Source organism: Citreicella sp. C3M06, assembly GCF_018860705.1.
Classification (GTDB): domain Bacteria; phylum Pseudomonadota; class Alphaproteobacteria; order Rhodobacterales; family Rhodobacteraceae; genus Salipiger.
Genome location: NZ_JAHKQA010000042.1, coordinates 1 through 108,584, shown reverse-complemented (window position 1 = coordinate 108,584; position 108,584 = coordinate 1). Strand labels below are relative to the sequence as shown.

Here is a 108,584-nt window from a genome sequence, read left to right as displayed (position 1 = left end):
GATTTGTGCAACAAAGCCGGTCATGGCCAGAGTCGTGGGGCTGGGAGAGGTTAAGAACCCCGCCGATCCCTTGCGCAGGAATGGCCAAGGATGCCCTGCCCTATCCAAGGCGCTCAGCACCACAAAATTCAGACCCGCAAAGAAATCGCGGTGCTGATCTGGCATCGCGTCGCGCAGCACAGCGGCCCCGCGCGCCCGCATCCGGTCCTCGACGCCGAATGCGGCCTGCATCCGGCGCTCTCCGTCGTGCCACACGTCTCGCATTGGCTCAGGACCGCGGAATATCGACAAACCCATCCAGCGCCTGCACCCGAGCCAGCCACGCGGCGATGTTCGGATACGGCGTCAGATCAAGCGCCCCTTCGTTGGCCACAGCGACGTAGGCATAGCAGGCGATATCGGCCAAAGTGGCGCGGGCGCCGACCAACCATGCCCGGTCTTGCAGGTGGGCTTCCATCAAGTCGAACAGCTTTTGGCTCTGCGCGACGGCGGCATCGTGGTCGCCGGGCATTTTGAACAGTTTGATCAAGCGCGCCATATTCGGGCCGCGAAACATCACCCCAGCGGAAATGGCAAACCATTCATCCACCTGCGCACGCTCGCGCCTGTCTGTAGGCATCCACCCCTGATCCGGCGCGTAAGTCCGTTCCAGATATTGAAGGATCGCAATGGAATCGCGCACGGTGAGATCGCCATCCACCAATGTCGGCACCTGCCCCAATGGATTGATCGCGAGATAGGCGGCGCCCTGACGCTGACCATCCATATCCATCACGGACACAAGATCCACATCGAGGCCCATCAGGCTTGCCGCAAGGCGGACGCGATGACAATGGCCTGATTTCGGAACGTCATAGAGTTGAATGGTCATCGGCATTTTCCCTTTGCTTTGGCAATGGATGCGTTGGGCATCCGGTTGCCGCAAATTAGGGCTCCGCAATACTGTTAGACCATTCTCAAATTTTCGGGCACATCTGTGCGCAGCTCAACAGGTGATCCGATGACCGAACAGACCCAAAACTGGGAAGACCTCCGGCTGATCCTTGCCATCACACAGGGGCGTGGCCTGTCTGGCGCGTCCCGTATCCTTGGCTTGCATCACGCCACGGTGTTGCGTCGGCTGAACCTGTTTGAGGCGCGGATGGGCGTGGTTCTGTTCCATCGTGGTGCCCGAGGCTACGAGCCAACGGATAGCGGCGCCGAACTGGCCCGCATGGCGCAGTCGATTGATCAAAGCGTGCAAGACACCTATCGCCGTCTTGCCGGGCAGGATCTGCGGCTGTCGGGCACGGTGCGATTGGCCACGTCGGATTTCATTGCGCAAAGCCTGCTGAACCCGGTGCTGCGGGAATTTCACAACCGACACCCCAGCATCGAGTTCGAAGTGGCGATCTCCCCGCAAATGGCGTCTTTGACCAAGCGCGATGCCGACGTGGCGTTTCGGGCCGCCAACGCTCCTCCTGACAATCTTGTCGGGTCCAAAATCGCCGAACTGAGATACGGTATCTACGGGCACGCTGCGTTTTTGGCCCAGCACGCAGACACCAGCGATTTACAGCGGCTGGCTTGGGTCGGGGACGATCAGTCCATCGCCCATGTAACGACCAACACATGGCGCATGCGAGAGTTTCCCAACGCGCGGGTGCCCCATCGCTATGACAGTCTGCTGGGCAAATTCAGTGCAATCAAAAATCAGATGGGGATCGGGTTTCTACCGCATTTTCTGGCGCGCACGCACCCGGACTTGATCTGCCTGCGGTCGAACCCGGCGCAGTGGACATTGGACCTGTGGCTGCTGACCCACCCGGATTTGCAACATATGAACCGTATCAAGGCCTTTATGAAATGTTCCCACGAGGTTCTATCGCAGTTGAACCTGTCCGACATTGATGAACATTCTGCCCCACTCTTGTTCTAAGACCGGGGCGCGGGCACCGCAGCCGTCCTTATTTTCGGTGCGGGGCGACCAATGCGGGGATCAGCCTTGTGGCCAGATCCGCAAACAGGCTTAGCGCCGGACGCATTCGCAATCGATTGTTGCGCAACAGCACGATCTTCAACGGGCGCAGCGGCTCGGCAATCGGGCGCATGACCACGGGGCGCCCGCTATAGGTCATCTGGTTAGAGGGGCGAATGTTCAGCACCGACACCCCCAGCCCGCTGGCCACGAAAGAGCGCACGGCTTCTACGGAATGACAGCGGAAATCAATGCGCGGCACGATCCTTTGATCGGCGAACAACCTATGAAAATAATCGCGGGTGTGCGGCAAATCCATCAACACGAAAGGACGTGTCGCAACATCATGCAGGGACACTGCGGTTTCCTGAGCCAGTGAGTCCTCGGGCGGCAGAACCGCATAGGGCGGCAGCGTCGCCATGACCGACGCGCTGAACCCGCTCTGCAAGGCGAGATCGAAGGTGATCGCCAGTTCGACCTTGCCGGCGGCCAGTCCGCTGAGGATATCGTGTTGGTCCATGTCGAGGATACGGACCTGAATGTTTGGATGCTTTTCGTGGAAGGCGCCGACCAACTCGGCGGTGATGGTCGGGGTCAGGTTGACGAAAGACGCGACCGTGATTTCACCGCCCAGCGTATGAGAGATCGCATCGACATCATGGCGGAACTGGTCGGATTGCGACAGCAGCAGCCGCGCGCGCTCTAGGAACCCCAGCCCTTCAACGGTAAGTTCGATGCCCTTTGTTGGGACCCGCAGAAAGAGTTGAACATTGTAGAGGTCTTCAAGTTGCTGAATCGCCGCCGACACACTGGGCTGCGAGATGTTCAGACGCCGCGCCGCTTCAGAGATTGTGCCGGTCTCGGCACTCATGACGAAGTAGCGCAGAGCGCGTAAATTGACGTCCATCTTGGCCTCGGCAACCCTCAGTATAACATCTTCCTATACGATTGAGAGTTATTATATGTTTTTCCTGAGGGAGCGAAAGGGCTTACGTAGGGCCGAAATACGAATTTCTAGGGATGCCCCGGATGGAGACCCTCGTGACGCAGACGTCCAGACTTCGCAGCTTGCCGATGAAAAAGCCGGAAGGGCACAAAGCTGTCATTCAGCGGTACTCTTCCCGCGTCGACCAGAGTGTCGAGTCTCTCCGCATGGCCGTGCTGGGGTATCAGGAAGCACCCGGCGCCCATACCGGGCCCGACGCCTTCCTTAGCCATCTCGCCGAGATGATTTCCCACACCGGGGCCCCGTTTCATCACGACATATCCATGTGTGTTGATGATCAGGGTTTCACCAACTCGATGGCCGTTTGCTATTGGCAAGATGAGGCACAGTTTGCGGCATGGTCTGCCCGGTTCGACCAATGGTGGGCGGCCTTGGACCCCAGCAGCCTGTCGGTGGGTCTGTGGATCGAAACCTTCGCTGTTGCGCCGGAGTATCGCGAAACAAACCTGTTTCAGGAATACTTGCGCGGTCTCTCCGCCTGTCCGATGGCGAAAATCGAGCCGATGGACGAAAGTGGCTACTGGGGCGCCGCGCGAGACCGCTTCGCTGCGTCTGCGCATGATGATTTTGCCCCCGATGTTCACAGCGACCTGCAAGCCGACCTACACCGCCAGACCTTGGGTAAACGCATCATCGTGTCGGACATTCCCAGCCGCCTTTGCGTGATCCGTTCGGGCGTGACCTGGGCCAATTGCGGCGACGAGCAATTGGCAAGCTTTGAAAGCAACCTCAAACCCAAGCTTGACGCTGGCATGGCCTTTTTGCGGGCAAACCCGGAAGAAACCGGATGTTGCAGTCTGCGGCAAGTCACCTGCCTGAGCGCCGAAGGAACGGAACAAAAAGAGGCCTATTCCCTGGGGATTTTCCTGACCTACCGGCACCTTGAGAAATGGGCGCATGACCACCCAACCCATCTGGCGATCTACACCCGCGCCTTGGCGGAACGGAAGAAGTATCAGGAAAAACTCGAACTTCTGACGTATCATGAGATTTACGTTCTGAATGAGAACGTTCGCTGCGAATATCTGAACTGTCAGCCCCGCACCGGGGTCTTGCCGTATTTCACAAATCAAACGCCTGACAGCACGGCATCCCTTTCCAATTCATAGGCACAGATATTTTTTCGGAAGTATCCCAACGCGCCGAAACCCCTCCCCGCCCATGCCTATTCGCCAGCTCCTGCGGAGGAGCGCCCTAAATCTATGTCCGGAGATCCGACATGAATCCTTCTCACACAACCCGCCGCAAGTTTCTGCAACGTTCGGCAACCGCCCTCGGGGCTGTCACCTTGGCCTCGCCGGCGTTGATCACCGCCGCCTCGGCAGGCGCCAAGCACAGAATGACGTTCGGGCACACCTTCGGCGCGGCCAGTGACAATTACATGGTGACCGGCCTGTCGCAGTTCAAAGCGGCGGCTGAGAAATACTCTGACGGCGAGCTGGAGGTCGATATCCACGAAGCCGGCAGCCTCGGCGGGCAAAACGTGTTGCCGCAGAAGGTTTTGACCGGCGCGATCCAAGGGTGCCAATTGTCGACGGGCAACTTTGTGAACTACTCCGAGGTCTATAATATCCTCGATTTCCCGTATCTCTTCGCCTCGAACGACGCCTTCGAAAGCACAATCGAACAAGATGGGTTCCGCGACTCTGACTTCCTGTCGAAACCTGCGTCCAATGGATTTCAGGTCGTCCCCGGGATGTGGGCCAATGCGGGGTTCCGGGTGCTCGGGATCTCCAAGAAAGTCGACCGCGTCGTCACCACGCCCGACGACTTGGCCGGTCTGAAAGTACGCACCAACGGCACGCGGGTCGAAGACGTCATGTTCAAGCTGACGTCTGCCAGCCCGGTGTCGATTGCATGGGGCGAAGCCTATCAAGCGATGCAGCAGGGCGCGGCAGACGCGCTGAGCGTCGGTCTGGGGCCACTGACCGCCTCAAAAATACACGAAACCCTGTCGAGCGCCACGCTGTATGAGCTGAACTTCAACTGTCACATCACCACGCTCAGCAAACGCTGGTTCGATAAACTCCCCGCAAATGTGCAAGAGGCGATCATGCAGGCGGGCCGCGACAGCTATGCATTCCAGAAGGCTGAACAGAAGAAGGCCAATGACCAGATGTTGCAGCTGTGGCAAGAGACCGGCATCGAAATCAACCATCTGACCGCCGGGCAAAAAGACCAGTGGGTCGAGAGCATCGGCCATCAGCGCAGCGAATACGACGGTCTGAAAGACGCCTTTGGCCGCAAAGCCTTCGACACGGTGGTTGGCCTGCAAGGATAGTCCCCAATGGGCGCGCGGAGACACTCCCGCGCCCAGCCTTATCCTTCCCTATGAATGTCAGGTCCCTTTATGCAAACCTCTCCGGTACTCCCGCGGGTGGTCCGTTTTCTTGACGGGCCATTCGTACGCTATGTCGTCATCGCGGCCTATGCGTATTTCTTTCTTATCATCCTGAGCGAAGTTGCGATGCGCTATTTCTTCGCCCATTCGACCACATGGGGTGAAATGACCGCGCGCTATGCGTTCGTTTATTTTGCCTATGTGGCCATGGCCGAAGCGTTTCGACATGACGAACATATCCGCATCGATCTGATCCCGAACCGTCTGGGCCCCAGAGCACGCAAGGTCCTAGAGACCTATATCGACCTGCTCTGTGTCGCGATTTCCATCACGGTGATCTGGTACTCGATCCAATTGATGCAAATCCAGCAGATGGCCAACATCCGCATGCACGCCCTGCCGCTGAACCTGTCTTGGGCGCAGGCCGCGCTGCCGCTCGGCTGGGGGCTAATGATTATCCGCATCGGGCAACGGCTGAGCCGTCGATTTGCGTGGAATCTTCCTGCCGCAAAGTTCGAGCACCCCGCCAGCCAAGGAGAGCTGTGAGCATGGAAAATTCTCAAATTGCGTTTCTGGTCGTGACCTTGATGGTTGTCCATCTGGTGATCGGCTTGCCGTTGTTCGTCGTCCTCGCCGTCGGGTCGTTGTCCTTGATCGTGCTGACGGGCACCTATTCGCTGAGCAGTCTGGGCACCACGCTGTTTGCCTCGCTGGACAGTTGGGCCTTGCTGGCCATGCCCTTGTTCATCCTCGCAGGCGAGGTGATTTCGCGGGGACGTATCGCCCGAGATCTGATCGGTCTGGGTGAGGCGTTGGTCGGCTGGCTGCGTGGCGGGCTTGGCATGGCGACGATCTTTGGGTGTTTCTTCTTTGCAGGCACCAGTGGGTCAAGTTCCGCCGACACCGCAACGATCGGCAAGATCATGGTCCCCGCCCTGAAGCAGAAGGGCTATGATCCCAGCTATGCCGCCTCCCTTGCCGCATCGGGAGGTATCTTGGGCGTCATCGTGCCGCCGAGCCTGATTTTCATCATCTACGGCATCGCCACCGCCACATCGGTCGGGGATCTGTTCGTCGCAGGCATTGTGCCCGGCTTCATGGTCGCGCTTGGCCTGTGCATCGCCAACTACCTTGTCTGCCGGTTCGGGACATGGGGGGCGAGCGAGAAAACCGCCTTTTCCGGCAAGGCCGCTCTGAAGGCCCTGTGGCAGGCACGCTATGGCTTTGGCGCACCCCTGGTCATCCTCGGTGGCATCTATGGTGGGCTCTTCACCCCGACAGAGGCGGCTGCCGTGGCCGTTGGCTATGTCTTCTTGGTGGAACTGGTACTGGTGCGCGAAGTCCGCTTCCGCGACCTGGGCGATATTTTCCTGACCGCGTCGCGGACCACGGGCATTCTGGCGCCGATCATCGCCTTCTCGATCCTCTTCGCCGAAGTCCTCGCCGTCCTGCGTGTACCGGGCATGATTGTCGAAGGGTTCACGGCTTTTGACGTCAGCTTTGGGGTTTCGGTCGCGCTCATCGTGGTGATGTTGCTGGTCATTGGCTGCTTGCTGGAACCGATCGCGGCGATCCTCGTGATCATGCCGATTCTGTTTCCAATCGGTCAGCAACTTGGCTTTGATCCGGTGCATTTCGGCGTCTTTGTGGTGACCACGCTATCGGTTGGTTTCATCACGCCGCCGGTGGGCATCAACCTGTTTGCCGCCGCTGCGGTTAGCGGAGAGCCTTTCACCCGCATCGCAACGCGCGCGTTCCCGGCCTTCATGGCGCTGATCCTGATCTGCTTTGCTATCGCATTTCTGCCATCCATGATCCTCTGGTTCCGCTAGAGCTCCGGGTCGCGCCGCCCCTGTTCGGTTGGGACGGCGCTGCCAGATTGCCGACGCGGACGCGGCAGTGCGATTTGCCGTCAAACTGAACACCAAAGATTTGTCCCGGGTCAAAAGCTTTCGACTTCCACAAAGCGTCATTGGCTGCGCAGGCTCAGGGCAAATCATCGGTTTGCCCCGAGCCCGCGCGATGCTGAGTGATGTGCTACCCCACCCGCGCCCGGCCGCTCTTGGAGTTTGCGCGTTTGCATCAGGCTCGCGCGCTGGTGTCGTGAGTTGATTTCGTCAGGTCTGCCAAAACCTTGTTGCCGATGGCTTCGTGCGGGCATTCTTCGTTGTCGTCTCTACCCCAAGCCTCCGGCTTTTCGGCGACATCTTAAAGGTTCATGAACCAATGGCGGGGCAGGCATTCCGCCCGAAAGCGCCCATTGAACGTCTCAATGAAGGGTGACGGCCCGATTGAGCCCACCTGCCTGACGAAAGCAGGGCGCACTAAAACACGTGCATAAAGGCACCTGTCTTATCTGGAGGGGGGTGTCGGTGGGGCGTCAGTCACTCAGGTTGCCCAACGAGCGCGCTCACGCGCTCGCAGATCTGCGGTCGGCATCGCTCGGAAGGACTGGCTCTTCGCGGGCTCCGACAGCGGCGGCGAAACGCTGGCCCCGGCGATGATGCTCATTAAGACGGCCTAGATAAATGGTCGCGAGCCGCAAGCGTGGCTCGCCGAAATCCCCGAGCACATCCGTGATCACAAGATGAACCGGCTCGACGAGCTGATGGCGTGGAACTGGACGCTGCCGGACTGATCCGTGGCAGAAATCAGGCGGCTACGGTCGGTTCTCCTACTTATTTTCAAGCGCTTGGCAGCTTAAAGCCTCATGGCGTGGCGCCCTCTGTTTCAGATTATCGCTCTTGTCAGCTGCACCGAGCTGCAGCCTTGCGCAGTCTCATGGCGTTCCGACCGGTTGCCTGCTAGCGAGCGGCAAACAGAGGGGAGCCTGGCATGACCAGCCATTATCTAGAAGACCTGACACCGGGGCAGGTGTTTCACACCGGCACGCTGCTGGTCGAGCGGGCCGATGTGCTGCGCTTTGCTGCCGAGTTCGATCCGCAGCCGTTTCACCTTGATGACGAGGCCGGGCGCAACAGCCTGTTCGGCGGGCTGGCGGCCAGCGGCTGGCACACCGCGGCGATGACCATGCGGCTATATGTGACCGGGGCGTTCCAGCCTGCCGGTGGCTCTGTCGGGGCGGGCATGGAAGAGTTGCGCTGGCCGCGGCCGGTCTTTCCCGGCGACACGTTGAGAGCCGAGATCGAGATCCTGTCCGCCCGCGCCTCGGCCACGCGGCCAGAGCGCGGCATCGTGCGGATCCGCTGCACCACCTTCAACCAGCATGACGCGCCGGTGCAGATCTATGTCTCGGTCGTGTTCATCGCGACGCGGCAGGCCTGAGGCGGCAGGCATGAAAAAGCCCCCGCCCGTCACCGGGCGGGGGCCTTGATCGGTCAGTCTCAGGCGAAGATCGCGTTCAGCGTGGCCGAGGGGCGCATCACCTCAGCGGTCTTGGCCGCGTCGCCGTGATAGTACCCACCCAGATCGGCCGGGGCGCCCTGTACCGCCGCCAGCTCACCCAGGATCTCGGCCTCGCCGGTGGTCAGCGCCTTGGCGATGGGGGCGAAATGCGCCGCCAGCTCGGTGTCGACGGACTGTCCGGCCAGCGCTTCGGCCCAGTAGCGGGCGAACCAGTAGTGGCTGGCGCGGTTGTCGGGCTCGCCAACCTTGCGCGAGGGCGACCGGTCGTTGTCCAGAATGCCCTGCGTCGCGGTATCCACCGCATCGCCCAGAACCCGCGCCTTTTCGTTGCCCGCCTGATCGGCGAGGAAACGGAAGGATTCCCCCAGCGCGCAGAACTCGCCCAGCGAATCCCAGCGCAGGTGGTTTTCTTCCATCAGCTGCTGCACGTGCTTGGGAGCAGAGCCGCCCGCGCCGGTTTCGAACAGCCCGCCGCCGTTCATCAGCTTGACGATCGACAGCATCTTGGCGCTGGTCGCCAGTTCGAGGATCGGGAACAGGTCGGTCAGGTAATCGCGCAGCACGTTGCCGGTGATGGCAATGGTGTTGTCGCCCTTGGTGATGGTCTCGAGGCTGGCGATGGTCGCTTCGCGCGGGGCCATGATCTCGAACTTGTCGGCAACGCCGCGCGCTTCAAGGATCGCCTTGACGTAGGCGATCAGCTCGGCGTCATGGGCGCGGTTCGCGTCCAGCCAGAAGATCGCGCGGTAGCCGGTGGCCTTTTGCCGGTCGATCGCCAGCGCAACCCAGTCTTCGATCGGGGCCTTGCGCGCCGAGGCAGAGCGCCAGATGTCACCCGCTTCGACGCTGTGCTGGTGCAGCACGGTGCCATCGTCGAGGATCATCTTGACGGTGCCCGCCTGCGGGATCTCGAAGGTGGTGGGGTGGCTGCCGTATTCCTCGGCCTTCTGCGCCATCAGGCCGATGTTCTGCACGGTGCCGGCGGTGGCCGGGTTCAGCTTGCCATTGGCCTTGAAGAATTCGATGGCCGCATCATAGACCGGCGCATAGCTGTTGTCGGGAATGACGCAGACGCAATCATGTTCCTTGTTGTCCGGACCCCAGCCCTTGCCGCCCGCGCGGATCAGCGCCGGCATCGAGGCGTCGATGATCACATCCGACGGCACGTGCAGGTTGGTGATGCCCTTGTCGGAATTGACCATGTACATCGGCGGGCGCGCAGCGGTGACGGCGTCGATGGCGGCCATCAGCTCGGCGTCATCCTTGACGCGGGCCAGCAGATCGCCAAGGCCGGAATTCGGGTTCACACCCAGCGCCGCGAGCTTGTCGCCATGCGCCTCGAACACCGGCTTCAGCCATGCCTTGACCGCGTGGCCAAAGATGATCGGGTCCGAGACCTTCATCATCGTGGCCTTCATGTGCAGCGAGAACAGCACGCCTTCGGCCTTGGTCTTTTCGATCTCGGCATCAAGAAAGGCGGACAGCTTGGCGGCGCTCATGAAGGTGGCGTCAACGACGGTGCCCTCGGGATAGCTGACGGCACCCTTCAGAACGGTCTCGCCCGAGGCCGTTTCCAGCACGATCTTGGCGGTGCCAGCCTTGCTCAGCGTCGCCGAAACCTCGTTCGAGAAGAAATCGCCGCCGTCCATGGCTGCAACGCGGGTCTTGCTGTCGGCGGTCCACTCGCCCATGCGGTGCGGGTTGGACTGGGCAAAGCTCTTGACCGCGGCGGCGGCGCGACGATCCGAGTTGCCCTCGCGCAGCACCGGGTTCACCGCAGAGCCCTTGAGCGTGTCGTACTTGGCGCGCACCGCCTTTTCCGCATCGTTGGCGGGGGTTTCAGGATAGTCGGGCAGCGCATAACCCTGCGACTGAAGCTCTTTCACCGCGGCGACCAGCTGCGGCACCGAGGCCGAGATGTTCGGCAGCTTGATCACGTTCGCCTCGGGCTGCTTCACCCATTCGCCCAGCCATGCCAGATCGTCGGATTGCTGCTGCTCGGGGGTCAGCGCCTCGGGGAAGGTCGAAAGGATGCGGCCCGCGAGCGAAATGTCCTTGGTGCCGACCGACACGCCCGCCGCCGAAGCGAAGGCCTGAATGATCGGGAGAAGCGAGGCCGAGGCCAGCTCGGGCGCTTCGTCTACCTTGGTATACACAATGTCAGGGGTGTTCTGGTCGGCCATGGTACTTTCGATCCTCCGGAGGTTTTTGGGGGGATGCCGATAGGCGGCAGGTTTTGCTGGGCATGGGCTTAACACTCCCTTTCAGGGGCAGAAAGCCCTGTTTGCGCTGTTAGCGCCGCAGGATGGTCTATCCCTTGCGCCGCCGCGTCATGCCATGGGCCGGATCATATCCCAGCACCGCAGCGCCAAAGAACAGCGCAAAGCTCAGGCAGACCCAGAGCAGCGCCCAGAGGTTGGGGTGCAGATACAGCGCAAAGCGGATCAGCTCGACCGCATGGGTGAAGGGATTCCACGCGCAGATATCGCGCAGGAGCTGCGAGCTTTCGGCCATCTTCCACAGCGGGTAAAGCGCCGTCGACAGAAAGAACATCGGGAAAATGACGAAATTCATCACCCCCGCGAAATTTTCCAGCTGCCGGATGGTCGACGAGATCAGCAACCCCAGCGCCCCCAGCATCAGCCCCGACAGCACCAGCGCCGGCAGCACCGCCACATAGCCCCACGGATCCAGCGTGATGCCAAAACCCGCCGCCACCGCAAGGAAGACATAAACCTGAAGGATCGACACCAGCGCCCCGGCCAGCAGCTTTGACAGCAGCAACCACCAGCGCGGCAGCGGCGAGGTCAGCAGCAGCCGCATCGAGCCCATCTCCTGATCGTAGACGAGGCTCAGCGACGATTGCATGCCGTTGAACAGCTGGATCATGCCGCACAGGCCGGGCACGATATAGACCTCGTAGGTGATGTAGGTCTGGTAAGGCGGGATGATCGACAGGCCAAGCGCGGCGCGAAACCCCGCCGCGAACACCACCAGCCAGACCAGCGGGCGCACCAACGCCGCCAGAAAGCGCGAGCGCTGGCGCACAAAGCGCATCGCCTCGCGGCGGATGATCGCCAGCATGGCGACAAGATAGATCATGTCGGCACCTCCGAGGCGGTCATCTCGATGAACACATCCGCCAGCGGGCGGCCCGCGCGCAGGGTTTCCGCGCGCTGATGCGCCAGAACGCGGCCCCGGTGCAGCACCACCACGCCGTCGCTGTCGCGGATCTCGTCGACCAGATGCGTCGCCCACAGCACGGTCAGCCCCTGCCCTGCCAGCTGATGCACATGATCGACGATCCCTTGCCGCGACTTGAAATCAAGCCCCACCGTCGGCTCGTCGAGCAGCAGCACCTTGGGGTCGTGAATCAGCGCGCGGGCGATTTCCATGCGGCGGCGATGCCCGCCATTGAGATCGCGCGCCCGCTCATTCGCGCGCTCGGCCATGCCAAGCTGCTCGAGCGCCCGCGAAGCACGGATCGACGCCTCGCGCCCGGCAATGCCATGCAGCGCCGCGAAATAGCGCATGTTGGCGGCAACCGACATGTCCAGATCCAGCGTCGGTTGCTGGAACACCACGCCGATCTGCGACAGCGCGGCGCGCGGGGCGCGGGCCATGTCCTGCCCGGCAACGCAGATCCGCCCTTCGCGGGTGACGAACAGCCGGGTCAGCAGGGCGAACAGCGTCGATTTTCCCGCCCCGTTCGGCCCCAGAAGCGCGGTGAACCCCGGCATCAGGGCAAAGCTGACCCCATCGAGCGCCCGCTTGGCGCCGTAGGCATAGCCAAGATCGCTGACCGTCAGGGTCATGTCTGCCTCCACCGGCTTGCGCGCCGTTCAAGGGGTTGCAGCGCCAGCCATTCCACCGCCAGCATCACCGCGATGAAGCTGAAGGCGTAGACCAGCACCATCGCCACGTCGAAGAGCTGAAAATACAGGTGGATCTGAAAGCCGACGCCGTTGGAGCGGCCAAGGAATTCCACCACCAGCACGATCTTCCAGATCACCGCCACACCCGAGCGGGCCGAGGCGGTGATGAACGGCGCCAGCTGCGGCAGCACCACATGGCGCATCCGGCGCAGGAACGGCATCCGGTAGATCCCCGCCATAGCATCCAGACCGGGATCAAGCGCCCGCGCGCCCTCGCGGATCACCGTCGCCACATTGGGGATCTTGTTGAGCGTCACCGCCACGATGGCGGCGGTCTCGGTCAGGCCGATCCACAGGTAGCACAGCACGATCAGCACCAGCGCCGGCAGGTTGAGAAACACCACCAGCCATGGGTCGAGCCAGCGATCGAGCCGCGGCAGCCGCCCCATCGCCAGCCCCAGCGCAATGCCCACCGACATCGCCAGTCCGAACGAACAGACCACCCGCATCAGCGTCATGCCAAGGTGAAACCCCAACTCGCCGCTGCCAAGCGCGCGCAGAAAGGCGGGCAGCAATTGCCACGGTTGCGGCAGCACGCTGGCATCATCGCTCAGCGTTGCGGCCATGATCCAAAGCGCGGCAAGGCCACCCAGCGAAACCGCCGTGACAAGGCCGCGTGATGCCATCTTCGCTGTCGACAAGCAAAGATCCTCCCTTCCTCCGAAGGGGATGCTGATGCGAAGCTGGGGGAAAGGTCAACCGCTGCCAAAGGGGCATATCGCCGGGGCAGCCATCAGGGTCGGGAAGCGGCGTTTCGGGGCAGTATCACGCGGCCGGCCCTCCCAAGGGCCGCGTGATCGGGGTCAGGCGTCGTGCTCGCCGGGGCGCAGGCTGCGGCATTTCCAGCCGGACACGATGTGGCGCGGATGCGACTCGGACCATTTCGCCAGTTCGGGCTGCGCGCCCATCATGCAGGCCATCGGGCTCATATCGGTGAACAGCAAGCTGCGTTCCTGACATTGGTCGGGGGCCATCGACAGGCAGGTGACAAAGAGAAGTTCGATCATGCTAGCCTCAGAGTTCTGGTTGACGTAGAGACGTTAAGCGTCACCCGAAAATTTCAAAAAAGGATGTACGATGCCTGCGAGGCCTGCTGCACCGCAGCAATATGAGTTGAATTTGCTGAAACATGCAGCAATTGATTGAACATTGGGCAGATCGGGAACAGGCGTGGCATTGACCCTCCTGCAAGGCATGGCTTGGAAACCGACGTGCGCACGTTTAGCCTGAAGGCCCGTCTGGGGCTGGCCTCTGCCGCGCTGGGGCTGGCTGCGCTGCTGGCGGCGGGTCTGCTGGTGGCGGGCATGGCGCAGGTGTCGACACGGCTCGACGAAGCGCTTGGCGCGGAACGGCGGCTTCAGGGCTATGCCGCGCTGTCGACGCAGGTGTCGACCTTTCTGGTGGTCGCAACCGAGATGGTGCAGACCGACACCCTCGCCGAGACCCGCGCCGCCCGCACCGACGATCTGGCCGAGACGGTCCGCCAGAGCTTTGCCCATCTGCGCGCCGGGCTCGACAGCGAGGTGACGCAAGCTCAGGGGCTTGATGCGCAATCGCGCCGGGCCACCCAGTCGCTGGCCATCGCGCGGATGGAAGCGCTGTTCCGCAGTTCGCTCTCTGGGCTTTTGGGCGCGGGCGACAAGGCGCGGCTGCGGGCGCATCTCGATACCTTTGCGGCAGGGTTCGAGCCGCTGCTGGGAGACGCGGTGAAAGAGGAAACCCGTCTTCGCGCCGACATCCTTGGCGGCATCGACCGGCTGCGCCACCGGCTGACGCTGCTGGCGCTGGCGATTGGCGCGGCGGCGCTGCTGCTGGCGCTTGGCGTGTATTTCGGGCTGGTGCGCCCGCAATTCGCCCGGCTTGATGCGCTGCTGGGCGCAGCCCGCCGCATCAAGGCCGAGGATTTCGACGTCGCCCTGCCCGAGGGGCGCGCCGACGAGATCGGTCGCCTTGCCGCCGAGACCAACCGCATGGCCCGTGCGCTTGCGGCGCGGGCCGAGGCGGTGGCGCAGGATCGCGCCGATCTGAACGACACCATCGCCGCGCGCACCGCCGCGCTGAGCGCCGCCAACACCCGGCTGGAGCGCGCCGACGAAGACCGCCGCCGGTTCTTCGCCGACATCTCGCACGAGCTGCGCACGCCGCTGACGGTGATCCTGATGGAAGCGCAGCTTGGCAGGCAGGGGGCCGAGCCGCTGCCCTCGTTCGCCACCATCGAGACGCGCGCGCAGCGGCTGAACCGGCGCATCGACGATCTGCTGCGGGTGGCGCGCTCGGAAACCGGGCAGCTGGCGCTGGACCCGGCGCCGGTGGATCTTGCCGTGCTGCTGGCCGAGGTGGCCGCCGAAACCAAGGCCGAGCTGGCCTCGGCGGGCATGACACTGACGCTGAGCCCGGCGCCGCTGAGCGTGATGGCGGATCGCAACTGGCTGCGGCAGGTGCTGGTCGGGCTGCTGCGCAATGCCATCCGCCACGCCCGCAGCGGCGGCGCGGTGACGCTGTCGGCGACGGCTTCCGGCGGCATGGCGCAAATCGAGGTGAGCGACCTTGGCCCCGGCATCGCGCCACAGGATCAGGCCCGGATCTGGGACCGCTTTGCGCAGGGCGGCAGCGGCAATGCGCAAGGGTTTGGCCTTGGCCTTGCGCTGGCGGCTTGGGTGATCGAGGCGCAGGGCGGCACGATTTCCGTGACCTCTCCGGTTGCCGATGGCCGGGGCACGCGGATAACGACTCGCCTTCCGCTGACGCCGCGATAAGCTGTGCCCATGACCCGCGCGCCCCGCCTTCTCGTGATCGACGACGACCCGGAAATCCGTTCCGCCCTTGCCCGCGGGCTGGGCCTGCATGGCTACGCGGTCGAGGCCGAGGCCCGCGCCGACACCGCCCTGCCCCGCCTGCTTTCGGGCAACTATGACGCAGCGGTGATCGACGTGATGCTGGGCGAAGACAGCGGCATCGAGCTTGTGCGCCGCGCCCGCCAGCACGGCGCGAGCCTGCCGGTGGTGATGCTCTCGGCGCTGTCGGATGTCGATCACCGCGCCGAAGGGCTGGAGGCGGGGGCCGACGATTACGTGATCAAACCCTTTGCCTTCGACGAGCTGGTCGCGCGGCTGAAGGTACAGCAACGCCGCGCCGCCGCCCTGCGCCCCGCCCCGGCGCAGCTGTCCTCCACTGACCAGACTCTGGCGACGCAGACCCGCAGCGTTCAGCTGACCGACCGGGAATTCGCGCTGCTGGCGCTGCTCGCCGAACACGCGGGCACCGTGCTGCCCCGGCAACAGATCCTTGAAACGCTTTGGGGCCTGGAGCCGGCCTCGGACAATGTGGTGGATGTCTATATCGGCTATCTGCGCCGCAAACTCCGACCTGCCTGCGATTTCGGCTTCGAGATCGTCACCGAGCGTCATCGCGGCTTTTGCTTGAAAGGCACCGCCCCCCGGCGCTAGGCCGCACCGAAAGCGCTTGCCCTGCAAGCCGTTCACATCCTATCGAAATTCCGTGACCTCACAACAGGAGCCCCGCCAATGGACCCCCGCCAGCTAGACATGACCGTGCTCATGACCCCGGACATGGCCAATTTCTCGGGCAAGGTGCACGGCGGCGCGCTGCTGAACCTGCTCGACCGGGTGGCGTTTTCCTGCGCCTCGCGGTTTTCCGGCTGCTATGCCGTGACTCTGTCGGTGGATCAGGTGACCTTCAAGCAGCCAATCAACGTTGGCGAACTGGTGACCTTTCGCGCCGCGGTGAACCACGCCGGGCGCACCTCGATGGAAATCGGCATCCGGGTCGAGGCCGAAGACATCCGCAAGGGCACCCGCCGCCACACCAATTCGTGCTATTTCACCATGGTCGCGGTCGACGAGTCCGGCAAGCCGAAGGCAGTGCCCGAGCTGAAGATCCTTACCGAGGCCGAAGCCAAGCGCAATCGCGCCGCAGCGATCCGGCGCAAGCTGCGCCGCGAGTTTTCGGAAGAGTTGAAAAAGGCCGCCGAAGGCCCACATCCCTGAACGAGGTGCCGACCAAGGTCTTAGCCCCTCTTACAATATAAGACTCGCGCACCCTGCCTTGAATTTGGCAGTCTGCCAGATACGAAACCCCTGTCTGAACCTGAGGAGGAAAGACGATGGCCTGGACAAAACCCGTTATCCGCGAGATCGAGTGCGGCATGGAAATCAACATGTACGGCCCCGAGCACGACGACGGCGTCCTGTTCTGATCAAGCGGCGCGCGCGGGAGACGTAGCATGACCATCCGCGCGCGTATCCTTGGGGCAGCGGCCGGCGGCGGCCTGCCGCAATGGAATTGCGGCTGCCCCAATTGCAATGCCGCCCGGGCGGGCGAGATACCGCCCCAGACGCAAAGTTCGCTGGCGGTTTCGGCCAATGGCACGAATTGGGCGATCCTGAACGCCTCGCCGGACATTCGCGCCCAGTTGGCGGCGACGCCGGAATTGCACCCGACCGGGCTGCGGGACATGCCGTTGACCTCGGTACTGGTGACCAATGGCGACATCGACCATGTGGCGGGCCTGCTGACGCTGCGCGAAATGCAGCCATTTGCCCTGTTTGCCACGCCCGGCATCCACCAGGTGCTGGCGGAAAACCCGATCTTCAACGCCGTCAACGCGGCGGTGGTGCCGCGCAAGCCCATCGCGCTGGACACGCCGTTCGAACTGGCCCCCGGCCTGAGCGCGACGCTGTTCGCCGTGCCCGGCAAGGTGCCGCTTTACCTCGAAGGCGAGACGGTGCAGACCGACGTGATCGGCGAGCAGACCGTTGGCGTGGCGCTGCAAGCGGGCGGGGACACCGCCTATTACATTCCCGGCTGCGCCCTGCTGCCGCAGGATCTGCGCGCGCGGCTGCAAGGCGCCAGCCTTGTGTTCTTTGACGGCACGCTGTGGCGCGACGACGAGATGATCCGCGCCGGGCTTGGCCAGAAAACCGGCAAGCGCATGGGCCATATGTCGATGAGCGGCGAAGACGGCTCGCTTGCCGCCTTTGACGGGCTGAGCATCGGCCAGAAGGTCTATGTGCATATGAACAACACCAACCCGGTGCTGCGCCCCGGCGCGCCCGAACGGGCGCAGGCCGAAGCCGCGGGCTGGACCATCGGATGCGACGGTATGGAGGTAACCTCATGAGCCAATCGCGGCAGGATTTCGAAGCCCGGCTGCGCCAGATCGGCGCCGAGCGCTATCATGACAAGCACCCGTTCCATCACCGCCTGCACGGCGGGCAGTGTACCCCGGACGAGGTGCGCGCATGGGTGATCAACCGCTATTATTATCAGCATTCGATCCCGATCAAGGACGCCGCCTTTATGTCCCGCGTCGAAGACCCGGACCTGCGCCGCATCTGGCGGAGCCGCATCGAGGACCACGACGGCACCGAGCAGAACGAGGGCGGCATCCGCCGCTGGCTGCGCCTTGCCGATGCGGTGGGGCTGGATCGTGATTACGTCGCCGCGCGCCGGGGCGTGCTGCCGGCCACCCGTTTCGCCGTGGATGCCTATGTGCGCTATGTGCGCGACAAGACGCTGCTTGAAGCGGTGGCCGCCTCGCTGACCGAACTGTTCGCGCCAAAGATCCACGCCAACCGCATCGAAGGCTTGCTAGCCCATTACGATTTTGCCGATGACAGCGCGCTGAGCTATTTCCGCAACCGCCTGAACGAAGCGCCCAAGGACGTGGCCTTTGGCCTTGGCTGGGTGCTTGACCATGCCGATACGCAGGAAAAGCAGGACATGGCCGCCGCCGCCCTGACCTTTAAGACGGATGTGCTCTGGGCGCAGCTTGATGCGCTTTGGGGGGCCTATGTCGAACAGCGCATCCCCCCCGGCGCATGGCAACCTGGCGAAGGGCTGGCGCGCGGCAGAGCCGCATGATGCAGCCCGAGGAGATTCCGTTTCTGCCGCGCGGCGTGCGCATTCACCGCGATGCCGTGCGCGACACATGGGTGCTGCTGGCCCCCGAACGCACTGTCACGCTGGACGAGATCGCCCATGCCATCCTGTCCGAGGTCGACGGCGTCAAGAGCCTGCAAGACATCACCGCCAGCCTCGCCGCCCGCTATCAAGCGCCCGCAGAGCAGATCGCCAAGGATGCCGCCGGGTTCCTCGGGGCCTTGCACGATCGCCGCTTTGTCGATCTTTCCTGAGGCCGCACACTCGATTTTCAGATCCGCACCGGTCCTGTGACCGGCGCGTCGCAAGAAAGCCAAGCCATGACCAAGCCACGCCCGCCCATCGCGATGCTGGCCGAGCTGACCCACCGCTGCCCGCTCGCCTGTCCCTATTGTTCCAACCCGGTCGATCTTGCCCGTCAAGACAGCGAACTCGGTACCGCCGACTGGGTGCGCGTGTTCACCGAGGCGGCGCAGATCGGCGTGTTGCAACTGCACCTGTCGGGTGGCGAACCCGCCAGCCGCCGCGATCTTGAAGAGTTGGTACAGGCGGCACGGGAGGCAGGGCTTTATACCAACCTCATCACCTCGGGGATCGGCCTGTCGCAAAAACGTCTGCAGGCGCTGGATGCCGCCGGGCTCGATCATGTGCAGCTGAGCCTGCAAGGCACCACACCCGAAATGGCCGACGAGATCGGCGGGTATCGGGGCGGCTACGCCCGCAAGATGCAAGTCGCCGAGTGGATCGGGCAAATTGGCTTTCCGCTGACGCTGAACGCGGTGCTGCATCGGCGCAACCTGCACCAGCTGCCCCGCGCCATCGAGATGGCCGTCGAGATGGGCGCGCGCCGCATCGAGGTCGCCACCGTGCAGTTCCACGGCTGGGCGCTGAAGAACCGCGACGCGCTGATGCCCACCCGCGCGCAGGCCGCCGAGGCGACGCGCATCGTGACCGAGGCCCGGCGCGCCCTGAAGGGCAAGCTGGTCATCGATTATGTGCCCGCCGATTATCATTCCGATTATCCCAAGCGGTGCATGGGCGGCTGGGGCTCGACCGGGCTCAACATCGCGCCCGACGGGTTGGTGCTGCCTTGCCATGCGGCGCAAACCATCCCGCACCTGCGCTTTGACAATGTGAAAAACCGCAGCCTTGCTGACATCTGGGAAAACGGGACAGCATTCAACGCCTATCGCGGCACCGACTGGATGCCCGAGCCCTGTGCCTCCTGTGACCGCAAAGAGGTGGATTTCGGGGGCTGCCGCTGTCAGGCGATGGCGCTGGCCGGGGATGCCGGGGCGACGGACCCGGTCTGCGTCAAGTCTGCGCATCATGTCGATCTTCAGAGCCGCGCCGATGCCCATGCGGCGGCGGAGGCTGCGCTGATCTATCGCACGGCCCCCGGAAAGCCTGCCAAAGAGCCTGTGCAATAGCGCCATCGGCAAAGGTCGAGGGGGGCCAGCCCCCCGCGCTACGCGCACCCCCCCGGAGTTTATCTTGCAAGATGAAGATCGGGCGCGGCGCGTTAGCTGCCTTGCTTCGGCAGCGGGCGGGTGAGGATGAAAATCGCCGCGCCGCCCATGGCAACCCCCTGAAACAGCAGCGCCTGCCACGGCAGCCCCAGTGCAAGACCGATGGCGAAGACACCGCCCATGGTGCCCACCGCGAGCGTACGGGCCCGCGCCGAGATTGCGCCCTCGGCATGCCAGTCGCGGATCATTGGCCCAAAGACACGGTTGCGCAGCAGCCAGCGGTGCATCCGTTCGGACCCGCGCGCATAGCAGAAGGCGGCGAGCAGCACCAAGGGCGTGGTCGGCAGCAGCGGCAGCGCAATGCCCAGCACCCCGAGCGCCAGTGCAAGCGAGCCGCAGATGATCCAGAAAATGCGCAAGAGTCCTCCGCGCGGGGAAGCGCCCCGGTTTGCCAGAGTAGCGCCCGAAAGCGGCGCGGGAAAGGCCTCATGCGTCATGGAACGATCCGCACCGGGGTGCCCTTGTAGGCGGGCGTGGCCGAGTTCTTTTCGTGATAGCCCAGCGGCACAAGCGGGTTCAGTTCCGGGTAATAGCCCGCGATGCAGCTGTCCGGCAGATCATATGGGGTGACCGTCAGCCCATCGACCTGGCGGTGGACTCCGTCCTCCACAAGGGTTTCAAGCGCCACTTGCTGCCCCTCGGCAAGGCCGAGCCGGTCGATTTCCGCGCGGTTGATCAGCACGACCATGCGGCTGCCCTTCAGCCCGCGCAGCCGGTCGGAAAAGCCGTAGATCGTTGTGTTAAACTGATCGTTCGAGCGCAGGGTGATCAATGTCATACCCGCACCGGGGGCCTGCCCCAGCGCCGACAGGGTGGTTGGCGCGGTGAATTGCGCCTTGCCGCTGTCGGTCTTCCAAACGCGCTCGCGCGCCGGGTTGCCGCGATAAAACCCGCCCGGCTGCATCAGGCGCTGGTTGAACTGCGCGAAATCATCCGGGAAGGTCGCCTCTATCAGATCCCGCACGAGATCGTAATTCGCCGTCCACTCACGCCATTTCAGCGCCGGGTTCGGATCGAGCGTCGCCTCGGCCATGCCCGCGACGATGGCCAGTTCGGATTTCACCGTGTCAGACGGCGGCTCGGCCCCGCCAAGCGAGCCATAGATATGGCTGAACGTGTCCTCCATTGACACCGCCTGTTCGCCGCCTGCCTGCCTGTCGCGATCGACCCGACCGAGGCAGGGCAGGATATAGCTCACCTCTCCGGGCACCAGATGCGAACGGTTGAGCTTGGTCGCGACATGAACGGTAAGACGCAGACGCGGCCAAGCCGTTTCCAGCCGCTCCCGGTCGGGAAGCGCGCGCAACAGGTTGCCGCCCAGCGAGATCACCGCCTTGACCTTGCCATCAAGGATGCCTTCGCAGGCATGCACCGCGTTGAGCCCGTCCTGCTTGGGCGCGTCGATGTCAAAGAGCTGTTTCAACTTGTCCGCCGGCATATACCCGGCTTTCTCGCCAACCCCGACGGTGCGCTGCCCCTGCACATTGGAATGGCCGCGCACCGGCGAAATTCCCGCCCCGAGCTTGCCGATATTGCCGCGCAGCAGCAGCAGGTTGACCAGCATCCCAAGGTTGAGCCACCCGTTCACATGCTGGGTCAGCCCCATGCCATAGATGCCAATGCTGCGCCCGGCGGACAGATAGACCTCGGCGGCCTGTTCGATCATGGCGCGGCTCAGGCCAGACTCGCGCTCGATCTCGGGCCATGTGGCGGCGTGCACCGCCTCGAGCATTGCGTCGATCCCTTGCGTGTGCTGGGCGATGAATTCGTGATCGATGACGCCCGGCACGGCCTCTTCGGCGGCCAGCACGCATTTGATCAGCCCTGCAATCACCGCGATGTCACCGCCCGGCTTCACCTGATAATACTGCCGAGACATCTTCGTCGCCGGGGCCAGCGTCATCTGCGCCGGGCTTTGCGGATCGGCGAATTCGATCAATCCCCGCTCGCGCACCGGGTTGAAGGTCACGATCCGACAGCCCCGGTCCACCGCCGCCTTGAGAGTGTGCAGAAAGCGCGGCGAATTGCTCCCGGTGTTCTGACCGAAAAAGAAGATCGCATCGCAATGGTCGAAATCCTCAAGCGTGCAGGTGCCGACCGGGGTGCCGATGAAGGTCTTGAGGTTCACCGAGGTCGTCTCGTGACACATGTTCGAACTTTGCGGCAGGTTCTGATGCCCCATGGCGCGGGCGAAGAGCGCATAAAGATACGACGCCTCCAGCCCGGCGTGCCCCGATGCGTAGAACACCGCCTGCTGCGGCTCCATGGCGCGCAGCTCGGCGCCGATGGCGGCAAAGGCGTCGTCCCAGCTGGTGGCAACATAGCGATCCTGCGCCACATCATAGCGCAACGGCTCGGTCAGCCTCCCGGCGCTTTCCAGATCGTGGTCGTGCCAACCCTTCAGCTCTTCGAGCGTGTGATCGGCAAAGAACGCCGCGTCGGCGCGCCGCCGGTCCAGCTCCCACAAGGTCGCTTTGGCACCATTCTCGCAGAATTCCACCGGACCGGGCTTGGCGGGCTTGGCCCAGGCGCAGGACGAACACATCGCCCCTCCCGGCTTGTTCAACGTTCCAAGAATCTTCATCGCCACAGCCGACGGCTTTGCCTCGCCAGCGATCTGTGCAATGCCCTCCAGCGATCCCCAGCCGCCCGCTGGCGCTTCGTCATAGGGGGTATCGGGATCCTGCTGCGTGGCGGAGTGGCGATAAACAGTCATCGGGCGCGGTCCTCGTGGCAAAGCAAGGGGATAACGCACCGCATGCACATCCGTTCCGATACCGGGCGCGGCCCCGGCCTTCTTCTGGCCTGAAATATCCCGGGGGGAGCGCATCGCGCGGGGGGCAGCGCCCCCCTGCACCGCCAGCCGTCAACAACCCGCCATATCCATCTTGGTGCAGGCGGGGATGCCGCTGGCACAGCGCTGTGCGCGCGCACAGCACCTCAGGTTTACCGCACCTGCGCGGCAAGTCGCATCACCAGCACAACGGCTTTCATGGCGGATCATCCATCAGAAAGACCCGCGCATCGTACCTGTCGGAAACGAACAACCGCCCCCGCGCCGCATCGAAGACCGCCCCGATCGGGCCGCCATCCAGCGCCTGCGATGCCAGCAGCGCGCCCTCGGGCGACCAGCGCCGCACGGTCTTGTCGTCCGGCGAAACCGTATAGACCACGCCCGGCGCAACAGCGGCTCCGGCCGGCTTTCCGGGCACCTCCCACCGGGCGATTTCAGCCTGCGACACGGTGTCGACGACGCTCCGCGCATCGCCGGCCTGGCAGGTCACAAAGGCGAGGTCGGCGCTGGCGGACGTGGCGGCCGCCAGTGCCAGAACCAGCAGCCCGGCGCTAGGAGGCAGGCGCACCAAGGGTCTCGACCAGCGCATCCAGCCCCGCCTGATAGACAGCGCTGACCGCCGCAATGGCGGCCTCGTCGTTCAGCTCGGGGGGCGGATCGTTGTTGGGATAGCCGCGATAAAACGCGCCGCGCCATTCCACCACCGATCCGCCGCCATCGCGCGGCGTCACCGTCAGGTGCGAGCTGTAATTGGTCACCGGCAGCACCTCGACCGCCACATCAGTGATGCGGTAGCTGTAGGACATCTTCTCGGCGGAATACTTGTAGAGCACCTCCTCGATCCGGGGCCCCTCGCGACCGGCATCGCTCAGATACAGGCTGCGGGTCGCGTCGATGTCATTGCCTCCCTGCCCCTCCTGCGAGACCACCGCCGGGTGCCAGCCCATGTCCTGAAAATTGCCGATGACAGCCCAGACCTCGGCCGGATCGGCAGAGACCTCGGCAGTCAGCGTGATCTTTTGCCGGGTTGGCCCATGCGCCAGTGCGGCGCCCGGCAGCAGTGCAAGCACCGCCCCCGTGGCCAGCAAGCTTCGTCTGTTCATTCGTGCTCCTCCCTGAAGAACGTGTTGCGCAGGATGTACTCCATGCCCCGCCGCCAGCTTTCATCCGTATTGCCACGGATATCGACGACGCGGCCTTTCACCATCTCGCCCGTGGATGCTGCGCGCATCTGCAGGTTCATCGACAGGATCAGGTTCGACACTTTCTGCACCTCTCCGACGAGGCTGAAATCGGAGCCCAGTTCGGCTGCCATGCGGGTGTCGCAGCCATAGCATTTCGCCGGGTTCGTCACCCCGTCGAGCTTGTCCTGAACCGGGGCCAGATCGACCAGATCGTAGCCCGCGGCGGTAAAGCGATCGCGCACCATCTGCGTCAGCATCGCAAGGCGTTGCAGCTCTGCCGGGTCCTGACCCAGCTCCTGCGTCTGAAGGCTATCATCGAGATAGCTCAGCCCGAAGAACGCCACCTTGCCACCCGCCACGGCGGGCATGGCAAGGCTCATCAGTACCAAGGTCAAACGGGCAAGCATCGGCGCCTTCTCAGAAATTAAGACTCGCGTCCAAAGGTGCGCCCGCTACCCTCGGTCTCGCAACCGATCCGGAAGTATTGGTTCCGAAGTCGCCCGGGGAGGGGCAGGCTTCGGGGCCTCAGGCCCGGCGACTTCGCCGGTTTCGGGCAGGCACAAGGACGCCCCGCACCAGGGGCGATGGGAGGAGACATTGCAGACAAAAGCCCTGCCGCTGCTCGCCGCGGCGTTTGCTAGCATTGCCTTTGGCGCTCAGGCGCTCGACATCCGGGCCGGGGTGTTGCGGGTCGATTACCCCGCCCTGCTGCCGATCTCGCGCTATGACATCCGCCCCGATGATCTTGCCTTTGCCGGGGCCATGCTGGCCGATGAGGACAACGCCACCACCGGGCGCTTTCTAGGGCATAGCTATGAAACCGTGACCGCCAGCACCGCCCCCGACATGGCGATGGCGGCGCTCGAAGAGATGCTTGGCACGGGCATCCGCTACGTGGTGGTGGATGCCAAGGCGCCCGAGATCGCGGCGCTGGCCGAGCGCGCCGCGCAGGATGGCGCGCTGATCTTCAACAGCCGCGCCCCCGACGCGGCGCTGCGCAGCGAGGCCTGCCACGCCAACCTGCTGCACATCGCCCCGTCCAATGCCATGATGGCCGACGCCGTGGCGCAATTCGCAATCTGGAAACAGTGGAAACGCTGGTTCCTCGTGTCCGGATCGAACCCCGCCGACCGCGCCTTGGCCGACGCATACCGCCACGCGGCCGCGAAATTCGGCGCGACCATCGTCGAGGAACGCATTTTCGAAGACACCGGCGGCGCGCGGCGCACCGATTCAGGCCATGTTCTGGTGCAGCGCCAGTTGCCGACCTTTCTGCAAGGGGCCGAGGCGCATGACGTGGTGATCGCCGCCGATGCGACGGATTACTTCGCCGCGTACCTGCCCTTTCACCTGTGGACCCCGCGCCCGGTTCTCGGCAGCGCCGGCCTGCGCCCGGTCGCCATTCACGGCGCGCATGAAGCCTGGGGCGCGACCCAGTTCCAGAACCGCTTCGAGACGCTGACCCGGCGCCACGTGATGGACGAGGATTTCAACACATGGCTTGCCCTGCGCGTTCTGGGCGAGGCGGTGACGCGCACCTCCTCGAATGATCCGGCGGTGATCGAGGATTACGTGCTCTCGGAAGATTTCGAGCTGGCGGCGTTCAAGGGGCAGAAGGTGACCTTCCGGCCATGGAACGGCCAGTTGCGCCAGCCGATCCTGCTTTATGATGGGCGCATCACCGTCAGCGTCTCGCCGCAGGATGGCTTTCTGCACCGGGTCTCGCCGCTCGACACGCTCGGGCTGGACGAGCCGGAATCCAACTGCACCGCTTTCGAATAGGACACAAAGATGAAACTGATCCTGACCGCCGCGCTTTGCCTTGCTGCCTCGGGCGCGCTTGCCGGCAAGGCCTTTGTCTCGAACGAGCGCGGCAACACCATTTCGGTGATCGACACCGACACATGGAGCGTGATCGAGGAATTTAACGGCGGCAACCGCCCGCGCGGCATCACCCTGTCGCCCGATGGCACGCTGCTGTATGTCTGCGCCTCGGATGACGACACGGTGCGGGTGTTCGACACGCTCAGCTACGAAGAGCTCTATACCCTGCCCTCGGGGCCCGACCCCGAGCTGTTCGTGATCCACCCGACCGGCTCGCCGCTCTATATCGCCAACGAAGACGATAACCTCGTCACGGTGACCGACACGCAGACCCATCGCATCCTTGCCGAGGTCCCGGTGGGCGTGGAACCCGAAGGCATGGCGATCTCGCCCGACCAGCAATGGGTGGTGAACACGTCGGAAACCACCAACATGGCGCATTTCATCTCGACGGCGGATTACCAGATCAAGCACAATGTGCTGGTCGACCAGCGCCCGCGCTACGCCGAATACACCGCCGACGGCACGCGGCTGTTCGTGTCCTCGGAAATCGGCGGCACGGTGAGCGTGATCGACATCGCACAAGACGGCACCCCGACCCTGTCGCAAAAGATCAGCTTTGACGTGCCCGGAGTGCTGCCGGAATGGCTGCAACCGGTCGGCGTGCGCATCACCCGCGATGGCAGCCGCATCTTCGTGGCGCTGGGGCCGGCCAACCGCGTCGCGGTGATTAACGGGCAAAGCCTCGAGGTTGAAGATTACATCATGGTCGGCCAACGGGTCTGGCAGATGGCCTTTACCCCGGGCGAAGACTACCTGCTGACCACCAACGGCAATTCCAACGACATCACGGTGATCGACGTGGCGAAAGAAAAGGCCATAAAGTCGATCCCGGTGGGCCAGCAACCCTGGGGCGTGGTGGTCACCCCGGACTGAGGGCCGACAAGTGCGTCTCGACCGGGCATCCGTCTGCGCCTTTGGTCGGGTGGACAGCCGCCGCGCTGTCGGCAAGATGCAGACGGGACGGCGCAAGCCGGTGGGAGGAAACAGACAAATGCTGAACCGACTCGCTTTGAGTATAGCCGCGCTGTGCCTTGCGGGCAGCGCCCTTGCGCAGGATCTTCCGGTGATCCGCGCCGCCACGCTTCAGATCGGCACGGTGAACTGGGAACTCTCGACGATCATCGACAACGGGCTCGATGAAAAGCACGGCTTCAAGCTGGAGATGCAGCCCTATGCCGACAATGGCGCCACCCGCATCGCGGTTGAAGGCGACGCTGCCGACATGGCCGTCGCCGACTGGATCTGGGTCGCCCGCCAGCGTGCCGAGGGCAAGGATTACGTGGTGATCCCCTATTCCCGCGCCGTCGGCGCCGTGGTGGTGGCGCAGGACTCGCCCGCCCAGACCCTCAAGGATCTTCAGGGCGGCAAGATCGGTATCGCAGGCGGGCCGCTCGACAAATCCTGGCTGATCCTGCGCGCCTATGCCCGGCAGGAAGAGGGTTTCGATCTCAAGGCCGACACGGAACAGGTCTTTGGCGCGCCGCCGCTGATCTTCAAATCGGCGCTTGGCGGCGATTACGCTGGCGCGATCAACTTCTGGCATTTCCTCGCCAAGATGAAGGCCGCCGGGATGCGCGAGCTAATCTCGGTCGAGACCGCCGCCACGGCGCTTGGCCTCGATCCAGACGTTCCGCTGCTGGGCTATTACTTCAAGCAAGGCTTCCTCGACGCCCATCCCGGCCTTGCGCAGGCCTTCTACGACGCCAGCCGCGACGCCAAGGAAATGCTCGCCGATCCCGCCGCATGGGATGCGATCCGCCCACAGATGAACGCGGCCAATGAGGCCCAGTTCGACCAGCTGCGCGGCGACTGGCTGGCCGGTGTCCCCGCGCGCGGGCGGGTCGACGCGGCGGCGGCAGGTAGGCTGCTGGCGCTGATGGGGGAACTTGGCGGCGCAGAGCTGGTCGGCAAGGCAGATCACGTCCCCGCCGGCCTGTTCGCAGAGATACAATGACCCCCGATCCGCACCACCCTCAGGCGATGACGCCCCCCCGCAGCCTGCATATGGACAGACCGCCACTACAGGCCGAGATCCGCGCCAAAGGTTTCGGGCCGGTGCAGGTGCTGCGCGATATTGTCTTCACCGTCGCCCGCGGCGAGACCGTGGCGCTGGTCGGGCCCTCGGGCATCGGCAAGTCGACGGTGCTGCGCATCGTCGCCGGGCTCGATCGCGACTTCGATGGCAGCGTCCGCCGCCCCGAACGCATTGCCATGGTGTTTCAGGAACCGACCCTGCTGCCATGGCGCAGCGCGGCCCAAAACCTGACGCTGATCCACCCTGCACTGACCGGGCGCGCGGCGAACGACATGCTGGCCCGTGTCGGCCTCGCGGGGCGCGGTGATGCTTTCCCCCGCGCGCTGTCGCTTGGCCAGCAACGCCGCCTCGCGCTGGCCCGCGCCTTTGCCGGTGCCCCCGAATTGCTGATCATGGACGAACCTTTCGTCTCGCTCGATCAAGACCTCGCCGACCAGATGTTGCAACTGACGCAAGAGCTGATCGCCGAGCACCGCCCCGCCACCCTCTTCGTCACCCACGCCAGATCCGAGGCCACCCGCCTCGGCGCAAGGGTTCTCGAACTGCGCGGCAGCCCTGCCACGCTCGTTCCCCACCTCGTCTGAAGGATCCCAGCCATGAAATCAGCCCTTCTCGCCGCCGCTCTGACACTCGCTGCCCTGCCCGCCGCCGCCCATGACTTAGGCTTCGCCGGCGTGCTGTCGAACTCCAACAAGGAAGATATGCCCGAGATCACACTGTCGGTTGGCAAGCCCCTTGCAGACGCCCCGATCACACTGAAATCCGGCACGCTCTACGAAGTCGAAATCACCGCCGATGGCTCGGGCGAGCTGGGCCTCGAAGGCTCGGGCTTCTTCCGGGCGATCTGGATCAACGAGGTGGTGATCAACGGGCTTGAAATCCGCCCCTTCGGCGTTGAATCGGTAGAATTCGACGAGGCCGGCACGATGGAGATCGAATTCCTTGCCATCAAGCCCGGCCGTTATGAACTCAAGATCCCCGGCTCCACCGGCGAAAGCCAGCGCGTCGAAATCACCATCCAGTAGCCGCGCTCACAGAAACACGCGCCGTGCCCCCCTTCATCTTGCCAGATAAACTCCGGGGGGGCGCGATAGCGCGGGGGGCTGGCCCCCCTCTGCCATCAGGGCACGCGCGAAAACGTCACCACCCCGTCGCAGATCGTCAGAACCGGGCCGATGCTCTCGATTGCATCGGGCGCAACCGCTTCGATATCCCCGTCCAGCATCACCAGATCGGCCAGCATTCCCGGCCGCAACATCCCCTTCTCGGCCTCGCAGAATTCCACCCATGCCCCGGCGCGCGTATAGGCCTCCAGCGTCTCGTGCAGATTCAGCGCCTCGTCCTTGAGCCCCTCGGCCCAAGGCTTGCGGCAGACCGCGCATTTCACCGTCAGCATCGGCGCGAGCGGCACCACCGGCCAATCGGTGGAATAAACCACCCGCGCGCCGCTCTCCTTCAGCGAGCGCACCGGAAAACCGCCCGGCCAGCGTTCGCACCCAATCCGCGACAGGTACAGATCGGAGCCGAACAGCCCCGCCCCCGGAACGTGGACGGGCTGCATCGAAGCCACCACCCCAAGCGCTGCGAACCGCGGCAGATCCGCGGGGTGCAGCACCTCGATATGCTCGATGCGGTGGCGGCTGTCGCGCCGCCCGTTCACGCAAGCCGCGTTCTCATAGGCATCCAGAACCATGCGGATGCCGCCATCACCGATGGCATGGATCGCCACCTGAAAACCCAGCCGGTCGGCCTCGGCCACCGCCGCGTTCAGCGCCTCTTGGCTGAACAGCGGATCACCGTTTTCTTCCGGCGCATCACCATACCCGCCAAGGAACACCGCCGTGCCGCTTTCGGTCACGCCGTCGATGAACATCTTGACGAAATCCGAACGCAGCTTCGAGCCGGTGAACCGTTCACGCCAGCGCGCCGCGCGGCTGGTGAATTCGCTCAACTCGTTGAAATTCTTGCAATGGAACGGCACGCGAACCCGCACCGGCAAGCCGATCTCGCGGTCGATCTCTTCAAGAAGCTCCAGCGTGTAAAGGTTCCCGTCCATGTTCTGGATCGAGGTCACGCCGTTCTGCGCACAATAGGCCAGCCCGCGCCTGAGGATCTCGCGATCGCTCGCCCGTTCGGCCTCCGTCACGCTTTCTGGATCGCCTCCCGTGGCCATGCCCAGCCCCTCGCGCCAGCCAGTTGCCGAGAGCGAGCGTACCGGCGCCATCGCATCGGCCTCGCGCAGCTCGCCGGTGGCCAGCCCGTCCTCGCCCATGACGATTTCGTTGCCCACGGGCAGCGCACGCCCATGCAGAATGCCCCCCGCCTTCAGCGCCGCCGTGTTGCACCACGAGGTATGGTTGTCAAAGGCGGTCATCACGAAGGGTCGGTCCGGCAGGATCTCATCGAGCACGTGCCGGGTGATCGCCACCCCCTCGCCCAGAATCGAATAATCGGTAAACTCGGCGCAGAGCAGGAATTCGTCCGGGTGCTCGGCGGCATAGCTGCGCACCGCATCGCGCAGCTCATCGACGCCCTTGACATGGGTCAGGTCCAGATGCGCCAAACCGACCGCGCCGATGAAAAGATGCAGATGGCTGTCGTTGAACCCCGGCAGCACCGTGCAACCCTGTGCGTCGATGATCCTGGTGCCCGCGCTCGCCAGTGACAGCAGGTCTTCGCCGCCCACCGCCAGAACGGTGTTGCCCGCCAACGCCACCGCGCTGGCGCGGGGGCAGTCGTCGTCCATGGTCAAGACAGAGGCATTGTGAATCAGGATCGAAGGCACGCTCATCAAGATCTCTTTCGTCTAGGCAAAACGGGCCGCCCGACAAGGCGACCCGCGATCAGGGCAGCAAGGCCGCCTTACTTCATCAGTTCGGTCCAGATCCTTGTGTAAAGCTGGTTCACCTCGGGCGCGCAGGGCGGCACGAAATGGCCAGCAGCCTTCAGCTCGGCGGGAATGACGATCTCGGGCGCCTCACCCATGTCCTCGGGCATGAACGCCTCGGAGCCCATGATACCGTTGGCATAGCGCGCGAAAGACGACAGCATCGCGGCGTTCTCCGGCTCCATGATGAAGTTCAGGAACAGCTTGGCGTTCTCGACATTGGTGGCATCGGCAAGGATGGCGGCGTTGTCCATCCACACCGGGTAGCCCTCGGCCGGGTAGCCATAGGCGATGTCGGCGTTCTTGGCCCGCGCACGGAAGGAGGCGCCGTTCCAGTTCACCCCGGCGGCGATGTCGCCAGCCGCGTAATTGTCGATGTTGCCGTAATCCATCGACAGCCATTTGGGCTTGGCCGCGACCAGCTTGTCACGCACCTGCTTGAGAACCGTCAGATCCTCGGTGCAGGCCTCGCCGCCGACGTTGTAGATCGTCATCGACATCACGTCCGACATTTCCGGCACGACGTTGATCTTGCCGACCAGTTCCTCGGGCGGATCAAGGAAGATGTCGCTGGTGTTGATATCGCCATCATAGACCGAAGTATTGACGGTGATGCCCGTCGTGCCCCATTGCCATGGCACCGAATAATGCCGGCCCGGATCGAATGCGACATCGACCCATTGCGGATCGACGTTCTTGAAATTCTCCATCTGGTCGGGGCGGCTTTCCATCAGCAGCCCTTCGCCGATGAAGATCTGCATGGCGCTGGAGGTCGGCACGACGATATCGAACCCGTGCCCGCCCTGACGCACCTTGGCCAGCGCGGTGTCGTTGCTGTCATAGTCGGTGATGGTCACCTTGACGTCGAATTCCTTTTCGAACTTCTCGATCAGCTCGGGGCTGGTGTAGTTGCCCCAGTTGAAGATGTTGAGCTCGCCCTCGGCATGGGCGGCGCTTGCCACGGCCAGCGCGGCGGTGGTGAACAGCAGTTTTTTCATGTTGGTTCTCCATGTTGGGATCGCGGGCGTCTGTGCGCCCGTCTTCAGGTCTTCTTGCGGTTGCTCAGCAGGTAGAACAGCACGATCAGCACGATGGACAGCATCAGGAAGGCTGTCGAGATGGCGTTGATCTCGGGGGTAATGTTGCGGCGCAACTGGCCGAGCATATAGGTAGGCAGCGTGTCCTGCCCGGCGGATTTGACGAATTCGGTGATCACCACATCGTCCAGAGAGATGACAAATCCCAGCATGAACCCCGCGATGATCCCCGGCAGCAGCAACGGCAAGGTGACATGGGCAAAGGCCTGCCAGCGGCTGGCGTAAAGATCGGCCGCGGCGGCCTCCAGCGTCGTGTCCATCCCCGACAGCCGCGCCCGGATCGGCATATAGGCGAAGGGCACGCAAAACGCCGCGTGGCTGAGGATCAGGTAGCCCAGCCCGGTGTAACCGGTCCAGACCTTGAGCTTGCTGACAAGGATCAGCAGAGCCACGGCGGTGACGATCTCGGGCACCATCAGCGGCACGGTGAACAGCATGATCTTGGCATCGCGGCCCCGGTAGCGGTGGGTGCGCGTGGTCGCCACCGCCGCCAGCGTCGCCACGAATGTCGCCAGCCCCGCCGCCGCCACCGCCACCTGCAACGAGCGGATCGAGGCGTCGATCACCTGCTCGTTCTGCGCGGCGGCGACGAACCAGCGCAGGCTCAGCCCCTGCATCACCGCGATAGAGTCGCCCGCGTTGAACGCAAACACCACCAGCACCGCAATCGGCAGGTACAGCGCCGCAAAGCACAGCAGGGCCATGATGCCAAAGCCCGGCAGCGAGCGCGTGTCGAAACCCTTACGCATTGTCGCCCCCGCTGCGGTCGTTCTTTTGAAAGATCACAAGGCCGATCATCACCAGCGCCACCAGCGCGATCGACAACGCCGCCCCCAGCGGCCAGTTGCGGCCCGCGCCGAATTGCAGCTCGATCAGGTTGCCGATCATCAGGTTGGTGCCACCGCCGAGCACGCGCGGGATGACATAGCTGCCAAGGCAGGGGATAAAGACCAGCGTACAGCCCGCGATCATCCCCGGTTTCACCAGCGGGATCAGCACCCCGGTCAGCGCCTTGCGGCGGCTGGCATAAAGATCATAGGCCGCCTCCATCAGGCGGAAGTCGAATTTCTCCATGGTGGAGTACAGCGGCAGCACCATCAGCGGCAGGTAGACATAGGTCATCCCCGTCAGGATGGCGAAATCCGAATAGAGCAGCTGCACCGGCGTGTCGGTCAGCCGCAGCTTCATCAGCACCACGTTGACCAGCCCTTCGGCGCGCAGCAGTTGCTGAATGGCAAAGGTGCGGATCAACAGGTTGGTCCAGAACGGCACGGTGATCAGCAACAGCAGCAGCCCGCGCGCCTTTGGCCCCCGGCTGGCCATGTAATAGGCTGTCGGAAAGCCGACGATCAGACACAGCAGCGTGGTGATCCCCGACAGCTTGACGCTGCGCCACAGGATCGTCAGATGCGCATCGGCGATGGACACGGTGTCGTCGAAGATATCCCGTTCGAACAGGACGTTGAACCAGCCCTCCCCCGAGAACTTCCAGACCACGTCGCCATAGGGCCCGGCCTCGAGAAAGGAATAGACCACCACGATCAGCAGCGGCCCGACCCCGCCAAGGATCACCACGAGCATCGCGGGCAGGCTCAGCCACCAGCGCCGCCGCACATCGGCGCGGCGCAGCGAGACTTCCAGATCGGTAAGGCTCTGCATGGCTCAGTCCCTCAGCACGCGGGTGGCCGACGGGGCCAGCGCAACGCCAACCGTCTCGCCCTGCTGCGGCAGCGCCCTGCCATCGGCGGCGTTCTGGCGGCGCAGCACCAGCGGCGCACCGCCCGGCAGGCGCAGGTGGAAATGCGTGTCGGTGCCGAAATACACCACCTGTTCGATGAACCCGCTCAGCGGTGCCTCCGGCCCGGCAAGGGTGCAATGTTCGGGGCGCACCGCCAGCGTCACCTCGCTGCCCGCGCTGACGGCATGGGGGCATTGCGCCTCGATGGTCACGCCGCCGGGCAGCACGACATGGGCGCAATCGCCGTCCTGCCGGATGACCTTCCCGGTCAGCAGGTTGGTTTCACCGATGAAATCCGCCACGAAGCGGTCGACCGGGTGGTTGTAGATCTCGTGCGGGCTGCCGACCTGCCGCAGCGCGCCGTTCGACAGCACGGCGATGCGGTCGGACATGGTCAGGGCTTCTTCCTGATCGTGGGTGACAAAGACAAAAGTGATGCCGGTCTCGCGCTGCATCCGCTTCAGTTCGATCTGCATGGTCTTACGCAGCTTCTGATCCAACGCCGACAGCGGCTCGTCCAGCAGCAGCACCTTGGGGCGCGGTGCCAGCGCCCGCGCCAGTGCGACGCGCTGCTGCTGCCCGCCCGACAGCTGCGTCACCAGCTGATCGCCCCGGCCCGACAGCTGCACCAGCGCCAGCATGTCTTCGACGGTATCGCGGATCTCGGGGCGCGGCCTGCCCAGCATCTTTAGCGCAAAGCCGATGTTCTGCGCCACGCTCAGATGCGGAAAAAGTGCGTAATTCTGGAACACCGTGTTGACCGGGCGCTGGTTCGGCCCAAGCCGCGAAATGTCGCGCCCATCAAGCAGGATCTCGCCGCTGCTCGGGGTCTCGAACCCGGCGAGCATCCGCAGGATCGTGGTCTTGCCGCAGCCCGATGGGCCAAGCAACGTGAAGAACTCGTTCTGCCGGATCGTCAGGTCTATGCCCTCGATCGCCTTGAAAGTGCCGAAGAATTTCGCCACGCCGGCCAGCGTGACCGCGCTCAAAACCTTGCTTTCGCCCATATCGCTAGAGTCGCGCATCCGGCGGGATCCTTTCAACTGCTCCGGGACAGATGACAAAAGATTTCATGTGCTCGGTAAAGCCCCTATCCGAATAATTTGATCAAAAAAATCCATTGCCCGGAAAGCCGCCCAGCGAATGGGCGGACCCAGCGTCAGCCCGGATGCCAGGGGTGCAGCTGTTCGGTGGGGTAATCCTCGGCGCTCCAGCCATCGGTGCCGGTCGGCATCCATGCCACGGCGGAATAGCCATAGCCAAGCGCCCGCTTCGCGGCGTTCCAGCTCATCCAGCAGTCATCAAGGCAAAAGATCACCAACTGGCGGGCGCGATCGCCGCCGGTGGCGTGGTCAAGCCCGGCGCGGAAATAGGCGTCGGTGACCTCGGCGATCTCGCCATAACCGACGTTGGGCAGCCATGTCGCGCCGGGAATCGACTGGCGCGGCTCTTCACGCCAGATCGTGCCCTCGGGCAGGGTGTCGGGCTTTGGCGGGCGCGGCAGCACGTCGATGAACGCGGCGCCCTGTTGCCAGAGCGCGTGGGCGTCCTGAGCGCTGACCACCGTCGCGCCAGACAGGGTTTCGGGCACCGGGGCGCGATACTGTGCCATGCGAAAGCCGTCCGGCTCTTGCGCCACGGCCAGCGCCGGCAGCAACATCAGCGCCAACGCCAGCCTCATTGGCCCAGCTCGATCATCTTGTCGCCCATGTCGGAGACCAGAGGCACCCCGGCCTCGGCAAGAATGGCGTCGATTTCGCCCTGATGGCGCCGGATCAGCGAGTTGAGCTTGCGCTGCCAGACCTTTTCGCCCTGCCGCACGCCCATGGTGATGCGGTAGAACAGCTTGGGGAAATGATCCTCGCGCAACAGCGGGATCACCGCCACATCCATGCCGCGCCGCTTGACCAGCGGCCCGGCAATCGGCCCCCACATCACCGCGGCGTCGATGCGGCCCGCCGCCAGATCATCAAGCATCTGCCCGGACGGCGAGTCATGGCGCCGGTCGACGACCAGCTGATAGGGCTTCGCCTTGCCGATCAGCCCGTTTCGCGCCAGATGGTTCGCAGGCGGAGACCCGGCGATGACCCCGATGCGATGCCCCTGCAACGCCGGATCATCGAGCTTGCGCACCACCGCCAGATCGCCTCCCGCGGGCACGATCAGCACAAAGGCCGAGGTCATGTAATGGTTCGAATTCAGCACCAGTTCGTGGCCCTGCGCATAGCCCATCACCACGTCGCACTTGCCCGCCTTGAGCGTGTTGCGGATGAACCCGGTGGCCATCGGATACCATTCATATGTGACCGGCAGATCCAGCTTCGATGCGATCAGCTCGGCAAGACGGTTCTCATAGCCCGATCCATCCTGCATCGACATCGGATCATTGGCCGGATCGGCGCAAACCCGCAACGCCGTGCGCGAGACAAGGTCCGAGGTCTGCGCCCCGCCCGGCGCGCCATGGCAGGCCAGCAGAGCCGTCAGCGCCAGCACCAAGCGCCGCTGTCGGCAGGCCGAACGCAGGCCCTCAGCCCATGCAGGCATTTTCGGTCTCGGCATAGACGTCGGACTTGGCTTCCTTCTTGGCGGGGCGGCCACGGTCGATCGCGCCAGAACCATGCGCCTTGAGATAGGTGTAGATGTCATCGAGGTAGCACATCACGTTCGGGTTGACCCCGAAGGCGGGCATCACCGAATTTTCCGCCGCGCCGACTTTGCGCCGCCCATTGGTCACCACGTCGAGAAAATCGTAGTAATCCATCTCGACGGCGGACTCCTTCAGCGCCGGAGCATAGGTCGACCCCTCGCCGTCGGGGCCGTGGCAGACATGGCATTCGGCGTGATAACGGCGGAAGCCGGAAAAGGTCGGCCAGTCGACCGTGCCGTCTTCGGCGACGTTGAAGGTGGGCACGCCATCTTCGGTGAAATAGCGGCCATCCTCTTGGTAATCCACCTTGATGTTGGGATCGTCCATCGAGACGCCCTCGGCGGCGGACAGGGCAGAGCCAGCCACAAGGGCGGCTGCCGCGATCAGGATGTGGGGTCGGGTCATGGTGTCAGCTGTCCTGCGAATATCATGAAGGGTGAACCGGCGGGGTCATGTGCCCCGCCGGTCCGGCTGATGGCTGCGGATCAGTCGGGCAGGGTAAAGACCGTCAGCTGGCCGCCAAGCGCGGTGTAATCCGACAGGGCCGAATAGCCGCCCACGGCGCCAAGACCGTCGTTCGGATTGGTCAGACCGGCGGCAAGCCCAATGCCCGCCCAGCCGCCAACCCCCGAGAGCACGGCGATGTATTGCTTGCCGTCCTGTTCGTAGCTCATCACGTTGCCGATGATGCCCGACGGGGTCTTGAAGCGGTAAAGCTCCTCGCCGGTCTCGGCCGAGATCGCCTTGAGGTAGCCTTCGAGCGTGCCGTAGAACACCACGTCGCCCGCGGTGGCCAGCGGGCCGGACCAGACCGAGAACTGCTCGGGCAGCGACCACTTGATCTCGCCCGCGATGTTGTCCCACGCGATGAAGTTGCCCATGCCGCCATGGCTGTCCGGCGCCGGGTACATGGCAAGGGTTGCGCCCACATAGGGCTGGCCCGCCGTATAGCTGACCCGGAACGGTTCATAATCCATGCAGACATGGTTGGTCGGCACGTAGAACAGTTCGGTCTTGGGCGAATAGGCCGCCGGCTGCTGGTCCTTGGACCCGAGCGCCGCCGGGCAGATGCCGGTGGAGTTGACGTCTTCGCCGTTCTGCGCGGTCGAGTATTCCGCCACCACGGTCGGGCGACCGTAGGTTTCGGACTCCGGGTCCATGTCGACGCCGCTGGTCCAGTTCACCGCCGGATCGAACTTTTCGGCCACCAGCAATTCGCCGGTGATCCGGTCCAGCGTATAGCCAAGCCCGTTGCGGTCGAAATGGGTGAGCAGCTTGCGCTCGGTGCCGTCGATGGTCTGATCGGTGAGGATCATCTCGTTGACGCCGTCATAATCCCACTCGTCATGCGGGGTCATCTGATAGACCCACTTGGCCATGCCATCGTCGGGGTCGCGGGCCATGATGGTCATCGACCAGCGGTTGTCGCCCGGGCGCTGCGCCGGGTTCCATGTCGATGGGTTGCCGGTGCCGTAATAGATCAGGTCGGCCTCGGCATCATAGGAATACCAGCCCCATGTGGTGCCGCCGCCGATCATCCACTGATCGCCTTCCCATGTGTTGGTGCCGCTGTCGGCCCCCACCGGCTTGCCAAGATGCGTGGTGTTTTCAGGATCCATCAGGATGTCGGAATCCGGCCCCATGGAATAGGCGCGCCATTCCTGTTCGCCGGTTTCCATATTGTAGGCGGTCACATGGCCGCGCACCCCGAATTCACCGCCCGAGATGCCGACGATGATCTTGTCCTTGACCGGCAGCACGGTGGCGGTGTTGGTCTCGCCCTTGGACGGATCGCCATTGACCACGTCCCACAGCACTTCGCCGCTGTCGGCATCCAGCGCCACGACCTTGGTGTCGGCCTGATGCAGGAAGATCTTGCCATCGGCATAGGCAACCCCGCGGTTTACCGTGTCACAGCACATCACCGGAATGACATCCGGATCCTGCTTGGGCGCGTATTTCCACTTGATCTTGCCATCCTCGTTCAGGTCCAGCGCGTAGACCGTGTTGGGGAATGGCGTGTGCACATACATCATGTCGCCGATCACCAGCGGCGAGCCCTCGTGACCACGCAGCACACCGGTCGAGAAGGTCCACGCGACCTGAAGGTCGCCCACGTTGTCGGCGGTGATCTGGTTGAGCTCGGAATAGCGCTGGTTGGCGTAATCGCCGGTCTGGATCGCCCATTGCGCCGGATTGTCGATCTGCGTCTGCAGATCTTGGTTGGCAAATGCCATCGAGGCGGCGCACAGCGCCAGCCCCGACGTCAGAAGCGTCAGGTTCTTCATGTCCTTCTCCCTTGGTCAAGCGGCGACAGCGTCGCCTCGCTTATGCCGCCCACCCATCGCATCGGGTCGAACGGTACATCCGGATACGGCGCCTCTTCTCCTCCCGCCGTATCCGGAATTTCGCTGTGCAGGGCCCTGCCCTGCGGCCCCTCACGGATGTGTCGCGAGAAACGCGATCACATCGGCGCGCTCCTGTTCCTTGCGCAGCCCGGCAAAGGACATCTTGGTGCCCTTGGCGTAATCCCGCGGCTTTTCAAGGAAATGGCCGAGTTCCTCGGGCGTCCATGTGCCGCCCTCGGCGGCCAGATCCATAAGCACGTCGGAATAGGCGAACCCCTCCTGAGAGGCGATCGCGCGCCCCACGATGCCGTTCAGGATCGGCCCGGTCTTGGTCTTGGCATCCTCTCCAACCGCGTGGCAGGCCATGCATTTTCGGAACACCTTCTCGCCCTTGGCGGCATCGCCTTCGGCGATGGCCACACTGGCGCTCAGAAGGGTCAGGCAGGCCGTGGCGAGCAGTTTGTCGAGCATATGGGTCTCCTCCCTTTCAGGGTCTTCTTTATTTCAGCCGCGCCGCGTGCCAGGCCACGTGATCGCCGGCAAAGCTGTTCACGAAGAAATACGAGTGATCGTAGCCTTCCTGCATCCGGAACGTGCCCGGCTGGCGCTTTGCCGCCATCGCCTTTGCAAGGCTTTCGGGCTTGAGCAGATCAAGGAACTGGTCCGATGCGCCCTGATCGATCAGCAGGTCCCCCTTCCAGCCGCGCTCCTCCAGCAGCAGCGTGGAATCGTGACCGGCCCAGCAGCCCTCGTCATCGCCAAGATAGGCGCTGAACTGCTTGCGCCCCCAATCCGACGCGGTCGGGTTGGCGATGGGCGCAAAGGCCGACAGGCTGTCGAACATCTCGGGGTTGCGCATGGCAATGGTCAGCGCCCCGTGCCCGCCCATGGAATGGCCGGTGATGCCATGGGCAGCGCCAATGCCATCCATGCCCTCGACGATGCCGCGCAGCTCTTGGGTGATGTAATCATACATCCGGAAATGCGGCTTCCACGGATCGCGCCGGGCGTTGACGTAAAACCCCGCGCCCTGCCCCAGATCATAGGCATCGTCATTGGCCACCCCCTCGCCGCGCGGCGAGGTATCGGGGAACACCACGGCAAGGCCATGCCTTGCCGCGTGTTCCTGAAAGCCGCCCTTGGTCATGGCGTTTTCATGGGTGCAGGTCAGACCCGACAGGTACCACAGCACCGGCACCGGCCCCTTAGCGGCCTGCGGCGGCATGTAGACTGCGAAGGTCATGTCACAACCGCAGGTCTCGGAGGCGTGCTTGTACACGCCCTGCACGCCTCCGAAGCTTCTGTTTTCCGCGACGGTCTGCATCAGTATTCGACCACGGCCCGGATCGATTTGCCCTCATGCATGAGGTCGAACCCGTGATTGATCTCGTCCAGCGTCAGCTTGTGGGTGATCATGGAATCGATCTCGATCTTGCCGTCCATGTACCAGTCGACGAACTTGGGCACATCGGTGCGGCCCTTGGCGCCGCCGAACGCGGTGCCCTTCCAGACCCGGCCGGTGACCAGCTGGAACGGGCGGGTGGAAATCTCTGCCCCCGCCGGTGCCACCCCGATGATCACCGACACGCCCCAGCCGCGGTGCGAACATTCCAGCGCATCGCGCATCACCTTGACGTTGCCGGTGGCGTCAAAGGAATAATCCACGCCGCCGATCTGGTCCGCGCCCTTCTTGGTCAGATCGATGATCGCCTGAACCGTGCTGTCGACCTTGGACGGGTTGATGAAATGGGTCATGCCGAACTTGCGGCCCATCTCTTCCTTGCTGTCGTTCAGATCGACGCCGATGATCATGTCGGCCCCGGCCATGCGCAGGCCCTGAATGACGTTCAGACCGATGCCGCCAAGACCAAAGACCGCCGCCGTCGAGCCGATTTCGACGCCAGCGGTGTTGATCACCGCGCCGATGCCGGTGGTGACGCCGCAGCCGATGTAGCAGATCTTGTCGAAGGGCGCGTCCTCGCGCACCTTGGCCAGCGCGATTTCCGGCATCACCGTGTGGTTCGCAAAGGTCGAGCAGCCCATGTAATGATAGATCGGCGTGCCATCGAGCATCTTGAACCGGGTGGTGCCGTCGGGCATCAGGCCCTGGCCCTGGGTGTTGCGGATCGCGGTACACATGTTGGTCTTGCCCGACAGGCAGGAATAGCATTCGCGGCATTCCGGCGTGTAAAGCGGGATGACATGATCGCCCGGCTTGAGCGTGGTGACGCCCTCGCCCACTTCCATCACGATGCCCGCGCCTTCATGGCCAAGGATGCAGGGGAACAGGCCTTCGGGGTCGGCCCCCGAACGGGTGAATTCGTCGGTGTGGCACAGGCCGGTTGCCTTGATCTCCACAAGAACCTCTCCGGCCTTCGGGCCTTCGAGTTCGACTTCCATGATTTCGAGCGGTTTGCCGGCTTCCAGAGCCACGGCTGCACGGGTTCTCATGCAGACTCCCTTCAACTGAACATATCTGACGCGTTTCGGCGCTTGGCCGGAGTATGGGTGCGCGGTCGCATGCCGAACAATACATCCATAGGTGTGTATTTGCCGAAATGGACTTCGCGCCCACCCTGTCCCATAGTTCCAAAAGGGAGGAAAGTGCATGTATACACATAATTTCCGCATGCTGGCGCTATTGGTCACCGGTTGGGCAAACCCGGCGCTTGCGGCGGATTTCTCCGACCCGACATGGCCCTGCATTCAACGCAAGGTGGAAACGCTCTCGATGGGGCTGATGTGGCCCGCGGCCCTGCCCGAAACCACGCCCGATGCCGACAAGGCGGCAATCCACGAGCTGGCGGCAACGCTGGCGCTGCGCCGCGTCGATCTGGATGCGGCGCGCGCGGCCAGCCAAGGCTTCGCCAGCGACCATGGTCATGACATGGATCTGATGGGCGCGGTGTTTGCACAAACCTTCAACGCGCTGGCGCAGCGCCGCACCCGGATTATCAAGGGCATCGGCGAGGTCGCGCAAAGTCAGGAAAGGCTGTCGCAACGCATCGAGACAGCCCGCGCCGAAATGAACAGCATCATGGCCAGCGACACGCCCGATTACGACCGGGTCGATGCGCTCGAAGAGCAGGTGGATTGGGACAGCCGCATCTTCAACGACCGGCAAAAGACCATCACCTACCTGTGCGAAACCCCGACCCTGCTGGAAAAACGGCTCTACGCGCTGTCACAGATCCTGCAGGAGGCGGCCCGCCCCGACGGCGGCTAATCCCATTCCAGCTCGGAAAAGGCGGCGGTGACGTTGCGCCGGTTGAAGGCGTCGAACAGCTGCCACAGCGGTGCCTGCCCCGCCGCGACATGGCCCGCCGCCGCGCCGATGCGCTCGCCCGCGTCGATGGCGGCGCGAGTTTCCTCCGCCAGCACCCGCAGATACTCTGCCTGCGCAAAGCCGCCTTCGGGCCAGTCCAGCACCGGGCCGCCATGGCCCGGCACCAGCCGCGAGACCTCCAGCGTCGCCAATTCGGCCTGCACCGCCTGCCAGCCGGTCAGGCTGCCATCCAGCGCCGGGATATGCCTGTCGAACACGAGGTCTCCGGCAAAGAACGTGCCGCTCGCCTCGTCAAGCACCGTCAGATCGGTGCCGCTATGCGCCAGCGGCCATGCCCGCAGCAACAGGCGCCGCCCGCCAAGGTCGATGACACGGCTGTCCGCAACCTCGGCGGTGACCTCGGGCAGCGCCGTGCCAAGGCCCGCCGCCCCCATCAGCCGCGCCGCGCTTTGCAGATAGCTCGCGCCGCGATCCGCAAGCGCCCGCGCCAGCCCGGCCCGGCCCACCACCAGCGCGCCGTCGAACACCGTGGCCCCCAGCACGTGATCGGGGTGCACATGGGTCAGGATGACATGGCTGACCGGCAGGTCGGTTTGCGCCCGGATCGCCCGCCAGAGCGCCTCTCCCACCTGCGCCGAGCCGCCGCTGTCGATCACCGCCACCGAGCGCTGCCCCAGCACAAAGCCAAGGTTGGCGATATCCCCGGCGTTTTGCGCATCGGCCTCGGCCACCTGCCCGCGATGCACAAAAACACCGGGGGCGATCTCGCTGACCTCCAGCGCCGGGCCAAGCAGCACACAGCGCGCGCCTTGCGGCAGCGCAGCGCCGCAGGCCTCGGCCTCGAACCCGGGCAACAGCGCCTCGCGGCAAGGCGCGCCGGACAGCGCGCAAATGGTCAGGACGGCTTCGAACATGCGGCTTTATCGCGCCTTGGCGGGCAGCGCGCGATACCGACCATGCGCTCGGTATCGCGAGGCCGCGTTTCATGGCAGGCTAGACGGATCATGCGAGGAGGAGAGCATGGCCCCTACCCTGATCCCCGCCGCCCTGGCGGCCTGTCTGGCCTTTCCTGCGCTGGCCGCAGACACCGGCAACCCGCTGCAAGACAGCCCCACATGGGACTCGCTGCGCGGCGATATCATCGGCGATGCCCCCATCGCCGCCGCCGACGGGCGCTTCACCGTCGAGGCCCCCTACCGCGCCGAAGACGCCGCGACGGTGCCGATCCGCATCCGCGCCAGCAACGGCCCAGCCATCGACAGCCTGACGCTGGTGATCGATGAAAACCCCGCGCCGGTCGCCGGAACCTTCCGCTTTGGTCCGGCCATGGCCCCGCTGGATTTCGAACTACGCGTGCGGGTCAACCAATATTCCGATGTCCGCGTCATCGCGGGCTACGCCGACGGGCTGCGCATGGATGGACGTTTCGTCAAGGCGTCGGGCGGCTGTTCGGCCCCGGCTACCAAAGACCCGGCGCAGGCGCTTGCCGGGCTCGGCCAGATGAAGCTGCGGCTGTTTGCCGATGCGCCGCAGATTTCCGGTGCCCGGCGCGAAGCGCAGGTGATGATCCGCCACCCGAATTATTCCGGGCTGCAACAGGATCCACTCACCCACCTGTTCATCCCGGCGCATTTCCTCGACCACATCGAGGTCTGGCAAGGCGCAGAGCAGCTGTTCGCCATGGATGGCGGCATCTCGATCTCGGAAAACCCGGCCTTCCGCTTTGCCTATACCGACAACGGCGCGCCGGATCTCAGGGTGATCGCCACCGACACCGATGGCAACCGCTTCGAGCAGGTTCTGCAAAAGGCCGGCGGCTGAGCGCCCTCAGAAGAAACAGATCACCTCGGCCTCGGCCTGGGCACGGCGCAGCTCGGCGACAAGCGTGTTGGCAGCGACCGCGCTGTTGAAAATCGCCATGCGCTCACCGCCGGTCAGCCGCATCGACAGCACGGTCTCGGCCTCGACATAGGCATCATAGGGCAGGATCGCCGCAATCTCGTCGATCGAACAGGCGCATCGCCGCAGGCTGTCGCGGCTCTGCCCGTTCGCGGCCATGCAGCCGAAAACGTAATCCGCCCGCGCCTCGGTGGGGTAATCGTTCAGCCGCTCGGCGACGCTCTGCGCCCCGGCGGCGCAAGGCAGCGCCAGCAGCAAGACCAGCGCCCGGATCATTGCGCCCCCTCGAAACGCAGCTCCGACAGGTAGCCCGCCTCGCCCGGCGCCTCGGCCACAAGGCTCAGATACCAGCCCGGCACCTTGCCTGACATGGTCACCCGCAGCTCAAGATCGCCAAACCCCCGCATCCGCGCCCGGTTGGGATCGCTCTCGAAGGGCCGCAGCGTCACCGTCTGCACCGGCACCGTCTCACCATTCACCTCGGCCTCGCCGCTCACCACCTCGGCCGGGCGGGTCAGCGCCTCCTTCACCCGGTTGCGAATGTAGAACGGCGAGCCGCCCGCCGTCTCGGCCATGTCCCGCACCACGCTTTCATAAAAATACATGATCATCGGGTTGCCAACGCTGGCCGGAAACGTGCCAAGCCCACGATGCCTGCCATCCTGCTCGAACCGAAGGTTCGCCATCGCCGCATCGAACGAGATCTCGACAGTGCCGGTATCGCGCGCCGCCGCCTCGGGATTGGCGGCATTGCTGACGGCGCGGCTATAGCGCAGCACCTCGTCGGCGCCGATCTCATCCAGCGTGCCCTCGCGGAACAGCAGATCATAGGTCTCGCTCACAGCCGCCGCCGCCGGCCCGGCAAGACAGGCCAATGCGGCCAGCACCATCAAACTCTTGCGCATGGTCATAATCCTCCCTGCCGCGCAGCCTAGCGCCCCCATCCGCACTGTCAGCGCAGACCTTCGTCTGTGCCCGGCGCCCGGTGTTTCTTCTGGCAAAAAATATCCCGGGGGGAGGCTCCGTAAGGAGACGGGGGGCAGCGCCCCCCTCTGCCCGTCCCACCTACTCCGCCGCGTCCTCGGGGGCCTGCCAGCGCAGCTTCCAGTCGATCAGGGGCCGCAGCCGCGACAGCTGCACCGGCTTGGTCAGCACCGAAAACCCCTCGGCCGCGCCCTTCCTGAGCAGCGCGTTGCCACGATCGGCGGTGATCATAATCGCCGGAACCCGCACCCCGCTCAGCGCCCGCACCGCCGCGATCGCCCGGTCCCCGGTCTCGCCATCATCCAGCTGGTAATCCGCCAGCACGATGTCTGGCGCCATCCCCATGTCGCGCACATGCCCCAGCGCCTCGTCGATGCTGCGCGCCGCGAACACGCTCGCCCCCCATTGCTCCAGCTTGCCGGTGAAGGCGTACAGCACATCCGGATCGTTCTCGATCAGCAGAACGATGTGATCCATATCCTGCGATGCGGTCTCGGGGGCCTGCCCGCGATCCTCTGCCGCCGCCCGCCGCTGCAGCGCCTCCATCTCGATGGAAAACACCGACCCGGCCCCCGGCTTGGAGCGCACCCGCACCTTGTGCCCCAGATGGCGACAGGTGCGATCGACAATCGACAACCCCAGCCCCACGCCCGAGCCGGGCGGCACGTTGTCGGCCCGGGTAAATTCCTCGAAAATGCGCGTCTGGTCCTTGCGGCTGATGCCGACCCCGGTGTCCCAGACCTGCAAGTCCACCACGGCGCCGCGGCGCCGACAGCCGACCAGCACCCGCCCGCCGCCCGGCGTATACTGGATCGCGTTCACCACGAGGTTCTGGATCGAGCGCAGCAGATACACCGGGTCGGATTTCACCACGATCATGCTTGGCACCATGTCCAGCGTCACCCCCTTGCGCTGCGCCAACGGCATCTGATCCTCCCAGACCGAGCGCATCAGCGTGCCAAGACAGACCTCGGAGGGCAGCAGCCCGCGATCCAGCGAATCCAGCCGGGAGATATCCAGCAGCGAATGCAGCAGCTGTTCGATGGAATTGAACGAGCCGTCCAGCCGCTCCACCGTCGGGGCAAAGCGCGTGCCCGATACGCTGTCCACCAGCATCGCGATCAGCAGCTTGGCGGCATTCACCGGCTGCAACAGATCATGCGAGGCGGCGGCAAGGAACCGCGTCTTGGACGACACCGCCGCCTCGGCGCGCTCCTTGGCGATGCGCAGCTCTTCCTCGACACGGGCCATCTCGTCGAACTGCTCGCGCAGCTGGGCGTTGGCATGGGTCAGCTCTTCGGTGCGCTCGGCCACGCGGTTTTCCAGCATCTCGGTGGCGCGGCTTTCCAGCGTCACGTCCTTGAGCTCCAGCAGCACGCCGCCATCGGGCAGCTGATACGCGTGCAGATCGAGCATCCGCCCCGACAGATGCCGCATCCGCCGCCGCAACCGCCCCTGCCGGTCCAGCCGGTCCAGCCATTGCGCGATTTCGAACACGCTCGCATCGACAATCAGCCCGTGCTGCGCCACGTAATCCAGCACCTGCGCCAGATCGGTGCCCTTTTGCAGCATCGTATAGGGCAGGCCCAGCAGCGCGCGGAACTGCATGTTGTACATGCGCACGACGCCGGTCGCCGAAAACGTGCACACCCCCGAGGTCATGTTTTCGAACACCGCCTGAAGGTAATCGGCGTGCCCTTCGACGAGCTGTTCCTTTTCCGACCGGTTGCGGCGCACGATGGCGGTGATCTCGGTCAGCAACAGCACCACCGCCTGCCCCGAGGTGCCCTGAAGGTTGACCTGATACCAGCGATCGCCCTGCAACTCGATCACCAGACTGGCAACCGAAGCGCCCTCGCGCCGCGCCTGCGCCAGCGCCGCGTCAAAGCTGCCCTCGACCGTCACCAGATGGCGCGAGCTTTCGATGGTGGTCAGGCATTGCTCGATGTCCATGCCCGGCTGAAACCGGCCCGACACGTCAGGCAGAAGCTTGAGGAAAATGTCGTTGCAGACCTCGAGCAAGCCGCCGGTGAACACCGCCACCCCGCCATCAAGCGCCGAAAGCGCCTCGGCCAGATTGCGGCGCATGCGTTCGCTGTCATCGCGGGCGTGGCGCAGCTCGTCGGTGGTGCGTTCCAGATCGCGGGTCTTGGCCCAGACCTGCGCCTGAAGCGAGATCGCCGACTGGAATGCGCCATAGGCCGATCCGCCGACCTCGTGCTGGCGCTCGGCACGGCGCATCAGCGCGTCGATGATCCGGGTCTGCCGGGCGAGCTGCTCTTCGAGCGGCGCGTCGGGGTCGATCATTCCAGCGCCCTCCGGCCCGGTTCAAAGAACGCGACGCCGACGAAGGTCTGATTCACATGCACGCCGCAATGCTGTTCGCCATAGGTGTTGAAGCCCAGCACCCGGTGGCGCGACAGGATTTCCGACACCTGCGCCGCCAGCCCCTTTTTCTGGATCTCGAGCTTGCGCAGCACGCAGTCGAACCCCAGCACGAAATCAGGCACGTTGCCGCGCGCATCGGTGACGCCAAGCCCCGAGTCCAGCGTTTCAAGGATCTCCTTGCCGCGTCCCAGCGTCAGGATCAGCCCGTCGTCGATGGCGCCCAGAAAGCTCAGCGCATGGGCGCCGGGGGCGTCGTGGATGGCGCGCACGTGGTAATTCATGTTCTGGCGCACCAGCATCGGGTTCTCGGCAAACACCCGTGGCCCCAGCGCATCGGGATCGACGCCGGTGATGCGGGCATATTCCAGCGCGGCGGGCGCGCCGTTCAGCTCCAGCACCAGACGGTCTTCGGGCAGCGCATGGGTGACCACGACCTGCGTGTCGGTCGGCAGGAAATGGTCGAACCCCAGCCCGGCGAATTCCAGATCGGTTTCCAGCAACAGCAGCAAGGCGGCGTTGCTGTGCAACTGGCCGTCCTGCAACACAAAGGTTTCGCGAAACGCCAGCTCGTCCCCGGCCGAGCCGCCGAACACCGGCACCTCGCCAAGCGCCGCCTCAAGCGTGGCGACCAGCATGTCTTCCTGCTTGGCCAGCCCATCGGCAAAGATCAGCGCCAGCCGGTTCCAGCCGGGGGTGCGGCGGAACGCCTGCGCATGGCCGCGCACCGCGCTGGCGATGGGTTTCATCTGCAACGGCTTGAGCGGCGAGATCAGCAGCGAGGCGCAGCGGAAATGCTCGCGCGGAAAGGCAAGGATCAGCAGCGCCTCGGTTTCATAGCCGTCAGGGGTGATGGTGCCAGCGGTGGTGCAGCCGAACACCGGCAGCCCGCCGGCACCGGTTTCCAGCGCCCTCGCAAGGCGCGGCAGATCCAGCCGCCCCGGCACGAAGGCAAGCAGAAAACAGGTTTCGCTCAGCTCGATGCCGCGCAGCGCCTCGGCCACAGCATCCTCGGTCGCCGCCTCGCGCGAGACGGCGACCGTGACATAGCGCGGAGCGACGATGTCGCGCGGCATTCAGCGGCTCAGAAAGACCCGGGCGTCGGCTTCGCCCGCGCCGATACTGGTCGCGGGCTGGGCGTTCTCGACCAGCACCGCCGCCTGCGTGCGGTTGCGCACGCCAAGACGGCGCAGCAGCGCGGTGATATGAGCCTTGACCGTGGCTTCAGCCAGCGACAGCTCGTAGGCGATCTGCTTGTTGGGCATACCGGCGCAGATCAGCTTCATGATCTTCTGCTGTTGCGGGGTCAGCTCTGACAGCTTGGGGTGGTTGGCGATCTCATCACACACATTGCCGCAGTAGGACGGATGCACGTATTTGCGCCCCGCCGCGATCTCGGCCAGCGCATGGCGCAGGACCGGGGCCGATGCGTCCTTGGGCAGAAACCCCGAGGCGCCGTCCTCCATCAGCGCCTGCACGATCTGCACCGATGTCAGCGACGAGATCACCAGGATCGGCGTGTCGGGCAGCACCCGGCGCAGCGCCTGAAACCCCGAGATGCCGGTCACGTCGGGCAGCTTGAGATCGAACATGACAAGGTCCGGCGCAAGGCCTTCCGCCATCAGATCCAGCGCGGCGCGCAAGGTCTGCACCTTGTCAAGGCGGGCGCCCGGGAATGCGAGGCAGATCGCAGCCCCCAAGGCGTCGCTGTAAAGCGGATGGTCGTCGACAATGACAACAGAACTGATCGCGCCGGCGCGCGGCACGTCCATCAAGTCTTTCATAGCAATGTCCTCCCTAACGGAAAGCTATCCCGGTTGCGCCGACTCGCGCAATGGTATTGTCCGCGGGCGCATTCGGATAGGCGGATCAGAGCCATCCGAATGCGCCCGAAATTGCAGGTTCCCGCCGTCTGGCCGCGGTCTTTTTCACGACAATGCTGCCTATCGCCCCGCGCCCCTAATGCGCGCGCTGCGCCACCAGCGCGGCGAGCCGGGCGGCGATCGTCTCGGGCGGGTGCGAGGCATTGAGCACCTCGGCAGGCAGACCGGCGATGTCGCGGCGCGTCTCGCACGCAGCGGCGCCGTCAGCAATCTGGAACAGCTGCAAGCGATGCTCCTCGGCCAGCCGCGCAAGGCAGGCCCCCAGCCCGGCGCCGGGGGTTTCGAACCCCGACACGATGATCACCGCACTGCCCGGCGCCGCCAGCCGCCCTAGCCCCGACAACGCCCGCGCCAATGGCGGATCATCGAGCCGCCCGGCCAGCGCATGGGCAGAGGCGGCCTCGTGGGCCCGTACCAGCCCGGCGACGATTTCGCGGATCGGGCGCGGGCGCGCGCTCAGCGTCACCGCCGTGCCGCAGCCCAGCGTCAACAGCCCCACCTCGGCCCCCGCAGCGCAGGCCGCCGCCCCTAGCAGCACCACGGCTTCGGCCGCCGCGACAGAGCGGAAGGCCCGCGTGCGCCCGCACAGCATCGAGGGGCGGAAATCGACGACAAACAGCATCCGGGCGACGGCGGGCATCGGCACCGCCAGCGCCTGCAGCGCCAGAAGTTCCCGCGTGCGCGGCGCGGCCCCCGGCACATCCAGCGCCGCCGTCATTGCCCTTTCCCCGACCGATGGCGTTTCACGGCGCATTCCCTTCCTCGGCTGCCCAAGGCCTGAAGAATAGCCAAAGCCGGGCAAGGCCGGAACCAAGACACTTGTCGCAAGCGCCACTGGCGGCCTCAGACCCAGACCGGATCAGGAGACGCGATGCCGTTGACCTCGACCAGCACCGGCGCCGAGCTGCCATCCAGCGTCACATAAAGCGACAGCACCTGTTCGCCCCGCCGCCGCGTCACCAGCAGGCCGCCGCGATCCTCGCGCGCCTCGAAACTGCCGTGCAGGAACAGCCCCGGCGCCCGCGCCCGCAACCCCAGCAGCCGCCGGGTCAGCGCCAGCTTGTCATGGCCGAAACGGCTGTCCGGTTCGTGCGGGGCGAACACCGCGCGATTGTCGGGGTCGGTCAGCGCATAGCTGCCATATTCGCTGCCTTGATAGATATCAGGCACCCCCGGCATCACCAGCCGCAGCGCATGCGCCGCCAGCGACAGCGCCTCGCCGCGCTGCACGAGGCGGCTCAGCGCCTCGGGGGGCTGTCGCCGCCAGTCGCTCAGCAGCGCCGCGCCGAATTCCGCCGCCGCCGCCTCGATGGCCGCGTCGGGGTTGGTCCAGCTCGATAGCTGGCGCGCCTCGCGCAGCGCCTTTTCCATGTGCTCACCCAGCCGGGTTTCCAGATCGTCGCGGCCCGGCTCCCATAGCGCCACGGCGCTTTGCAGGATGTACCAGCGCACATCGGCGCGCGGCGCGCCCGCCGTCGCCAGCGGCGCCGCCCCCTGCCAAAGCTCGCGCAGCGCCAGCGGATCATGGCTCAGCGCCACAAGCCGCGCCCGCGCATCCTCGCCCCGCTTGCTGTCATGCGACGAGCCAAGCGTCATCGCCAGCGGATAGCGGCCCTGCCGCTCGCGGCACCAGCTTTCGAAAGCCTCGGCGCTCAGCAGCGGCGCATCGGCCTCCGAGCCGACCTCGCATTCCGCCAGATTGCGGGTGTAGCGAAAGAACGCCGTGTCTTCCTGCGCCTTGGCCACGACCGCCCCGGTGACCTGCTGAAAGCGCCGCACGAAGCCATAGGTCTGCGGCCCCTCAGAGCCGTCGAACAGCCGGCGCAGCGCCGCCAGCGTCGCGGCGTCACCGACCAGCGCCCCGGCGCGTTCAAAGGTCACGCGCAACAACGCCTCGTCCTCGTCGCGGGCCCCGTCCGGGGTCACGTAGGACCGATATTGCGGGAACACCATCAGCAGCGCCCGGATCGCGGCGCGCAGTTCTTCGCCATCGCGAGGGGTATCGCCGCGCTCGGCCAGCGCCGCCTGCGCACGCCCCTGCATCTCGACCAGCTCCGCCCGCAGATCGCCGTCAAGGATCAGCCCGCGCATCTGCACGCACATGTCCTCGTAGCTGCCATGCGCCCCGGTCGCCTCGCGCCAGAAACTGTCGAGCCGCTGCTGCCCGCTCTCGTCCATCAGCAGCCGGGTGATGCGGTCAGATGCCTCATAGCCGGTGGTGCCGTCGGTGGCCCAGCCCTGCGGCATCTCTTCGTCGCCGGTGAGGATCTTTTCGACCCAGACAGGCACCTTTGGCCCCACCGCTTCGCGCAGCCGGGCGAGATATTCGCCGGGCCGCGCCAGCCCGTCGACATGGTCGATGCGCAACCCCTGCACCAGCCCCGCCCGCACCAGCGCCACCGGCAGCGCCATCATCGCATCGAACACCTTTTGCTCTTCGATGCGCATCCCGATCAGCGTGGTGACATTGAAGAACCGCCGATGCGTCAGCCGCCGCCGCTCGCGCTCCCAGAAGCGCAACCGCCAATGCTGGGCGCGCATCATCTCGGGCAGATCAAGCCCCGCCGTGCCCGGGGCCAGCGGCAGCCAGCCGCCCTGCCATTCGATGCGCTCCTCGGCGGCATTGATCTCAAAAGCCCCCGCCGCCGCCATGTCATCGAACGGTTCGGGCAGGATGGGCAGGATCAGCCCCTCGTTCCAGTCGACATCGAAGAAATCGGCATAGGCACTGGCGGCCCCGTGTTTCAGCGCATCCAGAAGCCACGGGTTTTCCACCGACAGCACGGTGTGGTTGGGCACCAGATCCAGCACGATGCCGATGCCGCGCGCCTGCGCCGCACGCGCCAGCCGTTCGAACCCGGCGCGCCCGCCAAGGATCGGATCGATCTGCGACGGGTCGGCGACGTCATAGCCATGGGTGCTGTCCTCGGGCGCGGTAAAGATCGGCGACAGGTACAGATGCGAAGCCCCAAGCGTGTCGATATGCGCCAGCAGCTCTGCGGCGCGATCAAAATCCACGCCCTGACGCAATTGCAGACGGTAAGTGGCGGACAGCGGCTTCATGAGGTGATCCTGACGGCTATGGCAAAGGCATCGCTGGCGGTGTTGCCGAGGGTGAAATCGGCGCTGTCCAGCTGTTCACCCACGGGGGTGCCAAGGCACAAGGCCATTTCGATGGCGCCGCCGGTAAAGCCCCAGCGAACGCGAAACGCCTTTGGCGTCGGGCGCGACACCTCGCCCGGCCCGGTATCGCCCGAACGCAGCAGCGGCGTGATGCGCGCGGCGCGCAGTGCCAGCAACTCGCCGGTCAGCGCCCGCCATGCTTCGGCGCGCGCCGGGTCTGGCGACGGGTAAGGGCAGGCCATGTCCATGGCGTTCGGCCCGCAGGGATCGGGCATCTTTGACAGATCATAGCCAAGCGCGCCCAGTTCCTTGCGCCGCCCCTTGCGCACAGCCCGGCGCATCCGATCATCGGGCGGGTCAACAAAGAACGGGAACGGCGCTTCGGAGCCTTCTTCCTCGCCCTGAAACAGCATCGGGGTAAAGGGCATCAGCAGCAGCGCGGCATGGATCACCCGGCCCACGTCATCGCCCACCAGCGTCAGCAGGCGGTCGCCATGCGGGCGGTTGCCGATCTGGTCATGGGTGTGGTTGGAATTGATGAAGGCGCTCCACGGCAAATGCGCCGCCGGGGCGCCGCGCGCGCCATGGGCGCCCTTGGGCTGGCCCTCATCCGCCTGACCATGGGCCAGCGCATGCGCCAGATCGGCAAAGGGGTCGTCGCCGTGGCGTTTATAATAGCCCTGCGTCTCGCCAGTGAGCGCGACATGCAGCACATTGTGCCAGTCGTCGTTCCATTCCGCGTCATAGCCCGCCTCGCGCAGATCGGGCAGATTGCGTTCATCCTCGCAGATCAGGTGGATGGGGCGGCCCCATGCGGCGGCGTGAATCTCATGCAGCATTTCATGCATGAAATGCTGCTCCGAGCCGTCGCGGATCTGGTGCACCGCATCAAGGCGGAAGCCGTCCAGACGGTAGTCTTCCAGCCACCCCAGCGCCGACTGGCGGAAGAAATCGCGCACCTCTGGCCGTTCGAAATCGATGCCGTCGCCCCAAGGGGTCGGGATGTCGGTGTAAAACCCCGGCGCGTAGCCGGGAAGGTAATTTCCAAACGGGCCGAAGTGGTTCATCACCAGATCAAGGATGACACAGATCCCCTGTTCCTGCGCCGCGCGGACAAAGGCGCGCATCTCGTCCGGGGTGCCATAGGCCGGGTGCGGCGCACGGTTGAGCACGCCGTCATAGCCCCAGCCCCAGCGGCCATGGAACTGCGACACCGGCATCAGCTCGATCATGGTGATGCCAAGCGCCGCCAAGCCCGGCAGGCGCTGCGCTGCGGCGGCAAACGTCCCCTCGGGGGTGAAACTGCCGACATGGATCTCAAGGATCACCGCCTCTTCGAACGCCCTGCCCTGCCACGTCGCGCCCCAGTCGAACCCGCGCGGATCGACGGTGAGCGACGGGCCGTCGACCGTATCGACCTGCGCCCGGCTGGCCGGGTCTGGCCGGTCGGTGCCGTCGATGCGAAAGCTGTAGGGCAAGCCCGGCGCAGCGCCGGTGTCGATCTGCCACCAGCCGTCATGACCGTGCATCGCCAACTCGTCACCGTCGAGCACCAGCGCAACCTTGCGGGCCGCTGGCGCCCATAGCCCAAAGCGCCAGCAGGTGTCGTTCAGGGGCGCTGCGCCCCAGATCCGTTCGCTCATGCTTGCGGCGCTCCGGTTCTGAACACGCTGACCGCCTGCCCCGAAACAATCACGGTTCCCGACACCGCCTCGTCACAGGAAATCACCTCCTGCGCGGTGTCGATGCAGCGCCGCCAGTCGCCTTCGGGCAGAGCGAATTCGCAATCATCCATGGCGTTGAGCACGATCAACAGGTCGTCGCAATCGTCGCGCCGATGCCAAAGGCCGGTGACGCGCAACAGATCGTCGTTCCAGTCGTCTTCGCTCATCTCGCGGCCCTCGGGATGCAGCCAGTGGCTTTCGGTGGCCTCCGGGCGCGGCCAGAACCCGGCGGGCGCAAGATGCCCGGCCCAATCCTTGCGAAAGGCGATCAGGTCGGCCACCGCCTGCGTCAGCTCGGGGCGCGCGGCATCCCAGTCGATCCATGCGATCTCGTTGTCCTGACAATAGGCGTTGTTGTTGCCCTGCTGGCTCTGGCCCAGCTCATCCCCGGCCAGAATCATCGGCACGCCATGGCTGGTGAACAGCGTTGCCAGCATCGCCTTGGCGCGGCGCAGACGGGCAGCATCGACATGCGCATCCTCGCTTGGCCCTTCGGCGCCCATATTGTCGGACAGGTTGTGATCATGGCCATCGCGGTTGCCCTCGCCATTGGCCTCGTTGTGCTTGTCGTTGTAGCTCAGCGTATCCCACAGGGTGAACCCGTCATGCGCGGCGATGAAATTGACCGAACTGGTGGCCGGGCGCAGCGAATGGTCGAACTGCGTCGGGCTGCCCATAAGCCGCTGCGAGATGCGCCCGGTCATCCCCGGATCGCGCCGCCAGAAGGCGCGGGTGTCATCGCGGAACTTGTCGTTCCATTCGCGAAACGGCCACGGGAAGCCGCCAACCTGATAGCCCTCGTCGCCGATATCCCACGGCTCGGCGATCAGCTTGACCTGAGACAGCACCGGATCCTGCCGCATGGCGCTGAAAAAGCTGCCCTCGCGTTCAAAGCCCGCCGGCTCGCGCCCCAGTGTCGAGGCAAGGTCAAAGCGGAAACCGTCGACGTGGCAGACCTCGACCCAGTACCGTAGTGAATCCATCACCATGCGCAGCACCATCGGGTGCGCCACGTTCAGCGTGTTGCCACAGCCGGTGGTGTCGAAGCAATGCCGCTTGTCGTCCGAGAGCAGGTAGTAGGACGCGTTGTCGATGCCGCGAAAGCTCAGGGTGCTGCCCAGCTCATTGCCCTCGGCGGTGTGGTTGTAGACCACGTCAAGGATGACCTCGATCCCGGCATCGTGGAAGCGTTTGACAGCGGTGCGCACCTCGCGCACGTCCTCGCCCGCCAGATAGGTGCGGTTGGGCGCGAAAAACCCCAGCGTGTTGTAGCCCCAGTAATTGCGCAGCCCCTGATCGACCAGATAGCGATCCTGCACCATGGCATGGATCGGCAGCAGTTCGATCGCGGTGACCCCCAGCTTTTGCAGATGCTCCAGCATTGGGTCCGACGCCAGCGCCTTGAAGGTGCCACGGTCGGCCTCGATCACGCCGGGATGGCGCATGGTCAGCCCCTTGGCGTGGGCCTCGTAGATCACCGTCTTTTCCCAGGGCGTGCGCGGCATCTGCTCGGCCTCCCAGTCGAAATCGGGGTCGGCGACCACGGCCTTGGGCATGAAGGGCGCGGAATCGCGCGTATCAAATTCCAGATCCGAGCCGCCCACCGGGTAGCCGAACAGCGCATCGTCCCATGTCAGATGGCCGCGCATCGCCATGGCATAGGGATCAAGCAGCAGCTTGTTGGGGTTGAAGCGGTGGCCATCCTTGGGCGCATAAGCGCCGTGCACCCGGTAGCCATAGGCCTGACCGGGCGCAATGCCGGGCAGATAGCCGTACCAGATGCCGCCCTCGGAGCGGGGCAGTTCCAGCCGGGCGATTTCAGATGTGCCGGCCTCGTCGAACAGGCAGAGTTCGACCTTTTCGGCATTGTCCGAGAACAGGGCGAAATTGGTGCCCTCGGGGTCTGGGCGCGCGCCGAGGCGATCGGGGCGCCCGGCAGAAAGATCGAACGATACGTCTCGCGGGTCGGCCTTGCGGGTGACATCGAACATGTATGGGGTTCCGGTACCGAGGGAAAGGACACTTGCACCAGACAGGGTGCACCTTTCCACAACACCGCAGCTGCAAATTGGTTCCTTTGCAGCTGCAGCATTGGGGCGCCGGGGGTTTCAGCCCAATATTGCGGCGCCCCTAGCCGAAGATCAGGCGCGGGATCAGCAGCGACACCGCCGGAATATAGGTGATGATCGCCAGCACCACGAGGTTGACCAGCACAAAGGGCCAGACCCCAGAGATGATCTGCGTCACCGGCTTGCCCAGCGTCGAACTGGCGACAAAGATATCCAGCCCGAAGGGCGGCGTGATCATCCCGATGCACACGTTCAGCGTGACGATCATGCCGAATTGCACCGGGTCGATGCCAAAGCTCATCGCCACCGGATAGAGCGGCGGCACCAGCACCAGCAGCGTCGAATTGGGGTCGATGAACATCCCCGCGATCAGGAAGCACAGGTTCACCGCCAGAAGAAAGGTGATGCGCCCGGCCTCGACGCTGTCGAGCAGCGCGATGATGCCATTCGGGATCTGCGCCAGCGTGACGAAAAAGCTGATCAGCCCGCCCACGGCCAGCAGCACAAAGATCACCGCCGTGCCGATGGCGCTGTCCTCGGTGATCTTCGCAAGGCCCCTGAGGTCGAGACTGCGCAGCACCAGCATCTCGACCACAATGGCGTAAACGACGCTGACCGCCGCTGCCTCGGTCGGGGTGATGACGCCCGAATAGATGCCGCCAAGGATGATGACCGGCATCCCCAGCGCCCATTTCGCCTCCCAGGCGGCGCGGGCGCGCGCGCCCCAGCCAAGGCGCGGCGCTGACACGACGCCTTCGCGCCGCGCCTGCCAGCTGACCAGCGCCGCAAAGGCCGCGCCCAGCACCAGCCCCACCGCCAGCCCGCCGGCGAACAGCCGCGAGATCGACGTCCCGGTGATCCAGCCATAGACGATCAGCGTGATCGACGGCGGGATCAGCAGCGCGGTTTCAGCGCTCGCCACCAAAAGGCCCAGCGAAAAGCGATCAGACCAACCGGCGGCGCGCATTTCGGGATAGGCCATGCGGCCCATGGCGGCGACCGTGGCCGGGGCCGATCCCGACACCGAGCCAAAGGCCATCGACCCGCCCACCACCACATGCCCGATGCCGCCGCGCGTGTGGCCGACCAGCGCCTTGACCACGCCGACCAGCTGCCGGGCGATCTGCCCCGAGCCCATCAGATGCGCAGCAAAGATAAAGAACGGGATCGCCAGAAGCGTCGAATGATCGATACCCCCGACGATCTTCTGCACCACCGCCGCGTCGGGCAGCCGCCCCTGCTCCAGCTCTTTCCACAGCAGCGCCGGCACGCCCAGCACCAGCAGCATCTCGAACCCCAGCCCAAGCAGGACCACGGCCAGCAGCGCAACAATCGCAAAGCTCATGTGTCTTCCACCGAAAAGCGGTCGATCACGCCAAACAGGCTAAGCCCGTAGCGCAGCCCCAGCAGCGCAAAGCCGATCACCGGCGCAATATAGATCAGCCCCATCGGCACTCCCAGCGTGGGCGACGTCTGCCCGGTCTTCAGAACGAATTGCACAAGGCCAACCGCCAGCCACGCCACGTACAGGCTGAACCCCAGCCCCAAAAGGTCGATGCCCCGCCGCACCCAGCGCACCGCGCCGGGCGCAAGCCGTTCGCGCAGCGTATGGATGCCGACATGTTTGCCCCGCTCCAGCGCCAGCCCCAGCGCGAGGAACACCAGAAACAGATTCATCATCCGCACCGCTTCTTCGATCCATGCGAAATCCGACGCGACGCGCCCGCCGATCTCGCGCGTGATCACCGACCCGGTGTATAGAAACACCATTCCCAGAAACAGGCAGACAAGCGCCGCGCGTTCAACGCGGCGCAACAGGCGCAGGGCAATCACCGGCTTACTGCGCTGCGTAGATATCAAGCAGCGCCTGACCGGCCTCGCCCGCCTTGGCCACATAGGCCGCCGAGGCCGGGCCGAAGGTCAGCGCGCGCAGCGCCGCGCGCTCATCGCTGTCGGCAACGCGCACGTCGGTTCCCGAGGCCTTAATGTCTTCGATCGCCGAGGCCACGGCGGCGGCCTTGTGGGCGGTCAGCTCGGGGATGACTTCGGCAAAAGCCTCGGTGATCACGTCGCGATACTCTTCGGGCAGGCTGTCCCAGAACATCGGGTTGAACAGCACCACGTCTTCCATGGCGCCGTGATCCGAAACCACCATGTATTTCTGCACCTCGTTGAACTTCATCGCGCGGATGGTGTCGGCGGGGTTTTCCTCGCCATCCACCACGCCGGTCTGAAGCGAGGTGTACAGCTCGCCGAACGGCAGCGCGATGGCCGAGGCGCCAAGCGCGTTGTACTGCTCGATCAGGATCGAGCTGTCCATGACGCGGAACTTCTGCCCGGCGAAATCCTCCAGCGAGGCCAGCGGCTCGTTCGAGGTGAACTGCTTGGTGCCGTTGGGCCAAAGCTCGATGGCGACCAGCCCCTTGTCGCTGAAGCTGTCCAGCAGCGCCTGCCCGAACGGCCCGTCACGCAGGGCTGCGGCCTCTGCCGCATCGGCGGGGATCAGGTAGGGAATATCCAGCACCGACACCACCGGGTTGAAGCCGCCAAGGAAGGCCGCGGGCGACACCGTCGCCTCAAGCGTGCCCAGCTGCACACCTTCGGTCATCTGGCGCTGGTTGCCCAGCTGGCCCTGCGGAAAGATCTGGAATTCCACCGCGCCGCCGGTGCGCTCGGCGACCAGCGCGGCGACCTTGTCCAGATGGATATGGCGGCTTTGCGCGGTGCTTTCCAGATGCCCGATGCGGGCCACGAAATCCTGCGCCATGGCGGGGGCTGCCAGCGCCAGCGTGGCGGTCAGCGAAAGAAGAAAGGCTTTCATCGGATCTGTCCCTATTTTCTGATTTGGCAGGGATGTTGCCGATGCGCCCCCCGACGGCAAGAGGCAATGGCCCGATATTGCCAAAGTTTCGGGCAGATGCGCGCAGAAATTGCGTCTGCGCGGACCATCCCGCCCTTGAACAGCGCTGCGATCACGCAAGCCGCCCCAGCCGACGCACGCAAGCGCCACGGCTCTGGCTGTCATCGGCAAGGCCGATCTGCCGCTGCGTCAATCACGCTATGCGCCTTGGTGCAGCTTTGCCGCCTCTCGCAGCGCGGCCAGAATCGACGCCTCCGAGAACGGCTTTTGCACGACGGCGCAGGGCGGATAGGTCGCGGCAAGCTCTGCCGTTGCGCCATAGCCCGTCGCCAGCACAAAGGGCACGCCGCGCGCCGCCAGCGCCTCGGCCACCGGCAGCGACTGCCCGTCGCCCAGATTGACATCCAGCAGCGCGAACTGCACCTCGTTGCCCGACAGCCAGTCCAGCGCTTCGGCCACCGAGGCGCGGATCTCGACCTTCTCCGCGCCCAGATCCTCCAGAATGCCCTGCGCATCCATCGCGATGATCAGCGTATCCTCCAGCACAAGCCCCTGCCCGGCCAGCCGGAACTGCGCAGAGGGCGCGGCGGCGACAGGGTCTTGGGCCGCGCCCGGCATCGCCTCGTCGACAATCTGCGACAGCACCGTGGGCGGCAGGCGGAAATGCGCCTCGACGCCGGTCAGCTTGTAAGCGATCTCGGCGTCGCCCTGCAGTTCATGCGGAATGGCCCCTTCGATGATGGTGGTGCCGAACCCGCGCCGCTGCGGCGGGGCCACCGGCGGGCCGCCGCGTTCGACCCAGTCGAACAGGAAACCGCCAGAGCGATCCACAGATGTGCGCACGATCACTTGGCCGCCAGCCTCTCGCAGCGCACCGTATTTGCACGAATTGGTCGCCATCTCGTGCAGCACCAGCGCCAGCGTGGTGAAGGCGCGCGGCAAGACCATGGCGTCAGGGCCGATGATCTGCACCCGCTCGGCCATCGCCCCGGCATAGGCGGCGAATTCGCAGCTCAGCAGCTCTTTGAACGAGGCCGGCTCCCATTGCTCGGCGGTCAGTTGGTCATGGGCGCGGGCCAGCGCCTGAATGCGCCCGTCGAGGTTCTCGGTGAATTCCTCAAGCGTGCGGGCGGTGCTGCGCGATTGCGCCAGCAGGCCGCGCATCAGGTTGAGAATGTTGCGCACCCGGTGGTTCAACTCCGAGATCAGCAACTGCTGCTGTTCCTGCGCCCGCTTGCGTTCGATGTTGGCCGCATCGGTGACCTTGAGGAACACCTCAAGCAACACCGTGCGCAGCACCGATGCCGCGTGGCGTTCACCCTCGGACCATGGCCGCGACTGGCCGGTCACCGTCTCGCGCCACGCCTCAAAGCTCTTGCGCGGGGTCAGGCGAATGCCGTTTGGCCCCACCGTGACCGGCTTTTCGGGATTGCCCGCCCAAGTGACGCTGTCCACCGCCTGACGGCGCAGCAGCACCAGATAGTCGCGCGGGCGCTTGCTGATCGGAATGGCCAGAAGGCCTGCGGCCCTGTCCGCGTAATCGCGGGCGGGCGGGTGCAGCTTAGCAAGGCAATGGGTCTCGAACACCCCCGAGCCGATGGACCGGTCGAGAAACCGCGTGATGCCAAGGAATTCCTCTTCGGTCGGGGTGCTGCCGGTGGCGCTGAACACCTCGTTTTCATACAGCACAAGCCCGTCATGCGGGATCACCCGGTCAAGGTCTTCGGACACTGCCAGCAGGCTGTCGGCCAGCCCGCGCCCATTGGCCATATCGGCCATCAGCTGGGACTGAAGCCGCAGCGTGGCGTCTTCGGTGATCTTGCGCTGCGCGGTCTCGTGGCGGGTCAGCTCGTAGCTGAACATATGCGCGAACATCTCGATCGCGGTGCGGCGCTCGTAATCGATGTAGTGCGGGCTGTCGTGGTGGCAGGCAAACAGCCCCCAGAGCGCGCCGTCCTTCATGATCGACACCGACATCGACCCCCGCACCCCCATGTTGCGCAGGTATTCCAGATGGATCGGCGACACCGCCCGAGTGACCGCCAGCGACAGGTCAAGCGGCTGACCATCCAGCGTGACGGGCGGGGTGATGGCGCTGCCAGGATCATCGACATCGCCGATCAGCCGCAACAGCGAGCGAGTGTAAAGCGCGCGCGCCTGTATCGGAATGTCCGAGGCCGGGAACATCTGGTCAAGATAGCGGCGCTGGCCATCAGCGCGGCTTTCGGCAATGACCTTGCCGCTGGCATCAGGCTGGAACTGATAGACCATGACGCTGTCAAAGCCCGAGATGCTGCGTAACGCACGGGCGGCGTCGCGTGCAAGCCGATCGAGGCCGCCGTCATGGCGCAGCGCGGCGATATGCGGGTAGACATCCAGCAGCACGTCCCTGCCCCGGTTTTCCGCCTTGGGTTCGAATTCGACGATCAGCCGCGCGCCAGAGCCATGCACCGACACGTCGAACGCCCGCCCGCTGGCCCGCATCGTCACGCCGAACAGACGCGCCACGCCGTCCGGATCCTTGATCGTGCGCAGCGCCTGCCGGATGCGCTGAAACCCGTCCGACACGATCAGCTCGTTCAGCGGCCGCCCCAGCGCGTCCTGCGCCGACACGCCGAGGATCTCGCCAAGGTTGTCAGAGGCATGTTGCACGATCAGATCGCCAGACACCGCGATCAGCGCCCCGTAGGATTGCACCCGGCCAAGCCGGTGGATCGGCTCGCGGTCGCAATTTGTCAGATCGACGCTGGTCTGCGGGGCGGAGCCGTCTTCGGCAGGGGCCATGGAAAATGTCCTTCAGTCGGGCTGGGCGCCCGCCGCGCGGCGGAACAGCTCATACCCTGCGATAACGTCGATGGTCAGGTGGCGCGCCCGCGGGCTGTCCGGGGCAATGGCGTCAAGGCAGGCGCAATGCTGCCGCCACAGCCCCGGAGCCGCGCAGGCAAGGAAATAAGAAGGGATCGGCATGGGCGGGGTCTCGGCCATCAGTCGGCGGCGCAGAACTTCGGTGCCAAGCCGCGAGCCCAGCACGAGGTAATCGACGGCCAGCGGGTCGATATCGACGCCACGCACCGCTACCGGAACCCGGCCCAGATCCGCCAGATCGGACTCTAGCCGCGCCGTCAGATCGCTGAGCAGCGCGCCGGTCTGCGCCCCATGCTGCAGTGCAGCAAAAGCCGCATGCTGCGCCGCTAGGAACCACGCAAGCCCCGCGCGCGGGTCATTGATAAAACGAGAAAAAACCGCCTCGGCGGTGTCATGCGCAGCTTTGGTCTGCACACGCAACAGATGGCGGAAGCCGGGCTCGGCCCTGTCCTGAGGAGTCGTCAAACCGGTCTGTCCCTCATATCGCCGCGCGACGCGTAAAATCCCTTTAACGTGATTAACGCATCGCTCAAAGCTTTGGTTCCCTGTTAAGGCGATTATTTTTCAAGGCCTGCCCGCATCGCGGCACATCAGTCCGGATCGCCAAGCAGGCGCTCCATTTCCGACATCAGCACTTCGACCAGTTCGCGATCCACCCGCCCGCCCTTGAGGCGGATAAACCAGCCCTGCGCGTCCTCGCCCGATTGCAAGCTCACCCCGCTGTCGGTCTGCACCCGGCGCACCAGCTTTGGCGCGGCTTTGGGGCGCCCGCCCCGGCGCGGCTCGGGGGCCGGTTCCAGATCGGCCAGCGCGTCGGCAATCAGCTGCGCCTCTTGCGCCGGGGTCTCCGGCACCCGCTCGGCCAACACCTCGCGCAGACGGGTCTCGGCGCCGCCGCGCAGCGCCGTGGCCAACGCCAGCCCGTCCTTTTCCTTGATCAGGTCGGGGAAGGTCAGCATGTCGCCCAGCTCTTCAAAGATCAGCGCAAAACTGCGGATCTTCGAACGCTTCGCCTTGGAGGCCTGCGGGAACAGCGTCGCCACCGCCTCTTCGGTGCTGCCAAACGCGCCCTGCTGCGCCGCGATCACCGCGATGCGGCCGCGCTCATAGGGCGAGAGCGCCGAGCGGATCTCGTTTTCCTCGATCATCGCCGCAAACGTGCCGCCCATCGCCGCCGGGTCGCGCACGATGGCCTTGATCGACGCATGCGCCTCGAGCTGGGTCATCGCATGCAGGGCGCGCATGGCGTGCAGGCGGCGATAGCCCGACAGCAGCCCCCATTTCGGCCCCTGCCCCGCCCGTTCGAACACTTCGATCGGCAGGCGCAGCCCGTTGCGGGAAATCGACGCCTTGAGCTCTTCCATCTCCTCGTGGTCCATCACCACGCGGTCGCGCACCAGCGCGTCGGCCTCGATCTCGCCCAAAGGGATGTCCAGCAGCAGCAGCCCCCGGTCCTTGGCGTCGCGATGCGCCTGCGCATCAACCCGGTCGCGCGCGGCGGTTTCGCGCGCCTCGGCCGGGCGCGGATCATGCCCTGCCGCCGCCTCGCCCGCGACCTGCGCGATCGGCGCGGCGCGGCCAACCGGCCCGGCGGTGAACTCGGCCTCGAGCCGTTGCAATTCATCGGCGCTTGGCGCCTCCAGCTTTCTGCGTCTTGCCATCAGCTTGCCTCCTGCTCACCTGCGCCAGCGGCCCTTTCCGCCTCGGCCATCTTCAGATCCCGCCACCAGCAGCCAAGGATCACTTCCTTGACCTCGGCCCATGTGCGGTCAAACGTCTCGCGCCCGCGCACATAGGTGTCGCGGTTGAAGTCGCGATAATCGGTCTCGTAGATGCCACTCACCTGTTCGCCCGCCTGCCCGACCATGGCGGTGACTTCCTGACGATAGGTGGTCATGAACTCGCCGAAATAGGCCTGAATGACATTGGCAAGATCGGTCTGCTGCCCGGCATCGAACCGCGTCACCAGCGCCCGCACCGCATCCCATTCGAACCGGGTCTCGGGCAGACCTTCGGCGCGCAACCGGCTGTTCTCGCCATCTTCGATCGACGCGAAGGTGGAATAGATCATGTCGAAAAACCGCCCCGTGCTGTCGAATTCCAGAAACGACGCCCCCAGCGGCACCAGAAGAATGTCGGCTGCGGCCAGCGCATTGATGGTCAGATACCCCAGCGCCGGCGGGGTATCGAGCAGCACAATGTCATATTCATCAAGCAGGCCGCCCTCGCTCAGCGCGTTTTGCAGACTGTCCCACAGCGCCCAGCTGCGCGCCCGCATCCGCCACACCGGCACCTGAAATTCCGCCCAGTACAGGTTCAGCTGGGCGCCGATCAGGTCGATATTGGGCCAGTGGGTTTTCTGCACGAGGTTTCGTGGCGAAACCTTTAACGCTTCGGACAGGGTTTCGTCGAAATCGAAAGGAGTTTGCCCTTCGGCCTCGCGCACCCGGTTTTCGGCGGCAAGATGCTGGGCGAAATCGCGGGCCAGCAGTGGGAACACCGTCTGCCATTCGTCCTCGACCTTGCCGCCCATGATCGAGGTCATCGAGCCCTGACTGTCGAGGTCGATCACCAGCACCTTGTAGCCATCCAGCGCCGCGCTCATCGCCAGATGCGCGGCGGTCGAGGTCTTGCCGACGCCGCCCTTGAAATTGGCCACGGCGACGACCTTGGCAGGCAGCCCCTCGGGGCGCCATGCGCGGTATTCTCGATCCTTGGCGCCCTCGATGGCGAAATGGTCGCGCAGGATCAGGATTTCCTCAAGCGTGAACCACTTGGAATTGCCCTCGCCTTCGCCCTGCGGCAGCTCGGGATTCTGCCGCAGCACCCGGCGCAGATGCGCGCTGGCGACGGGGATCAGGTAGCGACAAACCTCCCACGTGGAAAACCGCCGCAGCCGTTTTTGCCCGTCAGGGGCATAGCCGCGTTTGGCCAGATCGTCGCGCCCACGCGCGGCAAAAGCCGCCGCCTTGGCAAAGCGCGCGGTATCGATCGGCGCGCCAAGCTTGCTTTCGGCCTTTGCCGGGTCGATGTTGAAATACGGGGGCAGATCGGGCTTGCCCGCGCCACTGGGTTTCTGTGCCATGGTGCCTCGGATGTTCGCTTGTTGCCGCGATATCGGGGAAACTATGGCACATGAAGAGCGGCTTGTGAAACGCGGATCTGCCAACGCGGTCAATCCATTGATTATTCAGGCAAGCAGCGGGCAGATTGCTTTGTCGAGTCTTTAGGATCTTTAGAGTCTTTAGGGACGATAAAGCTAAATACTTACAATTAGATAACATAGTCCAAGGGACCCGTATACAGGGCGCTGGGTATCCGTTTTCGGTGCCACAGGCACCCGTTTGCAGGAGAAAGGGTGCCGATTCTCGGGTTTGCAGCGGGCAGACGGGGCAAAAGCGCTGCTTTGACCCGTGTTAGAGCCTTGCTGGCACGAATCATCTTGGGCTCCGATGTGGCCTTTCCTGCAAATGGATACCTTTGTGACAGGGGCGCAAGCCTTGGGTACCCGTCTGCGGGATGGGGCGTGGCGGGCGTATAGGTGCCAGAGGGGCGCTTGCCAGCGGATACCTTTCGGGGGATACTCCGGGCAACCGGGCTAGGGCGACTCGCCCACAAGGCCCTGCCCCGCAGACGGGCATGATCGGCAGTACGGACGAGGGTGCGATGGACGAGGCAGGCAACCCGGCGGATATCCCGCGCGACAGGCTTTCGGGCCCCCTGCGCCGCGGCGCCGTCAAGAAACACGTCGCGGCGATCCATGTGTCCGGCAAGCTGACGCTGTTGCAGCGCAAGCTGAGCAACGTTCTGCTGCTTAACGCCTATGACACCATCACCACGCAAACTCGGCACCAGATCGATGCGCGCACGCTGTGCCTGATGATCGGGTACAATTCGAATGACATGGAAACCCTGAAGGCGTCCTTGCGCGGGCTCGCCGAGACGGTGGCGGAATGGGATATGCTGGATGAGGAGGGTCGGCAGGAATGGGGCGTTTCGGCGCTGCTGAGTTATGCCAAGCTCAAGGGCGGAATCTGCGAATACGCCTATTCCCCGGCGCTGGCGGAAAAGCTGCACGACCCCAAGGTGTTTGCGCTGATCAACCTCAACATCCAGCGCCGGTTCACCTCCGGGCACGCGCTGGCGCTATACGAGAATTGCTACCGTTTCGTGCGGACCGGCTCGACGGGATGGTGGTCTCTGGATCTGTTCCGCCGACTGATGGGGGTGTCCGACAGCCCTTATTACGAGACTTTCAAGCATCTGAACGCCAAGATCATCAAACCCGCCGTGGCCGAGGTGAACAAGACCTCGAACATTGTGGTGACACCAGAGCTGCGCAAGATGGGCCGCGCGGTGACCGATATCCGCTTTCGCATCGCCGAAAATCCGCAGCTGGCGATCCTCGATCTCGACGATGGCGAGGGGTTCCGCAATGCCCCGGTCTATGCGCGGCTCAAGGCGCTTGGGGTCTCGGACCGGCTGGCGCGGCAATGGATGGGCCAGCACGGCGAAACCTATGTGCGCCAGAAGCTCGATTATGTCGCGGGTCAGGCCGGAGTATCCAACCCGGTCGGCTACCTGACAAAGGCGCTGTCCGAAGATTACGGCAAGGAGGTTTCGCCGCGAAACCCTGCACCGACCCCTGCCCCGGTCACCGCCCGCGCAAGACGCCTCGCCCGCATCAAGGAGCTTGCCGCCGCACGCACGCCCACCCAACGCGATGCGGACAAGCGCCTGTTCATGGCGCGGCTCGAAGGTGCCGCCCGGGAGGATTTCGAACGCCACGCCTGGATGTCTGCCCTGAATGCCGAGGCCATCGCGGCGTTCTGGGAAGAGCTGTCGCCGGGCGCCTTCGACGGGCTTGATCCCACGAACTGACCGCGAAGCGCTGCGATTTGACGCAAAATTTTACCCTGTTGCCCTGACCCTCGGTCACGCTAGGACTATGCCACGTGAATCCTGACAGGAGGTTACCATGCCGCGCCTTGCCCCCCTTTGCCTCCTTGCGGCCTGCCTCGGCAGCGCGGTGCAAGCCGCCGATCCCTTGCCTGTCGAGATCGTCACCGCCACCGCCGTTCTTCCACTGCGCACCTACGCGCTGACCGGAGAGATCGCGGCGCGGGACGAGATCGCCGCCGCCTTCCCGGTTGCCGGACGGCTGATCGAGGTTCTCGTGCGCGAAGGCGACAGGGTCGCCGCCGGTGATGTCCTTGCCCGTCTCGACCCCGTGCAGCAGCAGCAGGCGTTGCGATCGGCCGAGGCTGGGCTGGCCTCGGCGCAGGCTGATGAAACGCAGGCGCAGGGCGATTTCACCCGGCTGGACGCGCTGTTCGAACGCGGGGCCACCACCCGCGCCGAACGCGATGCCGCCGAAGACAGTCTCAAGGCCGCCGCCGGGGCGCTTGCCCGGGCGCAGGCCGAGCTGGAACAGGCGCAGAAGGCGCTGCGCGACACCACCCTCAGCGCGCCTCAGGAGGCGACCATCATCGACCGGCTGGCCGAGGACGGGCAGGTGGTCGGCGCCGCCCAGCCGGTGTTCGACCTTGCGCTTGGCGGCGACATGGAGGCGGTGTTTGACGTTCCCGAAGTGCTGCTGACCAAATCCATCGGCGCGGCCACGGTGACGCTGCACACCCTCAATGAGCCAGACGACATCTTTACCGGCACCATCCGCGAGGTCTCGCCGCTGGTGGCATCGGACACCGGCACCGTGGCCGTCAAGGTCGCCATCCCCAATCCTCCGGCTCGGCTCGACCTTGGCGAGGCGGTGCGCGGCGAGGTGAGCTTCGAGGCAGAGGGCGAGGTGGTGCAGCTGCCGTGGCAGGCGCTCAGCGCCATCGGTGATGCGCCCGCGGTCTGGCGTCTGACGCCAGAGGGCAACGTGGATCTGGTGCCGGTGACCATCGACAGTTTCGCCACGCAATATCTTACGGTCTCGGACGGGCTCAGCCCGGGCGACCGCATCGTGGGGCAGGGGGCGCAGTTGCTGTTTCCCGGCCGCAATGTCATCGACGTAAACACCCTGAGCGCGGAGGAGGGGGAATGAGACTGCTGGCCACCCTGCTTGTGATCCTGACCAATCTGGCCGCGCTGCCGCTGATGGCGCAGGAAGAGGTTGACCAAACCCAAACGCCCCGCCCGGTGGTCAGCGTCATTGTCGCGCGCCAGTCGCTGCCGCAGCCCGATTTCGTCGGGCCGATCGCGGCGCGCATCGCGGTTGATCTTGGCTTTCCGATGATTGGCACGGTGGCCGAACGTCCGGCCCGGCTTGGGGATCGGGTGGCCAAGGGCGATGTGCTCGCGCGGCTCGATCCCGAAGAGCTGACGGCGCGGCTGCGCGCCGCCGAGGCGGGGGTGTCGGTGGCCGAGGCCAATGCCTCGTCGGCGCGCGATGCGCGGGACCGGGCCGAAACGCTCAAGGCGCGCGGGGTGGAAACGCAGGTGACGCTCGACAATGCGACGCGGGCGCTTGCCGCCGCCGAGGCGGCTCTGACGCAGGCGCAGGCGCAGCGCGCGCAGGCCGAAGACCTGCTGGGGCTGGCAACGCTGAGCGCGCCGCAGGATGGCATCGTCACCGCCACCTATGCCGATCAGGGCGACACGCTGGCGGCGGGCGATCCGGTGGTGCAGGTGTCGGGGCTGACGCAGCGCGAAATGCTGATCGATCTGTCCGAGGCCGACGCCATGCGATTGGACCCCGGCGCGCTGTTCGACGTGCGGCTGATCGCCGAGCCGTCGATCACCAGTGTTGCGACGCTGGACCGGATCGAGCCGGTGGCAGCACAAAGCACCCGCACCCGGCGCGCCCATCTGGCGCTGATCGAGCCGCCCGATGCCTTCCGTATCGGCACCTTGGCGCGGGCTCGCCCGCAGGGTGACGGGCAAAGCGCCATTGCCCTGCCCGAAGCCGCGATCCTCGACGACAAGGTCTGGCGGGTCAGCCGCGGGGCAGGGGGCGCGACCGCGCAGCTGACCCCGGTGACCGTGGCGGGCAGCCTGATGGGCTACGCTGTGATCACAAATGGAATCAGCGAGGGGGATGAAGTGATCACACGCGGCATCCATTCGTTGCAAGACGGCCAGCCCGTCGGAGAAAGGATCCCGGAATGAGCCGTTTCAACCTGTCGGACTGGGCGCTGCGGCACCGGTCATTCGTGTGGTTCCTGATGGCGGTGTCGCTGCTGGCCGGGGCCTTGGCCTATGTGGAGATCGGCCGCGAGGAAGACCCGAATTTTGCCATCAAGACGATGATTATCAGCGCTGCGATGCCCGGCGCGACGGTGCAGGACACGCTCGATCAGGTCACCGACCGCATCGAGAAGGAGCTCGAGGATCTCGACGAGCTGGATTACACCCGCTCGGTCACGCGGCCGGGCAGCGCGGTGGTCTATCTGGAACTGCTGCCGACCACCAAGGCCGACCAGCTGCCGCGCATCTGGCAGCAGGTCCGCAATATGATGGCGGATATTCAGGGGGAATTTCCTCAGGAATTTCAAGGGTTCAGCTTTAACGACAGCTTTGGCGACGTCTATGGCAACATCTTTGCTTTTACCGCCGATGGCTTTTCCCCGCGCGAGCTGCGCGAACAGGTCGAAGAGGTGCGCCGCGATGTGCAGGCGCTGCCCGATGCCGGTAAGGTCGAGATTTTCGGCACCCGCGACGAGGTCATCTACCTAGAATTCTCGACCGAGCGGCTGGCGGCGCTGGGGTTGAACCAGCAGCAGGTGCAACAAACGCTGGCAGCGCAGAACGCCATCACCCCGTCGGGGGTGATCGAGGCCGGGCCGGAGCAGGTTCTGGTGCGCGTCTCGGGCGCCTTCGAGGGCCCGCAGAGCCTGCGCGACATCTCGCTTCGGGTCGATGACCGGTTCTTCCGGCTGGCCGATGTCGCGGAGATCCGGCTGGGCTACGAAGACCCGCCCTCCGAGCTGTTCCACTACATGGGGCAGGACGCCATCGGCCTGTCGGTGGGCATGCGCGAGGGCGCCAACATTCTGAAATTCGGCGAGGAGCTGAGCGCGGTGATGGACGCGGCGCAGGCGTCGATGCCCGTTGGCATCGACATCGCGCAGGTGGCCGACCAGCCGCATGTGGTGGACGAGGCGGTGGGGCATTTCCTCAAGGCGCTGGCCGAGGCGGTGGTGATCGTGCTGGCGGTGTCGTTTGTCTCGCTCGGGCTGCGGGCCGGGCTGGTGGTGACGGTGGCGATCCCGCTGGTGCTGGCGATCACCTTCGTGGTGATGAACGAGCTTGGCTTCACGCTGCAGCGGATTTCGCTGGGGGCGCTGATCATCGCGCTGGGGCTGCTGGTCGATGATGCGATGATCGCCATCGAGACGATGATCTCACGGCTGGAAAAGGGCGAGAGCCTGACGCGGGCGGCGAGCTATGCATGGACCTCGATCGCCTTTCCGATGCTGACGGGCACGCTGGTCACGGTGGCAGGGTTCATCCCCATCGGGCTGAACGATTCGGCGGCGGGGGAATTCACCTTTTCGCTGTTCGTGGTGATCGCGGTGTCGCTGGTGGTCAGCTGGGTGGTGGCGGTGCTGTTCGCGCCGCTGCTGGGGGTCACCTTCCTGTCTACCAAGATGAAGCATCACGATGCCGGACCGGGCTGGCTGCGGCGACGCTTTCACGGCCTGTTGCTGCTGGCGATGCGGCACCGCTGGGCGACGATCCTGCTGACGGTGCTGACCTTCGGGATGTCTGTGTTCGGCATGCGCTTTGTCGAGCAGCAGTTCTTTCCGAGCTCGGATCGCACCGAGCTGGTGGTCGATTTCACCCTGCCGCAGAACAGCACGATTGCCGAAACCTCGGCGCAGATGGCGCGCTTTGCCGCGGCGCTGGAGGGCGACGAGCGGGCCGAGTTCTGGTCGACCTATGTGGGGCGCGGCGCGCCGCGGTTCCTGCTGTCCTATGACGTGCCGACGCCGGCGTCGAACATGGGGCAGATCGTGATCCAGACCCCGTCGACCGAGGCGCGCGATGCGCTGCGCGCCGATCTTAACACGCTGGCGCTGCGGGAGTTTCCGGGGGCGGATATCTTCGTCAAGCTGCTGGAAATCGGGCCGCCGGTGGGGCGCCCGGTGCAATACCGGATCAGCGGGCCGGATGTCGCCGCGCTGCGCGATCATGCGCGCGCGCTGGCGGCGGTGATGGCGCAGGACGAGCGGCTCGACAGCATCGTGTTGAACTGGAACGAGCCAAGCCGCGTGGTGCGGGTGCAGATCCTCGAGGATCAGGCGCGGCGCCTCGGGATCTCGCAATCCGATATCGGTGGGGCGCTGGCGGCGATCTACGATGGCGCCACGGTGACGGAACTGCGCGATGGTGAGTATCTGGTGGATATTCTGGCGCGCGGCGATGCCTCGTCGCGGGGCACGGTCGAGGGCCTGCCGGGGCTGCAATTGTCGGCGGGCGACGGGCGGGCGATTCCACTGCGGGCGGTGGCGCGCTTTGACTGGGGCGTTGAACAGCCGGTGGTGCATCAGCGCGACCGGCGGCCCACAGTGACCGTCAGCGCCGCGATCAAAGGCCCCACCCAGCCGGCGACCATCGTCGGCGATCTGGTGCCCGCCATTGCGGCCTTCTCGGACGCGCTGCCCGCGGGCTATGCGGTCGAGATCGGCGGCACCGTCGAAAGCTCGACCGACAGTCAGGCGCCGATTGCCGCTGTGGTACCGCTGATGATGCTGATCATGCTGACGTTGATCATGGTGCAGGTACAGAGCTTCCGTCTGGCATTTGTGGTGCTTTGCGTCGCGCCGCTGGGCCTGATCGGGGTGGTGGCGGCGCTGCTGCCGTCCGGCGCGCCGCTTGGCTTCGTGGCGATCCTTGGGGTGCTGGCGCTGATCGGCATCCTGATCCGCAACGCCATCATCCTCGTCGACGAGATCCAGACCCTGCGCGCCGAAGGCCGCCCCGCCTGGGACGCGGTATTCGAAGCCTCGGACGCACGCGCCCGCCCGATCCTGCTGACGGCTGCTGCGGCATCCTTGGCGCTGATTCCGATTTCGCGGCAGATCTTCTGGGGACCGATGGCCTTTGCCATGATGGGCGGCATCATCGCAGGTACGGTGATCACGCTGGTCTTTGCCCCGGCGCTGTATCTCGCGGTGTTTCAGGTGAAGGAGGGCGCAGACGGTAAACATCCGCGCCATGCGAGCCCGCAGGTCTGACCGGGCGTGCGGCGGGTGTTCGCATCAAGGACGCCCGCGCCTCCGAAGCTGGCATGCGAGATGCAGTCATTCGAGGTTCCGGCCGAGGGGACGCTAGCCGCCTTCGCCGCAAAAGCGGCGGGCAGCCGGGGAGCTGGTACAGGTTCTGGGCTCTTCGAGCGGACGCCGCATCACCGCTTGTGCGGCGCTGCCGGTGCGACAGAGTCCGTTTAACCGATTGTGCGCTTTCGAAAGTGACGACGAGGCCTGCGCGAGCAACTTCGACAGAACCTCGCGAAACACGGGGGTTCGAAGCTAGGGTACCTGAGTTGCGTTCTCTCCGGCATGCGTTTTCGCCGGGCAATGGTCCGCTCGATTGTACTGATTGAGATATGAAGGTGTGGTGTTGGCTGGCTGACGCGGCAAGGGGGGCGCTGCCCCCCTCGGCCTACGGCCTCACCCCCCGGGATATTTGAGGCCAGAAGAAACAGGGGCGCTGCGCTCTGGTTTCTTCTGGCTCAAAATATCCCCGCCGGAGGCAGGCCGGATCTTGCGGTCTGGTGCTGGTTTGCGAGATCAGTGAGGCGTCAGGCCCATTCGCCTTTGCGGAAAACCGGTACCGCCGTGCCGTCCGCGGTGAGGCCGTCGATGTCGGTGTCTGGCCCGCCGATCATCCAGTCGACGTGGATCAGGCTGGAGTTGCCGCCCTTGGCTGCGATCTCTTCGGGGGAGAGCGAGGCGCCATCGACGAAGCATTTCGAATAGCATTGGCCGAGCGCGATGTGGCAGGCGGCGTTTTCATCGAACAGCGTGTTGTAGAACAGCAGCCCCGATTGCGAGATCGGCGAGCCATGGGGCACCAGTGCGACCTCTCCGAGGCGGGAGGCGCCGTCGTCGGTCGCGATCAGCTCGCGCAGGATGTCGCCGCCCTTGTCGGCCTTGGCTTCGGTGATCTTGCCATCGGTGAAGGTGACCTCGATGCCGTCGATCAGGCTGCCCTGATGGGACAGCGGTTTGGTGCTGCGCACCGTGCCGTTGACCTTGTGGGCGTGGGGCGTGGTGAAGACCTCTTCGGTGGGCACGTTGGGGTTGCAGGTCACGCCGTTCTGGGCCGGGGCGGCGCCGCCGTGCCATTCGTGATCGTCGGCCAGACCGATTGTCAGATCGGTGCCGGGGCCTTTGAAATGCAGCGCGGCAAAGCGCTGTTCGTTGAGCCAGCTGCTGCGGGTCTTGAGCGCGGCGTTGTGTTCGGCCCATGCGGCGACGGGATCGTCGCGATCGACGCGCGAGGCGGCAAAGATCGCTTCGGCCAGCTTTTGCTGGGCCTGCGTTTCGGGAAGTTCGGGGAACATGCGTTTGGCCCATGCGAGGCCGGGGTAAGAGCAGATGGACCAGTTGATCTCGAAGTTCGAGATCTTTTCCAGCGCCGGTTTGTAGGCACTCGAGGTTGCCTTGCCGGCGCGTGACACCTTGGCCGGGTCCATTTCGGAGAGCAGCATCGGGTCTTCGCCGACGATGGCGAGGCGGGCGGCGCCGTTGGCATAGGCGTCGGCCATGCCGGAGAAAAGCCAGCTCGCCGCACTGTCGAAGCTGTTGTCGCTGCCATGGGTAAAGCGGGCGAGGGTCAGTTCGGGATCGCTCAGGATCGGGGTCACCAGCGCGGCGCCGGCCTTGTAGGCCGCCACGGTGATGCGGCGGACCAAGGGCAGGGCTTCGGCCGGGGCGGTGATGATAAGCTGCTGGCCGGGCTGAAGGTTCAGCCCCGTGTGCACCGCCACGTCGGCGAGGCGGTCGAGAAGGCTTGGGTCGATGGGGCTGTCGGTCATGGTACCTCTCATGGGTTGTCCCGCCAGAGGTAACATGCCCTGCGGCGCGGGCAACCCCGCGCCGCGCCGCGATCAAACCGCGGTGAAGCCGCCGTCGATGGGCAGGGTGATGCCCGAAATCATCGATGCGCCGTCCGACAGCAGGAAGACGATGGGCGCGGCGATCTCGTCTTCGGTGGCCCAGCGGTGCAGCGGCATGGTGTCTAGGAACGGGCCCTGCACCTCGGGGCGGCCCCAGTACCAGGCCGACATCGGGGTCATGACCACGGTGGGGTTCACCGCGTTGACCCGGATGTTGTATTCGCCCAGTTCCAGCGCCGAGACGCGGGTGATGTTGTCGAGCGCCGCCTTGGACGAGCCATATGAGATGTGCCCGCGCAGGCCGACAAGCGAGGCTTGCGACGAGACGTTGACGATGGCGCCGCCCTTGCCTGCGGCGACCATGGTCTGCGAGGCGTATTTGGTCACCAGCAGCGCGCCGCGGGCGTTGATCGCCATGACCTTGTCAAAGACGCTGATGTCGGTCTCCATCGGGGTGGCGATTTCGCCGCCCCAGCCGCCGCAGTTCACCACCCCCCAGAGGTCGAGCCCTTCCAGCGCCGCCTTGACCGAATCTTCGCAGGTGAGATCGAAGGGCAGGGTGCGGCAGCCGGTGTCGCGTGCCAGCTCGGCCAGCGCTTCTTCGTTGCGGCCATTGGCGATGACGGTGGCGCCAGCGGCGACCAGCTGGCGCACGGTGGCGCCGCCGATGCCACCGGATGCGCCGGTGACGAGGATCGGGCCTTTGTCGGCAAAACCGGGGGAGGAGAAGTTGGTCATGGGGGTCTTTCAGAGCGTGGGGGAGGGCTGCGGGATCGTCAGATCCGCGGGCAGCGACTGGGTCAGAACGGTGAGGGCGTTGCGCAAATCGTTGCCCTCGACCTTGGCGGGAATTTCGGCTTCGGGAATGCCGTGATCCTGCCAGCGTTTCCACAGGCGGGCGCGCAATTCGGTCTCGGGGACGTCGAGCATCACCGAGACATCGTAATGCTTGCGCAGTTCGCGCCAGCCGGGGGCGTCGAGCAGCAGGTAATTGCCCTCGACGATCAGGATCTCGACCGAGGAGGGGATCATCCGCGCCGCATTGCGCGAGATTTCCAGCGCCCGGTCGAAGACCGGCACGCAGACCTGATCTTCGTCATTGGCGCGCAGGCGGGTCAGCAGATGCGAGAAGCCCGCCACATCGAAGGTTTCGGGCGCGCCCTTGCGCGGGCGCAGGCCCATCGCCGCCAGCAGCCCGTCGTCGTAGTGAAAGCCATCCATCGGCAGCACGGCGGCGCTGATGCCCTGCGCGCTCAGCGCCTCGGCCAGGGCCTCGGCCAGCGTCGATTTGCCCGATCCGGGCGCGCCAACCACGGCGATGATGCGCCGGTGGTCTCCCCGGAGGGAGACCACGCGATCCACCAGCGCATCGGGCAGGGCAAACATCAGGCCAGCCGCTGTTCGGTTTTCGGATCGAAGGCGACGGCGCGGGTCATGTCGAAGGTGACATGGGTCAGCTGCCCGGCGGTGGCGGTCGATTTGCCGCGGAAGCGTCCGATGCATTCCTTGCCGCCCAGAAGGATGGTGACAAAGCTGTCGGCCCCGGTGGTTTCCACCAGTTCGACCGGCAGATCGACATGTTCAAGGCAATGGCTGTCGTGGTCGGCGCTTTCGGGATCGGTCATCGATTCCGGGCGCACGCCCAGCACGATCTCGCGGCCGATCTGATCGGTGAGATGCGCGCCATGCGGGAAGGGCAGGGTGATGAACCCGCCCGCCGTCACCACCTTGACCCCGACCGCGCCGTTCAGCTCGATCAGCTCGGCGGGGAACAGGTTCATCGCGGGCGAGCCCATGAAGCCGGCCACGAACATGTTGGCGGGGTTGTTGTAGACCTCTTCGGGGGTGCCCAGCTGCTGCACGTCGCCGCCGAACATCACCGCGATGCGGGTCGACAGGGTCAGCGCCTCGACCTGATCATGGGTGACGTAGACGATGGTGGTTCCCAGCTTCTGGTGCAGCTTCTTGATCTCGGTGCGCATGTCGACGCGCAGCTTGGCGTCAAGGTTGCTCAGCGGTTCGTCGAACAGGAACACCGCCGGATCGCGGGTCAGCGCGCGGCCCATGGCGACGCGCTGGCGCTGGCCGCCTGAAAGCTGCCCCGGCTTGCGATCGAGCAGGTGGGTGATCTGCAACAGCTCGGCCACCTGCGCGATCTTGGCTTCGCGCTCGGGCTTGGGCACCTTGTGCATTTCCATGCTGAACGAGATGTTCCCGCGCACCGTCATGTTGGGGTAAAGCGCGTAGCTTTGGAACACCATGGCGATGTTGCGATCGGCGGGCGGCACGTCGTTGACCACGCGCCCGTCGATGCTCACCTCGCCGGAGGTGATGTTTTCCAGCCCGGCGATCATGTTCAGCAGGGTCGACTTGCCGCAGCCCGAGGGGCCGACCAGCACGAGGAATTCCCCCTTCTGCACGGCGATGTTGGTCTCGTTGAGCACCTGCACTGCGCCATAGGCCTTGGTGACCTTGTCGATGTTGAGAAATGCCTGGGTCATCAGGTCATCCTTTCACGGAGCCGGACATCAGCCCGCGCACAAAGAAGCGCCCGGCGACGATGTAGACAAACAGAGTGGGCAAAGCGGCCATGATGGCCCCGGCGAAATGCACGTTGTATTCTTTTTCGCCGGTCGAGCTTTGCACGAGGTTATTGAGCGCGACGGTCATCGGCTGGCTGCTGAAATCGCTGAACGAGGCGCCGAACAGGAAGTCGTTCCAGATATTGGTGAACAGCCAGATCACGCAGACCACCGCGATGGGGCCCGAGTTGGGTACGAGGATGCGCCAGAAGATGGTAAAGAACCCGGCCCCGTCGATTTCCGCCGCGCGCACCAGTTCCGTCGGGAAGGCGGAATAGTAGTTGCGGAAATACAGCGTGGAAAAGCTGATGCCATAGACCACATGCACGAAGATGAGGCCGCCTACGGTGCCCGAAAGATTGAGAAAGCCAAGGCTGCGCGCCATCGGGATCAGCACAATCTGGAACGGGATGAAGCAGCCGAACAGCATCAGGCCGAACAGGATGGTATCGCCGCGAAAGCGCCATTTGGTCAGCACGTAGCCGTTGAGCGCGCCGAGCACCGTGGCGATGGTCACGGCGGGCACCACCATCAGGAGGCTGTTGAGGAAATAGGGCTTGAGACCGGTTGCCTCGACGCCGACCTGCGCCTGCGACCAGGCATTGTGCCATGGCGCAAGGGTCCAGACCTGCGGCAGTTCCATCATGCCGCCGGAGGTGATTTCCTGCAGGGGTTTCACCGAATTCACCAGCATCACGTAAAGCGGCAGCAGGTAATACAGGCAGAACAGCCCCAGAATGGCGTAAAGAAGGATGCGGGCGGGGCGCAGGGTCATCGCTTGTCCTCCTTCAGTTCGGACCACAGGTAGGGGATGATCACGGCGGCGATGGTCAGCAGCATGATTTCCGCCGAGGCCGCCCCGATGCCCATCTGGTTGCGGGTGAAGGTGTAGGAATACATGAAGGTCGACGGCACGGCGGTGGCGTTGCCGGGCCCGCCATTGGTCAACGCGACCACGAGATCATAGGATTTGATCGCCATATGCGCCAAGACCACGAACGCCGACAGGAAGGCGGGGCGCAGCTGCGGGATGACAATGCGCCGGTAAACGGCAAAGGTTCCGGCGCCATCGACGCGGGCGGCCTTGAGCATCTCGCTGTCGATGCCGCGCAGGCCGGCAAGGAAGGTCGCCATGACAAAGCCGCTGGTCTGCCAGACCGCCGCGATGACGATGGTATAGATCGCCATGTCGCGATCCTTGATCCAGCGGAATTCGAAACTGGTCCAGCCCCAGTCGTGCATCACCGCTTCCAGCCCGATGCCCGGATCGAGGAACCATTTCCACGCCACGCCCGTCACGATGAAGCTCAGCGCCATCGGATACAGATACACGGTGCGGATGAAGCCTTCGGCGCGGATGTGCTGATCGAGCAGGATCGCCAGCATCAGGCCGAGGAACGAGCAGATCACGATATACAGGATGCCGAAGATCGCGAGGTTGGTGACCGCGATATCCCACATGCGCAGGGAAAACAGCGTCTCGTAATTCTGGAACCCGACCCAGCCGTAACTCGGCAGCATCTTGCTGTCGGAAAAGCTGAGATAGGTGGTGAAGGCGATGAAGCCATAGACGAAGAACGCGACAAGCGCGAGCGACGGGCTGAGAACGAGGCGCGGCAAGAGCACACGCAACCTTGCCCTCGCCGACGGGGCGGGGTGAGCGGCCACGATGACCTCCGGGTGGGTTGTCTTGAGGCAGAGAGAACCGCCAGCGTGGGCGCCGCCGGTCCTTGTGGGGTGTCAGATCAGATCGAGGCGGATTCGACCGCCAGCACCAGCTCTTCCACGGCGTCTTCAGACGACATGTCCGAGTTGAAATGCTCGGTCACCACGTCGAAGATGGCGCGCTGCACGGACGAGGTCTGGGCATGGCCATGGGCGAGGCTGCCCAGCAGGGCATCGTTGGCCGAGGCTTCCGCGATGTCTTCCTTGGCCTTGAGGGCGCAGGCGTCATAATCGGAAATATCCACGTCGGTGCGCGGCGGGATCGAGCCCTTGACCTTGTTGAAAGCGTGCTGGAATTCCGGCGAGATGACCGAATTGGCCATCGCATCCTGTGCCGCCTTCATGTCGCCGGTCACGTCGAAGAAGGCGAAGAAGTCGGTGTTGAACAGGTAGGACCCGGCGGTGCCCGGCGCGGGAATGCACAGGATGTCCTCACCCGGCACCATGTCGGCGCGGATGATTTCGCCCTTGGCCCAATCGCCCATCAGCTGCATCGCGGCTTCGCCGTTCAGCACCATCGCGGTGGCAAGGTTCCAGTCACGGCCCGAGAAGTTGTCATCGACATAACCGCGCAGGGTGCGCATCTGGTCGAAGACCTGAAGCATGGTGTCAGAGCCAAGCGCGTCGAGGTCGGCCTCGATGATCGCCTTGCGGTAGAAATCGGCGCCGCCAAGACCCAGCACCACGTCATCGAATACGGTGGCGTCCTGCCAGGGCTGGCCGCCATGCGCCAGCGGGGTGATGCCCTTTTCCTGAAGCGCGGCGGCGACGGTGTTGAACTCTTCCCATGTGGTGGGCGGGGTCAAACCGTTTTCTTCGAAGATCGCTGCGTTGATCCACAGCCAGTTCGGGCGGTGGATGTTGACCGGCGCCGCGACCCACTTGCCGTCATAGGTGGCGAAATCGACCACGGCCGGCGGCAGCACGTCAGCCCAGTTGCCCTCATCCGCCAGCGCGGTGATGTCGCCAAGCGAGCCTTCCTGCGCCCATTCGCGCACCGACATCCCAAGCAGCTGCGCGGCGGTCGGCGGGTTGCCAGCGGCAACGCGGGCCTTGAGCGTGGTGGTCGCGGCTGCGCCACCGCCGCCAGCGACGGGCATGTCTTCCCAGCCGACGCTCTGGCCGGCGAGATCTTCTTTCAGCACGTTGAGCGCCGCGGCTTCGCCGCCAGCCGTCCACCAGTGCAGGACTTCGACATCCGCCGCAGAAGCGCCGGTCGCAAGTCCACAAACGGCCACTGTCGCCAGCAGCCGAGCCGATTTTCCGAGAGCCATGGTCTCCTCCTCATGGATATTGGCGAATCCGTCTCTCCATCCGGGTCGCCAGTTTGTTTGGTTGCAAAACAAACATATTGTGTAATACTTGTCAACCACGGACGGCGAGGCACGGACGGGGGGATTTGAACGCGGAGGAAAGCGTCATGGCAGGGCCTGTGGTGCTGCGGCGGATGAACGAAATGCGGGCGCTGGAATGCCTTGCGGCAACCGGCTCGATGAGCCGCGCCGATCTTGCCCGCGCGCTGTCGATGACGCGCTCGACCTCGTCCAGCATCGTCGCCTCGCTGCTCGACGAAGGCCGCGTGCAGGAGATCGACGATTCCGGCCAGTCGCGCGAAAGCCGCACGGGCAGGCCGTCGATCCGCCTGCGCCTGAACCCGGATCACGCGCATTACCTTGGCGCCGATATCGGCGCGAGCTTTCTGCGGGTGGCGGCGGTCGATTACCGGGGCCGCTCGCGCTACCTGCGCGAAGAGCGGGTGCCCAGCCGCCCGGCCGATCCGGGCACCGTGGTCGAGCGCATCGGCGTCATGGTCGAAGACTACCTGTCAACGCTCAAGGACCCGTCGATCGTCGCCGGGGTCAATGTCGCGGTGCCGGGGATCGTCGATCTGGACGGGCGGGTGCTGCGCGCGCCGCCGCTCGGCTGGGTCGGTGTCGCGGTGCAGGAGATGCTGCAGGACCGGCTGGGGGCGCTGCCGGTGCGCCGCCTTGTGAATGACGCCAACGCCTTTGCGCTGGCGGCGCGCTCGCTGCATCGGGGGCCGGAATCGCTGGATGAGGCGGTCTTCGTGCTGCTCGACGATGGCGTCGGCGGGTGCATCATGACCGGCGGGCGCATCCTCGAAGGCGTAGGCGGTATCGCGGGCGAACTCGGCCATATGCCGATCGGCGAGGCGGGCTTTTGTGATCTGACCGCGATCCGGGGCAGTTTCGAAAGCTACGTGGCGCGGCAGGCGGTTCTGTCGCGGTTCCAGACGCTTGGCGGACAGGCGGCGCATCTTGCCGAATATCTCGACGCGCTCGATACCGGCGACAAGGCCGCCCGGCAGGTACTCGAGGACTGGTCCTGGCAGCTGGCGCGCGGACTGGCGATTGTCACCACGCTGCTCAATCCCGCGACGGTGGTGATCGGCGGGCGCGTCGGCACGCTGTTCGCCCGCGGCGAAAAGCTGGTGCAGGAGGCGCTGTCGCGCAACCTGCTCGAACAGACGCCGGGGCCACGGCTGATCCTGTCGGAGGTCGGGCCCGAAGGGGTGGCGCTTGGGGCCGCGATGATGCTGCATGAGACGGAATTCGCCGGTGAGCCAGCTGTCGCGGTCACCTGATGCGCAAAAATGCCGTCTGGCTGGGCGTCAGAGCATTTTCAGCAATCATTCGCAGGAAAACGACTTGACCTTGCGGGGCAGCGATTCCAGATCTGGGGAATTCTCAGGGCGGGGTGCAATTCCCCACCGGCGGTGACAGCCCGCGAGCGCCATCATAGACGATGGGTCAGCAGATCCGGTGGAACTCCGGGGCCGACGGTGAAAGTCCGGATGGTAGAGAAGGGGGTGCGGGGCCATTTGGCGCCGTGCTTCGACGCTCTGGGATTCTGTCATGCGGAAAGGACCAGAGTTATGACAAAATCCCCCAAGTTTGCCTTCATCAAGGCGCGTTGGCACGCCGATATCGTCGACCGCGCGCACGAAGGATTCCTTGCCGAATTGAATGACGCCGGCGTGACTGCTCCCGTCGATGTCTTCGAGGTGCCGGGCGCCTTCGAGATGCCGCTTGTGGCGCGCAGGCTGGCGCAAAGCGGTGACTACGATGCCATCGCCTGCGCGGCGCTGGTCGTGGATGGCGGCATCTACCGCCACGACTTTGTGGCGCAGGCGGTGGTCGACGGGTTGATGAAGGCCGGGCTCGACACTGGCGTTCCGGTGCTGTCGGTGTCGCTGACGCCGCACCACTTCCAGCCGACCGCCGAGCACGAAGGGTTCTTTGGCACGCATTTCGTGGCGAAGGGCCGTGAGGCCGCCCGCGCAGCCCTGTCGATTGCCGCGCTTCATGGGCAACTGGACCGGCCCGCCGCTGCAAAGGCCGTCGCCTGAGGCTGACAGGTCCGAGGCGCTTTGCTCCGGGCCTCTTCACCCTTGACTGTGGGCAGAGGGGGGCCAGCCCCCCGCGCTTCGCGCTCCCCCCGGGATATTTGAAGCCAGAAGAAACCGATGCGCGGCGCCCGTGGCTTCTTCTGGCCTTAAATATCCCCGCCGGAGGCAGGCCGGGCATCGCGGCGGGGCGCGGCGTTTTTATGACTCGGGGCCGCTCCGGAGCAGTCTCGCGGAGGTGAATTTGTCGGTTACGAGCAGGTCGAGCACACCGGCCTGCAGCGCGCCGCGGATGGCTTCGGTCTTGGATTGGCCGCCCGCGAGGCCGATCACCCGCTCAACGTTTGACAGCTCTTCCAGAGTCATGCCGATCACGCGCTCGTCGAGCGGTGTGCGCACCGGGTCACCGGAGCTGTCGAAGAAGCGCAAGGAGATGTCGCCGACCCCACCTGCGTCGGTCACATCGGACAATTCGCGCGAGGAGAAGACATTGCCGCTGCGGGCCAGCATCGAGGAGGGCTCGATCGCGCCGATGCCAACGATGGCGAGCGTGATCTTACTGAAAAGATCCATGGTTTCCCGCACATAGGGGTCGCCCAGCAGAACCAGCTTGGCCTCGCGCGATTGCGCCACGCCGGGGGCGCTGAGCAGATGCGCCTCGGCGCCGGTCAGCCGTGCCAGCCGCGTGGTGAGCTGGTTGGCATGGGTCTGGACCGCCGGGTCTCCCATGCCGCCGAGGGTTTGCACCACGTATTTCGCCTTGCCCGATTTCATCGGGTGAATGTTGTCGACCATGCGCAGGATGGTTTCCGACCAGCTTGACACGCCGATGATCTCGTCCGGTTGCAGCGTCGCTTCAAGGAAATGCGCCGCGGCCTCGCCGATGCGGGCCATGATCGCGCCGTCGCGGTCTTCGGAGCATTCGACGACGATGGCCTCGGACAGGCCGAAGTGTTCACGCAGGCCGGCCTCGAGTTCGGCATAGGTCCCCGACGGGGCGACGACCGTGGTGCGCACGATTTGTTCTTCCTGTGCCTTCTTGAGCATTCGCGACACGGTGGCCTGCGACATGCGCAGGTGTTTCGCGATGTCGGCCTGCCGCTGCTTTTCAACGTAATACATCTGGGCCACCCGCGCGATCATGCGCAGCTCGTTCAGGCGCGACATTTGTGGATTCTCCCGGCCAAGGTTGCCTGTGAATTTTTATTCACTACACGTCAAGGATGCTGCGGGCAATTGCCTTGTGCCATGCGCTCTGGCGTTGCGCGCGCTGCGTTGGGGCCATCTGCGGGGCGATGTCGGCGTCGCGGCTAGCCAGTTGCGACAGCGCCTTCAGATCGGGCCACATGCCGGTGGCCAGCCCGGCGAGATGGGCCGCGCCAAGCGCCGAGGCTTCGGTATTGCGGGCCGGGGTGACCGGGTGGTTGAGCATGTCGGCGACCAGCCCCATCAGGAAGCGGTTGCGCGACGGACCTCCGTCGACCGAGACCCGCCCGATGCCGCCCGCCGCCTGCGCCATGATGGCAAACACGTCGCGCACCTGAAAAGGGATGCTTTCGAACGCCGCCCGTGCCACATGCGCCGGGCCTGCGCCGAAGGTCAGGCCGCTGATCAGCCCGCGCGCCTCGGCGTTCCAATGCGGCGCGCCAAGGCCGACATGCGCGGGCACCAGCGTGACGCCCATGCTATCGTCGACCGTTTGCGCCAGATCCATCAGCGCATCGACCGAGGGCAGGCCAAGCAGCGCCTGTGTCCATGGCAGGATCGAGGCGGAGACAAGGATATTGCCTTCGAAGGCATAGGTGCTCTGGCCGTTCAGCGACCAGGCGATGGTGGTGGTGATGCCTTTGGGCGGCACGATGAAATCGGGCACCGTGGTCATCACCGAAGAGCCGGTGCCGAAGGTGATCTTGCCGTCTCCGGGGTGAAAGGCGCCATGCCCAAAGAGCGCGGCGTGGGAATCGCCGATGGCCGAGGCGATGGGGATGCCGTCGGGCAGCACGCCCGCGCCCTTGGTGGTGCCAAAGACATGCGCGCTGTCGTGGACGTTGGGCAGCATGGATTTCGCGACGCCGAACAGCGCGCAAAGATCCTCGTCCCATGCACCTTGCGCGAGGTCGAACAGCTGGGTGCGCGCGGCGTTGGACCGGTCGGTTGCGTGCACCGCGCCGCCCGAGAGGTTCCAGATCAGCCAGCTGTCCACCGTGCCGATGCAGATGTCGGGCGCGCTGGCGTGATGTTTCAGCAGCCATGCCGCCTTGGTCGGTGGGAACATCGGGTCGATCGGCAGACCGGTTCTGGCGATGACCTCTGGCTCGTGGCCGGCGGCCTTCAGCGCCTCGCAGGCATCGGAGGTGCGGTGACATTGCCAGGTCACCACCGGCCCCAGAGGCGCACCGGTGGCGCGATCCCAGATCAAAACCGATTCGCGCTGGTTGGAAATGCCGATGGCCGAGACCTGCACATCGGGTCGGGCGGCAATGCAGGCCTTGATGGCGCTCTGCGTCGCCGCCCAGATGGCATTTGCGTCTTGTTGCACCCAGCCGGGCTGGGGATATTGCGTGGGGACGGGGGACGCGCCACTGGCGAGGATCTCTCCGGTTTGCGACACCAGCACGGCCTTGGAATTCGTGGTGCCTTCGTCGATTGCCAGAATGGCGCGTTCCATGGTCTTAGCCTTTCCGTTTCAGCAGCGCTTCGGCGCTGTTGGCGATGGCCGAGGGGGCCATGCCGAAATCATCGAGCAGCTGCTCTGCCGAGCCGGTATGCGCAAACACCCCCGGCACGCCGAGCCGTGCCATCGGCACCGGGGCCTTGTCGACCACCACTTCGGCCACGGCAGAACCCAGACCGCCAAAGGTGGTGTGTTCCTCGACGGTGACAATCGCGCCGGTGTCGGTCGCGGCGGCCACGATGGCGTCTTCGTCGATGGGGCGCACGCTGGCCATGTTCAGAACGCGCGCCTCGATGCCCTTGTCGGCCAGCAGGGCGGCGGCCCTCATGGCGCGGTGCACCAGCGTGCCATTGGCGATGATCGTCAGGTCCGCGCCGTCGCGCAGCAGGTTGGCTTTGCCCAGTTCGAACACATGGCCCTCGGGCAGCAGGTCGGGCACGCCGACGCGGCTCAGGCGCAGGAAGCAGCCGCCGTCATATTGCGCGGCCCAGCGGATCACCGCATCGGTTTCGATGCGATCGGCGGGGGCGATCACCGCAATGTTCGGCAAGGCGCGGATCCATGCGAAATCCTCGATCGAATGATGGGTCGGGCCTAGATCGCCATAGGCCATGCCCGAGGAAATCCCGACCAGCTTCACATTGGTCTGGCTGTAGGCGACATCGGCCTTGATCTGTTCCAGCGCGCGGCCGGTCAGGAACGGCGCGGCGCAGCAGACAAAGGGGATCTTGCCGCCATTGGCCAGCCCGGCCGCGACGCCGACCATGTTCTGCTCGGCGATGCCGACGTTGATCAGCCGTTCGGGAAACTTTTCCTTGAAGCCGCCCAGCTTCGAGCTTCCGACCGAATCGTTGCACACGGTGACGATGTCGCGGTTCGCCTCGGCCAGCTCTTCCAGAGCGGCGACAAAGGCATTGCGGCAATCGTGCAGTTTGGCGTCCTTGAAGGGCATGTTCATTGAAGGGCCTCCTCGAGTTCGGCGATGGCCTGCCGGTATTGGTCTTCGGTCGGCACCTTGTGGTGCCATGCGACGTTGTCGGACATGAAGCTGATGCCCTGACCCTTGTTGGTGTGGGCGACGATGCATTTGGGCTTGCCTTGGGTGATCGTGTCTGCCGACAGGGCGCGGGTGATCTGCTCCATGTCGTGACCGTCGATTTCCTCGACCGCCCAGCCGAAGGCGGCGACCTTTGGCGCGATGGGCGCGAGGTTGTTGGTGTCGGCCAGCCTTGCGCCCTGCTGCAGGCGGTTGTGGTCGATGATCAGCGTCAGGTTATCCAGCTTGAACTGCGCGGCGGCCATGATCGCCTCCCAGTTGGAGCCTTCCTGCATCTCGCCGTCGCCGGTGATGACAAAGCTGCGCCAAGACGCGCCGTTCAGCTTGGCCGCCGTGGCCATGCCAACCGCAACCGGCAGGCCGTGGCCCAGCGGGCCGGTGTTGGTTTCGACCCCCGGAACCTTGACCCGGTTGGGGTGGCCATTGAGGCGGGAGTTATGCGCCAGAAAGGTCTCGATTTCCGCTTCGGGGATGAAGCCCTTTTTCGACAGCGTGATGTAGAGCGCCAGCGCGGTGTGGCCCTTGCTGAGCACGAGGCGGTCGCGGTTCGGGTCCAACGGGTTGGCCGGATCGACGTTCATGATGTCGAAATACAGCGCCGTCAGCAGGTCGGTGACCGACATCTCGCCGCCGATGTGTCCGGCCCCAGCCTCAAAGACGGCCCGAACGTCGCGCTGCCGGATCTGGTTCGCCATGCGGCGAAGGTCTTGGGTGTCCATCGCGGTATCCCCTTGTATGAATGAATAAATATTCCAGCAGATATAAACATACAAAAACCGACGCTGTCAAGCTGCCGAGATAGCGAAGGCTGGCGCTGCGCTGCGGCGAATTTGAGGTGCATCTATGGCTTGACAGCGGGGTTATGTCGGATTAGGCATTTTCCATCATGCATGAATAAATATGCATTACACCGAAGGCCCATCGGGCACCCTTGGAGGAGGATCGGATGACCATGACCCAATCCACGTCGTCGGAGCGGCCGCGGCTTTCTGACATGTTCTCGCTGAGCGGGGCAACTGGCCCCCTGATCGGGCTGGTGCTGCTGTGCATCTTCCTGTCCTTTGCGACCGACTCGTTTTTCACCCTGCGCAACCTGCTCAATGTGCTCGACCAGATCACCGTGCTGGGGATCATGGCGGTGGGCATGACGCTGGTCATCCTGATTGGGGGCATCGACCTTGCGGTCGGCTCGGTGCTGGCGCTGGCGATGATGGTGATGGGATATGTCGCCAATGTCGCGGGCTACCCGCTGGGCATCGGCATCGCGGTGGCGCTGGCCTGCGCGGCGGCCAGCGGCGCGGTGTCGGGGCTGTTGATCACCCTGTTCAACGTGCCCGCCTTTATTTCCACGCTGGCGATGATGTCGATCGCGCGCGGCCTTGCCAACATGATCACCGATGGCCAGCAGATCGTCGGCTTTCCGGCGTGGTTTTCGATGCTGGCCTTCATTCGTTACGGCGGCTTTCTGACCGCGACCGTTGCCGTGATGCTGGTGGTGTTCGCACTGGGATGGGTGTTCTTGCGCTACAGCTCTGCCGGGCGCAGCCTGTATGCCATTGGCGGCAATCCCGAGGTGGCGCGGCTTGCGGGCATTCGCACCAATCTGCTGACCGTCGGCGTCTATGTGGTGTCCAGCCTGCTGGCCGGGCTTGGCGGTGTGGTTCTGGCGATGCGGCTGGACTCGGTGCAGCCCACCGCCGGATTTACCTATGAGCTCGACACCATCGCGGCGGTGGTGATCGGCGGCACCAGCCTGAGCGGCGGGCAGGGCGGCATCGTCGGCACCATCATCGGTGTGCTGATCATCGGCGTGCTGCGCAACGGGCTGAACCTGCTGGGCGTGTCGCCCTTTACCCAGTCGGTGGTGATCGGCGTGGTCATCGCGCTCGCCGTCGCTGCCGAAGCCTTCAAGAAGCGCTGAATTTTCCCGGCGGGTGCCCCGCGCCCGCCGGTCACTGCCCTGCGGGGCACCCTGACGAGACGCGAGGAGCGTTTCGAAACGACCGGAGGAGACATCCATGAAACTCAAGGCATCGCTGCTTGCAGCATCCGCCATGGCCGCGTTCGCATTCAGCGCCGAGGCCGCCGAGGTCAAGCGCCTTGGCCTTGCCGTGACCAACCTGCAGGCCGACTATTTCAACCAGATCAAGATCGGTGTCGAAGACTACGCCAAGGAAAAGGGCATCGAGGTCATCACCGTCGACGCCAAGAACGATGGCGCGACACAGGTCAGCCAGGTGCAGGATCTGCTGACCCAGAACATCGACGCGCTGATCTATCTGCCCGCTGGCGCCGCCGCCGCGACGGTTCCGGCGCGTCTGGCACGGGCGCAAGGCATCCCCGTCGTCAACGTTGATCGCAACGCCGAAGGCGAGCCGGGCGATACCTTCATCGCCACCGACAACGCCGCGTCGGCTTATGAGGTCTGCAAGCACATCATTGGCTTGGCGGGCGGCACCGGCGAGATGATCATGATCCACGGCCAGAAGGGCACTACCCCCGAGGTCGAGCGCACCAAGGGCTGCATGAAGGCCATCGAGGAAAACCCCGGCGTCGAGCTGGTGGCGCAGCAATGGTCGAACCAGTGGTCGCAGGCCGAAGGGCTTGATATCTCGCAGAACCTGCTTCAGGCGAACCCGAAGGTCAGCATCATCTTTGGTCAGGCCGACGGTCTGGCGATGGGCGCGATGCAGGGCGTGAAAGTGTCGAACATCGATCACCGCGTCTATATCGGCGGCTTTGACGGCGACACCACCGCGCTGCCGGTTCTGGCCGAGGGGGGCTATGACGCCACCGCGACCCAGCAGGTGCGCGGCATCGGGCGCCTTGCCGTGGACAGCGCCATCAAGCTGGCCGCTGGCGAAGAACTGCCCGCCGAGCAGCTGCTGCCGGGCTTCCTGACCACGCCCGAGAACGCGGCCGACTACGTCGCTGAGCATCCGTAACCACGGCACCGTCCACGGCCGGAGCCCCTTGCCGGGCGCCGGCCACCCTTATCGACACCTGCGAAAGGCAATGCTCATGACCGCTCCGATCCTGTCGCTGCGCAATATCCGCAAGTCCTACGGGCCGATTCAGGTCTTGCACGGCATCGATATCGATGTCCGTCCGGGCGAGGTGGTCGCGCTTCTGGGCGAGAACGGCGCGGGCAAATCCACGCTGTCCAAGATCATCAGCGGCACCGTCGCGCCCTCGTCGGGCGAGATGACATGGCAGGGCCAGCCCTACGCCCCGGCCAATCCGGGCGAGGCGATCGACGCGGGCGTCGGCATGATCCATCAGGAACTGATGCTGCTGCCGCATCTGAGTATCGCCGAAAACGTCTTTGTCGGGCGCTACCCGCGCCGCGCCGGGATGATCGACCGGCGCGCCATGGCGCAGCAGGCGAAGCATGGGCTGGAACGGCTGGGCCTTGATGTGTCGCCCACCCGCAAGGTCGATGGGCTGTCGACCGCCAAGCAGCAGCTTGTCGAGATCGCCAAGGCGCTGACGCTGAACGCAAAGCTGCTGATCCTCGACGAGCCGACCGCCGCCTTGGGCGGCGAAGAGGCCAAGCGGCTGTTCGAACAGATCGCGCGGCTGAAATCCGAAGGCGTTGGCATCATCTATATTTCGCACCGGCTTGAAGAGATCCGTCAGGTTGCCGACCGCATCGTGGTGATGCGCGACGGCGCCAAGGTGCAGGATTTCGACAGCGCCGATGTGCCGATCCGCAGCATTGTCGCGGCCATGGTGGGCCGTCAGCTGGACCGGATGTTCCCGGCGCTGCCCACGCCTTGCGATGAACCGGTGCTCGAGGTGCAGGGCCTTGCCTCGGCCCGCGGCGATTTCGAGGGCGTCAATTTCACCGTTCGCAAGGGCGAGATCCTCGGCATTGCCGGGCTGGTCGGCGCGGGCCGCACCGAGCTGGTGCGCGCCATCGCTGGGGCCGATCCCATCGCATCGGGCAAGGTGCTGCTGCACGGGCGCGACATCACACCGAAATCCCCGCGCGATGCTATTACCAACGGCATCGTTCTGGTCCCCGAGGACCGCAAGCTTCAGGGGCTGGTGCTGGAGCACAGCATCGCGGAAAACATCGGCTACGCCAATCTGGGCAAGGTTTCGACCGGCGGCTTCATCACCTCGGGCAAGGTGCGCGCGTTCGCAGATTCCAATATCGCCAAGTTCGGCGTCAAGGGCAAAGGCCCGCAAAAGGCCAACGAGCTGTCGGGCGGCAACCAGCAGAAGGTGGTCATCGCCAAGTGGCTGGCGCGCGATCCCAAAGTCGTGGTGCTGGATGAGCCGACGCGGGGTATCGACGTCGGTGCGCGCTCGTCGATCTACGACATAATCGTCGGCCTTGCGCAATCGGGCGTGGCGGTGATCGTCGTCAGCTCTGATCTCGAGGAAGTGCTGGGGGTGTCCAACCGCATCATGGTGATGGCGGCGGGGCGGCAGGCGGGCATTCTCGATCATGCGCAAGCCAACAACGTATCGGTGATGGAACTGGCAACCGCCTGATCCGTGCCAAAGGGAGGGCATCGTGACCCGTTTTCAAGGCAAGACCGTCGTTGTGACCGGCGGCAACAAGGGCATCGGCTTTGCCATTGCGCAGCGGTTCTCGGACGAGGGGGCGAATGTGGTGCTCGCCTCGGTCGAGGAGCAGGTGATGGCGGCGGCGGCCTCGCTGCCCCGCGCCATCGGCGTGATCTGCGATGTGGCGGACAAGGCCGCCGTGGTGGGGCTTTATGACGCCGCCGAGGAGGCGTTCGGCGGGGTTGATATCTCGGTCCAGAACGCCGGGATCATCACCATCGCCAAGATCGAGGATCTGAGCGAGCGAGACTGGGACGCCACCATGGACGTCAACGCCAAGGGCGCCTTCCTGTGCTGCCAGGAAGCGATCCGGCGGATGCGCCAACGCGGCGGCGGCAAGCTGATCAACATCGCCTCCGGGCAGGCGCGCGCGGGGTTCATCTATACCCCGCATTATGCCGCGTCGAAATTCGGCGTCATGGGGATGACCCAGAGCCTTGCCAAGGAGGTGGCGCTGGACAACATCACCGTCAACGCCATCTGCCCGGGCATCATCAAGACCGATATGTGGGATTACAACGACCGCGTCTGGGGCAAGATGCTGGGCGATTACGGCCCCGGCGAGCTGATGGACAGCTGGGTGCAGAATATCCCGATGAAACGCGCCGGGTCGGGCGCGGACGTGGCGGCGATGATCGCCTTTCTTGCCAGCAACGACGCCGATTACATCACGGGCCAGACCATCAACGTCGATGGCGGCCTGATCATGTCCTGAGCTCAGGGCAGCACGGAAGGAGTGCCAGACATGGCCGAGATCACCCTCAACACCCCAAAGATGTTCGACCTTTCGGGCCGGACCGCCTTTGTCACCGGCGCTGGCAGCGGCATTGGCCAGCGCATCGCCATGGGGCTGGCGCAATGCGGCGCCAATGTCGCGCTGATCGACCGGCGCAGCGATGACGGGCTTGCGCAGACCGCCGATTTCATCGCGCGGGCGGGCGCGAAATCGGTTCAAATCGCGGCGGATGTGACCTCGGGCGATGCCATGGCCGAGGCTGTGGCACGAACCGAGGCCGATCTGGGCCCGTTGACGCTGTGTCTGAACGCGGCGGGCATCGCCAATGCCAACAAGATCGAAGAGATGGAAGAGGATCAGTACCAGACCCTGATGGACATCAACATGAAGGGCATCTGGCTGACCTGCCGCGCGCAGGGCCGGGCGATGATCGCCCATGGCAAGGGCGGAGCAATCGTCAATATCGCGTCGATGTCGGGGGTGATCGTCAATCGCGGCCTCAATCAGGTGCATTATAATGCGTCCAAGGCCGGGGTGATCCATATGTCGAAATCCATCGCGATGGAATGGGTCGGCCATGGCATACGGGTCAATTCGATCTCGCCGGGCTATACCGCCACGCCGATGAACACCCGCCCCGAGATGGTGCACCAGACCAAGGAATTCGAAAGCCAGACGCCGATGCAGCGCATGGCCTCGGTCGATGAGATGGTCGGCCCGGCGGTATTCCTGCTGTCGGATGCAGCCTCCTATGTTACCGGGGTGGACCTGCTGGTAGACGGCGGTTTCTGCTGCTGGTAACGCTGGCAGCAAAGGGAAAGGACATCCGATGACCACCGTATTGGAACAATTGCGCGGCATGACCAAGGTCGTGGCCGACACCGGAGAGGTCGCATCCGTCAAGCGGCTGGCGCCGGTGGATTGCACCACCAACCCCAGCCTCGTGCTGGCGGCGCTGAAGGACCCGGCGTCCGAGGCGCTGATCGCTGCCGAGATCGAAAAGGGCCGCGCCGCCGGGCTGTCGCCCGAAGCGCTGGTCGCGACGCTGACCGTCGCCGTGGGCGCCGAGCTGACGCGGCTGGTGCCGGGCCGGGTGTCGACCGAGGTCGACGCCTGCCTGAGCTTTGACAAGGACGCCTCGATCGCCCGCGCCCGCGAGATCGTTGCCGATTATGCCGCGCGCGGCATCGGCAAGGACCGCATCTTGATCAAGCTCGCGGCCACTTGGGAGGGCATCCGCGCGGCGGAAGTGCTTCAGGACGAGGGCATCGACTGCAACCTGACGCTGCTGTTCTGCATGGCGCAGGCGGTGGCTTGCGCCGATGCGGGCGCCTTCCTGATCTCGCCCTTCGTGGGGCGGATCACCGACTGGTACAAGAAGGCCGAGGGCGTCGACAGCTACACCCCCGATGAAGACCCGGGCGTCAAATCGGTGCGCGGCATCTACGATTATTACAAGTCCAACGGCATCGACACCGTGGTGATGGGCGCGTCCTTCCGCAACACCGACCAGATCAAGGCGCTTGCGGGCTGTGACAATCTGACGATCTCGCCCAAGCTGCTCGACGAGATGGCGGCGGATACATCCGAGCTGCCGCGCATGTTGTCGCCCGAAAAGGCCACCGGTGTGGCGAAGGCCAGCTATGACGAGCCCGCCTTCCGCTGGGCGCTCAACGCCGATGCCATGGCGACGGAAAAGCTGGCCGAGGGCATCCGCAATTTTGACGCCGATCACCGCAAGCTTATCGCGCTGATCGCAGAGCGCTGAGCATCTGCCCCGGGCCGGGTTTCTGGCCTAGGGCAAAGCTTACATAAACCAGATTGTGCGCGGCGGGCGGACCAACACTGTGTCGGTCCGCCCGCTTGCGTCCGGCGCAGGCGCGTTCAGAAGATACCGATGCGCTGCGCCAGACGCTTCCAGTCGCGCAGGCGCTGGTCGGGGTCGCTGCCGGGGCCGGTTGCCACCGCATGGATCAGCAGGCTGGTCGCGGCGGTCAGGCCCAGAACCGATTCCAGAAACAGGCCGGTTTTCGAAGGCGCGTTGATCACCGCATCCGTCACCTCCTGCGCCCAGTGGCAGTATTCGTCGGTCACCACCACGACCGTGCGGCCCTGCTCGCGGGCCAGCCGTGCCAGCGTTTCGCATTCGGCGGCATAGGGCACCACGTCGATGATCAGCAGGCAGCTTGCGCCGGGTTTGGGCGGATCGAGCCATTCGGACAACATGCTGTCGTGGCCGGACATAAAGCGCACGCGCGGGCGGGCCAGCGCCATCCGTCGCGCGGTGTCTTCGGCAAGGCCGCGCACGGTCTGAAACCCGGTGACATGTACTTCGTCCGCCTCGCGCAGATAGCGTTCGGCGGCTGCAAAGGCCGGAGAGCCGATCCGCGAATACACCGTACCGACGGCGCGCAGCTCGGCGGCCCTCTGCTGCTGCCAGTCGCCGCTGAGCTCTGCGGTGTCGTCGCTCACGCTGTCGCCGATCACCGAATAGCGGTGGCGCAGCAGCTCCTTGAACTCTTTCATCCCGGCGCAGCCGAAGCGGCGCAGCATCCGCCCGACGGTGATTTCCGCCACCCCCGCCTTTTGCGCGATGGTCTTGCCGGTCTCGAACGAGATCGCGTTGAGGTTCAGCAGGAAATACTGCGCCACCTTGGCTTCCTGCCGGGGCAGATCCGGCAGCCCGGCTTCCATCTTGCCTATAAATTCATCGAAAGACGCTTGGGCGAAGGAGGAAAACCCGTGAGACATGCGCAATCCTATATGACAGAAAACTAACATTTGACCAAAATGACAGTACCACCCCATCTTCCCGACTCAAGGAAAAACCGGAACATCATCTGACAGGACGCCCCCCATGACGCACAAATCGCCCCTTGCCCTAAGCGCAATCCTGCTGCTGGCGCCGCTTGCCGCCTCTGCTCAAGAGCGGCTGTCGCTGTACAACTGGGGCGATTACATCAACCCGGCCGTGCTTGACGCCTTTACCGAAGAAACCGGGATCGAGGTCACCCTCGACAGCTATGGTTCAAACGAGGAAATGCTTGCCAAGATCCAAGCCGGGGCCACGGGTTACGACATCGTTTTCCCGTCGGTGCACATGCATGACATCCTGTTCCAGCTTGGCCTGCTGGCCAAGACCGACATCGGCAAGGCCCCCGGCTTTGCCAATATCGACCCGCAATTCGTGCGCGCGAAAACCGATCCCGATGCCGAATATTGCCTGCCCTATGCATGGGGCAATGTCGGCATCGTCTACAACAAGGCGCTGGCGGGCGAGATCACCGGCTGGGAGGATTTCTTTGCCCTTGGCGAGGCGGGTAAAAAGATCACCCTGCTGGACGATCTGCGCGAAACCATCGGCATCGGCCTGATCATGACCGGCGCGCCGGTCAACGCCACCGATCCTGCGCAGGTCAAGGCGGCGGCGGATTATGTGATCGAGCACAGCGCCGGGGTGACCGCCTTTACCTATGATTCCGTGCCGCAGGTGATCTCGGGCGATGTGGCCGCCGCGCATTGGTACGTGGGCGCGAACCTCTACGTCTCTGAGAACCCCGACACCATCGGCTACATCATCCCCAAGGAAGGCGCGACGATGTATCAGGAAGACATCTGCGTGCTGGAATCGGCGCCGAACAAGCAGGCCGCACAGGCGTTTCTTGAATTCTACCTGCGCCCCGAGATCGCCGCGCTGAACGTGGCGCAGCAGATGAACGGCACCCCCAACCTGCCCGCGCAAGAGCTGATCCCCGCCGAGATCGCCGCCAACGAGACGATCTATCCGTCGCAGGAGGTCATCCAGTCGCTGCAGATCTTCGAAGACCTTGGCCGCGATCTGCAACTGTACAACGCGGAATGGACCCGCATCAAAACGTCCCGCTGACCGAAACTCTCCGGCGGGCGCGTCCCGCCGGATCGCAGGAACGAACGACTATGCCTTCTCCTCTTGAAATCGTCGGGGCCCGCAAGGTCTTTGCCACGCCCGAGGGCGGCAGCATGACCGCGCTCGACGGTGTGTCGCTAAAGCTTGCCAGCGCCGAATTCGTCACGCTGCTGGGCCCGTCGGGCTGCGGCAAGACCACCTTGCTGCGCACCATCAGCGGCTTTGAGACGCTGGACGATGGCGATGTGCTGATTGATGGCACCGCCGTCACGCAGATGCCCGCGCATCGCCGCCCGGTGAACACGGTGTTCCAGCGCTACGCCCTGTTCGGGCATATGAGCGTGGGGCGCAACGTCGGCTATGCGCTTGAAATTGCGGGGCGCGACAAGCGCGAGATCGACACCCGCGTCGGCGAGATGCTGGATCTTGTCGGTATGTCCGGCATGCAGCAACGCTCGATCGCGCAGCTTTCGGGGGGCCAGCAGCAGCGGGTGGCGCTGGCACGGGCGCTGGCGGGAAAGCCGCGACTGCTGCTGCTCGACGAGCCGCTGTCGGCGCTCGACAAGAACCTGCGCCAGAAGATGCAGCAGGAACTCAAGGCGCTGCAACGCGAGCTGGGCATCGGTTTCATTTTCGTCACCCACGATCAGGAAGAAGCCCTGACCATGTCCGACCGCATCGCGGTGCTGGCGCATGGGCGCATCCAGCAGATCGGCACGCCGGGCGCGCTGTACCGCACGCCGGCCAACCTGTTCACCGCCGATTTCCTGGGCGAAAGCAACCTGCTGCCCGCAGAGGTCTCGGGCACCGCTGCGCGCCTGCGTGACGGGCAAGGCTTTGCGGCGGCGCGCCGGGGCGGGCCTGCCACGCTGTTGCTGCGCCCCGAAGCGCTCTGCCTGCGTGCCCCCAACGGCCCGGCCCTGCGCTTTGACGGCACGCTGCGCGAGACGTTTTACACTGGCACGGATCATCAGGTGGTGCTCGACACCGCCGGGCATGGCACGCTGCGCGCGCTGTTGCGCGCCGACGGGGCGCTGCCCGATATCGGCGCTGCGATGACGCTATATGCCGATGCGCAAGGGCTGCACCTGATCGACGAGGTGCTGCCATGAGCCTTGAGCGTCGCAAACGGGGTCATCTGCTTGGGCTGCTGGGCGCGCCGACACTGTTCCTGCTGGTCTTTTTCTTCGGCCCGCTGCTGATCATGCTGGTCTATGCCTTTCTGACACCGGGGCTGTATGGCGGCGTCGACTGGGTGTTCTCGCATCTCAACTTCGGGCGCATCCTTGGCTGGGCCAACACCCGCTACGAGACGTTTGACCCGGTCTATATCGCCATTTTCCTGCGCTCGCTGCGGCTGGCCGGGCTGACGGTGCTGAGCAGCCTGCTGATCTGCTATCCGGCGGCGTTCTGGATCAGCCGGATGCGCCCCGGACTGCGCGCCTTTGCCATCTTTCTTGTGACCCTGCCGTTCTTTGTCAGCCTGATCGTGCGGCTGTTCGCTTGGGTGCTGATCCTGCGGCCCACCGGGTTTCTCAATCAGGCGCTGATGGGGGCCGGGCTGACCTCGACGCCGGTGGAATTCCTGTACACCGATTTCGCGGTGATCCTTGGCATGACCTACGTGTTCATCCCCTTCATGTTCCTGCCGCTTTACGGGGCGATCGAAAAGCTCGACATGGCGCAGATCGAGGCGTCGTTCGATCTGGGCGCGACGCGCTGGCAGACCTTTCGCAAGGTGGTGCTGCCGGCCACGATGCCGGGGATCGTCGGCGGATCAGTGATCACCTTCATCCCGGCGCTTGGCAATTTCATCGTGCCCTCGGTGCTCGGCGGCGCCAAAGTGCTGATGATCGGCAACCTGATCGAGCAGCAATTCCTGTCGGCGCGCAACTGGCCCTTCGGCTCGGCGCTGGCGATGCTGGTGATGGCGGCGGTGCTGGTGCTGCTGTTGGCACAAACCCGGCTTGCGAGGGCAAAGACATGAGTTTGCGCCGCCTGCTCAGCCTTTATGGCCTGCTGTTCCTTGCTTTCGTCTACGCGCCGATCCTGCTGGTGGTGATCTATTCGTTCAACGCCAACACGCTGAACATGATGATCTGGGATGGCTTCACGCTGGACTGGTATCGGCAGATCTTCGGGATGAAGACCGATCTGGCCGACAACGCCACCTATGTCGACAGCACCCGGCAGCTGTACGGCGCGGTGCGCACCAGCCTGATCGTCGCGCTGTCGACCTCGGTTCTGTCGACCGTGTTCGGCACCGCGCTGGCGCTGGCGGTGGCGCGTTATCGCTTCCGGCTGGCGCCGATGTACCGGGCGCTGATGATGCTGCCGATGATCATGCCCGATATCGTGCTGGGCATCGCGCTGCTGATCTTTTTCATCACCATCGGCATGAACCTGTCGATGCTGACGATCATCATCGGGCAGTCGACCTTTCTGGTGTCCTATGTCTTTGTCACTGTTTCGGCCCGGCTGGCGCAGAGCGATCCGGGTCTCGAAGAGGCGTCGGCCGATCTGGGCGCGAGCCCGGCGCAGACCTTTCGCAAGATCACCCTGCCGACCATCGCGCCGGGCATTCTTTGCGGTTGGCTGCTGGCTTTCATCATATCGATGGATGATCTGGTGATCACCTATTTCATCGCGGGCACCGGCAACACCACGCTGCCGATCCACATCTGGGGAATGCTGCGCCGTGGCATCAAGCCGGAAATCAACGCCATCGCGACGCTGATGCTGCTGTTCACGCTGCTGATCGCTGCCATCGGCCTCTACCTCAGATCGAGACGCCAGACATGACATCGCCAACACGCCCCCGTGCCCGCGCGGTCGGGATTCCGCTGCCCGGCACGCCCGGCCCGCTCAACGCCATCACCGATGTGCCGGGGATCGAGGTCGGCACGGCCGAGCTGCTATCCTCGCGCGACCCGGCGCTGGCGACGCGCGGCATTCAGGTGCAGACCGGCGTCACCGCGATTTTGCCGCGCGGGCGCGATCCGGTGCCGCGCCCGGTCTGGGCCGGCCAGTTCAGCCTGAACGGCAATGGCGAGATGACCGGCGCACATTGGGTGCGCGATGGCGGCTGGCTGGCCGGGCCGATCATGATCTCGAATTCGCATGCCATCGGGGCCTGCCATACTGCGGCGGTGCGCTGGATGATCGAAACCTACGGCGCTGCGTGGGAAGACAACCATCTGTGGGCGATGCCGGTGGTTGCCGAAACCTATGACGGGGTGCTCAACGATATCAACGGTCTGCACGTCACCGAAGCCCTTGCCCGCAGGGCGCTGGACGCGGCGCGCCCCGGCCTGGTTCCTGAGGGCAACAGCGGCGGCGGCGCGGGGATGATCTGTTACGAGTACAAGGGCGGCACCGGCACCGCGTCGCGCGCCATCGACATCGACGGTCAGGGATTTACGCTTGGGGCGCTGGTGCAGGCGAACCACGGGCTGCGCCCATGGTTGACGGTGGCAGGCAAACGCGTCGGCGAGGCGATGACGGATCACCGGATTCCCGGTATGACCAGCGAGCGCGGCTCGATCATCGTCATTCTCGCCACCGACCTGCCGCTGTTGCCCGGTCAGCTGGAACGGCTGTCGCGCCGCGCCGCCATCGGCATCGGGCGGGCAGGCTCTCCCGGAGGCAACAATTCCGGCGATATCTTCCTTGCGCTGTCGACTGCCAACCAGATGGAGCTGCCGCAGTTTTCGGGGGCGTGGCGCCAGATGAGCTGCCTGAACGACGAGCGGCTGGACCCGGTGTACATGGCTGCGGTCGAGGCGGTGGATGAGGCAGTGCTGAATGCGCTGTGCGCCGCGCAGACCGTGCCGCTGGCCCGGCCCGCCGCGGGCTTGTGTCATGCGATGGATACAGAGCGGTTGATGGGCTTGCTGGCGGGCTGATCCCTAGCTCGTCAGCCTGCCCTGAAGCCAGATCAGCGAGGGCCAGGCGCATAGCCAGATCCAGAAGAACCGGTTCAGCCCGAACAGCAGGGCGTTCGACAGGTGAAACCCCGCCGCCAGCACCAGCCCGGCAAGCAGCGCCAGCGGGTGCAGCAGAAACAACGGAAAGGCGACTTCGGTCAGCATCACCAGCCAGCCGCCCCAGAAGGTGACGAGCCGCCGGTCGGCCAGCCTGCGCAGCCCTTCGCTGACCGGGTAGGCCGAGAACAGGAACACGTGGCGCAGTGCTTCGCCGCTGCGCCACGCCGGGTTCATCAGCTTGACCTGCCCCGAAATCACATAGCTGAGCACCAGCTGCACGGCGAGATAGGCCAGCGCCATTTCGGCCCAGAACCGGTCTGGCGCCAGATGCGCGGCGCTCAGGCAGGCGAGGATCAGCAAGGTCATCTTGTCCGAGCCGCCGTTGAAGGAGCCGTCGTAGCGCCAGAGCCACCAGAGCCCCAGCCCGAACAGCCCCCAGATTGCCGGCGCGGCCAGTGCCGGGACCAGCAGCGCGGCGCATAGCGCCAGCCGCAGGCCCAGCCACGGCGCATCGCGGCGATCTATCGCGATCTGCTCGAGGCTTTGCTGCGCCAGTGCCAGCGCTAGCATCACCTCGGTCAGCCGCAGCGCGAACTCGAAGCCCATTCAGCACGGCCCTCCGAACGGGGCGCTCTGATACAGCACCTCGCGCATCAGCGCGCCGCCCTGTACGTCGATGAACACCAGCCGCAGCTCAAGCTGCTCGTTCGGGCGCAGTTTGCTGACCCGCTGTTGCAGCTCGTGCATGGCATGGGCAGAGCCCTGTTCCACCACCCGTTCCGCCAGACTGACAAGATACAGCGCCTCGTTCCAGCGCGGATTCCACAGCATCCGTCGGCACATGCGCGCCAGAGACAGGTGATCGGGGCGCGGCGCCACCTCGCGCCAATCGGCGCTGCCAGCGGCACGAACCTCGATCCGGGGAGAGGCGGCGACAGCGCGAAAGAACCGCCAGGACGGGATCAGGGCGGGCAGCAACAGGCGAAGCAGGCGCAGGACAATCATGCGCCGATCCTCGCGCGGGTCTGGTTAAGGCGAGGTTAGCCGCCCCCGGCGTAATAGGCAGCAAGGTCAAGAATATCCGTGTCGCTGAGCGGTCTTGCGGCGGCGGCCATCAGATGTGCGCGCGGGGTCTGCGGCACCGGGCCGTCGCGGTACATATGCAGCCAGTTGACCAGCCAGTAGCCATCCTGCCCCGCGATCCTTGGGGTGTCGGCGCGGGCATTGGCGCCGTGGCACGACGCGCAACTGGGGATGTCGTCATGTTCGCTGCCCTGCCGGGCGAGGGTTTCGCCGCGCACGGGATCGCCCATCGCCAACGCCCTGCCCTGCCATGTTCCGCCCATCCCGGCGTAGCGCGCCGCCAGCGCGTCGATGGTCTGCTCGCTCAGCGGGGCGGCGAGCGGTTCCATGAAGCCGCTCTCGCGGTGGCCGTCGGCATAGGCGCTCAGCACCAGCGACAGCCATGCTTGCGACTGGCCCGCAAGCTTGGGCGCGGTACCGTCGCGGCCCAGCCCGTCGTCGCCATGGCAGCGGGCGCAGCCCAGCTCGGGCGGGATCGCGCCCGGCAGGCCGCCAAAGCGCACGCCATCGCCGTCATAGGCTCCGGCGCGGCCAAAGGCGGCCGCCTCGAAAGAGGCCCGATCAAAGCTTTCGTAGCGCGACAGGAAGGCCGCCAGCGCCCATGGCTCGTCATCGCGCCCTTCGCCGGGCCAAGCCGGCATGCCGGTGTATTTGAACCCGTGGCGGGCGATCCACCAGTATTCGGGGGCCTCGTAATCGCCGCTCAGCATCGGCGGTTCGGGCTGCATTCCGGTAACGACAGGGTTGCGCGCAATGCCCGGCGCGCCGTGGCAGCTCATGCAGCCGGTGGCGAAATGCCCTGCGCCAAGGCGGATCAGCCCGTCATCGGCAAGATCGACGTGTTCGGGCATATGCACGCCCCAGCCGCGCACCGTCACCGCGTTGCGCAGATACTGGTGCAGCGCCCCGCCGACGCCCGGCAGATGCGGTTTGCTGGCGGCGATGTTATAGGCACCCAGCCAGTAAAAAGCGTTGCCACCGATAACCAGCACGGCCAGCGCCGCCCCCGCCCAGAGTTTCCAGCGCGTCATGCCTGCGCCTCCTTGAGTTCCAGTGCCCTCGCCAGCCGCCCCAGTGCGGCGACAAGGGTGATCGCGCCGCCCGCGCCCGCCATCAGCGCCCCGGCGATCTGCTGTTCCTGAAGCGCGCTCAGCCCCAGATGCCCGGCGCAGATCCCGCCGTAGAGATCGCGCGGGCTCAGCCCGATCAGCGCCCCCAGCAGCGTCATGTGCATGGTGGTCGCCAGCAACACCAGCGCGCCGCCGAACGGGCCAGCGCTGCGCGCTGCCGCCCAAAGCAGCATCCCCGCACCAAGGAAGGACGCCTGTTCCAGCGCAAATCCGATGCCGGTGAACCGCGCCCAGAGATGCGGGCCGGGCAGGTGCCAGCCCCAGACAACCACCATTTCGACCACACCGCCCAGCAGCAGCGCCACCGGCCCGGCCAGCGGCAGGCGCGGCGCCCAGAGCGCCGGAACCGCCGTGGTCACGCCCAGATGCAGCACCATGTGCAGCACCATCGACCCCGTCGCCAGCCCCGGCAATGGCCCGAGCCACAGCGCCGCCAGAAGCGCGCAGGCGATGGCGCGCCGCATCAGCATGTGCTGAACATGAAGCCGGGCAGCGTGGTGAAGACGATCGCCATCACCGACAGCACGCAGAGCAACAACGAGACATGGCCGATGAATTTGTCGCGCCCGCGCTCCGAGCTTTCGGTGATTTCTTCGAAGATCACGAAGACGCCTCCATAGCGCCGCACTGCCATCATCCCCAGCCAGGCGATCAGCGCGATGCAAACCACCCCCATGGCGACGATGATCCAGCGCGGCTCGCTCAGCGCTGGCCCGGCCTTGGCGCACCATGTCGCCGCCAGCACGTAGCTGGCCACGAAATGAATCGCCCAGAGCGTCGGGGCAGCGACCATGATCCAGACCGAGCCTTGGTCGATGACCCGCGGTGCGTCTCCCGGAGGGCCGAAGCGGCCCGGCTGCTTGTCGGATTCGTGTCTCATACCGCCCCCATCAGCATTGGGAACACCGCCAGCAGGATGAAGATGACAATCGCCGTCAGTGCCAGAAAATGGGTGAACAGCGTCAGGTTCATCAGGTCTGCCCGGTAGTCCGGGTTGCAGATGTCGGCCCAGATGCGCGCCGCGACATAGACATGCATCACCGCGTTCAGCAGCAGATGCAGCCCCATCCAGAGGACCAGCATCCAGACCATCGCATCAAAGCTGTGCACGGTCGGATCAAGCCCGGCCTCATGGGCGGCAAAGGCCCAAGCCCCCAGCCCGGCAAAGCCCGCCAGCACCGCCCCCAGCAGCAGCGCCATCGCGGTGCCGCGCGCGCCCTGCCCCAGTTGCCGGCGCGCGCCGACGCTCATCAGCCAGCCGACAATCAGCCCGCCAAGACCTAGAAGCAGCCAGTGCAACGCCGGGATCTGCGCCGCGACCGGGAAGAAATCGGGCAGCGCCGTCCAGTAGAAGAAATAGCTAAACACCAGCCCCATGAAGGCGGTCATATCGCCGGTCATGGTGATGAACACCGCCCACCAGCCGGGCGAGCGGTTGCCCTGTGCATAGGTTGGCAGCGTCAGCCCGCGCCCGACCGGCTTGCTGGGCCGCTCGGGGATTTCAGAGGTGCCGGTCCACAGCCACCACAGGGTGAAGCCGATGAACCCCGCGCCGAATGCCAGCGCCAGCGACCAGAGGTGAAAGGTGGCAAGGATGAACACCGTGCCAAGGCAGAAGGCCGAACCAAGCGTCAGGAAGGTCGGCCCGCCGACCCGCTGCACGTAGAGGGGCCGCGCGTCGAGAATATCGGTCACGATCAGCTCGCGCTTGCCCTCTTCGGCGTCAGGCAGGAACCATTCGCCCCGGTCGATCTGCTCGACGAGGCCGGGCTGCTCCCACAGCGGATAGCGGGTGTGGATATAGGGGATCGACCGCGCGCCCCACGGCTTGCCCGGAACTTCGCCGGACCATTCCATGGTGCCAGCGTTCCAGATATTGCGCGCGACCAGCGGCGCCTTGCCCCGTGGCCACAGCACATTGGCGGCCAGCGCCGCGAAGCCGGCGGCAAAGACAAAGGCTCCGATGGTCGACACCATGTTCAGCACCGCCCAGCCATCGGACAGATCATATGTCCAGACCCGGCGCGGCATGCCCATGATGCCGGTCCAGTGCATCGGCAGGAAGGCAAGGTTGAACCCGCCGAACATCAGCCAGAACGCCCAGCGGGACGCACGGTCATTCATCGCCCTTTGCGTCACGAACGGGTACCAGTAACAAATCCCCGCCATCAGCGGGAATAGCATCCCGCCGATCAGCGTGTAGTGCAGATGCGCCACGACGAAATAGCTGTCATGCGCCTGCCAGTCGAAGGGCACCAGCGCCACCATGACGCCGGTCAGCCCGCCAAAGACAAAGATCGCCAGCGCGCCGCCGGCAAACAGCATCGGCACCGAAGGGCGCAGCTTGCTGACCAGCATCGTGGCAATGAAACAGAAAATCTGGATGCCGGTCGGCACCGCCACCGCCTCGGAGGCCGCGCTGAAGAAGCTCAGCGAGATTTCCGGCAGCCCGGTGGTGAACATGTGATGCACCCAGAGCCCAAAGCTCAGGAAGGCCACGCCGATCGCCGACAACACGATCCAGCTATGCCCCACCATGGGTCGCCCGGCAAAGGTCGGCAGCATCGTCGCGATCAGGGCGATCGACGGCAGGAACACGATATAAACCTCGGGGTGTCCAAAGATCCAGAACAGGTGCTGCCACAGCATCGGATCGCCGCCCCGGTCGACATCGAAGAAGGCCCAGCCAAAGGCGCGCTCCATCTCGAGCAGCAGATCCCCGGCGATCAACGGCGGGAAGGCAAACAGGATCATCCCCGCCACCACCAGCACGTACCAGCAATAGAGCGGCATCAGGTTCAGCCGCATTCCCGGGGGGCGGCATTTCAGCACGCCGACGATCAGCTCGACGGCGGCGGCGATGCTCGAGACCTCGATGAACGACAGGCCGAGCAGCCAGATATCGGCGCCAAGCCCGCTGTATTCGGTGTTCGACGACAGCGGCGTGTACATGAACCAGCCGCCATCGGGGGCCACGCCGAACAGGATCGAGCCGCAAACGAAGACGCCGCCGATCAGGAAGCACCAGTACCCAAACGCCGACAGGCGCGGAAACGGCAGATCGCGGGCGCCAAGGATTTCGGGCAGGATCAGGATCGCCACCGCCTCGAAGATCGGCACCGCAAACAGGAACATCATCGCCGTGCCATGCAGGGTGAACAGCTGGTTATAAAGCTGCTGGCTGAACAGATCGTTGTTCGGCACCGCCAGCTGCGCCCGGATCATCAGCGCAAGGATGCCCGCAAAGACGAAGAAGGCGAAGGAGGTCAGAAGGTACCATTTGCCGATATGGCTGTTGTTGACCGCGGTGATGATCTTCCAGCCCGGCGGCTCTTGCCAGACCGTCATCAGGCGGGCGCGCTGCGCCTTGTCGCGGGCCTCGTCAAAAGGCTCGGGGGGCGCCAGCTTGGAAAGGTCTATTTCCTGTGTCATTCGGCGTGATCCAGGCTCATGAGGAACGTGACGAGCCGGTCAAGGCGCGCGCCGTCCAGATCGGGATAGGGCGGCATGTCGATGCCCGGCTTCATCTCGTGGGTTTCGGTGATCCAGCGGGCCATGTTGTCTGCGTTCATGGCGTAGATCCCGGCGCCAAGCCGCTCGCGGGCGGCGACATGGGTCAGGTCGGGGCCGACCGGCCCGGCAGCCTGCGTGCCGCGAATGCTGTGGCAGGCGCCGCAGCCCTCTTCGAGAAAGATCGCAAGGCCGGGATCGCCCTCGGCCACCTGCGCAGGCGCGGCTTCGGCGGCGAGCCATGCGTCGAAATCCTCCGGCTCCATCACCACCGCATCAAAGCGCATCAGCGCATGCGCCCCGCCGCAGAATTCGGCGCAGAGCCCGCCCCAGCTGCCGGTCTTTTGCGGGGTCAGCGCAAGCGTGGTTTCGCGGCCGGGGATCATGTCCATCTTGCCGCCCAGGGCGGGAACCCAGAACGAATGAATCACATCATCCGCCGTCAGCCGGAACAGGGCGGTCTGGCCCACCGGCAGGCGGATCTCGTTGGCGGTCACCACGTCGCCGTCGGGGCCGTCGTAGATCACCCGCCACCACCAGCGTTCGCCATCGACCCGCACGGTGATGTCGCCGCTATCCGAGGTGATGTCGCGCAGGATGACCATGCCCCAGATCAGCAGGCCGCTGACCAGAAACGTCGGAATCACCGCGCCGCCCCAGATGATGAACCAGCGCGCCTGTCGTTCCAGCTTGGGGTCGACCTGCCGCCGATTCGCATAGACCGCGGCGGCGATGATGGTGCACCAGATGACGACTGCGCCGATCAGCAGGACCCAGAACAGTTGTTCGATACGGGCCGCCTCGGCTCCAGCGCCCGCAAGCCAGTTATGTCGTCCCGCGCAGCCGCCAAGCAGCAGCGGGCTGATGAGGAAAACGGCGTTCCGCAATGGTTCGGCCCTGTCTGGATAATCCTTGAGAGGCGAACCAACGGGATCGCAAACTGTTCCCGAGAAAATGAACTGTTGTGTTTCCGCGTGTGACCACGGGCGTTCATGACGCTTGCAGGCGCTCCCGACGAGGGCCAATGCGCACCCAACCCGGGCCGGAGACTACCAGCTTTCACCACAGACCGCTTGACCACTTGCGCCGCCTTGTGACATCGGCTAAATGGCGTGAACCACACGGATGGCGAGTTGGCGGAGTGGTGACGCAGCGGATTGCAAATCCGTGTACACCGGTTCGATTCCGGTACTCGCCTCCATCACCCCTTTTTCGATAGATTTCCTGCAATCTGGCCCAAACCGGACCACTGATTTCATTGAGAAAATAGGCTACAGCCCATCTTCGGGGACAAGATTGACTGTGGGCACCCAGCTTGTGTGGGTATCGAATGCGGGTATTCTCGGAAATAAGGATACCCACACTCTCGCAGGATAGATTCCTATGCCTCTCACAGACGCAGCGTGCCGTGGCGCGAAGCCCGATCCCACGGGAAAACCAAGGAAAATGGCAGACGGCGGCGGTTTGCTCCTTTTCGTCTCACCTTCTGGCGGCAAGCTGTGGCGGATGCGCTATCGCTTCGTAGGGAAAGAGAAGGTCCTGTCCTTCGGCGCATACCCACAAGTCGCGTTGGCCGATGCCCGCGCCCTGCGAGACAAAGCCAAGCGCGCCCTTGCGGATGGGCTGGACCCTGGCGCGAACGCCAAGGCGGCACTGACCGCCCCTGCCGGAGATTCCTTCGAAGCTGTAGCCCGCGAATGGATCAAGGCTCAGTCGGTCACATGGTCCCCCGCCCATGCCGCCCGCATCCTGTCGCGTTTCGAGCGGGATGCCTTCCCTGCCATCGGACCAATCCCCATCGCAGAACTGACTGCCCCGCAAATTCTAGACATGCTGCGCCCGGTAGAGGACCGCGCCCCGGACGTTGCGGGCCGCATCCGTATGACCACGGGCGCGATCATGCGCTATGCCATCGCAACGGGCCGCGCGTCCCGCGATCCAGCGGCAGACCTGCGAGGGGCGTTGAAGCCTACCCCGCGCGTCAAACACATGGCCCGTATCGAGGCGGGTGAACTCGCAGGTTTCCTCTGGAAGCTGCACCACTATGACGGCGAACCGCAGACCCGCTATGCCATCGAATTCGTAATGCACACTTTTGTACGGACCAACGAACTGCGCTTCAGCAACTGGCGTGAGATAGACGGCGATGTATGGCGAATCCCCGCATCGCGCATGAAGATGAACCGTGATCACATCGTTCCTTTGACCCCGCAAAGCCTCGCCATCCTCGCCAAGCTGAAGGAAATTGCAGGCGACTCGGAATGGATCGTGCCGGGGAACAAGGGCAAGCCGATCAGCGAGAACACCATGCTCTATGGGCTGTACCGTCTGGGCTATCACGGACGGGCCACGATCCACGGATTCCGTGGGCTGGCGTCAACTGTGCTCAACGAAAGTGGCCTGTGGTCGGTCGACGCTATCGAGAAGCAATTGGCCCATGAACCGAAGGACAAAGTAAGGCGCGCTTATAACGCGGCGCAACTTCTACCCGAGCGGAGAAAGATGCTCGACTGGTGGAGCCTGTATATCGAAACCGCCGTAAAAAAGTCAGCCACTGACTTATCCGACTTGCTCACCTAGACTTTCACATTTTACGTGAAACATCAAATAGTTAGACGAATCAATCTTGCCGCTGTATAGTGGCAAGGTGATCCTGTTCAATTCTGCCGCCACAAAAAAGAACAGGGTCACCGGGGACGCAACCCGATGACCCTCTAAGGAACTTAATATGGCAGCAATACTGACATTTTTCAAGGTCAAACTGATACCGATCTGAGCGACTTGTTTGCGGGCTTCCCGCCCGGACAAGTCTCCAACGAAACCGATCTGACCGACCTCTTGCAGCCAACGCCGCCCACGACGAAAAATGTGGACGTTGCGTTGTCACTGGCAGCCCGTGGGCTTGCGGTTTGTCCCGTGCGCCAATGGGGCGAAGGTGGCGGATGGAAGCCGATTTCGGGTTTCAAGGAACTCGCCTCAACGGACGCGGCTCAAATCCGCAAATGGTGGCGAGATTGGTCGGAAGCGCGGGTTGCTCTGATCACGGGCGAGCGCAACGGGATAAGCGTCCTGAACGTCGACGTAAAGAACGGCAAAGATGGGCTGTTGTCGCTTTCGACCTTGGGCTTCTATGATCACCGGGCAATGACCCCGATCCGAACCGTGACCCCCAGCGGCGGGTTGCATCTATTCTTCGCCTACAAGCCCGATCTGAAAGCTACGGTCGGAAAGATCGGTCCCGGCCTGGACGTGCGGAACAACGGCGGTTTCGTGATCGCCCCCGGCAGCCTCAAAGATGGAAAGCTGTATCGAGTAGAGGGTGAGGAACTGGCAAAGGGAATGCCTTTGCCCGACTGGCCCGTAGCACTGACACCGCCTACACAACCTGAAAGGCAACCTGTCGACATTCAGGAAGCATCCGATTTCCATCGTGAATGGGCGCTCGACTACCTTACAAAGCGTGCCGCAGACGTTGCAGCAACCGCTGAAGGTGGGCGGCAGGCCGCGTTGAACGATGCAAGCCTTTGGGCGGGCGGTGCAGGCGCGCATGGTGCTTTGTCGCGTTACAAGGCGACGGCTGTTCTCATTGAGGCTGGAAAGACATCTGGTCTGTTGGAACGCGAAGCCCGCGACACGTTCAATCATGGCTGGAATGACGGACTCAGGAAGCCTATCGAGTTGCCGCCAGATTACGGCAATATGACTGACCTTTTCGACGATCTGCCGGAAAGCTTCGCGGGTTTCCCAATGACGGAAGACGGCGTGGCCCTCGCATTCGCGGCATACAACGCTGATCGGTTGCGCTTTTGTCACTCATCGGGCCGTTGGTACGTCTGGACCGGCAGCCACTGGCAGAAGGAAGAGTCGAAGCTGGCATTCGATTGGGCTAGGCAGATGTGCCGCGTTCGCGCCGCGTCAGAACCGCGATGTGCCGCCGCGAAGGCTCTGGCGAAAGCGGCAACAGCGTCTGCCGTGGAGCGTTTTGCCCAAGCTGACCGTGCCTTCGCTGTGACAGCCGACCTGTGGGACCGGGACCATTGGCTTCTGGGCACACCGGGCGGAACGGTCAACCTGCGCACTGGCGAACTGCGCCCAGCGCGGCAATCAGACATGATTACCAAGATCACAGCCGCGATACCGATCTCGCCAGAATTTTTCGACCCACAACGCGATTGCCCGCGATGGATGGCTTTCCTCGACCAAGCGACCGGCAGTGATGCGGGCGCGATCCGGTTCCTGCAACAATGGGCGGGCTACAGCCTAGGGTCAGGATTCATAACCAGTAAATGACGAGAGCCGCGAGGGCTATGGCTGAGAGGAACACCTTGGGGCATCGGTCATAGCGGGTCGCGACGCGCCTCCAGTCTTGGAGCCTGCCGAACATGATCTCGATGCGGTTGCGCCGCTTTTATCTCCGCTTGTCCCTTGCCCGGCAGGGCATTGCAAAGCAATGTCTCGCGAGGGGTATTT

General features: G+C 64.7%; 101 protein-coding genes, 1 tRNA gene, 3 pseudogenes and 1 riboswitch. Of the genes and pseudogenes, 42 read left to right on the top strand and 63 right to left on the bottom strand.

What is annotated here, in order from left to right; genetic code table 11:
• Positions 1 to 231: pseudogene (locus KO516_RS09825) on the bottom strand (pyridoxamine 5'-phosphate oxidase); the annotation flags it as partial.
• A 37-nt stretch (positions 232 to 268) separates the two neighbouring features.
• Entirely contained in the window at positions 269 to 871 is a 603-nt protein-coding gene (locus KO516_RS09820) for a glutathione S-transferase family protein (protein ID WP_216003610.1), read from the bottom strand.
• A 129-nt stretch (positions 872 to 1,000) separates the two neighbouring features.
• Between KO516_RS09820 and KO516_RS09815 the strand changes: the two genes are divergently transcribed.
• On the top strand, positions 1,001 to 1,918 hold the full coding sequence (locus KO516_RS09815) for a LysR family transcriptional regulator (protein ID WP_216003609.1): 918 nt from the start codon (positions 1,001 to 1,003) through the stop codon (positions 1,916 to 1,918).
• A 28-nt stretch (positions 1,919 to 1,946) separates the two neighbouring features.
• Here the strand turns inward: KO516_RS09815 and KO516_RS09810 are convergent, their stop codons facing one another.
• Positions 1,947 to 2,864, bottom strand: a complete 918-nt coding sequence (locus KO516_RS09810; protein WP_216003608.1) for a LysR family transcriptional regulator — start codon at positions 2,862 to 2,864, stop codon at positions 1,947 to 1,949.
• Positions 2,865 to 2,986: 122 nt separating this feature from the next.
• Here KO516_RS09810 and KO516_RS09805 point away from each other — a divergent pair, with 122 nt between their 5' ends.
• The 4 genes from KO516_RS09805 (at position 2,987) to KO516_RS09795 (ending at position 7,136) form a co-directional block, all read left to right on the top strand.
• Positions 2,987 to 4,072 carry a phenylacetaldoxime dehydratase family protein gene (locus KO516_RS09805; RefSeq protein WP_216003607.1) on the top strand — a complete coding sequence of 362 codons (1,086 nt, stop codon included), beginning with the start codon at positions 2,987 to 2,989 and terminating at the stop codon, positions 4,070 to 4,072.
• A gap of 179 nt (positions 4,073 to 4,251) precedes the next feature.
• Positions 4,252 to 5,244 (top strand): TRAP transporter substrate-binding protein, encoded by a 993-nt coding sequence (locus KO516_RS09800; RefSeq protein ID WP_216003606.1) that lies wholly within the window; start codon positions 4,252 to 4,254, stop codon positions 5,242 to 5,244.
• Positions 5,245 to 5,313: 69 nt separating this feature from the next.
• Entirely contained in the window at positions 5,314 to 5,850 is a 537-nt protein-coding gene (locus tag KO516_RS24175) for a TRAP transporter small permease (protein WP_252737512.1), read from the top strand.
• A gap of 2 nt (positions 5,851 to 5,852) precedes the next feature.
• On the top strand, positions 5,853 to 7,136 hold the full coding sequence (locus KO516_RS09795) for a TRAP transporter large permease (RefSeq protein ID WP_371742064.1): 1,284 nt from the start codon (positions 5,853 to 5,855) through the stop codon (positions 7,134 to 7,136).
• Positions 7,137 to 7,386: 250 nt separating this feature from the next.
• Here KO516_RS09795 and KO516_RS09790 read toward each other — a convergent pair.
• A pseudogene (locus tag KO516_RS09790) lies at positions 7,387 to 7,581 on the bottom strand (integrase core domain-containing protein); the annotation flags it as partial.
• A 247-nt stretch (positions 7,582 to 7,828) separates the two neighbouring features.
• On the opposite strand from KO516_RS09790, the gene KO516_RS24625 reads away from it, so the two are divergent.
• Both KO516_RS24625 and KO516_RS09785 read left to right on the top strand, forming a co-directional pair.
• Positions 7,829 to 7,942, top strand: coding sequence for a transposase domain-containing protein (locus KO516_RS24625; protein WP_371742063.1), 114 nt, complete (start codon positions 7,829 to 7,831; stop codon positions 7,940 to 7,942).
• Positions 7,943 to 8,139: 197 nt separating this feature from the next.
• The gene (locus KO516_RS09785; RefSeq protein WP_216003604.1) at positions 8,140 to 8,589 is read left to right on the top strand and encodes a MaoC family dehydratase; all 450 of its coding nucleotides are present in this window, start codon (positions 8,140 to 8,142) and stop codon (positions 8,587 to 8,589) included.
• Between the two features lie 59 nt (positions 8,590 to 8,648).
• Here KO516_RS09785 and KO516_RS09780 read toward each other — a convergent pair whose 3' ends face one another.
• The 5 genes from KO516_RS09780 to KO516_RS09760 all read right to left on the bottom strand — a co-directional run bounded on the left by KO516_RS09780 (position 8,649) and on the right by KO516_RS09760 (position 13,612).
• Complete coding sequence (locus KO516_RS09780; RefSeq protein ID WP_216003603.1) at positions 8,649 to 10,853, bottom strand: NADP-dependent isocitrate dehydrogenase; 2,205 nt, start codon at positions 10,851 to 10,853, stop codon at positions 8,649 to 8,651.
• Between the two features lie 127 nt (positions 10,854 to 10,980).
• Positions 10,981 to 11,772, bottom strand: a complete 792-nt coding sequence (locus tag KO516_RS09775; protein WP_216003602.1) for an ABC transporter permease — start codon at positions 11,770 to 11,772, stop codon at positions 10,981 to 10,983.
• Positions 11,769 to 12,485: an ABC transporter ATP-binding protein gene (locus KO516_RS09770; RefSeq protein ID WP_216003601.1), complete on the bottom strand. Its 717-nt coding sequence runs from the start codon at positions 12,483 to 12,485 to the stop codon at positions 11,769 to 11,771. Before KO516_RS09770 ends, KO516_RS09775 begins: the two co-directional genes overlap by 4 nt.
• Positions 12,482 to 13,231 (bottom strand): ABC transporter permease, encoded by a 750-nt coding sequence (locus tag KO516_RS09765; protein ID WP_216003617.1) that lies wholly within the window; start codon positions 13,229 to 13,231, stop codon positions 12,482 to 12,484. The genes KO516_RS09770 and KO516_RS09765 overlap by 4 nt, the downstream gene beginning before the upstream one ends.
• Positions 13,232 to 13,408: 177 nt before the next feature.
• The gene (locus tag KO516_RS09760; RefSeq protein ID WP_216003600.1) at positions 13,409 to 13,612 is read right to left on the bottom strand and encodes a hypothetical protein; all 204 of its coding nucleotides are present in this window, start codon (positions 13,610 to 13,612) and stop codon (positions 13,409 to 13,411) included.
• A gap of 204 nt (positions 13,613 to 13,816) precedes the next feature.
• Between KO516_RS09760 and KO516_RS09755 the strand changes: the two genes are divergently transcribed.
• The 8 genes from KO516_RS09755 to pqqE all read left to right on the top strand — a co-directional run bounded on the left by KO516_RS09755 (position 13,817) and on the right by pqqE (position 19,936).
• Positions 13,817 to 15,361, top strand: a complete 1,545-nt coding sequence (locus KO516_RS09755) for an ATP-binding protein (RefSeq protein ID WP_371742061.1) — start codon at positions 13,817 to 13,819, stop codon at positions 15,359 to 15,361.
• A gap of 9 nt (positions 15,362 to 15,370) precedes the next feature.
• Entirely contained in the window at positions 15,371 to 16,051 is a 681-nt protein-coding gene (locus KO516_RS09750) for a response regulator transcription factor (RefSeq protein ID WP_216003599.1), read from the top strand.
• Positions 16,052 to 16,129: 78 nt separating this feature from the next.
• The gene (locus KO516_RS09745) at positions 16,130 to 16,612 is read left to right on the top strand and encodes an acyl-CoA thioesterase (protein ID WP_216003598.1); all 483 of its coding nucleotides are present in this window, start codon (positions 16,130 to 16,132) and stop codon (positions 16,610 to 16,612) included.
• 116 nt (positions 16,613 to 16,728) lie between these two features.
• Entirely contained in the window at positions 16,729 to 16,821 is a 93-nt protein-coding gene (gene pqqA, locus KO516_RS09740; protein ID WP_040384855.1) for a pyrroloquinoline quinone precursor peptide PqqA, read from the top strand.
• A gap of 27 nt (positions 16,822 to 16,848) precedes the next feature.
• Positions 16,849 to 17,745 (top strand): pyrroloquinoline quinone biosynthesis protein PqqB, encoded by an 897-nt coding sequence (gene pqqB / locus KO516_RS09735; protein WP_216003597.1) that lies wholly within the window; start codon positions 16,849 to 16,851, stop codon positions 17,743 to 17,745.
• Complete coding sequence (gene pqqC, locus KO516_RS09730; RefSeq protein WP_216003596.1) at positions 17,742 to 18,488, top strand: pyrroloquinoline-quinone synthase PqqC; 747 nt, start codon at positions 17,742 to 17,744, stop codon at positions 18,486 to 18,488. Before pqqB ends, pqqC begins: the two co-directional genes overlap by 4 nt.
• The gene (gene pqqD / locus KO516_RS09725) at positions 18,485 to 18,760 is read left to right on the top strand and encodes a pyrroloquinoline quinone biosynthesis peptide chaperone PqqD (protein ID WP_216003595.1); all 276 of its coding nucleotides are present in this window, start codon (positions 18,485 to 18,487) and stop codon (positions 18,758 to 18,760) included. The genes pqqC and pqqD overlap by 4 nt, the downstream gene beginning before the upstream one ends.
• Positions 18,761 to 18,826: 66 nt before the next feature.
• Positions 18,827 to 19,936: a pyrroloquinoline quinone biosynthesis protein PqqE gene (gene pqqE / locus KO516_RS09720; protein ID WP_216003594.1), complete on the top strand. Its 1,110-nt coding sequence runs from the start codon at positions 18,827 to 18,829 to the stop codon at positions 19,934 to 19,936.
• Between the two features lie 92 nt (positions 19,937 to 20,028).
• Here the strand turns inward: pqqE and KO516_RS09715 are convergent, their stop codons facing one another.
• The 5 genes from KO516_RS09715 to KO516_RS09695 all read right to left on the bottom strand — a co-directional run bounded on the left by KO516_RS09715 (position 20,029) and on the right by KO516_RS09695 (position 24,420).
• Positions 20,029 to 20,394: a YbaN family protein gene (locus KO516_RS09715; protein ID WP_252737511.1), complete on the bottom strand. Its 366-nt coding sequence runs from the start codon at positions 20,392 to 20,394 to the stop codon at positions 20,029 to 20,031.
• A gap of 74 nt (positions 20,395 to 20,468) precedes the next feature.
• The gene (locus KO516_RS09710; RefSeq protein ID WP_216003592.1) at positions 20,469 to 22,751 is read right to left on the bottom strand and encodes an FdhF/YdeP family oxidoreductase; all 2,283 of its coding nucleotides are present in this window, start codon (positions 22,749 to 22,751) and stop codon (positions 20,469 to 20,471) included.
• Between the two features lie 274 nt (positions 22,752 to 23,025).
• Positions 23,026 to 23,397, bottom strand: a complete 372-nt coding sequence (locus tag KO516_RS09705; protein ID WP_216003591.1) for a YncE family protein — start codon at positions 23,395 to 23,397, stop codon at positions 23,026 to 23,028.
• Positions 23,381 to 23,932, bottom strand: a complete 552-nt coding sequence (locus KO516_RS09700) for an SRPBCC family protein (RefSeq protein ID WP_216003590.1) — start codon at positions 23,930 to 23,932, stop codon at positions 23,381 to 23,383. The genes KO516_RS09705 and KO516_RS09700 overlap by 17 nt, the downstream gene beginning before the upstream one ends.
• Positions 23,929 to 24,420 carry a DUF3280 domain-containing protein gene (locus KO516_RS09695; RefSeq protein WP_216003589.1) on the bottom strand — a complete coding sequence of 164 codons (492 nt, stop codon included), beginning with the start codon at positions 24,418 to 24,420 and terminating at the stop codon, positions 23,929 to 23,931. Before KO516_RS09695 ends, KO516_RS09700 begins: the two co-directional genes overlap by 4 nt.
• Positions 24,421 to 24,610: 190 nt before the next feature.
• Here KO516_RS09695 and KO516_RS09690 point away from each other — a divergent pair, with 190 nt between their 5' ends.
• From KO516_RS09690 to KO516_RS09670, 5 genes are all read left to right on the top strand, one after another.
• Complete coding sequence (locus KO516_RS09690; protein WP_252737510.1) at positions 24,611 to 25,795, top strand: ABC transporter substrate-binding protein; 1,185 nt, start codon at positions 24,611 to 24,613, stop codon at positions 25,793 to 25,795.
• A 9-nt stretch (positions 25,796 to 25,804) separates the two neighbouring features.
• Positions 25,805 to 26,773, top strand: coding sequence for a YVTN family beta-propeller repeat protein (locus tag KO516_RS09685; protein WP_216003587.1), 969 nt, complete (start codon positions 25,805 to 25,807; stop codon positions 26,771 to 26,773).
• 118 nt (positions 26,774 to 26,891) lie between these two features.
• Complete coding sequence (locus KO516_RS09680; protein WP_216003586.1) at positions 26,892 to 27,854, top strand: ABC transporter substrate-binding protein; 963 nt, start codon at positions 26,892 to 26,894, stop codon at positions 27,852 to 27,854.
• A 50-nt stretch (positions 27,855 to 27,904) separates the two neighbouring features.
• Positions 27,905 to 28,519, top strand: a complete 615-nt coding sequence (locus tag KO516_RS09675) for an ABC transporter ATP-binding protein (protein ID WP_252737514.1) — start codon at positions 27,905 to 27,907, stop codon at positions 28,517 to 28,519.
• A gap of 12 nt (positions 28,520 to 28,531) precedes the next feature.
• Complete coding sequence (locus KO516_RS09670) at positions 28,532 to 28,960, top strand: hypothetical protein (RefSeq protein WP_216003584.1); 429 nt, start codon at positions 28,532 to 28,534, stop codon at positions 28,958 to 28,960.
• A 95-nt stretch (positions 28,961 to 29,055) separates the two neighbouring features.
• On the opposite strand, the gene KO516_RS09665 is transcribed toward KO516_RS09670, so the two are convergent.
• The 12 genes from KO516_RS09665 to KO516_RS09610 form a co-directional block, all read right to left on the bottom strand.
• The gene (locus KO516_RS09665) at positions 29,056 to 30,726 is read right to left on the bottom strand and encodes an amidohydrolase (protein WP_252737509.1); all 1,671 of its coding nucleotides are present in this window, start codon (positions 30,724 to 30,726) and stop codon (positions 29,056 to 29,058) included.
• A 71-nt stretch (positions 30,727 to 30,797) separates the two neighbouring features.
• Positions 30,798 to 31,820, bottom strand: coding sequence for an extracellular solute-binding protein (locus KO516_RS09660; RefSeq protein WP_216003583.1), 1,023 nt, complete (start codon positions 31,818 to 31,820; stop codon positions 30,798 to 30,800).
• Positions 31,821 to 31,864: 44 nt separating this feature from the next.
• On the bottom strand, positions 31,865 to 32,668 hold the full coding sequence (locus tag KO516_RS09655; RefSeq protein WP_216003582.1) for an ABC transporter permease: 804 nt from the start codon (positions 32,666 to 32,668) through the stop codon (positions 31,865 to 31,867).
• Positions 32,661 to 33,578, bottom strand: a complete 918-nt coding sequence (locus tag KO516_RS09650; RefSeq protein ID WP_216003581.1) for an ABC transporter permease — start codon at positions 33,576 to 33,578, stop codon at positions 32,661 to 32,663. The genes KO516_RS09655 and KO516_RS09650 overlap by 8 nt, the downstream gene beginning before the upstream one ends.
• Positions 33,579 to 33,581: 3 nt before the next feature.
• A complete protein-coding gene (locus tag KO516_RS09645; RefSeq protein WP_252737508.1) occupies positions 33,582 to 34,682 on the bottom strand; it encodes an ABC transporter ATP-binding protein in 1,101 nt (366 codons plus the stop codon).
• A gap of 134 nt (positions 34,683 to 34,816) precedes the next feature.
• Entirely contained in the window at positions 34,817 to 35,338 is a 522-nt protein-coding gene (locus tag KO516_RS09640) for a PQQ-dependent catabolism-associated CXXCW motif protein (RefSeq protein WP_216003580.1), read from the bottom strand.
• Positions 35,335 to 36,201, bottom strand: a complete 867-nt coding sequence (locus KO516_RS09635) for a substrate-binding domain-containing protein (protein ID WP_216003579.1) — start codon at positions 36,199 to 36,201, stop codon at positions 35,335 to 35,337. The genes KO516_RS09640 and KO516_RS09635 overlap by 4 nt, the downstream gene beginning before the upstream one ends.
• A complete protein-coding gene (locus KO516_RS09630) occupies positions 36,185 to 36,709 on the bottom strand; it encodes a c-type cytochrome, methanol metabolism-related (protein ID WP_216003578.1) in 525 nt (174 codons plus the stop codon). Before KO516_RS09630 ends, KO516_RS09635 begins: the two co-directional genes overlap by 17 nt.
• Positions 36,710 to 36,789: 80 nt before the next feature.
• Positions 36,790 to 38,592 carry a methanol/ethanol family PQQ-dependent dehydrogenase gene (locus tag KO516_RS09625; RefSeq protein ID WP_216003577.1) on the bottom strand — a complete coding sequence of 601 codons (1,803 nt, stop codon included), beginning with the start codon at positions 38,590 to 38,592 and terminating at the stop codon, positions 36,790 to 36,792.
• A 150-nt stretch (positions 38,593 to 38,742) separates the two neighbouring features.
• Complete coding sequence (locus KO516_RS09620) at positions 38,743 to 39,123, bottom strand: cytochrome c family protein (RefSeq protein WP_216003576.1); 381 nt, start codon at positions 39,121 to 39,123, stop codon at positions 38,743 to 38,745.
• Positions 39,124 to 39,151: 28 nt separating this feature from the next.
• A complete protein-coding gene (fghA, locus tag KO516_RS09615) occupies positions 39,152 to 39,976 on the bottom strand; it encodes an S-formylglutathione hydrolase (RefSeq protein ID WP_216003575.1) in 825 nt (274 codons plus the stop codon).
• Positions 39,976 to 41,103 carry an S-(hydroxymethyl)glutathione dehydrogenase/class III alcohol dehydrogenase gene (locus KO516_RS09610; RefSeq protein WP_216003574.1) on the bottom strand — a complete coding sequence of 376 codons (1,128 nt, stop codon included), beginning with the start codon at positions 41,101 to 41,103 and terminating at the stop codon, positions 39,976 to 39,978. Before KO516_RS09610 ends, fghA begins: the two co-directional genes overlap by 1 nt.
• A gap of 157 nt (positions 41,104 to 41,260) precedes the next feature.
• Between KO516_RS09610 and KO516_RS09605 the strand changes: the two genes are divergently transcribed.
• The gene (locus tag KO516_RS09605; protein WP_216003573.1) at positions 41,261 to 41,878 is read left to right on the top strand and encodes a hypothetical protein; all 618 of its coding nucleotides are present in this window, start codon (positions 41,261 to 41,263) and stop codon (positions 41,876 to 41,878) included.
• Here KO516_RS09605 and KO516_RS09600 read toward each other — a convergent pair.
• Positions 41,875 to 42,852: a quinoprotein relay system zinc metallohydrolase 2 gene (locus tag KO516_RS09600; RefSeq protein WP_216003572.1), complete on the bottom strand. Its 978-nt coding sequence runs from the start codon at positions 42,850 to 42,852 to the stop codon at positions 41,875 to 41,877. The two genes, KO516_RS09605 and KO516_RS09600, sit on opposite strands and share 4 nt — an antisense overlap.
• A 106-nt stretch (positions 42,853 to 42,958) precedes the next feature.
• Between KO516_RS09600 and KO516_RS09595 the strand changes: the two genes are divergently transcribed.
• A complete protein-coding gene (locus KO516_RS09595) occupies positions 42,959 to 43,759 on the top strand; it encodes a quinoprotein dehydrogenase-associated SoxYZ-like carrier (RefSeq protein ID WP_216003571.1) in 801 nt (266 codons plus the stop codon).
• Between the two features lie 6 nt (positions 43,760 to 43,765).
• On the opposite strand, the gene KO516_RS09590 is transcribed toward KO516_RS09595, so the two are convergent.
• From KO516_RS09590 to KO516_RS09515, 16 genes are all read right to left on the bottom strand, one after another.
• Entirely contained in the window at positions 43,766 to 44,113 is a 348-nt protein-coding gene (locus KO516_RS09590) for a hypothetical protein (protein ID WP_216003570.1), read from the bottom strand.
• Complete coding sequence (locus KO516_RS09585; RefSeq protein WP_216003569.1) at positions 44,110 to 44,742, bottom strand: hypothetical protein; 633 nt, start codon at positions 44,740 to 44,742, stop codon at positions 44,110 to 44,112. Before KO516_RS09585 ends, KO516_RS09590 begins: the two co-directional genes overlap by 4 nt.
• A gap of 160 nt (positions 44,743 to 44,902) precedes the next feature.
• Positions 44,903 to 47,128, bottom strand: a complete 2,226-nt coding sequence (locus KO516_RS09580) for a PAS-domain containing protein (protein ID WP_216003568.1) — start codon at positions 47,126 to 47,128, stop codon at positions 44,903 to 44,905.
• The gene (locus KO516_RS09575) at positions 47,125 to 48,282 is read right to left on the bottom strand and encodes an FIST N-terminal domain-containing protein (protein WP_216003567.1); all 1,158 of its coding nucleotides are present in this window, start codon (positions 48,280 to 48,282) and stop codon (positions 47,125 to 47,127) included. Before KO516_RS09575 ends, KO516_RS09580 begins: the two co-directional genes overlap by 4 nt.
• Positions 48,283 to 48,990 (bottom strand): response regulator transcription factor, encoded by a 708-nt coding sequence (locus tag KO516_RS09570; RefSeq protein WP_216003566.1) that lies wholly within the window; start codon positions 48,988 to 48,990, stop codon positions 48,283 to 48,285.
• Between the two features lie 175 nt (positions 48,991 to 49,165).
• Positions 49,166 to 49,807, bottom strand: coding sequence for a hypothetical protein (locus KO516_RS09565; protein WP_216003565.1), 642 nt, complete (start codon positions 49,805 to 49,807; stop codon positions 49,166 to 49,168).
• Positions 49,808 to 49,932: 125 nt separating this feature from the next.
• Positions 49,933 to 52,152 (bottom strand): malto-oligosyltrehalose synthase, encoded by a 2,220-nt coding sequence (gene treY / locus KO516_RS09560; protein ID WP_216003564.1) that lies wholly within the window; start codon positions 52,150 to 52,152, stop codon positions 49,933 to 49,935.
• A complete protein-coding gene (gene treZ, locus KO516_RS09555) occupies positions 52,149 to 53,855 on the bottom strand; it encodes a malto-oligosyltrehalose trehalohydrolase (protein ID WP_216003563.1) in 1,707 nt (568 codons plus the stop codon). Before treZ ends, treY begins: the two co-directional genes overlap by 4 nt.
• On the bottom strand, positions 53,852 to 55,927 hold the full coding sequence (glgX, locus tag KO516_RS09550) for a glycogen debranching protein GlgX (RefSeq protein ID WP_216003562.1): 2,076 nt from the start codon (positions 55,925 to 55,927) through the stop codon (positions 53,852 to 53,854). The genes treZ and glgX overlap by 4 nt, the downstream gene beginning before the upstream one ends.
• 139 nt (positions 55,928 to 56,066) lie before the next feature.
• Positions 56,067 to 57,350, bottom strand: a complete 1,284-nt coding sequence (locus KO516_RS09545; RefSeq protein WP_216003561.1) for a TRAP transporter large permease — start codon at positions 57,348 to 57,350, stop codon at positions 56,067 to 56,069.
• Positions 57,347 to 57,865, bottom strand: a complete 519-nt coding sequence (locus KO516_RS09540; RefSeq protein ID WP_252737507.1) for a TRAP transporter small permease — start codon at positions 57,863 to 57,865, stop codon at positions 57,347 to 57,349. Before KO516_RS09540 ends, KO516_RS09545 begins: the two co-directional genes overlap by 4 nt.
• Positions 57,843 to 58,826 (bottom strand): TRAP transporter substrate-binding protein, encoded by a 984-nt coding sequence (locus tag KO516_RS09535; RefSeq protein ID WP_216003560.1) that lies wholly within the window; start codon positions 58,824 to 58,826, stop codon positions 57,843 to 57,845. The genes KO516_RS09540 and KO516_RS09535 overlap by 23 nt, the downstream gene beginning before the upstream one ends.
• A 237-nt stretch (positions 58,827 to 59,063) precedes the next feature.
• Positions 59,064 to 61,649, bottom strand: a complete 2,586-nt coding sequence (locus tag KO516_RS09530; protein ID WP_216003559.1) for an HWE histidine kinase domain-containing protein — start codon at positions 61,647 to 61,649, stop codon at positions 59,064 to 59,066.
• Positions 61,650 to 61,661: 12 nt separating this feature from the next.
• Positions 61,662 to 62,195, bottom strand: coding sequence for a hypothetical protein (locus KO516_RS09525; RefSeq protein WP_252737506.1), 534 nt, complete (start codon positions 62,193 to 62,195; stop codon positions 61,662 to 61,664).
• A gap of 125 nt (positions 62,196 to 62,320) precedes the next feature.
• Entirely contained in the window at positions 62,321 to 63,391 is a 1,071-nt protein-coding gene (locus tag KO516_RS09520; protein ID WP_216003558.1) for a ParB/RepB/Spo0J family partition protein, read from the bottom strand.
• The gene (locus tag KO516_RS09515; protein ID WP_216003557.1) at positions 63,391 to 64,815 is read right to left on the bottom strand and encodes an AAA family ATPase; all 1,425 of its coding nucleotides are present in this window, start codon (positions 64,813 to 64,815) and stop codon (positions 63,391 to 63,393) included. Before KO516_RS09515 ends, KO516_RS09520 begins: the two co-directional genes overlap by 1 nt.
• A gap of 554 nt (positions 64,816 to 65,369) precedes the next feature.
• Between KO516_RS09515 and KO516_RS09510 the strand changes: the two genes are divergently transcribed.
• From KO516_RS09510 to KO516_RS09495, 4 genes are all read left to right on the top strand, one after another.
• The gene (locus KO516_RS09510) at positions 65,370 to 66,611 is read left to right on the top strand and encodes a replication initiation protein (RefSeq protein ID WP_216003556.1); all 1,242 of its coding nucleotides are present in this window, start codon (positions 65,370 to 65,372) and stop codon (positions 66,609 to 66,611) included.
• Positions 66,612 to 66,708: 97 nt separating this feature from the next.
• Positions 66,709 to 67,779, top strand: coding sequence for an efflux RND transporter periplasmic adaptor subunit (locus KO516_RS09505; protein ID WP_216003555.1), 1,071 nt, complete (start codon positions 66,709 to 66,711; stop codon positions 67,777 to 67,779).
• Positions 67,776 to 68,843, top strand: a complete 1,068-nt coding sequence (locus tag KO516_RS09500) for an efflux RND transporter periplasmic adaptor subunit (RefSeq protein ID WP_216003554.1) — start codon at positions 67,776 to 67,778, stop codon at positions 68,841 to 68,843. Before KO516_RS09505 ends, KO516_RS09500 begins: the two co-directional genes overlap by 4 nt.
• Positions 68,840 to 71,914, top strand: a complete 3,075-nt coding sequence (locus KO516_RS09495) for an efflux RND transporter permease subunit (RefSeq protein ID WP_216003553.1) — start codon at positions 68,840 to 68,842, stop codon at positions 71,912 to 71,914. Before KO516_RS09500 ends, KO516_RS09495 begins: the two co-directional genes overlap by 4 nt.
• A 566-nt stretch (positions 71,915 to 72,480) precedes the next feature.
• On the opposite strand, the gene KO516_RS09490 is transcribed toward KO516_RS09495, so the two are convergent.
• The 7 genes from KO516_RS09490 to KO516_RS09460 form a co-directional block, all read right to left on the bottom strand.
• Entirely contained in the window at positions 72,481 to 73,719 is a 1,239-nt protein-coding gene (locus KO516_RS09490) for an aminopeptidase (RefSeq protein WP_216003552.1), read from the bottom strand.
• 72 nt (positions 73,720 to 73,791) lie between these two features.
• Positions 73,792 to 74,538 (bottom strand): SDR family oxidoreductase, encoded by a 747-nt coding sequence (locus KO516_RS09485; protein WP_216003551.1) that lies wholly within the window; start codon positions 74,536 to 74,538, stop codon positions 73,792 to 73,794.
• Between the two features lie 9 nt (positions 74,539 to 74,547).
• On the bottom strand, positions 74,548 to 75,186 hold the full coding sequence (locus KO516_RS09480) for a nucleoside/nucleotide kinase family protein (protein ID WP_216003550.1): 639 nt from the start codon (positions 75,184 to 75,186) through the stop codon (positions 74,548 to 74,550).
• A complete protein-coding gene (locus KO516_RS09475; RefSeq protein WP_216003549.1) occupies positions 75,186 to 76,301 on the bottom strand; it encodes an ABC transporter ATP-binding protein in 1,116 nt (371 codons plus the stop codon). Before KO516_RS09475 ends, KO516_RS09480 begins: the two co-directional genes overlap by 1 nt.
• 4 nt (positions 76,302 to 76,305) lie before the next feature.
• Entirely contained in the window at positions 76,306 to 77,157 is an 852-nt protein-coding gene (locus KO516_RS09470; protein ID WP_216003548.1) for a carbohydrate ABC transporter permease, read from the bottom strand.
• The gene (locus KO516_RS09465) at positions 77,154 to 78,002 is read right to left on the bottom strand and encodes a carbohydrate ABC transporter permease (protein ID WP_252737505.1); all 849 of its coding nucleotides are present in this window, start codon (positions 78,000 to 78,002) and stop codon (positions 77,154 to 77,156) included. Before KO516_RS09465 ends, KO516_RS09470 begins: the two co-directional genes overlap by 4 nt.
• A gap of 125 nt (positions 78,003 to 78,127) precedes the next feature.
• Entirely contained in the window at positions 78,128 to 79,381 is a 1,254-nt protein-coding gene (locus KO516_RS09460; RefSeq protein WP_216003546.1) for an ABC transporter substrate-binding protein, read from the bottom strand.
• Positions 79,382 to 79,527: 146 nt separating this feature from the next.
• Here KO516_RS09460 and KO516_RS09455 point away from each other — a divergent pair, with 146 nt between their 5' ends.
• A complete protein-coding gene (locus KO516_RS09455; RefSeq protein ID WP_216003545.1) occupies positions 79,528 to 80,712 on the top strand; it encodes an ROK family transcriptional regulator in 1,185 nt (394 codons plus the stop codon).
• A gap of 95 nt (positions 80,713 to 80,807) precedes the next feature.
• Positions 80,808 to 80,938, top strand: a riboswitch (FMN riboswitch).
• 65 nt (positions 80,939 to 81,003) lie between these two features.
• Complete coding sequence (locus KO516_RS09450) at positions 81,004 to 81,477, top strand: 6,7-dimethyl-8-ribityllumazine synthase (RefSeq protein ID WP_216003544.1); 474 nt, start codon at positions 81,004 to 81,006, stop codon at positions 81,475 to 81,477.
• A gap of 198 nt (positions 81,478 to 81,675) precedes the next feature.
• Here the strand turns inward: KO516_RS09450 and KO516_RS09445 are convergent, their stop codons facing one another.
• Genes KO516_RS09445 through KO516_RS09430 form a run of 4 tightly spaced genes read right to left on the bottom strand, consistent with a single transcriptional unit; the run spans position 81,676 to position 85,924 of the window.
• Positions 81,676 to 82,641, bottom strand: a complete 966-nt coding sequence (locus KO516_RS09445; RefSeq protein ID WP_216003543.1) for a sugar-binding transcriptional regulator — start codon at positions 82,639 to 82,641, stop codon at positions 81,676 to 81,678.
• Between the two features lie 43 nt (positions 82,642 to 82,684).
• Positions 82,685 to 84,142 carry an FGGY family carbohydrate kinase gene (locus KO516_RS09440; RefSeq protein ID WP_216003542.1) on the bottom strand — a complete coding sequence of 486 codons (1,458 nt, stop codon included), beginning with the start codon at positions 84,140 to 84,142 and terminating at the stop codon, positions 82,685 to 82,687.
• Between the two features lie 4 nt (positions 84,143 to 84,146).
• Entirely contained in the window at positions 84,147 to 85,106 is a 960-nt protein-coding gene (locus KO516_RS09435; protein WP_216003541.1) for a transketolase family protein, read from the bottom strand.
• Positions 85,103 to 85,924, bottom strand: coding sequence for a transketolase (locus tag KO516_RS09430; RefSeq protein WP_216003540.1), 822 nt, complete (start codon positions 85,922 to 85,924; stop codon positions 85,103 to 85,105). Before KO516_RS09430 ends, KO516_RS09435 begins: the two co-directional genes overlap by 4 nt.
• 227 nt (positions 85,925 to 86,151) lie before the next feature.
• Between KO516_RS09430 and KO516_RS09425 the strand changes: the two genes are divergently transcribed.
• The 6 genes from KO516_RS09425 (at position 86,152) to tal (ending at position 92,287) form a co-directional block, all read left to right on the top strand.
• Positions 86,152 to 87,126, top strand: a complete 975-nt coding sequence (locus KO516_RS09425; RefSeq protein ID WP_216003539.1) for an ABC transporter permease — start codon at positions 86,152 to 86,154, stop codon at positions 87,124 to 87,126.
• A 97-nt stretch (positions 87,127 to 87,223) separates the two neighbouring features.
• Complete coding sequence (locus tag KO516_RS09420; protein ID WP_216003538.1) at positions 87,224 to 88,150, top strand: substrate-binding domain-containing protein; 927 nt, start codon at positions 87,224 to 87,226, stop codon at positions 88,148 to 88,150.
• A 76-nt stretch (positions 88,151 to 88,226) separates the two neighbouring features.
• Entirely contained in the window at positions 88,227 to 89,708 is a 1,482-nt protein-coding gene (locus tag KO516_RS09415) for a sugar ABC transporter ATP-binding protein (protein WP_216003537.1), read from the top strand.
• A gap of 22 nt (positions 89,709 to 89,730) precedes the next feature.
• Positions 89,731 to 90,498, top strand: a complete 768-nt coding sequence (locus KO516_RS09410) for an SDR family NAD(P)-dependent oxidoreductase (protein ID WP_371742058.1) — start codon at positions 89,731 to 89,733, stop codon at positions 90,496 to 90,498.
• Positions 90,499 to 90,528: 30 nt separating this feature from the next.
• Positions 90,529 to 91,320 (top strand): SDR family oxidoreductase, encoded by a 792-nt coding sequence (locus KO516_RS09405; RefSeq protein WP_216003536.1) that lies wholly within the window; start codon positions 90,529 to 90,531, stop codon positions 91,318 to 91,320.
• 28 nt (positions 91,321 to 91,348) lie between these two features.
• A complete protein-coding gene (gene tal / locus KO516_RS09400; RefSeq protein ID WP_216003535.1) occupies positions 91,349 to 92,287 on the top strand; it encodes a transaldolase in 939 nt (312 codons plus the stop codon).
• A 116-nt stretch (positions 92,288 to 92,403) separates the two neighbouring features.
• On the opposite strand, the gene KO516_RS09395 is transcribed toward tal, so the two are convergent.
• Positions 92,404 to 93,270 (bottom strand): MurR/RpiR family transcriptional regulator, encoded by an 867-nt coding sequence (locus tag KO516_RS09395; protein WP_216003534.1) that lies wholly within the window; start codon positions 93,268 to 93,270, stop codon positions 92,404 to 92,406.
• A 106-nt stretch (positions 93,271 to 93,376) separates the two neighbouring features.
• On the opposite strand from KO516_RS09395, the gene KO516_RS09390 reads away from it, so the two are divergent.
• Genes KO516_RS09390 through KO516_RS09370 form a run of 5 tightly spaced genes read left to right on the top strand, consistent with a single transcriptional unit; the run spans position 93,377 to position 98,310 of the window.
• The gene (locus KO516_RS09390; RefSeq protein WP_216003533.1) at positions 93,377 to 94,405 is read left to right on the top strand and encodes a spermidine/putrescine ABC transporter substrate-binding protein; all 1,029 of its coding nucleotides are present in this window, start codon (positions 93,377 to 93,379) and stop codon (positions 94,403 to 94,405) included.
• A 50-nt stretch (positions 94,406 to 94,455) separates the two neighbouring features.
• Positions 94,456 to 95,517, top strand: coding sequence for an ABC transporter ATP-binding protein (locus KO516_RS09385; protein WP_252737504.1), 1,062 nt, complete (start codon positions 94,456 to 94,458; stop codon positions 95,515 to 95,517).
• On the top strand, positions 95,514 to 96,392 hold the full coding sequence (locus KO516_RS09380) for an ABC transporter permease (protein ID WP_216003531.1): 879 nt from the start codon (positions 95,514 to 95,516) through the stop codon (positions 96,390 to 96,392). Before KO516_RS09385 ends, KO516_RS09380 begins: the two co-directional genes overlap by 4 nt.
• Positions 96,389 to 97,207: an ABC transporter permease gene (locus tag KO516_RS09375; RefSeq protein WP_216003530.1), complete on the top strand. Its 819-nt coding sequence runs from the start codon at positions 96,389 to 96,391 to the stop codon at positions 97,205 to 97,207. Before KO516_RS09380 ends, KO516_RS09375 begins: the two co-directional genes overlap by 4 nt.
• Positions 97,204 to 98,310, top strand: coding sequence for a P1 family peptidase (locus KO516_RS09370; protein WP_216003529.1), 1,107 nt, complete (start codon positions 97,204 to 97,206; stop codon positions 98,308 to 98,310). The genes KO516_RS09375 and KO516_RS09370 overlap by 4 nt, the downstream gene beginning before the upstream one ends.
• Before the next feature lie 3 nt (positions 98,311 to 98,313).
• Here the strand turns inward: KO516_RS09370 and KO516_RS09365 are convergent, their stop codons facing one another.
• From KO516_RS09365 to coxB, 7 genes are read right to left on the bottom strand one after another with little or no spacing between them, the layout of a single operon-like run.
• On the bottom strand, positions 98,314 to 98,997 hold the full coding sequence (locus tag KO516_RS09365) for an HTTM domain-containing protein (RefSeq protein ID WP_216003528.1): 684 nt from the start codon (positions 98,995 to 98,997) through the stop codon (positions 98,314 to 98,316).
• Positions 98,998 to 99,396, bottom strand: coding sequence for a hypothetical protein (locus KO516_RS09360; RefSeq protein WP_216003527.1), 399 nt, complete (start codon positions 99,394 to 99,396; stop codon positions 98,998 to 99,000).
• Between the two features lie 35 nt (positions 99,397 to 99,431).
• Complete coding sequence (locus KO516_RS09355; RefSeq protein WP_216003526.1) at positions 99,432 to 100,505, bottom strand: c-type cytochrome; 1,074 nt, start codon at positions 100,503 to 100,505, stop codon at positions 99,432 to 99,434.
• Positions 100,502 to 101,074 carry a cytochrome c oxidase assembly protein gene (locus KO516_RS09350; protein WP_216003525.1) on the bottom strand — a complete coding sequence of 191 codons (573 nt, stop codon included), beginning with the start codon at positions 101,072 to 101,074 and terminating at the stop codon, positions 100,502 to 100,504. The genes KO516_RS09355 and KO516_RS09350 overlap by 4 nt, the downstream gene beginning before the upstream one ends.
• Positions 101,068 to 101,484 (bottom strand): hypothetical protein, encoded by a 417-nt coding sequence (locus KO516_RS09345; RefSeq protein ID WP_216003524.1) that lies wholly within the window; start codon positions 101,482 to 101,484, stop codon positions 101,068 to 101,070. Before KO516_RS09345 ends, KO516_RS09350 begins: the two co-directional genes overlap by 7 nt.
• On the bottom strand, positions 101,481 to 104,036 hold the full coding sequence (locus KO516_RS09340; protein WP_216003523.1) for a cbb3-type cytochrome c oxidase subunit I: 2,556 nt from the start codon (positions 104,034 to 104,036) through the stop codon (positions 101,481 to 101,483). Before KO516_RS09340 ends, KO516_RS09345 begins: the two co-directional genes overlap by 4 nt.
• Positions 104,033 to 105,001 (bottom strand): cytochrome c oxidase subunit II, encoded by a 969-nt coding sequence (gene coxB, locus KO516_RS09335; RefSeq protein WP_216003522.1) that lies wholly within the window; start codon positions 104,999 to 105,001, stop codon positions 104,033 to 104,035. Before coxB ends, KO516_RS09340 begins: the two co-directional genes overlap by 4 nt.
• Before the next feature lie 240 nt (positions 105,002 to 105,241).
• Here coxB and KO516_RS09330 point away from each other — a divergent pair.
• The 3 genes from KO516_RS09330 to KO516_RS09320 all read left to right on the top strand — a co-directional run bounded on the left by KO516_RS09330 (position 105,242) and on the right by KO516_RS09320 (position 108,404).
• A tRNA-Cys gene (locus KO516_RS09330) sits at positions 105,242 to 105,315 on the top strand.
• 182 nt (positions 105,316 to 105,497) lie between these two features.
• Positions 105,498 to 106,694, top strand: a complete 1,197-nt coding sequence (locus KO516_RS09325; RefSeq protein WP_216003521.1) for an integrase arm-type DNA-binding domain-containing protein — start codon at positions 105,498 to 105,500, stop codon at positions 106,692 to 106,694.
• Positions 106,695 to 106,895: 201 nt separating this feature from the next.
• The gene (locus KO516_RS09320) at positions 106,896 to 108,404 is read left to right on the top strand and encodes a bifunctional DNA primase/polymerase (protein ID WP_216003520.1); all 1,509 of its coding nucleotides are present in this window, start codon (positions 106,896 to 106,898) and stop codon (positions 108,402 to 108,404) included.
• Here KO516_RS09320 and KO516_RS09315 read toward each other — a convergent pair.
• Positions 108,388 to 108,522, bottom strand: a pseudogene (locus tag KO516_RS09315) (transposase); the annotation flags it as partial. The gene KO516_RS09320 and the pseudogene KO516_RS09315 sit on opposite strands and share 17 nt — an antisense overlap.
• Positions 108,523 to 108,584: the final 62 nt, after the last annotated feature.

Coding starts and splice junctions, on each gene's coding strand:
- KO516_RS09820 (WP_216003610.1), bottom strand. CDS start 871: ATGACCATTCAACTCTATGACGTTCCGAAATCAGGCCATTGTCATCGC.
- KO516_RS09815 (WP_216003609.1), top strand. CDS start 1,001: ATGACCGAACAGACCCAAAACTGGGAAGACCTCCGGCTGATCCTTGCC.
- KO516_RS09810 (WP_216003608.1), bottom strand. CDS start 2,864: ATGGACGTCAATTTACGCGCTCTGCGCTACTTCGTCATGAGTGCCGAG.
- KO516_RS09805 (WP_216003607.1), top strand. CDS start 2,987: ATGGAGACCCTCGTGACGCAGACGTCCAGACTTCGCAGCTTGCCGATG.
- KO516_RS24175 (WP_252737512.1), top strand. CDS start 5,314: ATGCAAACCTCTCCGGTACTCCCGCGGGTGGTCCGTTTTCTTGACGGG.
- KO516_RS09795 (WP_371742064.1), top strand. CDS start 5,853: ATGGAAAATTCTCAAATTGCGTTTCTGGTCGTGACCTTGATGGTTGTC.
- KO516_RS09785 (WP_216003604.1), top strand. CDS start 8,140: ATGACCAGCCATTATCTAGAAGACCTGACACCGGGGCAGGTGTTTCAC.
- KO516_RS09780 (WP_216003603.1), bottom strand. CDS start 10,853: ATGGCCGACCAGAACACCCCTGACATTGTGTATACCAAGGTAGACGAA.
- KO516_RS09775 (WP_216003602.1), bottom strand. CDS start 11,772: ATGATCTATCTTGTCGCCATGCTGGCGATCATCCGCCGCGAGGCGATG.
- KO516_RS09770 (WP_216003601.1), bottom strand. CDS start 12,485: ATGACCCTGACGGTCAGCGATCTTGGCTATGCCTACGGCGCCAAGCGG.
- KO516_RS09765 (WP_216003617.1), bottom strand. CDS start 13,231: ATGGCATCACGCGGCCTTGTCACGGCGGTTTCGCTGGGTGGCCTTGCC.
- KO516_RS09760 (WP_216003600.1), bottom strand. CDS start 13,612: ATGATCGAACTTCTCTTTGTCACCTGCCTGTCGATGGCCCCCGACCAA.
- KO516_RS09750 (WP_216003599.1), top strand. CDS start 15,371: ATGACCCGCGCGCCCCGCCTTCTCGTGATCGACGACGACCCGGAAATC.
- KO516_RS09745 (WP_216003598.1), top strand. CDS start 16,130: ATGGACCCCCGCCAGCTAGACATGACCGTGCTCATGACCCCGGACATG.
- pqqA (WP_040384855.1), top strand. CDS start 16,729: ATGGCCTGGACAAAACCCGTTATCCGCGAGATCGAGTGCGGCATGGAA.
- pqqB (WP_216003597.1), top strand. CDS start 16,849: ATGACCATCCGCGCGCGTATCCTTGGGGCAGCGGCCGGCGGCGGCCTG.
- pqqC (WP_216003596.1), top strand. CDS start 17,742: ATGAGCCAATCGCGGCAGGATTTCGAAGCCCGGCTGCGCCAGATCGGC.
- pqqD (WP_216003595.1), top strand. CDS start 18,485: ATGATGCAGCCCGAGGAGATTCCGTTTCTGCCGCGCGGCGTGCGCATT.
- pqqE (WP_216003594.1), top strand. CDS start 18,827: ATGACCAAGCCACGCCCGCCCATCGCGATGCTGGCCGAGCTGACCCAC.
- KO516_RS09710 (WP_216003592.1), bottom strand. CDS start 22,751: ATGACTGTTTATCGCCACTCCGCCACGCAGCAGGATCCCGATACCCCC.
- KO516_RS09700 (WP_216003590.1), bottom strand. CDS start 23,932: ATGAACAGACGAAGCTTGCTGGCCACGGGGGCGGTGCTTGCACTGCTG.
- KO516_RS09695 (WP_216003589.1), bottom strand. CDS start 24,420: ATGCTTGCCCGTTTGACCTTGGTACTGATGAGCCTTGCCATGCCCGCC.
- KO516_RS09685 (WP_216003587.1), top strand. CDS start 25,805: ATGAAACTGATCCTGACCGCCGCGCTTTGCCTTGCTGCCTCGGGCGCG.
- KO516_RS09680 (WP_216003586.1), top strand. CDS start 26,892: ATGCTGAACCGACTCGCTTTGAGTATAGCCGCGCTGTGCCTTGCGGGC.
- KO516_RS09675 (WP_252737514.1), top strand. CDS start 27,905: ATGGACAGACCGCCACTACAGGCCGAGATCCGCGCCAAAGGTTTCGGG.
- KO516_RS09670 (WP_216003584.1), top strand. CDS start 28,532: ATGAAATCAGCCCTTCTCGCCGCCGCTCTGACACTCGCTGCCCTGCCC.
- KO516_RS09665 (WP_252737509.1), bottom strand. CDS start 30,726: ATGAGCGTGCCTTCGATCCTGATTCACAATGCCTCTGTCTTGACCATG.
- KO516_RS09660 (WP_216003583.1), bottom strand. CDS start 31,820: ATGAAAAAACTGCTGTTCACCACCGCCGCGCTGGCCGTGGCAAGCGCC.
- KO516_RS09655 (WP_216003582.1), bottom strand. CDS start 32,668: ATGCGTAAGGGTTTCGACACGCGCTCGCTGCCGGGCTTTGGCATCATG.
- KO516_RS09650 (WP_216003581.1), bottom strand. CDS start 33,578: ATGCAGAGCCTTACCGATCTGGAAGTCTCGCTGCGCCGCGCCGATGTG.
- KO516_RS09645 (WP_252737508.1), bottom strand. CDS start 34,682: ATGCGCGACTCTAGCGATATGGGCGAAAGCAAGGTTTTGAGCGCGGTC.
- KO516_RS09640 (WP_216003580.1), bottom strand. CDS start 35,338: ATGAGGCTGGCGTTGGCGCTGATGTTGCTGCCGGCGCTGGCCGTGGCG.
- KO516_RS09635 (WP_216003579.1), bottom strand. CDS start 36,201: ATGCCTGCATGGGCTGAGGGCCTGCGTTCGGCCTGCCGACAGCGGCGC.
- KO516_RS09630 (WP_216003578.1), bottom strand. CDS start 36,709: ATGACCCGACCCCACATCCTGATCGCGGCAGCCGCCCTTGTGGCTGGC.
- KO516_RS09625 (WP_216003577.1), bottom strand. CDS start 38,592: ATGAAGAACCTGACGCTTCTGACGTCGGGGCTGGCGCTGTGCGCCGCC.
- KO516_RS09620 (WP_216003576.1), bottom strand. CDS start 39,123: ATGCTCGACAAACTGCTCGCCACGGCCTGCCTGACCCTTCTGAGCGCC.
- fghA (WP_216003575.1), bottom strand. CDS start 39,976: ATGCAGACCGTCGCGGAAAACAGAAGCTTCGGAGGCGTGCAGGGCGTG.
- KO516_RS09610 (WP_216003574.1), bottom strand. CDS start 41,103: ATGAGAACCCGTGCAGCCGTGGCTCTGGAAGCCGGCAAACCGCTCGAA.
- KO516_RS09605 (WP_216003573.1), top strand. CDS start 41,261: ATGTATACACATAATTTCCGCATGCTGGCGCTATTGGTCACCGGTTGG.
- KO516_RS09600 (WP_216003572.1), bottom strand. CDS start 42,852: ATGTTCGAAGCCGTCCTGACCATTTGCGCGCTGTCCGGCGCGCCTTGC.
- KO516_RS09595 (WP_216003571.1), top strand. CDS start 42,959: ATGGCCCCTACCCTGATCCCCGCCGCCCTGGCGGCCTGTCTGGCCTTT.
- KO516_RS09590 (WP_216003570.1), bottom strand. CDS start 44,113: ATGATCCGGGCGCTGGTCTTGCTGCTGGCGCTGCCTTGCGCCGCCGGG.
- KO516_RS09585 (WP_216003569.1), bottom strand. CDS start 44,742: ATGCGCAAGAGTTTGATGGTGCTGGCCGCATTGGCCTGTCTTGCCGGG.
- KO516_RS09580 (WP_216003568.1), bottom strand. CDS start 47,128: ATGATCGACCCCGACGCGCCGCTCGAAGAGCAGCTCGCCCGGCAGACC.
- KO516_RS09575 (WP_216003567.1), bottom strand. CDS start 48,282: ATGCCGCGCGACATCGTCGCTCCGCGCTATGTCACGGTCGCCGTCTCG.
- KO516_RS09570 (WP_216003566.1), bottom strand. CDS start 48,990: ATGAAAGACTTGATGGACGTGCCGCGCGCCGGCGCGATCAGTTCTGTT.
- KO516_RS09565 (WP_216003565.1), bottom strand. CDS start 49,807: ATGACGGCGGCGCTGGATGTGCCGGGGGCCGCGCCGCGCACGCGGGAA.
- treY (WP_216003564.1), bottom strand. CDS start 52,152: ATGAAGCCGCTGTCCGCCACTTACCGTCTGCAATTGCGTCAGGGCGTG.
- treZ (WP_216003563.1), bottom strand. CDS start 53,855: ATGAGCGAACGGATCTGGGGCGCAGCGCCCCTGAACGACACCTGCTGG.
- glgX (WP_216003562.1), bottom strand. CDS start 55,927: ATGTTCGATGTCACCCGCAAGGCCGACCCGCGAGACGTATCGTTCGAT.
- KO516_RS09545 (WP_216003561.1), bottom strand. CDS start 57,350: ATGAGCTTTGCGATTGTTGCGCTGCTGGCCGTGGTCCTGCTTGGGCTG.
- KO516_RS09535 (WP_216003560.1), bottom strand. CDS start 58,826: ATGAAAGCCTTTCTTCTTTCGCTGACCGCCACGCTGGCGCTGGCAGCC.
- KO516_RS09530 (WP_216003559.1), bottom strand. CDS start 61,649: ATGGCCCCTGCCGAAGACGGCTCCGCCCCGCAGACCAGCGTCGATCTG.
- KO516_RS09520 (WP_216003558.1), bottom strand. CDS start 63,391: ATGGCAAGACGCAGAAAGCTGGAGGCGCCAAGCGCCGATGAATTGCAA.
- KO516_RS09515 (WP_216003557.1), bottom strand. CDS start 64,815: ATGGCACAGAAACCCAGTGGCGCGGGCAAGCCCGATCTGCCCCCGTAT.
- KO516_RS09510 (WP_216003556.1), top strand. CDS start 65,370: ATGATCGGCAGTACGGACGAGGGTGCGATGGACGAGGCAGGCAACCCG.
- KO516_RS09505 (WP_216003555.1), top strand. CDS start 66,709: ATGCCGCGCCTTGCCCCCCTTTGCCTCCTTGCGGCCTGCCTCGGCAGC.
- KO516_RS09500 (WP_216003554.1), top strand. CDS start 67,776: ATGAGACTGCTGGCCACCCTGCTTGTGATCCTGACCAATCTGGCCGCG.
- KO516_RS09495 (WP_216003553.1), top strand. CDS start 68,840: ATGAGCCGTTTCAACCTGTCGGACTGGGCGCTGCGGCACCGGTCATTC.
- KO516_RS09490 (WP_216003552.1), bottom strand. CDS start 73,719: ATGACCGACAGCCCCATCGACCCAAGCCTTCTCGACCGCCTCGCCGAC.
- KO516_RS09485 (WP_216003551.1), bottom strand. CDS start 74,538: ATGACCAACTTCTCCTCCCCCGGTTTTGCCGACAAAGGCCCGATCCTC.
- KO516_RS09480 (WP_216003550.1), bottom strand. CDS start 75,186: ATGTTTGCCCTGCCCGATGCGCTGGTGGATCGCGTGGTCTCCCTCCGG.
- KO516_RS09475 (WP_216003549.1), bottom strand. CDS start 76,301: ATGACCCAGGCATTTCTCAACATCGACAAGGTCACCAAGGCCTATGGC.
- KO516_RS09470 (WP_216003548.1), bottom strand. CDS start 77,157: ATGACCCTGCGCCCCGCCCGCATCCTTCTTTACGCCATTCTGGGGCTG.
- KO516_RS09460 (WP_216003546.1), bottom strand. CDS start 79,381: ATGGCTCTCGGAAAATCGGCTCGGCTGCTGGCGACAGTGGCCGTTTGT.
- KO516_RS09455 (WP_216003545.1), top strand. CDS start 79,528: ATGGCAGGGCCTGTGGTGCTGCGGCGGATGAACGAAATGCGGGCGCTG.
- KO516_RS09450 (WP_216003544.1), top strand. CDS start 81,004: ATGACAAAATCCCCCAAGTTTGCCTTCATCAAGGCGCGTTGGCACGCC.
- KO516_RS09445 (WP_216003543.1), bottom strand. CDS start 82,641: ATGTCGCGCCTGAACGAGCTGCGCATGATCGCGCGGGTGGCCCAGATG.
- KO516_RS09440 (WP_216003542.1), bottom strand. CDS start 84,142: ATGGAACGCGCCATTCTGGCAATCGACGAAGGCACCACGAATTCCAAG.
- KO516_RS09435 (WP_216003541.1), bottom strand. CDS start 85,106: ATGAACATGCCCTTCAAGGACGCCAAACTGCACGATTGCCGCAATGCC.
- KO516_RS09430 (WP_216003540.1), bottom strand. CDS start 85,924: ATGGACACCCAAGACCTTCGCCGCATGGCGAACCAGATCCGGCAGCGC.
- KO516_RS09425 (WP_216003539.1), top strand. CDS start 86,152: ATGACCATGACCCAATCCACGTCGTCGGAGCGGCCGCGGCTTTCTGAC.
- KO516_RS09420 (WP_216003538.1), top strand. CDS start 87,224: ATGAAACTCAAGGCATCGCTGCTTGCAGCATCCGCCATGGCCGCGTTC.
- KO516_RS09415 (WP_216003537.1), top strand. CDS start 88,227: ATGACCGCTCCGATCCTGTCGCTGCGCAATATCCGCAAGTCCTACGGG.
- KO516_RS09405 (WP_216003536.1), top strand. CDS start 90,529: ATGGCCGAGATCACCCTCAACACCCCAAAGATGTTCGACCTTTCGGGC.
- tal (WP_216003535.1), top strand. CDS start 91,349: ATGACCACCGTATTGGAACAATTGCGCGGCATGACCAAGGTCGTGGCC.
- KO516_RS09395 (WP_216003534.1), bottom strand. CDS start 93,270: ATGTCTCACGGGTTTTCCTCCTTCGCCCAAGCGTCTTTCGATGAATTT.
- KO516_RS09390 (WP_216003533.1), top strand. CDS start 93,377: ATGACGCACAAATCGCCCCTTGCCCTAAGCGCAATCCTGCTGCTGGCG.
- KO516_RS09385 (WP_252737504.1), top strand. CDS start 94,456: ATGCCTTCTCCTCTTGAAATCGTCGGGGCCCGCAAGGTCTTTGCCACG.
- KO516_RS09380 (WP_216003531.1), top strand. CDS start 95,514: ATGAGCCTTGAGCGTCGCAAACGGGGTCATCTGCTTGGGCTGCTGGGC.
- KO516_RS09375 (WP_216003530.1), top strand. CDS start 96,389: ATGAGTTTGCGCCGCCTGCTCAGCCTTTATGGCCTGCTGTTCCTTGCT.
- KO516_RS09370 (WP_216003529.1), top strand. CDS start 97,204: ATGACATCGCCAACACGCCCCCGTGCCCGCGCGGTCGGGATTCCGCTG.
- KO516_RS09365 (WP_216003528.1), bottom strand. CDS start 98,997: ATGGGCTTCGAGTTCGCGCTGCGGCTGACCGAGGTGATGCTAGCGCTG.
- KO516_RS09360 (WP_216003527.1), bottom strand. CDS start 99,396: ATGATTGTCCTGCGCCTGCTTCGCCTGTTGCTGCCCGCCCTGATCCCG.
- KO516_RS09355 (WP_216003526.1), bottom strand. CDS start 100,505: ATGACGCGCTGGAAACTCTGGGCGGGGGCGGCGCTGGCCGTGCTGGTT.
- KO516_RS09350 (WP_216003525.1), bottom strand. CDS start 101,074: ATGCTGATGCGGCGCGCCATCGCCTGCGCGCTTCTGGCGGCGCTGTGG.
- KO516_RS09345 (WP_216003524.1), bottom strand. CDS start 101,484: ATGAGACACGAATCCGACAAGCAGCCGGGCCGCTTCGGCCCTCCGGGA.
- KO516_RS09340 (WP_216003523.1), bottom strand. CDS start 104,036: ATGACACAGGAAATAGACCTTTCCAAGCTGGCGCCCCCCGAGCCTTTT.
- KO516_RS09325 (WP_216003521.1), top strand. CDS start 105,498: ATGCCTCTCACAGACGCAGCGTGCCGTGGCGCGAAGCCCGATCCCACG.